The organism is Massilia sp., assembly GCF_046293535.1.
In the GTDB taxonomy this organism is placed as follows: Bacteria; Pseudomonadota; Gammaproteobacteria; order Burkholderiales; family Burkholderiaceae_D; genus Telluria.
In genome coordinates this window covers 64,843-149,608 of record NZ_JBKBOV010000009.1, presented here as the reverse complement: position 1 = coordinate 149,608, position 84,766 = coordinate 64,843, and the positions used below count along the sequence as shown (strand labels likewise).

Sequence of the window (84,766 nt, the reverse complement as noted above, 5' to 3'; positions counted from 1 at the left end):
GGCTGGCGCCGTGGCGGCCGCGCGCGCGGCCGCGGCGGCGGCTGCGGCGCTGGCCGGCAACTGCACCGGCGCGCGCGCCGTGCTGTCCGGACGGCGGCGGAAGCTGGCTTCGGTGCCGGCGCCGAATTCCGAGATCGCGGCGGCCGGGCGCTGCACCGTGCGCACCAGGCGCGGCGTGATCGACAGCACGATCTCGGTGCGGTCGCTGGTATCGCGCGTGCTGCCGAACAGGCGGCCGACGATCGGCAGGTCGCCGATGCCCGGCACCTTGCTGCCGCTGGAGCGGTCTTCGTTGCTGATCAGGCCGGCCAGCACCTGGTTCTCGCCGTCCTTGAGCTGCAGGAAGGTGGTCGCCGAGCGGGTGCCGATGCGGTAGGCCACGGTGCCGGAGTTGGTCCTCACCGAGTCGCCCAGGGTGCTGACCTCGAGCGCGATGCGGATGCCGACCTCGTTGTTCAGGTAAATGGTGGGTTCGACGTTCAGGGTCAGGCCGACGTCGATGTAGTTGACCGACTCGGAGGCGAAGCCGCCCACGCCCGACGAGATCGTGGTCGAGATGTTGGGGATCTTGTCGCCGATGACGACCTTGGCCTTCTCCTTGTTGCGCACGCGGATGCGCGGGTTGGCCAGGATGTTGGAATCGCCGTCGGTCTTGTTGGCGTTGACGGTGGCGGTGAGGTCGCTGACGACGCCGATGTTGCCGCGGTTCAGGCCGCGCAGCTGGTCGATCGAGACCGGCTCGCCGTCGAGGTTCGCCAGCGGCGTGAAGGACACCGACTTCGGCCACGCGATGCCGAGGTCGACCAGGCGGCTGCGCTTGATCTCCAGCACCTCGACTTCCAGCATGACTTCCGGCTCCGGCACGTCCTGCAGCGCCACCAGCTGGGTCGCCACGCGCACCGCTTCCGGACTGTCGCGCAGGATCACCAGGTTGAGCTTCTCGTCCACCACCACGTCGCGCGACTTGAGGATCGTCTTGAAGGTATTGGCGATGTTCTTGGCGTCGGCATTGGCCAGGAAGAAGGTCTTGACCGTCATCTCCTGGTATTCCTTCAGCTTGGCCGCCACGTTCGGATAGATCAGGATGGTGTTGCCGTCCATGACCTGGCGCTCGAGCTGGTTGGTCATCAGGAGGTAGTAGACCGCCGCCTCGACCGTGCTGTTCTTCAGGAAGATCGAGCTGCGCTGGTCGGCCTTGACGTCCTTGTCGAACACGAAGTTCAGGCCGGCGTGGCGCGAGATGACTTCGAAAATCTGCTTCAGCGGAGCGTCGCGGAATTCCAGGCTGATCGGCTTGCGGAAGGACGCCGCCAGCGCCGTCTCGCCTTGCGACGCCGCCGCGGCCTTCTCGTCCACTTCCAGCATCAGGAGGCGCGCCGGTTCGTGCGCCGGACGCTCGGTCAGGATCGCGGCCAGCTTCTGGCGCGCGGTGTCGAACTCGCCCTTGTCGAACGCGGCGCGCGCCTCCTGCAGCATGCCTGCATGGCGGCGGTCGGCCTCGACCTGGCGCAGGCCGGCCCGAGCGCGCTCGTTGGCCGGATCGAAGGCCAGCACGCGGCGGTAATCCTCCAGCGCCTGCGCGACCTGGTTGGCGGCGAGGGCGCTTTCCGCCTGCTTGACCAGGCGGTCGGCCGCCGTGTCGCGCGCGCGCAGCCAGGCGGTGCGGTACTGGGGATTGCCCGGGTCGGCGGCCACCGCCTCCTGGTATTTCGCCAGCCCGGCCGCCACCTGGTCCTGCGCCACCAGCGCATTGCCTTCCTGGTAGGCGCGCTGGCCGGCGCAGCCGCCGATCAACACCGCCGCCAGGGCCATGCCCAGCACATGTGCCTTCGTGGGCGAAACTAAGCGAAGCATCAGTCGAACACTCCAATATTGAGCTGCTGAACCTGGTTCAGCGGCAGGTAAGTCAGGGTCAGCACCGGCGGCCTGATCGCGTCGACGCGGTACATGCCGTCGATGACCGTGTTCTCGCGCACGAGATGCGTACGGTCGCCCCGGGCCAGGTAGATCTCCCAGACGCCGTCCTGCAGCGACTTGCCGATGAAGGTGAAGGGCAAGGGCGGCGCACTGGGCGGCGGCGGCGGTGGCGCGGGGGCCGGCGGCGGGGGCGGCGGGGTCCAGTCCTGGCGCGCGAACACGCCATCCTCGCCCCCGTTGAAACGGTCGTCGCCGTCGCCGATCAGCACGTCGCGCGGGACCAGGCGCAGGATGGCCACCTGCTTGTCGCTATCCTTGTCCGCCCTGGTGTCGGTCGCTGGCGCGGCGGCGCCGGCCGCCGGGGCCGGTGCGCGCTCGACCGGCTCGGCCACCACGTCCCCGGGGGTGTTGTCGCCGAAGACCACCAGGCCGGCGGCGGCCGCCAGGGCCACGGCCATCGCGATATGGCGCGGCTTCATCGCGGCGCTCCCGGTGTGGCTGCGAGGTGCAGCGTCAGGCGCAATCGCGCCTCCACGGTCTCGCTGCCGATCGCGTCGCGCCGGAACGCCACGTCGTCGAGCGAGGCATGCGGCAGCGCGCGCAGCGCGTCGAAGGCGAACTGCCAGATGGCGCCGTAGCGGCCCGTCACCGGCAGCGTGATCTGGTAGGTGAAGAAGCGCCCTGCCCGGTCCTGGCTGCTGCGGTACTCGCCCTGGCGCAGGGCCAGGCCGTTCTTCTCGGCCAGCGCGAACAGGGTCTTGAGCTGGCGTTCGACCTTGCCGCGCTCGCCCAGCGAGGCATAGAAATGCGCCAGGTTCTGGTCGGCGCTCGGCGCGGGCGGCGCCAGCGCGCTGGGCGCCGGGGGCACGGCGGCCTGGCGGCGCGCGGTGTCGTACTGCTCGTCGAGGCCGGCCAGCGCCCGCAGCATCAGGAGGATCGCCACCATGACGGCCAATGCCAGCGCGCTTGCGCCAGCCACGACCGGATTCATGCGACGCAGCGCCAGCACGATGCGCAGCCACAGCGTGGACAGGCTCACGTCCTTCATTGGCCACCCCACTGTGCACTGATCTGGAAACGCAGCGGCCGGTTCGGCTCCTGCTCCGCGATCTCGTGGCGCACCAGGGCGCTCGAGGCGAACCAGCCCTGCTCTTCCATCCTGGCCACGTAGGCCAGCATGTCGTCGCTGCTCTTCGCCTCGGCCGTGATGCGCAGGGTACGGCGCTTGGCGTCCGGCTCCAGGGCCAGCAGGGCGACATTGCCCGGCGTGGCCGCGCGCACCGCCTCGACCAGGTCGCGCCACGGCAGGTTGAGCTGCATGACGGCGTCGTTGACGGCCTGCGCCTGCGCCGCGGACACGGTGAACTTCGGCGGCGCCGCCACCGGCAGCGGACGGGCGGCCTGCGAGCGCGCCGCGATGGCGGCCTGCAGCGCCTCCAGCCCCTCGCGCTCCTCCTGGTACTGGCGCACCTGCGACACCAGCACGAAGCACAGTATGGCGGCGAGGAACAGGAAGCCGGCGAAGCGTGGCGGCACCCGGAACAGGGCGCGCCGCAGCGTGCGCGGCGCGAAATCGATATGGGTGCGCTTCATGACGTCATTCCGGCGCGCGCCAGGCGCACGTGCTGCGGCCAGTCGGCGCTATCGTCTTCCAGCAGGGTGCAGGCGAACTTCAGGCGGCCCGCCGCGCTGGCCCAGCTTGCCGGGGCGGCCCCGCACAGCTGCAGGCGTTCGGGCCGCCCTGCCCCGACCCGCAGCGCCTCGCGCGCGATGTGGGCTTCCAGCCAGTCGCGGTCCGCTCCTGGCGGAATCACGGCGGTGCGCACCGCCATCAAGGCACTGCCCTCGTAGGCGGCGAGCGACAGCACGCCGCCATGCACCAGGCCGAACCAGGCGCCCGGGCGGCGCTCGCGGCGCCAGGCGTTCAGCGCGGCCACGAACTGCGGCGCCACCTCGACCAGGTGGAAGCGGTGCTCGTGCGCCAGCGATTCGAGCAGCGCGAGCAGCGCTTCCGGCGCGGCGGCGGCCAGGAAGGGACGCGCCGCATCCCAGTCGGCGCTGATGCGCCATTCGAGCGGCGGCGCCCCGAACAGGTGCTGGTGGCGCAGGGCGCAAGCCGCCTGCAAATCGCCCAGGCGCGTCGCGCCGCGCGGCGGCGGCACCTGCCACAGGCGCACCAATTCGTCGGCCAGCACCACGCTCACCGGCCAGCCGCGCGGATCGAACTCGCCCAGCAGCGCGCGCAGGCTCTTGCCCAGCGCATCCGGGGCGCCGGCTTCGATGGCTTGCTCGGCCAGCACTTCGACGCTCGAGCGCGGCCAGCCACCCACGCGCAACAGCGCCAGGCCGTCGGCGGCCACTCCCAAGCGCAACGACTGTCCGAACTTCCTACGCATGGAGGGTCACCCGCTTGATCTCGTCGATGGTGGTGGCGCCGCGCCTGACCAGGTCGAGCGCGGCCAGGCGCAGGCTGCGGGTGCCGTTGGCGTGGGCCGCGGCCTTGATGCGGCGGATCGGCTGCTTGTCGACGATCAGTTCGCGGATCTCGTCGTTCAGGGTCAGGATCTCGGCGATCGAGCGGCGCCCGCGGTAGCCGGTGCCGCGGCAGTCGCCGCAGCCCTTGCCGCGCATGAAGACGTAATCGAGCGTCTCCTCGGGCGCCAGGTGCACCGAGGCCAGTTCCGCCGCGTCGGGCTCGTAGCGCGCCGCGCAGTGCGGGCAGTTCATGCGGATCAGGCGCTGGGCCCAGATGCCGTTCAGGGCCGAAACGAAAGCATACGGATCGATGCCCATGTGGGTGAAGCGGCCGAACACGTCGAACACGTTGTTGGCGTGGACGGTCGTGAGCACCAGGTGGCCGGTCAGCGCCGATTGCACCGCGATCTCGGCGGTCTCGCGGTCGCGGATCTCGCCGACCATGATCTTGTCGGGGTCGTGGCGCAGGATCGAGCGCAGGCCCTTCGCGAAAGTCAGGCCCTTTTTTTCGTTCACCGGGATCTGCAGGATGCCCGGCAGCTGGTACTCGACCGGATCCTCGATGGTGATGATCTTCTCGCGGCCGTTGTGGATCTCGGTGAGCGCCGCGTACAGGGTGGTGGTCTTGCCGGAGCCGGTCGGCCCCGTCACCAGCAGCATGCCGTAGGCTTCCTGGGCCAGGGTGCGCAGGGTCGCCAGCGAAGGCGCGTCGAAGCCCAGGGCTTCGAGCGTGAGTGCGCCGTAGGATTCGATCATGGCGCGCTTGTCGAGGATGCGGATCACCGCGTCCTCGCCGTGGATGCTGGGCATGATCGATACCCGCAGGTCGATGTCGCGCCCGCCCGACTCGACCCGGAAGCTGCCGTCCTGCGGAATGCGGCGCTCGGCGATATCGAGTTCGGCCAGCACCTTCAGGCGCGAGATGATGTGCTCGGCCAGTTCGATGCCGCCCACCGTGGCCGCGTGGTCGAGCACCCCGTCGACGCGGTATTTCACCGCCAGGCCGCCCGCCGTGCTTTCGAGGTGGATGTCGGAGGCGCCGGCCTTGAGCGCATCGTACAGGGTCGAGTTGACCAGCTTGACGGCCGGGCTGCCGCTTTCCGACACCGAGGCGAAGGACAGCACCTGGTTGACCTTGCCGTCGCGCCGGGCGTCCAGGTCGCCCCCCACCAGGCTGTCGACGGCGCGCGCCGATTCCTCCTGCTTGGAGAGATAAGCCTGGATGTCGGACTGCAGCGCCAGGCACAGCTCGAGCGGACGCCTGGCGGTGGCGCGCGCCTGGGCGCCGAGCCAGGTCTGCAGGTCGAGGTCGAAGGGATCGGACAGCACCCCGGTCAGGCGTCCGGCCGCGTCGCGCAGCAGCACGCAGTGGCGCGCCATGGCCCCGGCCAGCGGCAGCAGGTCGAAGGCGGGGGACTGCGCCAGCATGGCGGCGGTTTCCATCACCGGCAGCGCGAAGGGCGCGGCCAGCTCGCGGATGATGCTGCGCGGCTCGAGGCCGGTCAGGCCTTCGAGTTCGGCCACCAGGCCGCGCCGCGACACGGCCGCCTGCGCACGGGCGCGCGCCAGCAGCGCCGGATCGAGCAATACTCCCTGGGGCGCGTTCAAGACATCGCTTTTCAAGACATATCTCCGGCCAGGTCGAAGATCGGCATGTACAGCAGCACCACGATGGCGCCCACCACCAGGCCGATGGCCGCCATCAGAAGCGGCTCGAAGGTGCGGGTGAAGCGGTCGATCCAGCGCGTGATCTCGCCGTCGTAGAAGGCGGCCGACTGGGTCAGCATGGGCCCCATGTCGCCGGTGCGCTCGCCCACGCGCAGCATGCGCAGGGAAATCGGCGTGGTCAGGCCATTGGCTTCGAACGCATTGGACAGCGGCTGGCCCGATTCGATGGCGGCGCGTGCCTGGGCCAGGCCCTTGCGCACGCTGCCGGACACCATCGGCTGCACGGTCTCGATGGCGCCGACGATGGTGATGCCGCCCTCGGTCAGCATGCCGAGGGTCAGGTACAGGCGCGACAGTTCATAGATGCGGGCGCGCTCGCCGATGCCGGGCAGGCGCACCAGGAGGCGGTTGATGCCGCCGCTGCGCACCAGGTGGCGCACGCCCGCGACGGTACCTGCGATGGCCAGCAGCGCCGCGACCAGGATCGCGCTGCCGTGCCTGGACGCGAACTGGCCCCAGTCGAGCAGCAACTGCGACATCCAGGGCAGGCTGCGCCCCGCCCCCTGGTAGACCTCGGCGAACTTCGGCACCACGTAGCCGATCAGGAAGGCGCTCACACCGCCGCCGACCAGCAGCAGGATCACCGGATAGATGGAGGCGCTGACGATCTTGGCGCGCACCAGGTCGATGCGCTGCTGGTAGTCGATGTAGCGCGACAGGGCGCGCGGCAGGTCGCTGGTGCCTTCGGCGGCGCGCACGATACCGACGTACAGCGGCGGGAACAGGTCGGGCTGGCTTGCCAACACGCTGGAGAAGCGCTTGCCCTCGCGCAGTCCGGCGAGCAGGCGCTCGAGCACGCCGCGCGCGCCCGGGTTGGCTTCCTTCTCGAGCAACGCTTCCAGGCTTTCGACGATGCCCAGGCCCGCGTTGAGCAGGGCCAGTAGTTCCTGGCTGAACAGGACCAGCGAGAGCTTGCCGCCGCCCTTGCGGCCGAAGCTCAGGCCGGCAAAGGGCGAAGAACGGGCCGGTTCGACGGCGCTGACGAACAGCCCGCGCGCCTCGACCTGGCGGCGCGCATCGAGCGCGTCGGCGGCATCGACGACAAGGTTCGAGATCGACATGTCGGGCGCAAGGGTGCGAACGGCGAACTGCATGAAGGCGGGCCCGGCTGAGGTTTACGTCTGGACTGTCAGGAACGGTGGCGCTGGATGGAGCGTTCAGTTCGAGGAAATATCGGCGTTGTCGCCGGTGCCGCCCGGCTGGCCATCCTTGCCGAGGGACAGGATTTCGTATTCGGCCTTGCTGCCCGGCGAACGGTACTGGAATGGACGGCCCCAGGGATCCTGCGGCACGCCCTTCTTCAGGTAAGGGCCGTTCCATTTGGCGCCGGCGCTCGGCGGCGCGGCCATCAGGGCGTTCAGGCCCTCTTCCGCGCTGGGATAGCGGCCGACGTCGAGGCGGTAGGTGTCGAGCGCCTTGTCGAAGGCGTCGATCTGCGCCTTCGCCACCGTCACTTCGGACTTGCCGAGCTGCGAGAAGTACTTGGGTCCGACATAAGCGGCGAGCAGGCCGATGATCACGATCACCACCAGCAGTTCGAGCAGGGTGAAGCCCGCCTGGGCACTGCGCACGCGGCGCGGCGCGGGCCGCCTACCGGCTCGCTGTTCCAATACTGAATGCATCGACCGACTCCTAAGTGCACATACGAAAAGCTTGGCGTGCAAGGCTAACACGGCGCTCAATGCCAAGACAACATTTCTTTATTTTTTACCATCGATCGCCACTATCGCAGCCACGCAAATCGTCTGGCTTGCGCTGCCGCAGAGCCGATGCCTTGCACGGAACCGTGGTGCAAGGATCGCACAAGCGCGCCGGCAGCGATCAGCGCGCCGCTGGCGACGATGCGCCCAGCTGGCAACTGCCGCTGACGCAGACCGCCCCCGGATCGGGCAGGTGGCGGCAGATCGACATCATGCCGCCCGCCTTGTTCGCAGCTTCGCGTTCGGCCTTGTACTGCTCGCCCAGCGCGCGCAGGGCTTTCTCGTCGGTGCCTGACATCGAATACGGCAGGTAGGCTTCCGGACCGCCGCAGGCCATCGCCCCGACCGGCAGGGTACGGCACTGGCCGGACTCGGTACAGGCGCCGCCGCCGGCCAGCGCGCGCATACGCGCCAGGGTGTCGGTCCCGCTTGCTGCCGCGCCGCTTGCCGCCGCCGGCACACCCTTGCGGCCGGGATCCTGGGCCTGGGTGGCGCAGGCGGAACAGGCGAGCAGGAAGATAAGGATGAGTTTTCGCATGTGTTCATCTTCCCTTCTTGGCAACACCTGGTCAAGCGAATCAGGGTACGCACGGCCGGGTTTGCCAGCACGGCAACAAAGCGGGACAAGGCTCGTGCATAGCAACATCCACCTGTTGCCGCACGACATCAATTTCCCTAATGAATTTTTTATTTCCTTAAAAACATAGGCATCAATTTCGCCCAACATCGCGCAACTTCGCCCTATTTTGTTTCTAAGTCTTAATATTTGCTGTTCGCTAACGAAAATAATTGAGCACTGGAAAAATTTACTCACTACAATAAGACTCGTTACAGACGAGCTTGCTCAACAGACCGACCATGAACATCTCCTTCCGTACTTTTGCCGCCATCTCCCTGACCACCCTCTTGACCGCCTGCGGCGCAGGCCAGCAGGAGAGCCAGATGCCGAAGACGCTCGGCTCGGCAATCCAGAGCGACCTGGGCGTCGCGGCTAGCGCCGGTGCCGCTGCCGCCCCCGCGGCCCCATCGACCGGCCCGGCCGTCGCCGCTGCCGCCGGCCCGAACAATCCGGTCCCCGACTGCGCCGCCGAAGGCTGCGCCAGCCTGCGCATCATCGACGGCAATGCCGAAGCCTTCCGCATCGACGCCATGCGCCGCGCCGCGGCCGAAGGCAACGGCCCGGCCCAGTCCTGACCCCCTGCCCTATCGGGCAGGCTGGTTTCCCATAAAAAGACACACCAGCCGCATGCGGCGTGGTGTGTTTTTTTTTGGCGGCCGCGGCCGCCAATCAGCACGCGCTCAGCGCACCGAACGGCGGCGCAGCGTGAAACCGAGCAAGGCCAGCCCGGTCAACATCAGCAATCCATCGGCGGGTTCCGGCACATCCGCTGCCGGAACCGGGTCGACAGTGGCGAATTCCCCATCGGCGAAAGGCCCCAGCATCCCCACTCCCGGGAACAATTCGAAGCGGACGATGCCGTAATCCTGGCCGATGGCGCCGCTGTCGTCGAACAGGCCGACCGTCAGCATGCTGCCGTCCATGCCGGTGTCAAGGCCCTGGTCGTCGCTGAACAGAATGTCGAACCCGAAGCCGGCGCCAAGGAGCACGTCGAATTTGAGATAGCTGCCCAGCTCGGGCAGGTTGGCCAGGGTAAAGCTGCCGTCAGGATTGAGCACCACCTGGTCGGACTCGCTGACCCCGCCGAACATCCCCGTCAGGTTCGAGATCGTCGCCGTCACCCGGCTGGCCTCCGGGAAGGAATTGAACTGCAGGTCGAGATAGGCGGCGCCCGAGCGTCCGCTGGTGTCGACCTTGACGTGGTAGCCGAGCGGCCCGGCCAGTGCCGCCAGTGAACTGCCCGCCAGGGCGAGGGTCAGGGCGGCCTGGCGCAAGAAGGTCTTTACATTGAACATGGATCGTTTTCCTTAGAATGAACCGCTGTAGATGGTCGCGCTGTAGTTGATGCCCAGCTTCGATGGGTTGTTGAACACGGTCGTCACGCTGACGCTTGCACCCGGTGCGATCGTGGCGGCGCCGGCGGTGATATAGGGATTGCCGTTGCGGGTGCCGCTGGCATTGGCCAGCGTCACGCCGGCCGGCAGGCCGGACAGCTCGACGTGGAAGGGACCGGCGATCGTGGCGCCGGTGTTGTTGGTGAAGCGGTAGGTGCCGCTGTACTGGCCGGTCGTACGGTTCAGGGCCAGGCCCGAACGGTAGATCGTGAAGTTCGACGTCACATCCGAGAAGGTCGGCGCCAGGTTCAGGCTGACCACCACCGGGTCGTGGTCCGAAGCGCGGTAGGCGTTCCTGACGTACGGATCCACGGCGTTATCGCCCAGGTTGTAGTCGATCGCTTCCGGCTCGTCGGCATTGTTGTGCCATTCGGCCACGTCGGCCACCTGCGGGTCGAGCGAGGTGCTGGCCAGTGCGTGGTCGAGGTAGCCGCTGAGGCCGCCAAAGATGTACGAGTAGGCGATGCCTCTCGGGCGCACGAAACGTTCGATCTGGTTGACGAAACCGTTCGAGGTCAGGTAGGTGATCGGGTTCTCGAAGCCATACGCGTTCAGGTCGCCCATCACCAGCACGTCGGGGTCGCCGGAAGCGGCAACGACTTGCGGGATGAAGTAGCTGACCAGGCGCTGCGCCTGCTCGACGCGGGTCTTGTTCCAGCAACCCTGGCCATCGCCGCTATCGGTGTCGCCCGGCCCGGCGCCGCCGCAACCGCCCTTCGATTTCAGGTGATTGACCACCATCGAGAATTTCGCGCCATTGGCGGCCTTGAAGGTCTGGGCCATTGGCGGGCGGTTGTTGAGGTCGTGGCCGTCCGACAGCGCGCCGCCGACCAGCGAGAGCGCCGCCGGCTTGTAGATCATCGCCACACGGATGGCGTCGGTCCCTAGGGCGGCCGGCTTGGGCACGACCGCATAGGTCGGCTTGCCATAGGCCGCGTTGAGCTGGTCGACCAGGTAGCCGACTGCGATGTCGCCGTTGTTCTGGATTTCGTTGAGGCCCACGACATCGGCGTCGATCGCCTTCAGCGAGGCGACGATCTTGTCGCGCTGGCGCTCGAACTCGGCCATGTTGTCGGCCCCGCGGCAGTTGCTGGCGCGGGTGGTGCTTCCCACGGTACAGCCCTTGCCGGTGCCGCCCCAGGCGTCGCCGCCGTTGGTGAAGGTGGTGAAGAAATTCAGCACGTTGGCGTTCGTCACCTTGACGTTGCCGGCCGCCAGCACCGGACCGTCGGTGCGCGGATTGGTGCGCGAGAACTGTGGCGCTGTGGTCGGCTGGAGCTTGAATGCCGCGCCACCGCCGCCGATGGCGCCGAAATCGAGCACGCCGGTCAGGTCGCTGACGGTGTCGCCGGCGCGCACGGTGCCGTCTGCGAACAGGTAAGGAACCTGGGCCGGGGTGCTGAAGATGCCGTCGTCGAGCACGATCATGTTGCGGGCGTTGGCCGCTGCCAGCGCGATCGCTTCGCTCGAACCCGGCAGGTAGCGGTTGGTCGGCAGTTCACGGCGGCCGTTGGACAGCGTCAGTTCACCGCGCTCGCCAAGATAGGCGGTCTGGTTGACGGTAAGGTCGCCCACGAAGCGCACCAGCATGCCTTCGTAACGTGCCAGGTCGCTGTTGGGGAGCTCGATGTTGGTGGGCGCCACGGTGCTGCCAGGACCGACGCGAGTCACGGAAGTAACGTTGCTCAGCTCGGTGTACGAGCGGGTGGCGCCGCTCGGCGTGTATTCGATCACGGTTCCCGTCACGCGCACCAGGTCGCCGACCGCGGCGGCAGTGCTGGCGCCGAACACGAACAGGGCGTCGGACGTGTCCGGGTTGCCGTCGCCGCTCGCGTCCTGGATGAAGAAGCCGCCGCCGGCGAGTTTGTGGGTGATCACGCCGGTCGTGGTCTGGACGGTGTTCCGGTACGGGCTGGCGGCGGCGCTGCCCTGGATCTGCGGGATCGTCAGCATGCCGCTGACGCTCAGCGTCACCGTGCAAGTGGCTTCCTGCGACGCGTTATTGGTGAACTTGACCGCGACCGGGTAGTTGCCGCTAGGCACAGACGCATCGGCCACCAGGCTGACGCTGGCGCTGGCGCCATCGGCGCTGGCAGCGATGAAATTGGCCAGCGAGATGCCTGGAGCGGCACCCGAGGTGATCGTCGCGCCATTGACGATGCTGTCGCGATCGCTGGCGCCGAGACTCGCGCTGAATGCGCTGCCCTGCTCGCCGTTCACGGTGGCCGGGCAGGAGGTGACGATCGGCGCCGCCGTCGGGACTGGCGGCGACGCCGGATCGCAGGCGTTGAACGGGCTGCTGCGTGTGCGCGGGGTGGGGGCGCCGGTGCCGAAGTCGGCGGCATTCGAATCGCTATCCTGACAGCCATTGCTCTTGCGCAGGGCAGCCGTGGAATTGGACAGGGCCGGGGTTGGCGCGCCTTCCGAGCCGTTCGCGGTCGGTCCGAATCCGACCAGGTCGACCAGGGCGCTATCGGAGGGATTGGTGCCGGTCAGCGCGGTCCTGTTGCTGACCAGCGCTACCTTGCCGGCGCTTGCCGACATCGCGGTTCCCCCGTTCGGGTTCGCCGGCTGCTGGTCGGACGGCGTCTCCGCCTGCGTGCCGGTGCCTGGCGCCTGGCGGATCAGGTAATACTGGCCCGGCTCGAGTGCCACCCCTTCGGTGATCGCGGTAACCGCCCAAGAATTGCCCGTGGCGGAAGCATACTGCACGCTCCAGCCACCGATCTCGACCCGGCTGCCGCTGCGGTTGAAGAGCTCGATGAAATCGTGCTTGTACTGGGCGCCGGCATTGCCGCCTCCGCCGTACACCTGGCTGATGACGACCGGCGCGTCGGCCAGCGCGGGTGCGGCTATGCCGGCGAGCAGGGGGGCAAGCAGGGCAGCCAGCACGGTAAGGCGGCCTGGCGCGTGAATCGAAGCGGGTAGCTTGTTCATGAGGTTCCTGAATAAGTAATTCGGATGCAACTAGTTGTAGGGAACTACGTTAGCAAAATGCAATTTACCATTAGCAAAATTGATAGTAAATCCAACTAGTGACAATGTCATGACGGCCAGGCGCAAGCCGGCCGGCCCTTTTATTAACGGGCGACAAGATAAGCTGCTACTGCTGTGTATGTATGTTTAGTTGCTGCTAACGTGCGCGATACGGCGCAGCAAGCGGTTCGCCGATGAACAGGCCCTGTGACGGCCACGCAACACTCTTCCAGTAGGCTTCGATGGCGCTGTTGCCGCTCAGGTAGTGGCGCAGCAGGACCGAGGGATTGGGGAATTTCTGCCAGTGGTTGCAGGGTTCGCTCACGGTGCCGTAGCTGGCGGTGGCGCCGGCCTCGAGCCAGCGCAGGCTGCTCATCTGGCTGTTGCCGAGCAGGTCGCCGCCCAGCGAGGTCAGGTGGTCGGCCAGGGCCCCGGGCACGAAGCCGAGCGTCTCGAGCTTGGCGACCTGGGCCATGCCGGTCTGGTAGACCAGCACGTCCTTTGCCCCTTCCAGCACGTCGGCCTGCATCACGCGGGTAGACAGGCGGCGCCCGGGAATGCGTCCCGGCTTCGGGAAGAAACCGACACGCGTATTGCGCGCCTTTTCCGAGGTGGCCAGGTAATAGGCGGTGGCGGGCACGGTACGGAAACCCGCGGCGACGCCGCGGTCGACCAGCGCTTTCGCCTCCTGCACGGACTCGGTGGGCAGCAGCATCGAGATCCGCATGCCGTGCTCGCTGAAGGGCTGCGCCGATTTGCTGTTGAAATAGGCACTGGGCTGGCCGGGTGCGCAGGTCCTGGCGCACTGGCCGCCGTCGAAGCCGAGGGTGTAGGCGCCGGTGATCGAATTGCAGTCCACCGCATAGGGCGCGGTCCAGACCATCAGCACGGCCTGGACCCCGGGGCCGAGCTTGCTGTCGATCTCTTCCTTCAGCAGGCGGAACTGGGCCGGACTGAGCGACCTGGGTTTGCCCGGAATGCGCACGTGCACCACGTTCGCGGCCGGGATCGCGCGGCGCTTGCGGTAATAGGCGCCGACGGCGACGCTGTTCGGGTCCTCGTCATTGATGACGATGGCCAGCTGTTCGGGCTTGAGCGCGGTCGCGCCGGCAGCATGGGCAGCCTGCGCAAGGACGGCGGCGGCAAGGCAGCAGGCCGCAAGGCAGCAGGAACGGATGGCACGCAAAGGCGCACCCAAACCGGTTTGCAGGTTCAGTCGCATGGGTCGGTGGCAAGGTGGACGAATGGCGGAGCCGGGCTCCGCCGCCATCATGCCACAGCTTGCCAAGCCGTCATGCGACGATGCGCACCCTGCCCTTCAGTGCTTGCGCCTCCCGGCGGCGGGGACCGCGGCGGCACGCCGGCGCCATGCCGCCCAGCCCAGCACGCCCAGGCCGCCAATGAACATCGCGGTGCTGCCGGGTTCCGGCACCAGCGAGATCGAATACACCTCGAGCGCGTCGACCCGGAACAACTGGCCGCCGGTGCTGCCGTCGATGATGCTGATGCCCTCGGACAGCCCGTCGCCGTAACTCACCTGCCAGGACAGCGCGGCATTCAGGCGGTCGTTGACGAACAGGTCGGGACCGGCGCCGAAGGTCGGACCGTGGTTGGGTTCGTTGTAGGTCTGGCGCAGGCCGCGGTTCGGCAGGATGTCTTCGGACAGCACCTGGCGCCACAGCTTGGCGTCGGTGAAATTGAAGATGAAGGCGGTGCGCTGCCAGTCGCGCGGCGTTTCGTGCCAGCCGTCGGTCGAGGACCAGCTTTGTGGATTGTAGCCGCCGACGATCCAGCTTCTCCCGAAATCGTTGGTGACCTGCATCAGCGTGAAGTTCATGCCGGCGCCGTCGGCGGCGGCATGGAAATCGCGCGAATTGTGGCCCTGCTCCCGGGTGTAGATGTTGCGCAGGTCCAGCGGACCTGCGCCCAGCCAGCGCTCGAGCTGGCCGTACAGGGTGAGGTCCAGCAGCGGCGCGCCGACCTGGGCATGCGCGGCCGGCGCGGCCAGGCCCAGCGTCATGCCGATGGCCAGGCTCGATGCCGCAAGCATTGTTTTCATGGATGCCCCCTCGCTCGGTTCAGTTGCGGGCATTGTATGCCCGCGTTCCGAAAGGGGTTCACACAGTTCCGCGATGCAAGCGGACCCGGCGCTATAACGGAGGGTGGGTCAGGCGCGCTGGTAGATGTCCTCGAAGCGGACGATGTCGTCCTCGCCCAGGTAGCTGCCGGACTGCACCTCGATGAGGTGCAGGGGCATCTTGCCCGGGTTTTCCAGGCGGTGCGTGATGCCGATCGGGATGTAGGTCGACTCGTTTTCCGACAGCAGGCAGACCTTTTCGCCGCAGGTCACGCGTGCGGTGCCCGACACCACGACCCAGTGTTCGGCGCGGTGGTGGTGCATTTGCAGCGAGAGCTTCTCGCCCGGCTTGACGGTGATGCGCTTGACCTGGAAGCGGTCGCCCGCGTCGATGCCCTCGTAATGGCCCCACGGGCGGTAGACGCGCGTGTGGTGCAGGTGCTCGGTACGCGCCTTGGACTTGAGGTGGTCGACCACCTGCTTGACGCGCTGCACCTGGTCCTTGTGGGTGACGAGCACCGCATCCTGGGTCTCGACCACGACCAGGTTCTCCACGCCGACCACGGCCACGATGCGCGATTCGGCGCGCACCAGCGAATTCTTGACGCCGTCGAGGTAGACGTCGCCGCGCCGGGCGTTGCCGTCGGCATCCTTGGGCTGCACTTCCCACAGCGCCGACCAGGAACCGACGTCGTTCCAGCCGATGTCGGCCGGCACCACGGCGGCGGCGGCGGTCTTTTCCATCACCGCGTAGTCGATCGAATCGGACGGGCTGTCCGAGAAGGCCTGTTCTTCCAGGCGGCAGAAGTCGAGGTCGCGGTAGCCCGTGCTGACGGCTTTTTCGGCCGCCTGCGCGATGGCCGGCGCATGCTCCTGCAGCTCTTGCAAGAAGCGCTCGGCATGGAACATGAACATGCCGCTGTTCCAGTAGTAGCCGCCGTCGTCCAGGAAGCCCTGGGCGGTGGCGGCATCCGGCTTCTCGACGAAGCGCGCCACCTTGTAGCAGTCGCCGCAGTTGGCGACCTGCTCGCCCCGGCGGATGTAGCCGTAGCCGGTTTCCGGGGTCTTGGGCACGATGCCGAAGGTGGCCAGTGCGCCCTGGCCCACCAGCGTGACGGCGCGCTCGACCGCGTCGCGGAAGGCGGCGCCGTTCTCGATCACGTGGTCGGCCGGCAGCACCAGCATGATGGCTTCCGGGTCGATCGCCTTCAGGTAGTGGGCGGCCGCGGCCACCGCCGGGGCGGTGTTGCGGCCGACCGGTTCGAGCAGGATGCCGAGCGGGGTGATGCCGGTCTCGCGCAGCTGTTCGGCCACCATGAAGCGGTGGTCGTTGCCGCACACGACCAGCGGCGCCATCACTCCCGGCCAGCCGGCCACCCGCAGCGCAGTTTCCTGCAGCATGGTCCTGTCCGCTACCAGCGGCAGCAGCTGCTTGGGCAGCACGGCGCGCGACAGCGGCCACAGGCGGGTACCGGCGCCGCCGGAGAGAATGACTGGATAAATTTTCATGCGCTTACTTTCTCTTTGATCTTTTGAATTGCGTTCTGGGCTACGCCATCGATTTCCTTGCGGACCGAACGGCGGCGGTCGCGCGCATTCAGCCATTCCTGCGAAGAATACTCGGAGGCATGCTTCATCTCGCCCCTGCGGTCGACACTGTAGTCCTTGAAAACTATCATTTCGTGCAATGTTACATCATGCAACACCCGTGTGTATTCGAACAACATGCTACGCACGATCTCGGCGCCTTCGCAGATGTGGCTGCCGTGACCGATCCAGGTCGGACCGACGATGCGGGCACCGGCTTCGATCTTGACGTTGGAGCCGATGTAGACCGGGCCCTCGATGGTGGTGCCTTCCCAGTCGATACTGGTGTTCAGGCCGGTCCAGACACCCGGCTCGATCTGGATGCCGGGCACGTCCATGTGGTTGACCTCGCCGGTCAGCACGGTCTGCAGCACTTCCCAGTAGTCGCTCATGGTGCCGATGTCGAGCCAGTTGAAGGGGCGGCCCTGGGCATAGAACGGCAGGCCGCGCTCGGCCAGCAGCGGGAACAGTTCGGACCCGATGTCGAACGGCACCCCGGAAGGAATCAGGTCGATGACTTCCGGTTCGAAGATGTAGATGCCGGTGGAGATGAAGTTGGACTTGGCTTCCGCTTCGCTCGGCTTTTCCTGGAACTCGACGATGCGGCCGTTGGCGTCGGTGACCACCACGCCATACGACGAGACCTTGTCCCACGGGACTTCCTTGGTGATGACGGTGGCCATCGCGCCCTTGCGGCGGTGCTCGAGCAACGCGGCTTTCAGGTCGAGGTCGATCAGGGCGTCGCCGCACAGTACGATGGTGGTGTCGTCGAAGAAGCCGCCGAATTCCTGGATCTTCTTCATGCCGCCGGCTGAACCGATCGGCTCGGGCACGACCTCACCCTCGTTGTTGATGTAGCCCTCGAACGAGTAGCCGATCTGGACGCCGAACTGCTCGCCTTCACCGAAGTACTCCTCGATCTTTTCGTGGAGCCAGCTGACGTTGACCATGATTTCGGTCACGCCATGCTTTTTCAGGTGTTCGACAAGGTAGGCCATTACCGGTTTGCCCAGCAGGGGAATCATGGGTTTTGGCAGGTCATAGGTCAGCGGGCGTACACGCGTGCCCTTGCCTGCAGCGAGAATCATGGCTTTCATCAGACCGTCCTTTACATAGGGTTTGTTTGGCAGTGCTTATTTGGCAGTGGTTTGGTAGCGCCACACGTCGGCGCACATCTGGGCGACGTCGCGCTCGGCGGTCCAGCCCAGTTCCTCGCGCGCCTTGGCCGGGTCGGCGTAGCACTGGGCCACGTCGCCGGGGCGGCGCTCGACGATCTGGTAGGGTATCGGGCGGCCGCAGGCCGCCTCGAAGGCGCGCACCATTTCCAGCACGCTGTTGCCGCGGCCGGTGCCGAGGTTGTAGGTGACGATGCCGGGCTCCCTGGCCAGGCGATCGAGGGTCTTCACGTGGCCGATCGCGAGGTCCACCACGTGGATGTAGTCGCGCAGGCCGGTGCCGTCCGGGGTCGGGTAGTCGCCGCCGAACACGGACAGCTTGTCGCGCTGGCCGTTGGCGACCTGGGCGATGTAGGGAACGAGGTTGTTCGGGATGCCGTTCGGCTCTTCGCCGATCAGGCCGCTCTCGTGGGCGCCGACCGGGTTGAAGTAACGCAGCAGCGCGATGCGCCAGCTCGGCTCGGCCTTGGACAGGTCGCGCAGGATGTCTTCGATCATCAGCTTGCTGCGGCCGTAGGGGTTGGTGGCCGAGAGCGGGAAGTCTTCGCGGATCGGCACCGAGGCCGGGTCGCCGTACACGGTGGCGGAGGACGAGAACACGATGGTCGTCACGCCGAACTTGGCCATCGTCTCGAACAGGATGACGCTGCCGTTGACGTTGTTGTCGTAGTAGCGCAGCGGCTGCGCCACCGATTCGCCCACCGCCTTCAGGCCGGCGAAATGGATGACCGCGTCGACCTTGTGAGCGCCGAAGATGCGCTCCATGGCGGCGCGGTCGCGGATGTCGGCTTCTTCGAAGACGAAGGTCTTGTCCGTGATGCGCTGCACACGCTCCTGCACCGACGAGACCGCGTTGGACAGGTTGTCCACCACGACCACCTCGTGGCCCGCGTTCTGCAGCTCGACGACGGTATGCGAGCCGATATAGCCCATGCCGCCAGTAACCAGGATCTTCATTGTGTTTCTCTCTGTGATATATAAAATGTATTAATAATATGTTAATCAATGGCGTAGCATATCACCCCGGCGCCGAAAACCCACGCACGACACCGGCACACGCCGCTCGGCTCAGGCACGATGATGCGGTCTGCGCAGACGCTTGTCTTGGGGCTTTTTGTAATCTTGTGCGGGCGGCTTCTGCGGCCGCCCTAACCTTGCTTGATTTGCCTGCCCTTGAGCGCTTCCTTGAAGAACAGCCCGATGAAGGCCATGTCATCGATAAAGTAGCGCCGGAACATGCGGCGCGGCTCCTGCAGGAAACGGTAGAACCATTCGAGCCCGGATTTCTGCATCCACAGCGGGGCCCGCTTTACCTTGCCGATGGCGACATCGAAGGTGCCGCCGACGCCCATCGCGAAGGGAATGCGCATATGGGCCTGGTACTTGCCGAGGAATTGCTCCTTCTTGGGCGAGCTGATCGCCACGAACAGCAGGTCGGCATGACTTAGACGGATCTGTTCCGCCACCGCCCGCTCCTCCTCCTCGCCTTTCCAGTAGCCGTTGCGGTAGCCCGCCAGCTGCAGCGCCGGGTACTTGCGGGTATAGGTTTCGGCCACCTTGCTGACGACCTCCTCGCGCGCGCCCAGCAGGAACACGCGCCAGCCCTTCTCGCCGGCGCGCCGCATCAGGGCTTCGAACAGGTCGACCCCGGCGACCCGCTCCTTGAGCGGCTTGCCGAGCAGGCGCGAGGCCCACACGACCGGCATGCCGTCCACGTTTACCAGCGCGCATTCGTTGATAATCTGGCGCAATTCCGGGTCGCGGCTGGCCTTGACCAGCTTGTCCACGTTGACCACCACGTGCTGGTGCGGCAGTCCGGACGCGATGAAGCCCTCGACCTTCCCCAGCGTTTCTTCCATCGTCAGGTTGTCGACCTGGCAGCCCATCAGGGTGATGCGGTCCTCCGTCGCTTGCGTGGTCTGTGCGTTCATGCAATTTCCCAAAAATAACATTTTGCTAATGCAGGAACGTTATTGTAAACCTGCATTCGACGGGAACGGCGGACGATACCGTCGTGATACGAAGCACTTCGCAGGGCCGCTTCGATTCATAGGTGCGCGAGCACCAGCCGAGCGGCGGGTTCTCGGCGCCGCGCACCAGTTCCAGCTGCAGGTCGGCGCCGCTGACCGCCATCTGCAGCACGAAGCGCTTGCCGCGCACCGACAGGCCATGGCTGGTCAGGCGCACGTCGAGTTCGGGCGCGAAGTGCCAGAACAGCTCGACCTTGTGCTGCTTGCGCGCCGACACCTCGTCGCGCACGGTCAGGGTATTGCTGGCGCCGTCGAAGCGCACGCTGCGCATGTGGCGCACCGGATCCGACAGGCGGGTATAGCCGTCGTGCGAGCCGCGGAAATCGAAGTCGTTCGGGCTGCTGGGCATGCGTTCGATATGGGCCTGGGCCTTGCGCAGCCACATGAAGCGCCCGCCGCTGACGGACTGGTCCTGGCCGTCGATGCGCACGGTGTTATGGGCCGACGTTCCGCGGAAATAATCGCGCCATTTCTGCTCCTGCCAGTAGGAATAGGTGCCGGGATCGATCAGGCATTCCTCGCCGGCCACCGAGAGCGTCATCGCCAGCGCGTCGGCATGGCCGTGGGCGGCGATGCCGAGGTAGCCGAGCGGGCCGCAGTCGAGCATGCCCTTGATTTCCTGGTGCTCGCCGAAATGGTTGCCGAACAGCAGGTAGCCGCCGTCCGGGAAGGCCCAGCCGCTGTCGACCTCGTGCGGGTCGCAATCCGGGCGCGGCCCGGGCAGCGCGTGCAGCAGCCAGCGCACGCCGGGATGGTTATCCGCATGGGCGCCGAAGACGGTGTCGCCCAGCGCCAGCAACTGGGCGGCGCGGTCCATGCCCGACGCATCGAGACGGAACACGCAGCCGTCGTCGGCATCGCCCACCGCCGGCACGTTGCCGCCAACGTCGCGCACCGAGCGCAGGAAGCGCAGCGCGCGCTGCAGCGAGGCCCAGTAGGGACGCGGGAAAGGCTGGCCGCAGGCCTGGCCCATCAGGCCGGCGACGAACAGGAATTCGCTCGAGAAGATGTGGTAGGCAAAGGCCTGCTCGCGATTCACGCCGTCGCGCGAGAATTGCAGCACGGCCTCGGTCTCGAGCTCGCGGCGCGCCTGCTCCAGCCAGGCGGCGGACTCTTTCCAGCACGGCCAGGTGCTGGCGCCGGCGTACAGGCCGGCCAGCTCGCCGATCAGGTGGTTGTTGGCCGAGGAATGGCGCGACAGGTGGCGCGCGATGCTGCGGCAGTGGGCGTGGATGCTGCCCTGCCAGTCTTCGCGCAGCTTCTGGCCGGACTCGCCTTCGAACAGCGGGCTGTTCTCGCCGCCCACCAGTTGCCACATCAGGCTCCAGTTGATCAGGCGGATGCCCAGCTCCAGCGAACTGGTCCAGTTTGGGCCGGTGAGCGGCGGACACTGGTCGAGCCAGCTGCGCAGCTGCTGCTCGAGCGCGTGCAGCCAGCGCGGGTCGCTCGTCAATGCCCAGGCCTGGGCCAGGCGCACCAGGTGCAGGTGGCGGTTCAGTTCCCAGACATGCTTGATGTCGCCCACCAGCTCGCGGTTGGTGATCGGGATGTCGCCGGCGTAGACCGCGGGTCCGGTGACGCCGGTCTCGGGATCGCGGTTCCAGGCGGTGGGCACGCCGACGTCGAAGCGCCGTTCGGCGAACAGCACCACGTGGCCGGCGCAGATGCGGTCGGCATCGAGCAGCAGGGCGTCGATTTCGGCGGGATCCAGCGTGGGGGCGCCGTGCACGGCCAGCGTGCGTGCGCGCGGCAGCGGCGCGGGCGCCGTGCGGCCGGCCATGCGCCGCCCCATCCTGGTGGCGGCCGCCTGGCGGACACGGTAGCCCACTTCGGCGACCGACATGCAGCGCAGCCGGTTCACCAGCCATCCCAAGCTTCCTGTTGCGTTCATAGCTCTCCCCTCGCTCTGCGAAGTTGGTCGCGATGCTCTCACCCAGCTGCGCTTTGCCGCAGTTGCCGGTACACCGCTGATAGTTGTCCGATCACGACGCCGGACTCGAATTCCTGTTCGATGGTGGCGCGCCCGCGCGCGCCCAGGCGCCGGCGCTCGGCGTCGTCCGCGAGCAGCCTGCCGAGGGCGTCCGTCAGCGAAGCCACATTGCCGGGCTCGACCATCAAGCCGTTGTCGCCGTCGCGCAGGGCATCCGGGATGCCGCCCACGCCGGTGCTGACCACCGCCTTGCCGGCGGCCATCGCTTCCAGCAAGGCCATCGGCAGGCCCTCGGCGTGCGACGGCAGGCAGAAGATGGACGCCCGCGCCAGTTCCTCCTGCTTGCGCTGGGCCGTGACCCAGCCCAGCTCGGTAATACGGTCTGCCACGCCCAGTTCGACGGCGCGGCGCTTGACCTGCTCCAGCTCGCCCTGGCCGCCGATCGCCAGGTGCACGTGCGGAAAAGCTTCGCGCAGCCGCGCCAGCGCTTCGAGCAATTCGTAGATGCCCTTGCGCGGCTCGACCTGGCCGAGAAAGAGGATGCGGCCCGGCTCCGGCGCTTGCTGCGCCGGCGGCGGCAGCGGCACCGAGTTCGGGATCACGACGACATGCGCGCGCGGCGCGAAGCCTTCCAGGTACTCGGCCCAGCGGCTGGAGAGCGCGATGACGACCGCGCTTTTCTCCAGCGTGTGGCGGATCCAGCGCTGCATCAGCGGGCTGGAAGCTTCGATGAAACGGTCGAAGCAGGCGCCGTGCAGGTGGAAGACGGTTTTCGCGCCGCTCGCGCGCGACAGGGCCAGCAGCACCGACTTGCGCACGAAACTGCCGTTCGAGGCCGCATGCGCGTGCACGACTTCCGGGCGGCGCGCCAGGCAGACCAGGGTCCGCAGCAAGCCCTTGAAGGCGGCGCCGATCTTGGCGGCGCGGCTGCCTTCGGCATGGGTCGGCACATAGCAGACGCCTTCGCGCTCGAACAGGCCGTTCTGGCGCAGCAGCGAGACCACGGTGGCGACGCCGCCGCGTCCGCCGGGCTCGGTACCCAGCATGAGCACCTTCGGCGACGCGTGCGTCGCCGCTGGCGCTGCTGGTGCCGATGCCCGGTTCATGCCATTCGCCCTTCCTTCAGTTCCCTGCGGACAGGTTTGCAAATTAGAAATTGTTTTGGATAGTACAACGGTGTTTACTCCGGGAAGCGCACGATACGATGCCTGACGGACCGAAGTGTTGCTTTTTCACTTCTGGTTCGGCAGAATTTTTGTGTACGTTTCTGCAACAATCCGCCCCAGAATAGCATAGGTCCGATGGCTCCTTACGTACGCTGGACCACGTTTGGCCAACTCGGCGGCAAGCGCCTTGTCCTGCAACAGGCGTTTTACTGCTTCCGCGAAAGGGCCGGCCTCCATCGGCGCGCACAGCCCCGCCCTGCTCTCGTCGATCACCAGTTGCTGGTCGGGAATGTCGTTGGCGACGCTGGGGATGCCCAGCGCCAGATACTCGACCAGCTTGGTCGGCGAGGAGACGTCGAACAGGGTGCTGCGCGGAATCGGCGACAGCCCGACCTCGGCCCGCACCGCATAGCCGAGCGCGGTGCGCTGGGGCAGCCAACCGGTCAGCAGCACGTGATCATCGATGCCGCGGCGCGCGATCTCGGCGCGCATCCAGGCCATTTCGTCGTGCGAGGCGGCGTCGCCGGCCATCACCAGGAGCAGGTCGGGGAACGCGTCCTTGAGCCGCTCGGCCACGTCGAGCAGGAAGTCCGAGCGCCTGGCCTGGGCGATGCGGCCGAGATACAGGATGACGCGGCGCCCGTCCAGGCGCGGGTCCTCGACCGGCTCGACGCTGTCGCGGTCGAACAGCGCGGCGTCGACGCCCATCGGCACGGCGGTCATGCGCGCGCGCTCGAAACCCTGGCTTGCCAGCCAGTCGGCCATGGCCTCGCTCTGCACGAAGATGTGGCGCGCTCCCGGCAGCACCAGGCGGTAGATGACCAGGCGCGAGGCCCAGGCGCGCAGCGCATGGCCGCACCACAGCAGCCCCTTGCCGCGGCGGCCGATCTCGTCGCGCCGCACCTCGAAACCCTCGACGATCGGAAAGGACATCCAGTAAACGAAGGGCACGCGCAGCACGGCGGCGGCGATCCGCCCGAGCAGGCCGGAGGCGATCTTGTCGCGCACCTGGATGCAGTCCGGCCGCCCGCGCCGCCCGGCGCGCAGCAGGCCGCGCAAGTCCCACAACGGCGACAGCACGGCGGCGAAGCGCGACTTCAGGCTGCCGACCATGTGCATGCCGCCGGCCGGCCACGGGCTGCCGGCCTCGCTGCCGGCCTGGCCCACCAGCTCGGTGTTCACGCCATAGCGCGGCATCTCGGCGCCGAACAGGGTCGCCAGGTCGGCACGCAACGGCGGCAGGGGATCACGGACGATGAAGGCGATGGACAGCTTTTTGCGCATGGGGCCGGTATCGATGGGCAGATCAGCCGATTCTAGCGCGGCAAGGAGCGCGCACGTTTCGGGAAGGACACGCTAACGTGCGCTGGAACACATCCAGGCACACGGCTTCAGGCCGCGGCCCGGCTTTCCTTCCACCGCACCAGTACCGGCAGCAGTCCCGCGCTGGCCCGGCTATCGAGCTTGCGGCAGAAGTGGGCATTCGAGGCGCGGATGCGCTCGAAGTCGCCGTCGTCCAGCACCTTGGGATTGCGCGCGCCCTGCTCCGGCCATTGCACGTAGCGGTAGTTATCGGACAGCACCCGGTCCGCGAAGCGCGAATGCATGACCAGGGTCTGGAACAGCATCTCGTCCGGGCACTGGACGGTGCGCATGAAGCGCATCAGGCGCGGGTGGGCGTCGGCCAGGCGCAGCACCTCGGCCACGCAGCCGCGCGACAAGGCCCACCAGGACGAGCCGCCGTGCGGCGCGAAGCCGTCCGGCATGCGGCGCCGGCGCCCGGTGGCGCGCAGGACGCGGTTGGCCAGGCCGCAGGCCAGGCGCTCCAGCCGCCCGCCTCCTTCACGGTAGAAGAACTGGTAGCGGAAGTCCACGTTCCAGCCGCCGGGGCGGATCGGCGCCGTCTCCAGCAGCTCGCGGTCGCGCAAGCGCGCCAGCTCGCGCTTGAGCAGGGGGTTGGGCAGCAGCGGGAAGTCCTGGGCCGAGAGGAAGACGAGCTTGTCGAAGTCGGTCTGCTCGCGCAGGATCTGGCGCAGCGACACCAGGGTCGCCTCTACCTGCGAGAAGCCGCCCCAGCGCACGTCGATGCGCGGCGATACCGGGCGTGCGGCGGGATGCAGGGCGGCCGGGTCGAGCGCGCTCTTGCGGTCGAGGTGGACGTAGACCGTGAAGTCGGGGTCGGACAAGGCCTCGACCAGCGCATTGAGCTGCGCGATGTCCTTGTGCGCACAGATCAGGAACACCTGCTTCATCACTCTCTCCCGCCTTGGCGACCGCCAATGAAAAAGTCCCCTGCGGCGTGGGCCGCAGGGGACTGGCGCCGCGCGCCGAGTCTAGCATGGCACGCGGAGGGAACAGCGCCCGCTTAGATCCTAGTTGATGGTCACCGACTGCCCACCCACCGTCACGGTGCGCACCGAACCCGAGGTCGAGATGTTCACGGCCGGCTTCTTGCAACCGGGGTCGAGCAGCACCAGGTACTCGGCGGTGGTGTTGGCGTTGGCCTTCAGGTAGAAGGCGCCGTGGTCTTCGATCACGTTGGTCTTGCCGCCCGGGCCGATCCACTTGGCGAAACTGGCGTTGCCGTTCAGCGAACGCAGGCACAGCGACTGTCCGCCGGCCACGACCTTGACGTTCTGGCCGTTCTCGACCGTCATGATCACCGGCGTGTGGATGTTCCACTCGTAGGTGCGGGCCACGGTGCTGGACAGGCGGTCGCGCACCAGGATGGCGTTGCCGGCATTGCGCAGGTGCCAGACCTGGCGCTTGGCCATGGTCAGCTGGCCGCCATACGAGGGGGTGGCGTCGCCTTCGGCATAGTCGTAGGTCGGCTGGGCGGTGAAGGCGGTGATGCGGCCGTTGCGCAGCAGCTGCTCGCGGTAGCCGGTCACCATCTGGCCCTTGCCGCCGTCGAAGGTGATGGCGTTCTGCGAGCGGGTCTGGTGGTACCAGTCGGTCCAGTAGGGCGAACCGTACCAGTCGTACCAGCCGGCCTTGACCAGCATCGGCTGGCCGGCGATCGACAGCAGCAGGCCGTTCTGGTCGCCGTGGCTGTGGTTGAACGAGCCGTAGGGGCTGGACTTGAAGAAAGTCGAGATGCGCGAGCTCGAGCCCAGGTTGCTGTGCATCGCGACCCAGCCGATGCTCGGGTAATAGGCCGAGTTCTGCGGCGCTTCCAGCCAGCTGGTGTGGGTGACCGGCAGCGGGTATTCGGCCTGCAGCAGCGACATCGCGTCTTCCATGCCGGTGGTGTTCTTCACGTACCAGGCGGCGCGCGGCGACCACATGCGGGAGGCGAAGGCGCGGAACACGCGCGGGTCCGGCTTGGTCTCGGAAGCGTCGCCGAAGGCATGGGTGCGCGCGCCCGGCGGGGTGAACTCCATCGCGAAGTCGAGGAAGCCGAGGGTCCAGGGCTTGCCGAAGAAATTCACGCCGCTGGCGTGGGTCAGTGGGTCCCACAGGGCCAGCAGGTAGCCGGCCGCGTATTCGGCATAGGCGGTGCCGTTGGCGTAGCCGCCTTCCGGGCCGCTCCACGGGTTCGGGCTCAGGGCATAGGCGCGGAAGGAGAAGTCGAACCACTTCTCGGCGTCGGGGATGTCGCCCAGGGTCAGGGTCGAGATCAGGACCAGGAACACCAGGCTGGTGTTGCCGTGCGAGTCGAACGGGTACTGGTCGAGACGGCCATTGTCGCCGGCCAGGTTGTTGTAGATCTCGGTGGTGCGGATCTTGATCGCGCCGAGCCAGCGCGCCTTGCGGGTGCCGTCCAGCGCACCGCCCAGCAGGTCGATGGTCTTGGCCAGGCCCCAGGCGATCTGGCGGGTGGCCTGGTCCTGGTTGGCGTAGCTGGTCGGGCCCGACGGATTGAGCGCGGCCAGCTCATCGCCGCGGCGCAGGGCTTCGGTCAGGAACTGGCTTTCGCCCTTGAGCTTGTACATCAGCGCCGCCGCTTCCATCTGGCGGGTCGCTTCGTTGATGCGCTGGCGCACGTCGGTCTGCTGCGAGGCCATGGCGGCCGTCAGCGGCGAGCTGATGACGATGTTCCAGCGCGAGTCCGACAGGCTCGGCACGGCGCTGACCTGGGCCTTGACTTCGTTGCCGAGGCGGCTCAGGTAGGGTTCCAGCGCGGTGCGCTTGGCGTAGTTCCAGGTCGAGAACGGGGTCACCGAGTTCGGCAGCGAACGCGGACGCGCTTTCGACAGGATGCGGCTGCGCAGGGTGGCGTTGTCGGGCACTTCGAACTTGGTCGACCTGCTGGTGACCGAGAAGTTACGCGGGGTCGACCATTCGTTGGTGCCGACCGGGCGCACGCGCCAGGTGTAGTTGCCGAGGGCCAGGGCCTTGGTCGGCAGGTACCAGTTGCGCTCGACCACGGCGCGGGTCGGCGTGCCGCCCACCGGCGTGATCTCGACTTCGTAGCTGGCCGGACCGGTCGCGTGGCGGGCCCAGGTGAATCCCGGAGGATTCTGTGCCTGGACCGAGTTCATTTCGGGCTTGGCCTGCACCACCAGGGGATCGGTCGACTGAACCCAGTCGGCACGGGCGGAGACGCTCGCGAACAGCGAGGCGACAGCGGCCATCAGGACCAGGCTCTTCCGTTGAAATTGCATGTGGGTACTCCGAAAAAAATCTTTGAAATCACTGCGCCGGACCGGACGCGCCGGCAGGCTGGAGAAAGACTAATGCTCTAAAGAAACGACTTACTTGACAGCAGTTATGCTACCCCAAAGTAAGTTGAGCACAGGCAAATTCCCCAAAGAAATCACAGATTTTTTCCTTGCTTTGCAGAAATCCCACGACAGAATTTCAACTTTTACCGAACAATATTTGCAGGCTTCTAACGGTCATAAACTGCCTGCAAAGATAAAACGGCAAAGCTGTCAGAAAGCTACTGGGCCGGCACCGCGCGCACCTCGGCCTGCAATGCGCGCATCCTTTTCAGGTAGCGCAGGCAATAAATACCGAAGGCCAGCGGTGCCTTGTCCATGTGGCGCCGGCGCACGGTGAATTCTTCCTGGCGCGCTTTCAGGCGGTTGGCTGAGGACACGCTGCCCGCATGGTCGCGGAACACGGTCAGGGGCTGGTCGATCATGGCCGGGCGCGACACCGCGCCCAGGCGCAGCCACAGGTCGATGTCCATCGCGTACTTGAGCTTCTCATCAAAGGCACCCACGCGCTCGAAGGCCGACCTGCGCACGAACACGGCCGGGTGCGGAATCGAGCTGCGTCCGGCCACGAAAGAGCGGTAGGAAAAAGGCGGCATCGCATACGGCGGCACCATCTTGCCGTCCTTCAGGACCTGGATGTTCCCGTATACCCAATCCACCGGCTGCCCTGCCGCCTGGGCCTGGTCGAAAGCGCGCTTGACGGTGGCCAGCACGTCGGGACCGTTGTAGTAATCGTCCGAATGCAGGTGGGCGACGTACTCGCCACGGGCCGCTTCGATGCCCTGGTTCATGGCGCGGCTGATGCCGCCGCCGACGTCGCGCAGCACCCGCTTGCTGCCCGGCTTGTCGCTCATGTATGCAGCGATCATGTCGAGGGTCTCGTCGGTGGAGCCGCCGTCCACGAAAATGTGCTCGTAGTCCTGGCAGGTCTGGGCCTGCACCGAGGCCAGGGTGTCGGCCAGGGTCGCGGCACTGTTCCAGGTGCAGGTGACGATGGAAAAAGTCGGCTTGCCGGCAACGGGGGTCGAAGGATTATTGTGCATAGAAGTCCACGATCTTGGGAAGGGCCTGGAAAACGTCCATCCCGGCGATTGCCGGCAATGGACGCGCCTGGGCCGGCCGCGCCAGTTCGTCGACGAGGTGGGTGACCAACTCCTCCATCGACGTGGCCAGGCGCAGCTGGCCGGGATAGGACTCGTAGACGGCAAGTTCGGGATTGCCGCCGCGCGCCAGTGCCAGGCAGGGTCGACCCAGTGCCAGCGCTTCGAGGATGGTGGTGCCGCAAGGTTCTTCCCACACCGAAGGCACCACGCAGACCTGGCTGGTGGCGGTCAGGGCCACCACTTCCGGGTTCGGCTGCCAGCCCAGGAAGCGGACCTGCTCGCCGGCGTATTCGGCTTCGAGGCGCGCGCGCAGCGGGCCGTCGCCGACCACCAGCAGCTGCGCCCCGGCAGGTAGCCGGCCGCGCGCCGCGGCCAGGAATTCGGCGAAGCCCTTGCCGGTGTCGATGCGGCCGGCCAGCAGCACCTGCCCCTGCTTGGGCGCGCCGCTGCTCGCTGCCAGGCGCGCCAGCTTGCGGTAGTTGATGAAGTTGTGGATCACGCGCGAGCGCGACAGGTCCGCTTGCGGCAACGCGCGCAGGAACTGGCGGCGCAGGAAATCCGATACGAAGATGGTTTTATGCTGCGCGAAAGTGCGCTCGGTCTCGCTGCGGTAGCGTGCCACCGCGTGGCCCGAGAGCAGGCTGCGCAGCGGCCCCGGCGCCGCATGGGCGCAGCCGGCGCAGGCCCGCGGCGAGGTCTCCTCGCACACGGCATCGCCCTTGAAGCGCAGGTGGGTCACGCATTCGCTGCCCTGGTCGTGGCGGGTCTGGACGAAATTCAGGCCGGGGTCGACGTACAGCCCGGTCATCGGCAGGTGGCCGTGGTAGTGCACCACGTCGTAGTTGCCGACCGCGCGCGCATGCTCGGACAGCGCGCGCGCCACCTTGGCGGCGAACCAGGGCCGCTTGGCGGAATTGAAGAAGCCGAGCTGGGCTTCCTTCCAGCCGACCCGGCGGAAATCGAAACCGGGCACGAACTTCCCCTGGAAGCCGATCTCCTCGGCACTGCCTGCGTGGGCCCGGTCCGAACGGCCCATGATGTCGACCTGGTGGCCTTCTTCGAGCAGGGCATTCGACAGCGTGACGACATGCTTGGCCAGGCCGCCGAGCTGGGCGCCCGGCAAATCTTCCGACACCATCAATATCCGCAAAACTAAGCTCCCTTCGCCTGCCAGCGCGACAGGCTGGCCTTCAGGCGCGTCCACGCCAGCAGCCGGTCGTCGCGCTCGACCACGAACATCGCACCGTGCACGCCCAGCAGCAGCACGGTCACGCCGAGAATGAACACGAAATCCCAGGCCCCGCGGTCGAACAGCTGCTCGGCCGCGGTGGCGGCAACGGCCACCAGGGCGACGCCGAGCAGGCCCGGCGCATAGCCCTGGCCCAGCAGGCGCGCCAGGGTGGTCGGCACCGTGCGCCCATGGACGTAGACCAGGAAGAAACTGGTGAAGACGAGCGACGCCACCAGGTGGCCCCAGGCGGCGCCGTTGATGCCCCACCCCGCCACGCCCACGTAGACGATGGCCAGGCCGGCCAGGGCGCGGGTGACGGCGAACAGGCCGGACACGCGCGGGTGGCCCATGCCGTCGTTCACCAGCGACGGCAGGCTGGTGAGCGAATCGACGAACTGCGACAGCGCCATCACGGCCAGCACCAGCGCGCCGGCGCGGGCAAAGTCCTCGTTCATCCAGTAGCCGAGGATCTGGTGGGCGAACACGGCCACCAGCACCAGGATCGCGGCATTCAGGAAGACCACGTAGCGGGTCGCCTTCAGGTAGACGCGGTCCAGGCGCGCGTACTCGCCGCTGGCCGCCAGCGCGCTGGCGGCCGGGAAGAACACGCCGGACAGGCGGAAGGTCAGGCTCAGCACGCGGTTGGCGAGCGTGGCCGCCACCGTGAAATAGGCCAGTCCGGTGACGCCCACCAGGGCGCCGATGATCAGCTTGTCGGCATGGGCATAGGACAGCGTGGCGAAGCGCGACAGGAAGGAATAGGCCGAAAAGCCCAGCAGCGCGTTGCGGAAAGCGTGTCCCGGCCAGCGCCAGCGCAGGCCGGGCAGCAGGCGCCGGATCGCGCCCCACAGGATGGAGCAATGCAGGGTGCTGGCGGCGACGCGCAGCAGGATCACTTCGAACAGGCCGTAGCCCAGCAGCAGCACGCCGACCGTGGCCAGCGGCACCAGGGTGCCGAACACCATCTCCAGGCGCGCCGAGATGTCGTAGCGCATCAGCGACTGCGGCACGCTGTTCAGGTAGCTCTGCAGCTGGCCGGCCAGGAAACCGAGCGCGGCCAGCTGCAAGGTGGCGGTCGCTTCGGGAATGAGCTGCTGCGGCACCGCGAACACGCCGCCGACCAGCCAGCCAGCGCTGAAGAACAGGCCGAGCGCGCCCAGCAGGCCGATGCCGGCATAGGTGGCCAGGCCGAAGGAGACGGTCTCGAAGATGCGCTCTTCGTCCTTGCGCGCATTGTGCTCGGCGATGTACTTGACCGAGCCGGCGGTGACGTTGATGTCGATGACGGCGAAATAGCCGACGATGGCCGTGACCAGCGAATACAGGCCATAGCCGGCGTCGCCGAGCCCCTTGACCACCAGCGGCACGGTGCCGAGCATGACCAGCGCGGGAATCGCCGCGCCGAGCAGGTTCGACCAGGCGTTACGGGCAAGACGCAGGTTCATCAGGCGGGCACCAGGTGGGGACGCGGCGGCGTGAAGGGCCTCAAGGCCGGCCGGCTCACCGGCGCCGCCTTGGCCACCGCCATCGCCAGGTAAGGCAGGGCAATGCAGATGGCCAGCATCTGGCTGGTGCGTACTTGCGGGAACGGCGTGCCGATCAGGAAATCGGGAATCATGAAGGCAAGCCCCGCCACCCCGGCGGTGGCCAGGCCGAGCAGTTCCGGCGGCAGCTGCTTGAGCGCGCGCCGCGCGAACAGGACGAAGGTGATCAAGGTGCCGAACAGGAGCACGGTGCCGATCAGGCCGCTCTTGAGGGCGATGTGCAGCACCCCGCTATGCAGGAACAGGCCGCCGTCCGGATTCTGCTGCCACGAGATGTACTGGTAGCCGGTATACCTGCCCCAGGTGCCGATGCCGGTGATCGGGTTGGCCAGGAAGTCGCCCAGCGCGAACTTCAGCTCCAGCACCCGTTCGCTCTCGGGCCCGAAGCGCTTGGACTGCATGTCGTAGACCAGGCTGGACAGGCCGCTGCCCGCCCCCTTGGTCTGCGACAGCCGCTGCACCGCGACGTAGGCGAGCGCGGCCCCGACCACCGGCAGCCCGGCCGTCATCAGCTGCATGCGGCGCTTGAGCGGGAAGCGCATCATGATCACCAGGAAGGCCAGCATGAAGCCGATCCAGGCGCTGCGGCGGTAGGACAGCAGGATGCACAGCGCGGTGGAAATCAATGTCATCCACTCGATGGCGCGCCAGAACTTCGGGCGGTCGGTCTTGACGGTCTGGAACAGGTGGACGGCGGCGATCGCAAACGCGATGACGCACACCAGGCTGTCGTTGATGTCGAAGAAGGTCAGGCGGATCTTGATCGCGTTCAGGTTGGCGTAGACGTTGTTCGGATCGCCCCCGAAGGCTGCCCAGCGCACCAGGCCGAACAGCGAGCGGCACAGGCCCACGATCAGGATGAAATGGGTGAGCTCGATCAGGTGCTCGCGGGTGCGGAAGGACAGCAGCATCAGCGAGATCAGCGGCGCCATCCAGACGATGTTCGAGAAGCCCTGCGGGGTCAGCGCCTCGGCCACCGTGACGCCGTTCATCAGGCCGACGGCGAGGTGGCCGACCAGCAGCGCGAACCAGGCCCAGAACCAGGGCCGCAGGTTACAGGGCGGCGTCGGGTAGCGCTGGAAGGTGGCGGCCACGCGCGCGCAGGCCCAGGCGCCCAGCACGTACCACAGCACCAGGCCGAACAGCAGGAGGCCGGAACCGCGGCTGTAGATGCTGCGGGTGGCGAAAATCGCCATGTTCCCGTAGCTGGTGGAGTTCATGCAGAAGTACACCAGCAGGTAAGGATAGACCAGGAAGCGCGGCCAGGCGATGCCGATGCCGATCCCCGCGACGGCCGCGATCGACAGGCCGATGATGAAGGCCCACGGCAGCGAGTAATAAATGTATGGGAGGATCGTGTTCATCGGCGCTTGTTACTTTCTCCCGTGTCAGCCGCGCGCCGGGCCATGCGCCGCGGGCGCCGCCGCGGCGGCCGCCTCGGGGGCCGTTTCCGATGCTCCCGCAAGGCCCGAACCCAGCAGGCGGCTGCGGTCGCGCGGCGCCATGACGCCCAGCATCTCGGCGACGAAGCGGTCCTGCACCCCGTAGGCCTGGGTTTCGTTGGACTGGATGGTCGAGACGCGCACCAGCATGCCGTCCGGGATCTCGCCGGACAGGCCGTAGGCCAGGCGGTGCAGCTTCTGCTGGATGCCGGCGCGCGAGGCGTGCTCGCCGATCGTGATCCAGTAGGTAATCGGCTCGTTGCGCTCGTGCAGGCGCGCCACCAGGCGCTTGACCGGCAGTTCGCCGAAGCGGGTCGGCAGCGCGCCCTCGTCGTCCTTCACCATCTGGAAGCCCTGGGCCACGTAGCAGACCTCGGGCAGGTGCAGTTGCAGCGCCTTGCTCTGGTCGCCGCCATAGGCGATCGACAGCATCACGCGCTGTCCCTGGCTGTTGATGTAGGTGCGCGACAGGGTCTGGTCGTAGATCTTTTCCAGCATGCTCTGCTGCTCCGGATCGGGCGCGAGCGGCACCACCGAAGGGTCGATGCGCCAGTCGCCGAAGCGCTGCGGGATCATCTGTTCCAGGCTGAACTGTTCATGCGGCTGCAGCACCCGCGGCTTGGGGGTGAGCGCCCCGGTCAGGGCCGAGGTGCCGGCCATGGCCAGGCCCAGCACCACGCTGATGGCGAAACGGCGATTCATGTTGCCTCCTTCAGGGAGCCCGTCCGCGGGCCCGGCATGCGGCCGCCGCCCGTGCCCGGGCCGCCGCCGCGATTGCCGCGGCGCTTGATCCACCATTGCAGGCCATTGTCGACCGCCAGGATCAGCAGCAGCGCGGTCACGAACAGCACCATGCCGGCGAAGCCGTGCAGGAAGCCCTGGCCGGCCGCGTCGCCGAAGTAATAGGTGATCAGGGTCAGGGCGATCACGCGGATCACGTTGGCGGTGAACGAGATCGGGACGATCAGGATCGCCAGCGCGATGTTGCGGAAGGCCGAGGGGTGGCGCATCAGGTTCAGGTAGAACAGGCCGAGCGCTTCCAGGGTCAGCAGGGTCTGCAGGCCGGCGCAGGCGTCGGCCACCAGCAGCTGGTACTGGCCCATCTGCAGCACCACGCCCGAGCGCGAGATCGGGTAGCCCAGCGCGAACAGGATGTGCTCGGTCACCCAGGACACCGCCATCTTCATCGGCATCGTCACCGCCGCCACCAGCTCGCTCGGCAGCGGCACCAGGAACAGCATGAAGAAGAACGGGAACCACAGCACGCGCAGGGCGCGGCTGCCGAACTTGAGCAGCACCAGGGCCGCCATCACCACCACGATCGAGGCCACTTCGAACATCAGGATCTTCTGCGAGCGGCCGAGCAGGTGGAACATCAGGCCGAGCGCCAGCACCGGCCAGCCGGTCCAGCTGCCAGCGGGCGTCGGGCCGACCGCGGCCATGACCTCGGGCCATTTGCGCCAGATGAGCCAGAGCGCCAGGAAGAAGATGATCGGCCCGTGCCCCTGCTCCTCGCTGATCCAGGCGTCGGTGAACAGGCTGTGGAAGGTGGGACCGAACAGGATCGCCAGGCCGGCATACACCGGCCACCATTCGGACAGGGAGCCCTTCAGGCCGTCGAGGGTGCCTGCCAGGGTCGGGGGCGGCGATTCCACCGCCCGTGCGTGATCTCGTGCCGCGCTCGCCATCTCAGAACTCCACCACCACCGAGCCGACCACTTCGGCGCCGGATTCGGCCATCTGCTCGGCCATGCGGCTGATGTTGGCGATACGGGTACGGTGCTTGCAGGCCACCAGCAGCACCCCGCCGGCGCGGCCGGCCACCGCCAGCGCGTCGGCCCCGCTGGCAAACGGCGGCAGGTCGTACAGCACCACGTCGTAGCGCGACTCGAGCTGGGTATTCAGGTTGCGGAAGCCTTCGCGCGCCAGCAGTTCCTGCGGATTCGGCGGCAGCGTACCGGCCGGCATCAGGGACAGGTCGACGAAAGCGGGAACGCGCTGGATGACGTCGAGGTCGGCGCGGCCCGCCAGCAGGTCGGACAGGCCCTGGCGCGGCTTGACGCCGAACATCTCCTGCTGGCGCGGGCTGCGCAGGTTGGCATCCACCAGCAGGGTCTGCTCGCCCAGCTGGGAGAACACCACCGCCAGGTTGGCCGCGAACAGGCTGGAACCGTCTTCCGGCGTGACGCCGGCGATCGCCAGGGCGCGCCGGCCGCGTGCGAACCAGCGCAGCATCAGCTGGCTGCGGATCGCGCGCAGGGCCTCGACCTGGGGCGAGAACGGGTCGTAGGCGGCGACCAGCTTGGGCGACAGGTTGGCCTGCCCTTTCTGCAAATAAGGATAGGAAAACTGGCGCGCCAGCACCTGCTGGATGTCTTCCTCGCTCACCAGGCCCAGGCGCACGGCGGCTTCGCCGAAGCGGATTCCCAGGTCTTTCTGCATGCGCAGGACACGCTCGGCACTCTCGGGGGTGAGCTTGCCGGAATCGAGCAGCAATGCGCCCATGCTCGAATCGGCCTGAGCCCCGTTGTGCAGTGCGCCCTCATGGGGTGCACCGGTCGGCAATGCGGATAGCACGGATGAATTCATGGTCGTGTCCTATTCTTGTTTGGTTCGGATGCGCGGCCCCCGTGCGCCTCAGTTCAGGCGCAGCAGGCGGCGCGGGGTCATCAGCGCCCGGATGCCGGCGCCGCGCGGGCGCTTCATGCGCCACTCGATGGTGCCGAGCACCGGGATGCCCAGCATGTCCTTGACGTCGCCGGTCGAACGGACCGGGCGGTTGATCAGTTCCAGCAGCAGGGCCAGGCCGACGCCGAGGATGGTGCCCAGCAGGATCGAGACCAGGGTGTTGAGCAGCACGCGCGGGCCCGACGGCTCGGTCGGCGGCACCGCCGGGTTCAGGATCGAGATGTCGGACTGCTCGGCCTGGGCCTCGATGCGGGTCTGCGAGAAGCGGTTGCTGGCGGCATCGAAGGCGCGCTGGGCGCTGTCGAGGTCTTTCAGCAGCACGCCGAGTTCGTCGCGGGTGCGGTTCAGCTCGAGCACGCGGGTTTTCTGGGCGGCCAGTTCGGCGCGCAGCTCGGCCTCGCGCTGGCGGTACACCTGGGCATTGGCGCCCACGCTCTTCGACACGCTGCCCAGGGCGGCGTTCAGTTCGGCGCGCATCTTGCTCACCTCGGCCTGGGCCGACTGGTAGGCCGGGTGGTTGCGGCCGTAGCGCGAGGCGGCTTCGGCCAGCTTGGCCTCGCCGCTGGCCAGGCTCACGCGCAGGCTCTGCACCAGGGCGTTGTTGGCGACGTCGGGCGAGCCGACGCCGGTGGCCATGCGTTCGCGCGAGCTGGCTTCCATGGCCTGGGTCTGGGCCGCCACCAGCTGGGCCGAGAGGTCGCTCAGGCGCGACAGCTCGACGTCCACCCGGTTGTTGTCGAGGCTGACGATGCCCTTCTCCTGCTGGTATTTCGACAAGCGCGCCTGCGCGGCTTCCAGGTTGTCGCGCAGCTGCTTGGTCTGTTCGTTGAAATAGGACGAGGCTTTCTTGGCCGGCTCGGTCTTGAGCTGGACGCTGATCTTCTGGTATTCGTCGGCGAAGGCGTTCGCGACGGCGGCGGCGAAGGCCGGGTCGGCGCCCTTGAAGCTGATCTCGACCACGCTCGATTCGCGCGAGGGCATGATCTCGAGTTTCTTCAGCAGCAGGTCGGCCAGCCAGTCGCGCACCGTGCCCTTGCCTTCGCTGGCTTCGCGCCACTGGGCCTGCACGGCCGGGCTGGAAGCCAGGCGCAGCGAGTCGACCACCCGCAGCGCCACGTTCTTGCTGGTGATGATGTCCATCTGGGTGGCCATATAGCCCGGCATCAGGTTGCCGGGCATGGTGAGGCCGCTCACCGGGTCCACGCCCTTGTAGTTCAACAGCACGGATGCGGTTGCCTTGTAGGTCTTCTGCTGGATCAGGCTCCATCCCAGCGCGAGCAGGACGGTGACCAGCAGGGTCCCCAGGATGATCTTCTTCCTGGCAAGAAGAATGAGCAGGAATTGATGAACGTTCATGGCCTTACCTTTGCATCATTGCTTTGACAAGCGGGTGGACAAACGAGTGAAGCGTTAAACAGGATTCGTAGGGTGGGCGGGTCTCCCGCCCACGCGGTCAAATCACGGTACTGCAGCCTGCGCGGCTATTCATCACCCAACTATCACCGCGTGGGCGGGAGGACCCGCCCACCCTACGTTTAAGCACAGCCTCAGAACCAGGACTCGCGTACTACGATGACATCGTCCACTTGAACTGGGTCACTGGCTTTGACGTCAATCGTGACGGGATTGCCGCTGGCATCCTTGCGGGTGACTTTCATGCCGTTATTGCTGCCACGCATGCTCAGGCCACCGCCGGCCGAGACGGCCTGCTGCACGGTCATGCCGCGCTCCAGGCGGAACGGACCCGGACGCTGGACTTCGCCGGTGACATAGGCGCGCGGGGCGCGCTCGACGTAGATGATGTCGCCGCCGGCCACTTCGTAGTCCTTGTTCAGCTCGCCCTTGCGGACCATGTCGACCACATCGATGGTCTCGCGCGTGGTGTTGCCGTCGCGGGTGCGCACCAGGTTGATGATGTCGCCGCCGTCGCCGTGGATGCCGCCGGCCATGGCCAGCAGGTCGAGCACCTTGCGGCGCCCTTCCACCGCATAGCGGCCCGGACGGTTCACATAGCCCAGCACCGACACCTGCTGGCTGGCCAGCGTGGTCACCAGCATGTTGACCTGGGCCTTCTTGAGGTAGCCGCCCTTTTCCAGCATGTCGCCGATCTTCTTCTCGGCCGCGGCCACCGACAGGCCGCCCACCGCGACCTGGCCGAGCAGCGGGAAGGTGATGTTGCCGCTTTCGCTGACGCGGGTCTCGAGCGAGAGGTCGGGGCTGCCGTAGACGGACAGCTTGACCACGTCGCCCGGTCCGAGCAGCACTTCGGCGGCAGCGGCGACACCCATGCTCAGCACGAGCGCGGTGGCCATCATCCACTTGACGAATCGTTTCATGATTGCTCCTTCTATTTGTTTTTGGGTCGGTGAGTCGATGAGTCGGATTACTTCAGGCCGGCGACGCCGCGTTCGAGGGCCGATTTGTCGGTGCCGGATTCGGGTTCGGCCGGCGGTGCGACCGAGGACTGGCCGGCCGGCGCGGTGGCCACCGCGGTCGCGCCCGGCGCCGCCGGGGCGCCACCCGCCGGTGCGTTCGGGCTCGGCTCGTATTCCTTGTTCAGGTAGGCGATCTTGGCGGTGCCGCGCAGGCGCTGGATCTCGGCGGCGGCCAGTTCCTTGTTCTTCTTGTTCATCAGGTATTGGCTGATCTGCGGGGCGGCGATCGCCAGGGTGACGGGCGCGTCGCGCACTTCGGCGATCGAGATCAGCATGGCGCGGTCGCCTTCCTTGACCGCGAACAGCTGGCCTTTCGGCATCGACAGCAGCTTGGCCGACAGCTGGGCGTTCAGGTCGGCGGTGCTGCGCGTGACCTGGGCGCGGCCGTACTTGATGTTGCGGGCGTCGAGGAACACCGCCACTTCTTCCAGCGACTTGGCGCTGTCGGCGGCGGCGCGCACCTCCGGCGTCAGGTCGCTGGCCGCGATGATCAGCTCGTTCATGGCGAACTGCTTGCGGTTGCTGAAGAACTGCGGATTCTTGTTGAAGTAGTCTTCCACCTCGGCCTGCGAGGGGCGCTGCGGCTCGCCGATGCGCTTTTGCATGTAGGCCTGGGCGATGATCAGCGAACGCGCGCGCTCGATCGCCTGCATCACCTTCGGATCACGGTCGAGCTTTTCCTTGGCAGCCTCGCTCTCCAGCAGTTCACGGTCGATCAGGGCCTGCAGGACCTGCTTGCCGGCCGTCTGCTGCTGCTGTGCGCCGACGCCCAGGCGCTGCAGTTCCTCGTTCAGCTGCAGGACGGTGATTTCCTCGCCGTTGACGCTGGCCAGGGCCTGGCCCGGCTTGGACTCCTTGGGTGCTTCGTCCTTGCTGCAAGCGGCCAGGGTCGTCGCGCACAACACCAGCGCCGCCGCGGACAGCAGGCGCCTGGGGCTTGGGAAGGAGGTTGGGTTGGCTGCCAAATGGAAGGTTTTCAAGATAGTTTCCTCGACGTTGGTTAGCGGGCGAACCCGCCGCGTGTTCCTCTTGTTATTCGTGACCTGCCCCGGATTGCGGAGCAGATTCAGGACTCATCCATTCTGGGTTCCGCACGATTCGCTCTCTGTTCGTCAATTAACAAACTGCTACTGCGACATGTTCCGCGCTTCATGCCGGCACCCGCGCCGCATTCCCGGCGGCACGCCCCAGCAGCTGCGCAGGCACGTCCTGCGGACCGGCCTCTTCCGCTTCCTGCTCGGCGACGAAGGCTTCGTAGGCGCGGCGCAAGCCTTCCTGCAGCGGCGTGCTGGCGCGCCAGCCGAGCGCGGCCAGCTTGGATACGTCGAGCAGCTTGCGCGGCGTGCCGTCCGGCTTGCTGGCGTCGAACACGATACGGCCGCGGTAGCCGACGGTGTCGCCCACCAGCCGCGCCAGTTCGGCGATCGTGACGTCCTGGCCGGTGCCGACGTTGATGTGCGAGTGCATCGGGTCGGTATTCGCCGCGTACACCTCGGCGGGCAGGTTCATCACATAGACGCTGGCGGCGGCCATGTCGTCCACGTACAGGAACTCGCGCATCGGCTTGCCGCTGCCCCAGATCACCACTTCCGGCGCATCGTTCTCGCGCGCTTCGTGGAAGCGGCGCAGCAGGGCCGGGATCACGTGGCTGTTTTCGGGGTGGTAGTTGTCGCCCGGACCGTACAGGTTGGTCGGCATCACGCTGCGGTAGTCGGTGCCGTACTGGCGGTTGTAGCTCTCGCACAGCTTGATGCCGGCGATCTTGGCCATCGCATAGGGTTCGTTGGTCGGTTCGAGGATGCCGTTCATCAGGTATTCCTCGCGGATCGGCTGCGCCGCCAGGCGCGGATAGATGCAGGAGGAACCGAGGAACAGCAGCTTCTGGACGCCGGCACGCCATGCTTCATGCACGACATTGGCCTGCACCATCATGTTGTCGTAGATAAACTCGGCCGGATAGGTGTTGTTGGCGTGGATGCCGCCCACCTTGGCCGCGGCCAGGTAGACCTGGTCGATGCGTTCGGTACGGAAGAATTCGCGCACCTGGGCCTGGTCGGTGAGTTCCAGTTCGGCGTGGGTGCGGGTGACGATGTCGGTGTGTCCCTGGGCGCGCAGGACGCGCACGATGGCGGAGCCGACCAGGCCACGATGGCCGGCGACATAGATTCTGGGCTGATTGTTCGACACGCTTACTCCAATGAAAGTGCAACGTTGTAGCCATGCGATGCGAGCAGCTTGTGGCGGCGCGCCGTGTCCAGGTCGTGCGCCACCATCTCCTGCACCATCGCTTCGAAACTGGTCGTAGGTTCCCAGCCGAGGCGCTCGCGCGCACGGCTCGGGTCGCCCAGCAGGGTCTCGACCTCGGTCGGACGGAAGTATTGCGGGTCCACCGCCACGATCGGCTGGCCCACCACGACGCCCGGCGCCTTGTCGCCGGTGACGCTGGCCACCAGGCCGCGCTCCTCGACGCCCTGCCCCTGCCAGGCGATCTCGATGCCCAGCTCGCGGGCGGCGATCTCGACGAAATCGCGCACCGCATACTGGCGCCCGGTGGCGATCACGAAATCCTCGGGCTTGTCCTGCTGCAGCATGAGCCACTGCATGTGCACGTAGTCGCGGGCATGGCCCCAGTCGCGCAGCGCGTCGAGGTTGCCGAGGAAGAGCTGGGGCTCGAGGCCCTGGGCGATATTGGCCAGGGCGCGGGTGATCTTGCGGGTGACGAAGGTCTCGCCGCGGCGCGGCGATTCGTGGTTGAACAGGATGCCGTTGCAGGCATACATGCCATAGGCCTCGCGGTAGTTCACGGTGATCCAGTAGGCGTACAGCTTGGCCACCGCATACGGGCTGCGCGGATAGAAAGGCGTGGTCTCGCGCTGCGGGGTCTCCTGCACCAGGCCGTACAGCTCGGAGGTCGAGGCCTGGTAGAAGCGGGTCTTCTTTTCCAGCCCGAGGAAACGGATCGCCTCCAGCAGGCGCAGGGTGCCGATGCCGTCGACGTCGGCGGTGTACTCGGGCGACTCGAAGGAGACCGCCACGTGGCTCATCGCACCCAGGTTGTAGACCTCGTCCGGCGCCACCATCTGCAGGATGCGGGTCAGGTTGGAGGTATCGGTGAGGTCGCCGTAGTGGAGGAAGAAGCGCGGATTGTCGGCGTGCGGATCCTGGTAGATGTGGTCGATGCGCCCGGTGTTGAACAAGGAGGCGCGGCGCTTGATGCCGTGGACCTCGTAGCCCTTCGCGAGCAGCAGCTCGGCCAGGTAAGAACCGTCCTGGCCGGTGACGCCGGTAATCAATGCTTTCTTCATATTGTTTCCCTTACGGAACCGGGCAAAGAACGGCCCCGGCAGTTGCAAACTCATCAACGATTCTACGCAGCTCGTGTAGTCATGCAAGCAAGATAGCAATCGTGCGCGTGGCTTTTAAGTTGACCTTAAGCGAATTATTTCCAACTTGAATTTAAATGATTTTCAATGGTAAATAAAAGCATCTTGCAAGCAGTTAATAACTTTTAGCGTAAACCGAATTTGCCATCATCCTGCCTTTCGATGCCCGCCGCAACGCCGGGTTCCATCCGTGTTCAGTGGGCGTTCTCGCGGGTCAGCACGACCTTGACCGTCTTGATGATGATCCACAGGTCGAGCCACAGCGACCAGTTGCGCAGGTAATCGAGGTCGTACTGGATGCGCGCTTCCATCTTGTCGAGCGTGGCGGTCTCGCCACGCAGGCCGTTCACCTGGGCCCAGCCGGTGATCCCCGGACGCACCTTGTGGCGCAGCATGTAGCCCTTGATCAGCTTGCGGTATTGCTCGTTGTGGGCGACCGCGTGCGGACGCGGTCCGACCAGGCTCATGCGCCCCTGCAGCACGTTGATGAACTGCGGCAGTTCGTCGAGCGAGGTGCGGCGCAGGAAGCCGCCGATCCTGGTCACGCGCTGGTCGTTCCTCGAGGCCTGCACCACGTTCGGGCCATCCTCGGTCACGGTCATCGAGCGGAACTTGTAGACGTAGATTTCTTCGCCATACAGGCCGTAGCGGCGCTGGCGGAAGATCACCGGCCCTGTCGAGGTGAGCTTCACGGCGATAGCGATGACCAGCATCAGCGGAGCCAGCAGGACCAGGATGAGGCTGCCGATCACGATATCGCTGCCGCGCTTGATCACGCTGTTCCAACCCATGAAGGGCGTCTCGCTGATCGCGATGACGGGCATGCCGCCGACGGTGTCGAACCTGGCCTGCATCAGGTCGAACACATAGACGTCCGGCAGGAAGTAGACCGAGGCGGTGGTGTCCTTCAGTTCGTCGATCAGCTTGCGGATGCGCGGCTGGGCCGAGATCGGCTGGCTGATGAAGATCATCTTGATGTTGTGCTGGCGCACGTAGGCGCACACGTCCTCCATGCCGCCCAGCACCGGATGCGGGATGTCGCTCGGGCGGCGCTCGTCCTTGCGGTCTTCGAAGAAACCGCAGACTTCCATGAACAGGTTGGGATGGCGTTCGCACACCTTGGCGAACTTGAGTCCGACATCGTTGATACCCACCACCACGATCGAACGCACTTCGCGCTTGCGGTCGCGGCTGCCGGTGGCCTTGCGCACCGCCAGGTGGCTGGCCAGGATCGTCACCGGCGTGGCGATGAACCAGGCCAGCAGCACGCGCTCGTCGTAGAAGTACTTCAGGCCGCTGGCCGAACCCAGGAAGTACAGCACCGCGATGGTCAGGCACCAGCCGAACACGGTGTCGCGCGCATAGGCCAGCATGCGGCCGCTGCGCCAGGTGCGGTAGGGATCGACGTGCTGGTAAACCGAGGACGAGATGAAGAAGGCCAGGATCATCAGCACCAGCGAATAGCCGGAAAACGGTTCCTGGTAGTACAAGGTGGCCAGGTACAGGGTCCCCATGATGATCAGGGGATCGAGCACGCGCTGGAAAAACGAGATGATCGGGATGTCGTTTACCGTCATAAGCCGCTTCGTGAGACCAGCTGCTTCAGAACAGCACGTTCGCGTTCACCATCACGGTGTTGGCGTCGAACTTGCCCAGGTTGAGCGTCTGCGAACCGCTGCGCGACTGGTGCTGCCAGCCGGCCGAGACAGCGATCTTGCGCTTGACCTGCCAGGTGGCGCGCAGGCTGGCCGTCTTCAGGGAGTCGTCCAGGTCGGACAGGCCGCTTGCCACGACCGAGCGCGGGTTGTAGGCGCGCTGCTCGTAGGCGGCGTTGGCGTCGACCTTGATCTTGCCGGTGGCCTGCCAACTGGCGCCGACGCTGGCGCCGCGGTTCAGGGTATAGCTGACGATGGTGCTCTCGATCGGGGCGAATTCGCGCCATACCGAGGCATTGTAGGTCACCTTGCCGCGCGGCTGGTAGTAGGCGTTCACGCGGCCGTTGAAGCCGCTGGTCTTGCCTTCGCCGAACGAGGGCTGCTCGCGCCGCACGTAGCCGGCCAGCGCCTGCACGGTGGTGGAGCCGGTGGCGTACCAGTTGACGCGCAGTTTCAGCTCGTCCTGGGTGAAGTCGTCGTTCAGCACGCCGATCGTGGTCGGGCGCCGGAACGGGTACTCGCCCTTGACCCGGCGCGCCACCAGGCCCACCGAACTGCCGCTCCTGGGCCGGTACAGCAGTTCGAGTTCGGACGCCTTCTCGGTGCGGTTGTTCCAGCGCTGGCGCACCAGTTCGTATTCGTAGCGGTCGCGGGTAAAGCCGGTGCGCAGCTTCCAGCTCGGGTGCATCTTCCAGCCGCCGTCGAACCACTGGCGGCGACGCTCGCGCACGTTGCGCTCGTCGCTGAAGAAATCGGTGTACGAGGACAGCGAGCGGTCGTACAGGGTGCCGGCCTGCCCTTCGAACTTGTTGCCGAGCTCCCAGAACCAGGTGGCCTGCAGGTCGCGGCCGTCGTAGTCGAGCTGCTTGAAGAAATCGAAGTCGACCTTCGAGGCCTTGGCCACCACCGCCACGCGCTGGCGGCTGATGCGCTTGTTGTAGACGACCCCAAGCTCGGTCTGGCGCCAGCGGTCGCTGCGCTTGCCGCCGAAGGCGGGCCGGTTGTCCGGCACCCGCAGCAGGTTGTCGTCGTAGCCCCAGCCGATGCCGCCGTACAGCTTCAGGCCTTCTTCCGGCTGCTGCTGTTGTTGGGCGGCGGCCTGGTGGGCCGGGAACATGCACATCGCGCCGATCAACAGGGCGATCGGGCGGAGGGAGGGGTGGCGTAAAGGCATCATGTTGTTTGTCTTTTCTGATTCATTGCGCTTGGGGTGGTGAAGCTTCGCCTGCGGATTACCAGAAGGCCCAGCTGCCGGTCGCGACCACCCAGGCGCCGAGCAGGCCGTTGGTGACAGCGTGGGCGATCACCGCGGACCACAGGTTGCGATGACGCATGTAAAGGAGGCTGTAGGCCACGCCGGCCACGATGCCGGCCAGCCACAGGTTGTGCTCGAAACCGAACAGGACGACCGAGACCAGGAAACCCTTGATGCCGACCCGGGCGGGCTCCAGGGCTTCGAAGTCGGCGGCATCGACCCAGCGCATGACGAAGGAGCGCCAGAACAGTTCTTCCATGACGGGCACGACCAAGGCGGCGCCGGCGATGCGGATCACGATCAGGACCCAGTCGAGCTCGCCGTTGGTGCGCGGGTCGTAGCCCGGACTCGATCCCACCGTCATCCAGGGAGCGTCGAGGTTAATCCAGAGAACCAGCACCACGACGCCGACCAGCACCGACACCAGCAGCTGCGCGGCGCCGGGCAGCGGCGCGCGCAGCTCGTGGTAGCGGCGCCAGAACAGCGCCAGCAGCACGGCCACGACGCCGATCTGGACCGGGTAGAGCCAGCGCAGCTCGGCGCGCGACAGGCCCGTGCGCTCGAGCATGTCGCCGAGGATGATGAAGAAGATGTAGGCGCCGAAAGGCAGGATCCGCGCCCAGGCGGCGCGGCTGAAGAGGGGTGCGTCGACCGATAACGCGGGGTTTGCGGAGGGAGCGGTACGAGAGTCGTTGTGCTCGGTCATGTCCGGGTTTTACTCCTGGTCTGCGCAGGCGCCTGGCCTGCCCCGTTTGTTATCCCTGCTCGCCCCGTGCGCGGGCTTCGATGCGCTCCCAGCGTTCGAGGGCGTCGAGCAGCAGGTCGTCGATCTCGGCGTGGCGCTCGCTCAGGCGGCGCGCATCGCCGGGCTTCTGCTTGTAGAAGTCGGGCGAATTCAGCTGGGCCGTGATCGCCGACTGCTCATCTTCAAGAGTAGCGATCAGCTGGGGAAGTTCCTCCAGTTCGCGCTGTTCCTTGTAGCTCAACTTTACCTTTTTACCAGACCCGCTCTGTGCGGTAGATGACATTTCACCAGCTTTGGACGCCTGCTGCGCCGGAGCCGCCGGGGCTGCCGGGGCGCTCTTCGCAAGAGCGGGGGCAGGCTTGGCGGAAGCGGGAGGCTCGCTGGCACGCGCGCGCTCCCAGTCGGTGTAGCCGCCGACGTATTCGCGCCACAGTCCATTCCCTTCGGCAACGATCACCTGGGTCACGACGTTGTCGAGGAAGGTACGGTCATGGCTCACCAGGAACACGGTGCCTGTGTATTCCTCAAGCAATTCCTCGAGCAGCTCGAGGGTTTCGATGTCGAGGTCGTTGGTCGGTTCATCCAGCACCAGGCAGTTGGCCGGCTTGGCGAACAGGCGCGCCAGCAGCAGGCGGTTGCGCTCGCCGCCCGAGAGCGACTTCACCGGCGAGCGCGCGCGTTCGGGGGCGAACAGGAAGTCGCTGAGGTAGGTCATCACGTGCTTCTTCTGGCCATTGATCTCGACCCAGTCGCTGCCCGGCGAGATGGTATCGGCCAGGCTCGCCTCGTCGTTGAGCTGGGCGCGCATCTGGTCGAAATAGGCGACGTTCAGCCTGGTCCCCAGCTTGGCCGAGCCGCTGTCGGGGGTCTCGTCGCCCAGGATGATCTTCAGCAGCGTGGTCTTGCCGGCGCCGTTGGGCCCGATCAGGCCCACCTTGTCGCCGCGCAGGATCGTGCCGGTGAAATTGCTGACGATGACTTTCTCGCCGTACGACTTGGAGATGTTTTCCAGCTCGGCAACGATCTTGCCCGAGCGCTCGCCGGCGCCGACGTCGAGACGGACCGTGCCCTGCTGCTCGCGGCGCGCGGCGCGCTGCAGGCGCAGCGCTTCCAGCCGGCGCACCCGGCCTTCGTCGCGGGTGCGGCGGGCCTGCACGCCCTTGCGGATCCAGACTTCTTCCTGGGCCAGGAACTTGTCGAACTTGGCGTTCTCCACTTCCTCGTTGGCCAGCAGCTCGCGCTTGCGCTCCTGGTAGGTGGAGAAATTGCCCGGGAACGAGAGCAGGCGACCGCGGTCGAGTTCGATGATGCGGGTGGCGACGTTGTCCAGGAAGCTGCGGTCGTGGGTGATGAAGAGCACCGAGCCGGCAAACGCGCGCAGCAAGCCCTCCAGCCATTTGATCGAGGTGAAGTCGAGGTGGTTGGTCGGTTCGTCCAACAGCAGCACGTCCGGGGCCGACACCAGCGCCACGGCCAGCGCCACGCGCTTTTGCATGCCGCCCGACAGCGTGCCCATCTTCGCCTCGCGGTTCAGGCCCAGGCGATCGAGGGTGGTGTCGACCTTGTGCGCCAGGTTCCAGCCGTCGACGGCGTCGAGCTTGAGCTGGAGTTCGTGCATGCGCTCCATCAGCGCCTCGTCGTTGCCGCCGCCGAACTGCCCGGTGAGCGACTCGTATTCGGTCAGCATGGCCTGCTGCCCGCCCATGCCGGCCGCCACCGCGTCGAACACGCTCGATTCCGGATCGAAGACCGGCTCCTGCTCGACGTAGGCGATCTTGACGCCCTGCTGCATGACCAGCAGGCCGTCGTCGAGTTTCGCGCGGCCCGAGATGATCTTGAGCAGCGAGGATTTGCCGGTGCCGTTGCGGCCGATCAGGCCGACGCGCTCGCCGGCCTCCAGGGAAAAGTCAGCGTGGTCGAGCAGCGCGACGTGGCCGAAGGCCAGCTGCGCGGAAGTGAGGGAAATGACAGCCATGATCCGTGAACCCGCCCGCCGCTACCTGGCGCGGACGCAAAATGTTGAAAGAAGCGTGCATTGTACCGACTGGCGGCGCGGCAAGCGAAGAAGGGGCGCAGCGATTACGGTAGAGAGGAAGGCAAGGCAGACGATTGCGCAGGTAGCGCAATGGTGTCGCCAGCAGGAATCGAACCTGCATCTAAGTCTTAGGAGGACCTTGTACTATCCATTGTACTATGGCGACACATCGCACCCGCGCGTGCGCGCAGGTGCCGTCCCGTATTGTACCAGCCGCCTTGCCAAACAAGAACAGTGGCAAAACAGCTACGCGCCCTCTTTTTTTCAGACCGATATCTTTACAGCGAGGCAAAGTCCTTCTATTCTGGCAACACAAATTAAAATTTTGCAATTCTTGTTGACAGACAGACCACTTCGCATCCATGGCTACCGCTTCCCTTCCCCGGCTTTCCCGCACCCTCCTTTGCCTCCTTTCTCTGCTGGCCGCGCCGGCGGCACTGGCAGGGCCGATCACGGTAGACCTGAAGATCGGCGAAGCCATGCTGGCCAACTCGAGCGATGCGAGCGAACTGGCGGCGCTGCAGGCCATCACCGATATCGGTAACCTTGTGCTCAGCAGCAAGATCGATGTCGACAAGGGCAATACTGCCGTCCAGGCGAACGGCCTGGAATCGGCCTGGATCCTGAATGATCCGGCCCAACCCGGCTATTTCGCGCTGAAGTTCGGCATCGGCAAGCTCGGGGTCAGCGCCAATACCTTTTTCTTCCAGAATATCGGCGAACCGAGTCAACTGGTCTGGACCAACGACCAGGTCCAGTTCCTGAGCGGCGGTCCCTGCGATGCCAAGGAAAGCAAGTGCAATATCGGCCGCCTCAGCCATTACATCACCGCGCCGGCGGCGCTGCTGCCGGTCACGGCTCCCGGCAAGGAGAACGGCGAAGGCAGCGGCACGCAGATCGGCGGCGGCCAGGAGCAGGGTGAGGTCCCGGAACCGGCCGGCTTGGCGCTGCTGGCCGTGGGCGCGCTGGCGGTGTGCGGCAGCCGCCGTCGCCGCACCCGCCCGGCCCAGCCTTAAGCCCAGGCCGCTGGCTGGATGTCGCCGGCCGCGTGCAGCGCCGGCCTGGCGAACAGATAGCCCTGCATCAGTTCGACGCCCTCCCCGGCCAGCCAGTCGCGCTCGGCCGGCGTTTCCACCCCTTCCGCCAGCACCCGCACCGATAGTCCGGCGCACATCGCCAGCACCCCTTTCACGACCGCCTGGCGCGCCCGGTCGCCATCGATGCCGCGCACCAGCGCCATGTCGAGCTTGAGGACGTCCGGCTGGAATGCCGACAGCAGGTCGAGGCCGGCAAAGCCGGAACCGAAATCGTCGATCGCGGTACCAAAACCGTAGCGCCGGTATTCGCGGAAGATGTGGACCAGATGCGGCCGGTCGCGCAGGCGCTCGCCTTCGCTGACCTCGAACACGATGTTCTCGAGCGGGAAACCGGCTTCGTTCGCCGCCGCGAAGCTGCGCTGGATGCAGGTCGCCGGGTGGTACACGGCGTTCGGCAGGAAGTTGATCGACAGCCGGCCCGGCAGGCCCAGGCGCGCCGCGCCGCGGATCGCCTCGATGCGGCAGGCCTGGTCGAACTCGTAGAGGTTGTCCTCGTTGACCAGCGACAGCACCGACCAGGCGCCCTCGCCCTGCGGCCCGCGCACCAGGGCCTCGTGCGCCCAGATGCTGCGCGCCTTCAGGTCGACGATCGGCTGGTAGGCGAAGGCGAGCTGGAAACCCAGCTCCCGCATGTTGCGGCAGCGGCCGCAGGATCGGACTTCCGGTGGCACGTCGGGCGGTGTGAGGCGCATGGCTTTCCCCTTGGCGGATTCATCCATTATCCGCTGCCACCGGGGGCAGGTCGCACGATTGCAACCAATGGTCGCTGGGCCCCGTCGACCGCTCCGCAACGGCTAGCGTTCCTCGCCAGTCCTGAGGCGCTGCTTCATGGATGCCAGCAGTGCGATCAGACTGGCCTTGTCCTCGGCCGGGATATCGGCCAGCATCTCGTCGATCCAGCGTTCGTGCACCGCCGCCATCCTGGCGAAGGCGCTGCGCCCGGCCGGCGTCAGGCGCACGGCCCAGACCCGGCGGTCGTGCGGATCGGGCATGCGCAGCACCAGGCCTTCGCGCTCGAGCTGGTCGGTGATGCCGGTGACGTTGCCGCCGGTGACCATCATGCGCCGCGACAGCTCGCCCATGCGCAGGCCCTCGGGATGGCGCTCGAGCTGGGCCATCAGGTCGAAACGCGGCAGCGTGATGCCGAAGGCGGCGCGCAGCCGGGTGCGGATCTCGTTCTCGATGCGCACGGTGCAGGACAGCATGCGCAGCCACAGCTTGAGCGACTGGTGGTGATCCTGCGTCAGCCGGCTTGCCAGGTCGAGCTCCTGTTCCTCCCCTTCCTCGCGATCGGACATATTTTCCTCAAGCCGCATCCATGCGTAGTTTGAACCGTTGCAGTTTACCGGTTTCGGTGCGCGGCAACTGGTCGCGAAAGCGCAGCACGCGCGGATACTTGTACGGGGCAATCCGGGCTTTGACGAATTCCTGCAGCGCCGCGGCCAGTTCGCTGCTGGCGGCCACGCCCGGCTTGAGCACGACGTGGGCCTCGACCACCTGCCCGCGCTCCTCGTCCGGACGCCCCACCACGCCGCATTCGGCCACCGCCGGATGGTGCAGCAGCGCCTCTTCGACCTCGGCGCCGGCGATGTTGTAGCCGGCCGAGATGATCATGTCGTCCAGCCGCGAGCGGTAGTAGAAATAGCCGTCGGCGTCCATCTCGTAGGCGTCGCCGGTGATGTTCCAGCCGTCCTGCACGTAGTCGCGCTGGCGCGGGTCGTCCAGGTAACGGCAGCCGGTCGGGCCTTTCACCGCCAGCCGGCCGATCACGCCCGGCCCCACCGGCTGCCCGTCCTCGCCGAGGATGCAGGCCCGGTAGCCCGGCACCGGCTTGCCGGTCGCGCCCGGCCGGGTCTCGGCGCCGGCGGCGGAGATGAAGATGTGCAGCATTTCGGTGGCGCCGATCCCGTCGATCATGTCCAGGCCGGTGGCGCCTTTCCAGGCCTCGCGGGTGGCGATCGGCAGCGCTTCGCCGGCCGACACGCTGCGGCTCAGGCTGCGCAAATCGAAGCGCGGGGCGAGCTGGGACATCTGGCGATAGAAGGTGGGCGCGGTGAAGCAGACGGTGGCGCGGTGCTCCTGGATCGCCGCCAGCAGGCTTTCGGGCGTGAGCTTTTCGAGCAGCACGGCGCTGGCGCCCACCCGCAGCGGGAACAGCAGCAGCCCGCCCAGGCCGAAGGTGAAGGCCAGCGGCGGCGTGCCGATGAAGACGTCGTCGATGTGCGAGCGCAGGGTGTGGCGCGGGAAGCAGTCGCAGATCGCCAGCAGGTCGCGGTGAAAATGCATGGTCCCCTTCGGCACGCCAGTGGTGCCGGAGGTGAAGCTGATCAGGCAGACGTCGTCGGCGGCGGTATCCGGCGCCGGGAAGGGATCGTCGTGGGCCGCCATGCGCGCTTCCAGGGAATCCGGGGCATTCCCGGCGTCGAACAGCAGCATCGGCAGGCCGCCTGGCGCCATCGCATCGACCTCGGCGCGCAACGAGGCCGCGCACAGCACCGCGTCGACGCGCGCGCGGCCGGCGATTGTCCCCAGTTCGCGCGCGCGCAGCAGCGGCATGGTCGGCACGGCGATGCAGCCGGCCTCGATCACGGCCAGGATGCAGGCCGCCATCATGGGGCAATTGGCGCCGCGCAGCAGCACGCGGCTGCCGGTCGCCAGCGCGAGGTCGCGGCGCAGCACGTGGGCGATGCGTTCGACCCGCGCGCGCAACTGGCCGTAGCTGAGGCGCTCGCGGTTGCCGACCAGGGCGGTGCGCGCGTCCCAGCCGCGCGCGGCGGCGGCGTCGAACAGCGCGGCCACGCTGTTCAGGCGCGGCGGGTACCGCAGCTCGGGCAGGTCGAACAGGAACTCGGGCCACGCGTCGATCGGCGGCAGGTTGGCGCGGGCGAAGCCGTCGGCGTAGCCGGACGGTGCAAGTGCTGCGGAAGCTTCGGTCATGTCCGGCCCTCGTAGGAATTCCAGCAGTAGTGCAGCAATCCAGCATTACTTTAAATCTAAAGTAATGTGCCAGCAAGCGTATTTATGCGTCCGCTTGCGCGCGCTCGCGCAGGCGCCCGACCGCTGCGCACGCATGCGCGAGCGCCGCTTCGATGGCCTCGCCGTCGCCGCTTGCCGCCGCGGCGCGCAGCCGCGCCGCGCCATCGACCAGCCCGAGCGTGGCGCAGCCTTCGGCCAGGCGCTGCAGGCGTGCGCCCCCGTCCAGGGGCAGCGCCGCCGGCGCCGCTCCGGCCTCCTCGAGCTGGCGCCGCAGGCCGCCCAGATAGGCCAGCAGGCGCTCGGGCGTGATGCCGAGGCGCCGCAGCACGGCCGCCGGGTCTTCGTCCTGCGGCGCCAGGCGTGCCAGCTGGGCCCGCACCTGCCCGGCGGCGAAGGGCTTGACGATGTAGCCGTCGGCCCCGCGGCGCCCGGCCTCGGCCAGGGTATCGGCGTCCGACGCCGCCGAGACCAGCACGAAGGGCAGCGCCTGCAGGGCCGGCTCGTGGCGTGCGGCGCGCACCCGCGCCAGCAGCTCCATGCCGTCCAGCTTCGCCATGCGCAGGTCGCAGAACACGATGCCGGGACGCAGGCCGCCCTCCAGCAGGCGCCAGGCGTCCTCGCCGTCCTCGGCCTCCACGATCTCGTATCGTCCGCAGCTGTCGACCAGATGCATCAGCATCATGCGCGACACCACGTCGTCATCCACCGCCAGCACTTTCATGTCCCGCCGCCCTCCTCCTGTCGAGCCTCATTATAGTGAAAGGCCGTTCAGGTGGGCTGGAACACGGCCAGTTGCACGCCCAGGCGCGCCATCCCGGCCAGCAGGCGCGTGCGCTCGCCCGCGTCGGCGGCCGCTTCCAGCTCGGCGCACAACTGGGCGAGCGCGGCGTCGCCGAGGTAGGCGGCGCTGCCGCGCAGGCCATGCAGCACCCTGCCGGCCGCCTCCATGTCGTCGGCGTCGAGCGCCTGTTCGAGCTCGGCGCGGCGGCGCGGCAGGTCGGCGGCGAAGGCGGTGCGCAGGCGCGCTGCCAGGTCGTCGGCGCGGCGGCCCGGGTTGGCCGGCGGCGCCTGCAGAGACGCGGCCTGAGGCGCCGGGGCGACCCCGAACATGGCGTCCAGCGCGGCCAGCGGCGACTCCTGCGGCGGCGCATCGTCCGCGGCAGAAGCAGGCATCGGCGGCAGCGCGACGCCGCGAGCCAGCTGGCGCTCGATGGCGCGCGAGACCTGATGGTGCAGCGCATCCTCGTCGATCGGCTTGGTCAGGAACGCATCCATGCCGCAGGCCAGGTAGCGCGCCCGGTCTTCGCCGCTGGCGTTGGCGGTCAGGGCCACGATCATCAGGTGCGGGTCCAGCACGCGGGATTCCGGGGTGCCGCCGGAGCGGATGATCCGGGTCGCGGTGGCGCCGTCCATCTCGGGCATGCGCCCGTCCATCAGCACCAGGTCGTAGCGGCTGCGGGCGCAGGCCGCCACCGCATGCAGGCCATTGTCCACGATGTCGATCTGGTGGCCCATGTCCTCGACCATGGTGCGGGCGATGATCTGGTTGGTCGGGAAATCCTCGGCGCACAGGATGCGCAGCCGGTGGGTGTGCGGCGCGCGCGGCGCCTGTTCCGCGTGCGGCGGCTCGACGCCGTCGGCCAGCGGCAGCAGCACGCTGAAGGTGCTGCCCTTGCCTTCGATGCTGTTGACGGCGATCGTGCCGCCCATCAGGGCCACCAGTTGGCGGCAGATCGCCAGCCCAAGGCCGGTGCCGCCGTAGCGGCGCGTGGTGGTGGTGTCGGCCTGTTCGAATTTCTGGAACAGGCGCGGCAGCGCGTCGGCCGGGATCCCGATGCCGGTGTCGCGCACCGTGAAGCGCACCATGCTCCAGCCCTCGCCGCGCACCTGGTCGTCCGCGCGCAGCTCGACCCGCAGGTCGATTGAACCCGAGCGCGTGAACTTGAAGGCGTTCCCGACCAGGTTGACCAGCACCTGGCGCACCCGGGTCGGGTCGCCCACCACGAAGCGCGGCAACCCGGGGTCGATGCTCACGTCGAAGCCCACGCTTTTTCCCGCGGCCTGCTCCTCGAACAGGCTGGCCACGTTGCGGATCTTGGCGTGCAGGTCGAAGTCGATGTTCTCGATGCTCAGCTTGCCCGCCTCGATCTTGGAGAAGTCGAGCAGGTCGTTGATGATCGCCAGCAGGGCCTCGGCATTGCCCTGGCCGCGCTGGATCTGCTCGCGCGTGGTCTCGCGCAGGGAGGCGTCGCGCAGCGCGAAGCCGAGCATGCCGATCACGCCGGCCAGCGGCGTGCGCATCTCGTGGCTCATGTTGGCCAGGAACTCGGACTTCTGGCGCGTCGCATCCTCGGCGCGCTGCTTGGCCTGGCGCAGGAATTCCTCGTTCTCCTGCAGCGCACGGTAGGCGCGCGCCAGCTCGTTGGACTGCTGGCGCACGCGCTGTTCCTGGTCGCGCAGTTCCTCGGTCTGGCGCTCGAGGATGCGGTTCTGCTGCTCGACCTGCTCGGTGCGCGCGCCCACCTGGCGCGCCAGTTGCTCCTTCTGGCGCTGCAGGCCCGACATGCGCATCCGCACCGCCATGTAGCCGAGGGCCGCCAGCAGCAGCACGGCGACGGCGCGGAACCATGGCGTGCCCCATGGCGGCGGCTCGATCGTGATCGCCAGCGCGGCCACCTGCTCGCTCCAGACCCCGTCCTTGTTGGCCGCGCGCAGCCGGAACACGTAGGTGCCGGGATCCAGGTTGGTGTAGGTGGCGAAGCGCCTGGCGGCGTCCTCGTAGACCCAGTCCTGGTCGAAGCCGTCGAGGCGGTAGGCGAAGCGGTTGCGCGCGGGCGCGGCGAAGTGCAGGGCCGAGAACTCCAGCGAGAACACCGAGGCCCCGGCCGGCAGGGTCACCGCCTCGGCATGCTCGACCGGGCCCTTGAGCGCGCCGGGCAGCACCTCCTCGATCGCCCGGTTGAAGATCGTCAGGCCGGTGATGACGGGGCGCGGCGCTACCCGGTTGTCGCGGATCGCGCGCGGGTCGAAGGCCGTGATGCCGTTGAAGCCGCCGAAGTACAGGATGCCGCCGGGGCCGCGCGCCGCCGACGAGTCGAAGAAGGCGCCCTCGGTGAGGCCGTCGGCGGCCGTATAGTTGCGCCAGCGCTTGGCGGCCGGATCGAAGCAGGACAGGCCGCTGGTGGTGCTGACCCACAGGCGGCCGTCGTCGTCCTCCAGGATCGCCGCGACCGCGTCGTCCAGCAGGCCCTCGCGCGTGGTGTAGCGCACGAAGCTGACCGAGCCGTCGGCGGCCGTTACCATGCGGTTCAGGCCGACCGCGGTGCCGACCCAGACGTCGCCGCGGCTGTCCTCGAACAGCGCGTGCACCTCGTCGTGGCTCAGGCTTGCCGCGTCGTAGGGATCGTGGCGGAAGTGGCGGAAACGGCCGCTTGCGCGGTCCATCAGGTCGAGGCCGTCGAAGGTGCCGATCCACATGCGGCCGCGCCGGTCCAGCAGCATCGGACGCACGATGTCGTCGGCCAGGCTGGTGGACCTGGCCGGATCGTGACGCCAGTGCTCGATTCGCCGGCTGGCCGGGTCGAGCCGGTGCAGGCCGCCGCGCGTCGCGATCCAGATGCCCTCGTCCGGCCCGGCATACAGGGCGCGCACGTGGTTGGCGTCGGCGTCGCCGGGCAGTGCCAGTCGCTCGAAACGGCGGGTAGCCGGGTCGAACGAAGTGAGCCCGGTGCGGCTGCCGATCCACAGGCGGCCGCTGCGCTCGCGCGCCAGCGCGCTGGCCGGCACGTCGCCCAGGCTGTTCGGGTTGCGCGGGTCGGGGCGGTAGACGGTGGTCGCGCCGGTGGCCGGGTCGACGTGGTTGAGCGCGGTGGCGGTGCCGACCCAGAGCTTGTCGCCGTCGCCGAGCAGCGCGCGCGCCTTGTTGTCGGCCAGGGTGTCGGGCAGGCCGGGGCCCGTCTGGCGCCGCACGATGCGGGCGAAGCCGCCGCTGCCCAGGTCCACCCGCGACACGCCGGCGTACCAGGTGCCGACCCAGAACGTGCCGAGGCGGTCGCGGTACAGCGAGGACACCTGGTTGTCGCCCAGGCTGTGGCGGTCGCTGACCACGTGGCGGTGGTTCTCGAACCTGTCCTCGGTCCCGCGCCAGCGCAGCAGGCCGTCGTCGTGGGTCCCGACCCAGATCTCGTTGCCGGCGTCGCGGTACAGGGCCGTGATCCACCACGGCCCGACGCCGTCCTCGGGCCCGAAGCGGCGCACCTTGCCCGCGTTCGGCCCGGCGGTCTCGTGCCGTTCCAGGCCGCCCATGCGCCCGACCCACAGGCGCTCCTGCCCGTCCACCAGCAGCGCGTGCACCGGGTTGCCGCGCGGCCCCAGGCCGGCGGGGTGGTGCTCGATGCGGGCGCGCTCGACGCCCTTGCCCGTGACCAGGCTGTCGAGCCCGCCGCCGGTGCCGATCCATAGCCGCCCGCCGGCGTCCAGCGCCAGCGCATTGACGTTGTCGTCGCTCAGGCTCGCTTCGTTGCCGCGCTCGTGGTGCCAGGTGGTGAACCGGCGCAGTGTGGTGTCGAAGTGCTGCAGCCCGTCGTTGGTGCCGATCCACAGGCCGTCGCGGCCGTCGCCGATGATGGCATTGATGTGGCGGTTGCCGTTGCCGCGCCGCGCGGTTTCCTCCGGCACGAACAGGGTGAAGGACTGGGTGACGGGGTCGTACAGGTTGAGCCCCCCGTCGGTGCCCAGCCACAGGCGGCCGTGACGGTCCAGGTGCAATACCCGCACCCAGCTGTTGGACAGGGAGCGCGGCTTGCCGGGCACGGTGCGGTAGTTGATCACGCGGTAGCCGTCGAAGCGCGACAGGCCGTTCTGGGTGCCGAACCACATGAAGCCGTCGCGGTCCTGCACCACCGCCAGCACGGTCTCCTGCGCCAGGCCTTCGGCCACCGACAGGTGCTCGAAGCGCAGGGTGGGACTGGGCGGGCCGGCCAGCGCGCCCGCGCCCAGCAGCAGCAGCCATGCCGCCGTGAACAGTCGGATCAGCGCGCTCATTCGGGGAAGAAGGCCAGCACGTCGGCGCGCCGGGCCAGCGTGTCGTGTTCGCCGAGGCGGATCAGCTCGCGCGTGTAGGCGCCCTCGAACAGCAGGTAGGAGGCCAGCGCGGCGCCGCGGGTTTCGAGGGCGCCGATCCCGCCCAGCAGCGTGCGCACCGGCGCCGGCAGGCTCTGGACGTGGCGCAGGGCGATGTCGTCGAGCCGTTCCGAGGGCGCGATTACCAAGAGGTCGACCTGGCGCAGCGGCAGCGCCGCGCGGGCAAGCGGCGGCACGCGCGCGAGCGTCTGGTTGACCCGTTGCAGGCGCTCGATGTCGGCCGCCAGGCTGTCCAGGAAGATCGAGGACAGCGCATGGCCGGCGACTTGCGCCAGGCTCGGATAGCCGGTATTCGGGGCCGGGTCGACGGCCGGCTCCGACATGCGCCCCGCCCCGACCACCAGCACCCGCGCGGCCCCCAGGTGGATGGCCGGCGCGATCGGCGCCAGCTGGCGCATCGAGCCGTCGCCGCAGTATTCGCGCCGCCCTCCCAGGTACAAGGGCACCGCCGGGAAGATGAAGGGAATGGCGCTCGATGCCAGCAGGTGCTCGACGCTGATCTGGGTCGACAGGGCCAGGCGCTGGTGGCGCAGCCAGGGCGCGATCTCGCGCGCGGCCTGGTAGAAGGTGATGTGGTGCCCGCTGCTGTAGGACGAAGCCGTGATCGCCAGCGCATGCAGCACGCCGTCGGCGAGCGCGGCGTCGAGGCGCGGCAGGTCGAGGGCGCGGTGCAGCAGGCCGGCCAGCGGGGTGTTGTCGAGCAGGGACTGGGGCGGCGACGCGTGCCACTTGCGCAGCAGCCAGCCGAACGAGAGCAGCGACAGCCAGCGCGCGCCCGAACGCAGCACGGCCAGCGAATCGGCGCGGTAGACCTGGTGCGCGGCAACGCCTTCCCACACGTTCAGCAGGCCGCGCACGGCGCTGCCGAAGTCGTCGGCGCGGCAGGCCAGCGCGGTGGCATTGAGCGCCCCGGCCGAGGTGCCGCAGATGATGTCGAAGGGAGAGCGCAGGGCCGGCCGGCCCGCGTCGGCGAGGATGCGGGCGATCGCATGCATCACGCCGGCCTGGTAGGCGGCGCGTGCTCCACCGCCTGTGAGGACCAGGCCTGTTTTTGCTCCACTGTCCACCCAGCGAAGCTTAGCAAAAGTCGGGTATCTCTTGGGAAATAAATGTCTGCTAGTTGGTTTTCGCCGACGTTTTTCCCGCCGCCCAGCGCGCGTACGCGATGCCCAGCGCCACCTCGGCAGCGACCTGGCGCCTGTTCTCGGCGCTTTCGCTGAACTGGATCAGCAACTGCCCGGTACTCAGGCCGCTGTTCATCTGCCCGATCCAGTAGTCGAAGCCAGCCTGGTCGGGCGTTCGATGCAACACGTTCCGGTAAAGCGCGGTGAGGATCTGGGCCTGGCTGGGCGCGACGCCGTACAGGCTAGCGAACTCGGCGGATGTCACGAAGCTCGCCGCCATGCTTTCCAGCGACTGGCCGCCATCGAGCGCCGCGATCCAGAAGCCGAGGCCGACGTTGTCGGGCTTGCGGTCGAGGGCGGCGCGATACAGGCGATAGGCCTGGCCGGCCTTGCCGTCCACGTCGAAAGCCAGGCTCAGGTCACTGAAATCGAGGCGGTGGGGCTGGCGCACCAGCTGCACGCCGTCGCTACCTAGACGGTCGGCGATGCTGAGGATGCCATTGTCCAGAGCGAGGGTGTAGGCCGCCAGCGGGCCGTTCATTGTCAGGCCCTCGATCCGCAAGCGGACCGCCGGCCCGGGATCGGAAAAATAACGGCCCTGATATTGCACCCGCGGCAGGAACACCATGTCGCCAGCCTGTGCCGCATGGAACTGAAAGATGCCGCTGGGCGAGCGCAGGTCATGCTCGTCGACCAGTTCGTCGACGTCGCGGAAGGCGATCTCCCTGACGGTCCAGCCGGTATCGGCGCCAATGTAGCGGCTCGACTGGTAGTCGCTGAGGAAACGCAGGCGGACAAGACGTCCGGCATAGTTTTCCAGCGGCACGGAAAGCAGTGCGGCCGGCATGCGCGTCGTGCCCCTGCCTTGCTCGCGGTAGACATCGGTCCAGCTGGCGCCATCGTCCGTCGAGACTTGCACCCGCAGGGCCTGGGTATCCATGGCGGAGCCGGCGGCGCGCACAAACGACAGTGAAGCCGCACCCGGGTTCACCAACAGCTTCCTGTTCAGCGTCCAGCTCTGGACGCTTCCGATGCCGCTCGCGTCATGATACAGGCGCAGTTCGCCATTGCCGATCGCATTGGCCGAAATGCCGCTTCCCGCGGTCCACATGGCGGACGTGAATTCGGCAGCGGCGATACCCCGGAGCGGCCAGGCCCGGTAGGCCAGGATGCCGTAGCCGGTCGCCCCCGGCATGGGCGCGACCTGGGCGGTATAGTCGCTGCCCCTGGCGACCGGGGACGGCAGCGTCAGGCGCGCCATGGGCGCGCCGGCCGCCGGCCGGGCCGGGTCGAAAACGATGACCTCATAGTCGAAGCGGCGGGGCTGGCCACCGATGAAGACGTTCGACACCGACACGCGGTAGCGGATGTCCTGCGCGGGCGCCACATGGTTTCCCCATGCCTGGGTCATCGGCATGTCGGGCAGCGTCCAGACCACGGTGTTTTCGCCAACCCCGTTCTTGACAGGTTCCAGCTTGACTCCCAGCGCCATGCCATTGCGCGAGACGGCCACGTCGGCGCGGGAGAAATCGGCCGTGGTATGAGAAAGAGACCAGCGGCCATACACCGCCTGGTAAGGCATGTAGCCGCGCGCCGGCCAGGCCACGAAACCGTCGCGGGCCACGCGCGGCAGTCCCGGCGCCAGGTCGAAGACGTGGAGCGCGTTTGCGCCCCGTAGGCTGGCGCCTTCGAGCGTGCTCGGCGGCACGTCCCCAATGCCGAAGGAACGGTTTTGTGGGTGAAAGATCCAGCGGCGGTGGCCTACCGAACTATTATTCTCGCCGTAATCGTTGATGTAGGCATCGATGGCGCGCGGGCCGGTGGCGGCGAGCGCCAGGTTCGACTGGCCGGCCGCCCGGGCGCCCGCAGCGGTGTAGAACTTCCAGGTCGCAGGCGGATAATGCGACAGCTGGTCGTTCACGCTCATCATGAACGCTGCCTGCTGTGCGCCGACACTGTTTTCGGGCGAAAACACGCTGGCGGCACGCAAGCCGGCCATCGCCCGGTACCAGTTGATGCGTTGCATGGTGGCGGCATGATGCCGGGAGTCGACCGTGCCGGCGTCGCCAGCCGCGTAATTCCCGGTCCACGCCATCGGCACATCTTCCTGCTGGTAAACCCTGTTGAAGAAGAGCCGGACCGCTTCGCGGTCGTTCGTGTCGATCTCGAGCGCGGCCTGCTCGCCTGCCAGCTGTTGCGCCGACTTCCCGTGCATGCTGCCCTGGCCCGGGACGGCCTTGGCCAGCCCATCGTTGGTCGGCGCCGGACCGAGCTGAACCTGGGACTGGTGTGCAGATGAATGCGCCATCCGCAGCGTTTGGGTGGTCGGCGGCGGTTCCGGCGTATCGCCCCCGCAGCCGAGCAGGATGGCCGGCAGGATGGCCGTGCCGATCAGGAGTCGTCGTTGAATCAAGGATGCCTCGCGCTTGCGCCGCAGGCGGCGTGCTGGCACCAACTCTCCGGCTATATAAATAGATACCCGGCATTATGGCTGCGCGACAAACTTTTTCCTAGCGGAAACTACATTTTACCCAACGTGCATGCAAGTCCGACAATGATCAAGGGCGGTCCCGGATGCGCCCATCCTTGTCCTTTCTTTTGTCAATCCCCTTTCGCCACGCCCTCGCGGCGCGGATCGGCCCCGCCATACCACAGCGGCACCCCATGCACCTCGATGCGCTGGATGCCGTGCAGGCCCGAGGTCTGCTCGCCCAGGCGTACCTTGTGGCCGCGCGCGTTCAGCGCCTCGATGGTGGTCGACGGGAAGCGACCCACTTCGAGTTCGGTCGGGCCGTTGCGGCTGCCGAAGTTCGGCAGGGAGATCGCCTGCTGCACGTTGAGACCCCAATCCAGCGTGCCGACCAGCACCTTGGCGACGTAGTTGATGATGGCCGGGCCGCCGGGCGAGCCCACCGTCAGCACCAGCTTGCCGGTCTTGCGGTCGAACACCACGGTCGGCGACATCGCGCTGCGCGGGCGCTTGCCGGCTTCCACGCGGTTGGCGACCGGTCCGTCGGCATCACGCGAGGCGAAGGAGAAATCGGTCAACTGGTTGTTGAGGATGAAGCCGTTCACCATCTGGCGCGAACCGAAGGCGTCCTCGATGGTGGTGGTCATGGCCAGGCCGGCGCCGAAACCGTCGACCACCGAGACGTGCGAGGTCGACGGCGTCTCGATCGCGTTGTCCTTGCCCCAGTGCCAGGCCATCTCCATGCCGGGCGGCTTGCCGGCCGGCGCCTCACCCATCGAACGCTGTCCCACCAGCCTGGCGCGCGTGGCCAGGTAAGTCTTGTCGATCAGGCTGGGCACGCCGCGGCCCGGCAGCGGCACGAAGTCGGTGTCGGCGGCGTAGCGGTTGCGGTCGGCGTAGGCCAGGCGCCCGACTTCGCTGAACACGTGCAGCGCATCCGGCCCCGGCACGCCGTTGTTCGGGGCGAGCGCCTTCATGTCGAAGGTCTCGAACATGCCCAGCATCTGGGCGACCGCGATGCCGCCGGAAGACGGCGGCGGCATGCCGCATACCGTGTAGGCACGATAGTCGCTGCAGACCGGGGTGCGGACCTTCGGCTGGTAGGCGGCGATGTCGGCGGCGCTGAGCAGGCCCGGGTTGCTCGGGTGGCCCTGCACCTTGGCGGCGATGTCGCGCGCGATGCGGCCTCGGTAGAAAGCGTCGGCGCCACCCTCGGCGATCTCGCGCAGCGTCTTTGCCAATGCCGGGTTCTTCAGGACATGGCCGACCGGCCAGGGCTGGCCGCCATTGCCGTAGAAGTAGCGCGCGGCTTCCGGGTCCTTGCGCAGGTAGCGGTCGCCGGACAACAGCGCGTGCAGGCGCGGGCTGACCGCGAAGCCCTCTTCCGACATGCGGATGGCGGGCGCGAACAGCGCCTTCCAGGGCAGCTTGCCATGCTCCTTGTGCGCCAGTTCCAGCATGCGCAGCACGCCCGGCGCGCCGACCGAGCGGCCGCCGACGATGCCCTCGGCACGCGACAGCGGCGTGCCGTCAGGACGCTGGAACAGGCGCTCGTCGGCTTGCGAAGGCGCGGTCTCCCGGCCATCGAAAGCCTGGGTCTTGCGGCCGTCGTAATGGACCAGGAAGGCGCCGCCGCCGATGCCGGAAGACTGCGGCTCGACCAGCGTCAGCACCATCTGGGTGGCGATCGCGGCGTCGATCGCGCTGCCGCCTTGTTGCAGGATCTGGTAGCCGGCCTGCACCGCCAGCGGATTGGCCGCGGCCACCATGTAGTTTTTCGCCGGCCAGCCGGGTTTGGCGGTGTAGCCGGTGGCGGCTTCGGGGGCAGCCTGGCGGCTGTCCTGCGCCAGCAGCGGTTGGACCGTGAAGGCCAAGGCCACGGCCAGGACGGCGCTGCGCAACTTCGTGTCGTTCAAATCGTTCCTCCAGAAGCAAAACGGGCGCGCGGCTTGCGCCACGCGCCCGACATCTGCCCATCCTACAACAATTGGCAGAAGGCTTCAGGAAGCGATATGCATCCGATCACTTCGGCTGCATGCGGATCGCGCCGTCGAGGCGGATGGTTTCGCCGTTGAGCATCACGTTTTCGATGATGGCCTTGGCCAGGTGCGCATACTCCTTCGGCATGCCGAGGCGCGGCGGGAACGGGACCATCTTGCCCAGCGAATCGCGCACTTCCTGGGGCATGCCCATCAGCATCGGGGTTTCGAAGATGCCCGGAGCAATGGTCATCACGCGGATGCCGCTGCGCGCCAGGTCGCGCGCCATCGGCAGGGTCATGCCGGCAACGGCCGCCTTCGAGGAGCCGTAGGCCGCCTGGCCGATCTGGCCGTCGAAGGCCGCGACCGAGGCGGTGTTGATGATGATGCCGCGCTCGCCGTATTCCGATGCCTCGAGCTTGCCCATGGCGTCGGCGGCCAGGCGGCACATGTTGAAGGTACCGACCAGGTTGATGTTCACCGCGCGCTGGAAGGCGTCCAGCGGATGCGGGCCGTCCTTGCCGACGGTCTTGACTGCCGGCGCCACGCCGGCGCAGTTGACCAGGCCGCGGAGCGTACCCAGCTTGGTGGCCGCTTCCACGACCGCCAGGCCGTCGCTTTCCGAAGTGACGTCGCACTTGACGAACTGGCCGCCCAACTCGGCCGCCAGCGCGGCGCCTGCGTCAAGCTGCACGTCGGCGATGACGACTTTGCCGCCCGCTTCCGTGATCATGCGCGCCGTGGCGGCTCCAAGGCCCGACGCGCCACCGGTCACGATGAACACATTGTTCTGAATCTGCATGGTTTTCCCTTTTAAAAGTTCTAGTGCCGCTGTCTTCGGCGCGGTGCTGACGGTTCACGCAAAGCTTACGTTAACGTAAACGTCAAACAGCCGGCATTGTAGCGAACTTTTGCCAGGAAAAACCACTCACCAAGCGCAATGTTCCTGTCCGATCAAAGGCACTGGACCGTGGTGCCGTTGGTGGTGCAGGCACGCCCGCTGCTGCTGATCGCCACATTGCCCGGGCCGCCGGCGTTGTAGGTGGTGCCGTTGACGTCGGTGCAGGTGCCGCCCACGCAACTCACCACCTGGCTCGACTGCGGACCGGGCGGAGCGGGCGCCGCCGCGACGCCGGTGCGCGCGGCCGGCGCCGGCGCCGGTGCGGCGATGCGCGGCGTGGCCTCGATGCGCTGGACTGCGCCCGGCCGGCGCTGGGCCTGCTTCTTGTCCTGCTGCCGGGGCTCGGGCTTGCCCTGCAGCTCCTGCTGGGTCCTGGGCTGCAGCGGGGTTTGCGGCTGGGCCGGGGCGCGGGGCTGCGTCTGGGCCGGGGCCGGCTGCCCGGTTCCTGGAGCAGGACGGGCCGATGGGTCGACTTCGTTCTGCTTGCCGGTGACCGGCGGCTGTCCGGCGCGCTCTTCCTGCGCCTGCGGCCGGGCCTCGCCTGCCGCCTGCGTGCTGGCCGGAGTCGGCTGCTGGGTGGTAGCCGGGGTCGGCTGCTGCGGGTTCAGTACCGGGCCGTAGCTGGCGCTGTCGTCGACCGGCTTGCCCGTCGGGGGCTGCTGCGCCGCCACGTTCTGTGCCAGCGCGCCCGCGGAGCCCAGGGCGAACAGCAGGGCAATCATGGACTGGATGGGACTCATGGTGCACCTCATGCGATTCGGATATTGGACAGGCCATTATCTGCCTGCGCCGGCGTGATCGGCGCACGCGAAACACTTCCTCACATGATTGTCAAACGGTAACGGGCGGCGCACTCCCCCGCCGGCGTGCGAAGATCGGGCCGACCTCATTCACAGGAGCGAGCATGGGACGGGTAGAGATCGTGGAGGGCGACCACGTACGGGGCAGTCCGGACGCCGACATCGTCATCATCGAGTACGGGGATTTCCAGTGTCCCTATTGCGCGCGGGCCCATCCGACGCTGAGCGGCCTGCGGCAGCAGTACGGCGAGCGCATCGCGCTGGTCTACCGCCACCTGCCGCTGGGCATGCACCCGTATGCGGAAAGCGCGGCCGAGGCCGCGGAAGCGGCCGGCGCCCAGGGCAAGTTCTGGGAGATGCACGACAGCCTGTTCGAGCACCAGACGCAGATGGCCCCGGCCCAGCTGCCGCTGCTGGCCCAGGGCCTGGGGCTGGATGGAGCGCGCTTCGAGGCCGACATGGCCGAGCGCAGGCACCGCGAGCGGATCCGGGCGCAGGCGCAAGAGGCGCAATCGCTGGGAGCGAGCGGAACGCCGAGCTTCTTCATCAACGGCGAACGCTACCAGGGGGATTCGGACCGCGACTCGTTGACGGCGGCCGTCGAACGGTATTTGTAACGCCTCCATGCTGATCGCATTTGTAGGGTGGGCGGGGGAAAACAGTCCAGTGGACTGTTTTCCCGCCCACGCGGTCAACTATCGTCAGCACTGTCACGGCAGAATTGAAGGCAACAACGACCGCGTGGGCGGCATAGCCGCCCACGCTACGAAAAGCCGTTCGGCCGCTTACTCAAATGAAAAACGGCCCCTTGGGGCCGTTGAGCGACTTCTTGCGTATTTATTCCGACAGCGCCGCGAAGGCGGCGTCGCGCACCTGCTCGACCGGGCCGACGCCCGAGATCTTGCGGTACTTCGGCGCGCCCGGCAGGCCCGACTGGGCCCACTTGTTGTAGTAGCCGAGCAGCACTTCGGTCTGGTTGTGGTAGACGGCCAGGCGCTTCTGGACGGTTTCTTCCTTGTCGTCGTCGCGCTGCACCAGCGGCTCGCCGGTGACGTCGTCGACGCCTTCGACCTTGGGCGGGTTGAACTTGGTGTGGTACACGCGGCCCGATGCCTGGTGGGTGCGGCGGCCCGACATGCGCTCGACGATCAGTTCATCGGGCACGTCGATTTCCAGCACGTAGTCGATCTGCACGCCGCTGTCCTTCATGGCGTCGGCCTGCGCGATGGTGCGCGGGAAGCCGTCGAACAGGTAGCCGTTTGCGCAATCGGTCTCCTTCAGGCGCTCTTTCACCAGACCGATGATGATGTCGTCCGACACCAGTTGGCCCGCATCCATGACCTTCTTGGCAGCCAGGCCCAGTTCGGTTCCAGCCTTGATCGCCGCACGCAGCATGTCGCCGGTGGAAATCTGCGGAATGTTGAACTTTTCCTTGATGAAGTTAGCCTGGGTGCCTTTGCCGGCGCCGGGTGCTCCTAACAGAATGAGACGCATGAGTTTCCTAGATTCTTAGAGGATGTTGATAATTTTTATGTGCGCTAACGATTGCGTTTGATGCATATCTGGCTACTTGACACGAAAGTTACCACAAAAGTCAGCTTTAACGCCAACCCCCGGGGCCTCCGCGAGCCTGTTTTGACATAGCGCAGACAACGTAAAACTGGCGTAAGGAAGTTCAGGCAGCGTAGTGGCGGCGCACGCGCTCCAGGTCGTCCGGGGTGTCGACGCCGGCCGGCGGCGCACTGTCGGTGATATGCACGGCGATCGGGTAGCCATGCCACAGAACGCGCAGTTGTTCCAGCGCCTCGATGGTTTCGAGCGGCGAACTTTCCAGCGCCGGATAGGCCTGGAGGAAGGCGTTGCTGTAGGCGTACAGGCCGACGTGGCGCAGCGGCGCGTAGCCGGCCGGCAGCGCATCCTTGCTGGCGGCGAAGGCGTCGCGGTGCCAGGGAATGGTGGCGCGCGAGAAGTACAGCGCCCTGCCCGCCTTGTCGAGCACGACCTTGACCACGTTCGGGTTGAACACCTCGGCCACCTCAACGATCGGATGGGCCACGGTGGCCATCGGCACGCCGTCGACGATGCGCGCGGCGCAGGCGGCCAGCAGGGCCGGGTCGATCAGCGGCTCGTCGCCCTGCAGGTTGACCACCACCTCATCCGGCCCCAGGCCCAGCTGGTGCGCGACTTCGGCGATGCGGTCGGTGCCCGAAGGATGGTCGGAGCGCGTCATGCAGGCCTCGACGCCGTGCGCCGCGCAGGCCGCCAGGATGTCCGGGTGATCGGTGGCGACGATGATGCGGGCGGCGCCCGATTCGCGCGCGCGTTCGGCCACGCGCACCACCATCGGCTTGCCGCCGAGGTCGGCCAGCGGCTTGTTCGGCAGCCGGGTCGAAGCCAGGCGGGCCGGGATGATGACGGTAAAACCCACGGCTTACACCGCTTCGATCTTGCGCGCCTGGTCGGCCCACATGATCGGGATACCGTCGCGAATCGGGTAGGCCAGGCGGTCCGGGCTGCAGATCAGTTCCTGCGCCTTTTTGTCGTACTGGAGGGGGCCCTTGCACAGCGGGCAGACCAGGATATCAAGCAGTCGAGCGTCCACGACATTTCTCCACGATTTGTTCGGCCAGCGCGGGGTCGATCCGCGCCGTCACGGGCACGACCCACAAGCGCGGGTCGTCCTTCAGGTTATCAAGTTGCCGACATTTTACTGCATCCTTCTCCGTGATCAGGATGACATCGGCATCGATCCCGTCGAAAGGCCGGTCGAGGAAGTCGTGGTGGTCGGGCAGCGGCAGCTCCCGGAAGTCCAGGCCGGCGCCGCGCAGCATGGCGAAGAAGCGGCCCGGATTGCCGATGCCGGCCGCCGCCACGATGCGCCTGCCCTTCAGGCGCGCCAGGGGCAGGCAGTCTTCGGGCCGCAGCAAGGGTTCGGCGAAGTCGCCCGCCAGCTGCATCTGGAAAGGCTGGCCGCCGACCGCGCGCGCCAGCCCAGGGGTGATCTCGGGCGCGTTCACCACCGTGAAGTCGCGCCGGCGCGAAGGCGGTTCGCGCAGCGGACCGGCCGGCAGCAGCCAGCCGTTGCCCACCCCGCGGCCATCGAACAGGACGATCTCGACGTCGCGCGCCAGCGCATAGTGCTGCAGGCCGTCGTCGGTGATCAGGACGTCCACCTCGGGGTGGCTGGCCAGCAGCGCCCTGCCGGCTTGCGCACGCTGGCGTCCGACCACGACCGGGCAAACGGCGCGCGCCGCGATCAGGAGCGGCTCATCGCCGACTTCACGGGGATCGGATTGCGGCGTCACCTCGCGCGGCAGCTCGGCCGCACCGCCGTGGCCGCGCGAAATCACGCCCGGGCGCAGGCCGGCGCCGCGCAGGCTTTGCGCCAGCCAGATGGTGAGCGGGGTCTTGCCGGTCCCGCCGATGAAGATGTTGCCGACCACGATGACCGGCACCGGCAGGCGCTCGCTCTTCTTGAGCTGGAAGCGGTACAGGAGCGAGCGCAGGCCGGCGAGCACGCGGAACAGCAGCGCGAGCGGCAGCAAGGCCAGCGCCAGCGGGCCGCGCCGCAGCCACGCGCGGGTGAGGGTCGATTCGAGGTTGGACGCCATGGAGGGGAGCGGACGCCAGGGCGTCCGCCTGTTTACTTTTTCGTGCCGGTCTGGGCGGCGAAGGTCAGCTTGTCGTAGCCGGCCACGCGCGCCGCTTCCAGCACGTTGATGACCATCTGGTGCATCGCGAACTGGTCGGCATTGACGATCACGACGGGGTCGTTGGCCGCCTGGCCGTTGGGAGCGTTGCGGGCAGCAGTTTTCAAGTCTTCCGCCAGCCCGGCCACGCTGTGGAAGGAGACCGGCACGTTGTTGACCGTGTAGTTGCCCTTGGCGTCGATGGTGACGTTGATCTCGAAGGGACGCTCGGCTACCCGCTCGGCGTCGGCCGTGGGCAGCGTGATCTGCAGCTCGGTGAATTTGCTGAAGGTGGTCGACACCATCAGGAAGATCAGGACGACCAGCAGCACGTCGATGAACGCGATCAGGTTGATCTCCGGTTCCTCGCGCCGGCGGTCGCGGCGGAAGTTCATCATTTGCGGGTCCCGTGCACGACGTCGACGAATTTCACGGACTGCAGTTCCATCTCGACGACGAAGCTGTCGACCAGGGCGCGGAAGTGGCGGTAGAACACCAGGGCCGGCATGGCGATGGCCAGGCCGAAGCCGGTGTTGTACAGCGCCACCGAGATGCCGTGCGCGAGCTGGGCCGGGTTGCTGCCGCCGGTCGGGCTTTGCGCGCCGAAGATCTCGATCATGCCGACCACCGTGCCGAACAGGCCCAGCAGCGGAGCCAGCGAGGCGATGGTGCCGAGGGTGGTGAGGAAACGCTCCAGGCCGTGGGCGACGCCGCGGCCGGCTTCCTCGATCGATTCCTTCATCACGTCGCGCGGCGCGTCGACGTTGCGCAACGCAGCGGCCAGCACGGTGCCGAGCGGCGAATTGTGTTCGAGCTTGTCGACCACGTCGGGCGTGACCTTGCCGGCGCGGTAGACGCGGATGACTTCATCCAGCAATGCCTTCGGGAGGATCTTCTCGCGGCGCAGGTAGAGCAGGCGTTCCACGATCAGGGCGACGGCGATGATCGAGGCAATCAGCAAGAACCAGATGGGCCAGCCTGCAGCTTGAAAGATGGCGAGCAAAAGAAACTCCTGTGGGAAAGAAAATCAGTTCAGCAATGTAACAAGTTGCCAGCGGTGCGGCAAGTGTGGTTCTGCACAGCTTCTGTGGATAAAAATGTGCGCAAGCCCGCCCGCTGGATCAAAGATCCTTGATTTCAAAGGACATTCTGCGCCTGCGCAAGAAAACGGCACGAATCGGATGAGCATGCTTTCCGCACAAGTGCTTTGATCAGGATGATCTTGATCTAGCTCAAGTGTTTGCACTTACGAACAAATTCTGTGGACAAAATTGTGCGCAATGGCACTCCGCATTACCCAAGTCATTGATTTACTTGAGGAAATTTATACCGCACAAAAATTAAGCACTGTGGCAATTTATCCTCAGTCGGCCTGGCCTGTGAGGTTCCTCACATTTTTTGTGGACAAAAATGTGAGCAAGGCCCTTTTTTCGATGTTAAGTCTTTGATCTAACACAAAAAACTTTCATTGCACAAAATTTCATCAATCAGCAATGAAGCGAGGGATGATGTGCAAATCTCCCCTTTCTTGCATGACTTGTTCTGCTCTGGAGAGCTAGCGACTAAGAAAATTCACATCTGCACATTTTTTGTGGATAAGGATGTGATGAATCCTGTACGCCTGCACCTAAGCCGTTGATTCATAAGGGATCATCTTCTGCTGCTTGCGAAAGATGCAAACGCCGGGAAACGCATTCAAACGCGCGTGTCACGATGCCGGACGCGCCTTTCCACACCGCCCGGGACGAGGCCGGGACCTGTTTCTCCCCTTGGCGCCTTCCTTGTGCACACTTTTTGTGGACAAAATTGTGTGCAAAGCCCCCTCTAGACAGCTAAACCCTTGATCTATAACAATAAACTTTCCCAGCGTCATTTTTGAGCAGCGTCGCCCACGTTTGGCTCGTCCTGTCCACCTCGATGCCTCAGGTCGCGATATGCACATTTTTTGTGGAAAACAATGTGTCCAAGTGGGGCACAGGGTAGCTAAGTGCTTGATCCGCAAGGAAGTCGCGCGCTGCGCAGCATTCTTGGGCAGTCCGCTGTCTTATGGATGAGTTGCCCACAGATTTTGTGGATAAAGTCGCCTCGAACCCTCAAGACACCTTCGCAAGCCTTTGATTTTAAAGGACTCCAATAGAATGCATTGAAAACTGGCAACAACGATTCATGCCAGACAAGAATGGATCGGTTGCGCACACGGCTGCCTTTCGGCCCTTGTCGTTTTCTCCAGGATGTGACATAAGCATCCCTTTTACCATAGCAGCCGAGCAGCATCCATGGATACCCACCGCGACGCCGATCCCGCCTACACCGCGCCACCCGTCATGAGCGTGACGGCCCTGAACCAGCAGGTCGCCCGACTGCTCGAACGGAGCTTTCCACTGGTCTGGATCGGCGGCGAGATCTCCAACTTCACGCGCGCCGCCTCCGGCCACTGGTATTTCACGCTGAAGGACGATGCCGCCCAGGTGCGCGCCGTGATGTTTCGCAGCCGCGCCCAGTATGCCGGCTTCGTTCCGCGCGAAGGCGACAAGGTCGAGGTGCGCGCCCTGGTCACCCTGTACGGGGCGCGCGGCGACTACCAGATCAACGTCGAGACCATCCGCCGCGCCGGCGTCGGCCAGCTCTACGAGGCCTTCCTGAGGCTCAAGGAAAAGCTCCAGGCCCAGGGCCTGTTCGACGGGGACCGCAAGCGAGCGCTGCCGCTGTTCCCGCGCACCATCGGCATCGTTACCAGCCCGCAGGCCGCGGCCCTGCGCGACGTGCTCACCGCCCTGCGCCGGCGCGTGCCGCACGTGCGCGTGATCCTCTACCCCGCCCCGGTCCAGGGCCAGTTCGCCGCGGACAAGATCGCCGAAGCCATTACGACAGCATCGCGGCGCCAGGAAGCCGACGTGCTGCTGGTATGCCGCGGCGGCGGCTCGATCGAGGACCTGTGGAGCTTCAACGAGGAATGCGTGGCGCGCGCCATCGACGCCTGCCAGATCCCGGTGATCTCGGGCGTGGGCCACGAGACCGACGTCACCATCGCCGACTTCGCTGCCGACGTGCGCGCCGCCACCCCGACCGCCGCGGCCGAACTGGCCGCCACGCCGCGCGCCGACTGGCTCGCCTCGGTATCTGGCGACGCCCAGGACCTGCGCCGCGCGATGCGCCGCACGCTGTCGGAAGCCAGCCAGGGCCTGGACAATTACAGCCGCCGCCTGCTCAGCCCCTCGGCCCAGATCCGCCACCAGCGCGTGAAACTGCTGTCGATGGCGGCCGCGCTGACCCATGCGGTGCGCACCCCGGTGAATCGCCAGAACCTGGTACTGGCCCAGCTGCAGCAGCGCTGGATGCGCCATCGCCCCGACATGCGGGCGCTGCGCGCCCGCTTGGAGTCGGACGGACGCCACCTGAACACCAGCCTGTGCAACGCCGTCAAGCGGCGCCGCGACGCCCTCGAGGCACTGGCGTCCCAGCTGGAACTGCTGAACCCGCAACGCACGCTCGAGCGCGGCTATGCCATCGTCCGCAACGTCAAGGGCGAGGTCGTGCGCGACCCGGCGCAGATCAAGGCGCGCAACAAGCTGAGCCTGCGCCTGGCCGGCGGCACGGCCGACATCGTGGTGTCGAGCGTGCAGGCCGCGCCCGGCGATCCGAATGACTAGCCAAGCATGCAACATCGCGCTATCCGGTTTAGAATAGCGCGGTTTTGGAACAAAACCCGTCCAACCAACGCACAAGGAATAGCACATGGAACATACCCTGCCGCCACTGCCGTACGCTAAGGATGCCCTGCAGCCGCACATCTCGGCCGAGACCCTGGAATACCACCACGGCAAGCACCACCAGACCTATGTCACCAACCTGAACAACATGATCAAAGGGACCGAGTACGAGAACATGTCCCTGGAAGAGATCATCCAGAAATCGTCGGGCGGTGTGTTCAACAACTCGGCCCAGGTGTGGAACCACACCTTCTTCTGGAACTGCATGACCCCGAACGGCGGCGGCGCACCGACCGGCAAGGCGCTCGAGGCCATCAACGCCAAGTGGGGCTCGTTCGACAAGTTCAAGGAAGAGTTCAACAAGTCGGCACTGGGCAACTTCGGCTCGGGCTGGACCTGGCTGGTGCAGAAGGCCGACGGCAGCGTCGACATCGTCAACACCTCGAACGCCGGCACTCCGCTCACCACCTCGGACAAGCCGCTGCTGACCGCCGACGTCTGGGAGCACGCCTACTACATCGACTACCGTAACGCCCGCGCCAAGTTCCTGGACGCGTTCTGGAACGTCGCCAACTGGGACTTCGTGAACCAGAACATGGCGTAAGCCGTTCTCGTTGCGCGTTTCACCAGCATGGCCCGCCTTGTGCGGGCCATGCTTTTTGCGCGCGCTACCAGTACTTTGCCACCATCCAAAGCAATCCTTACCCGACACCACCCGACATGAAACTGACATTTGCCTCGACAAGCGTCACGATGCTTGTTTTGTTCAGCGCCTCCGCCGGAACCTTCGCCCAACATGCCGGGCATGGACATGGCCATCACGCTCCGGCCCAGACACCTGCCGCCCACAGCGCCCAGGGGCAACTGCCCTACGCCGGGTTTCAGGATCGCGAGATCAAGGCCTTGTCATCCCAGCAGGTGGAAGGCCTGCGTGCCGGGCGCGGCATGTCGCAAGCCCTTGCGGCGGAGCTGAATGGGTTTCCCGGACCCATGCATGTCCTCGAGCTCGCCGAGCGGCTCGAGCTGACTGCGGAACAGCGGACCAGGGTAAACGAACTGTTCAGCGTCATGCAAAAGCAGGCCAGGGAGCTTGGCGAAGAACTGATCGCAGCGGAGCGAGAGCTCGACGCGTTGTTCAAATCCCGACGGATCACGCCAGCGACGTTGGACAGCCAGACGCAAAAGATCGCACAGGTTCAAGGGCGCCTGCGAGCCGTCCACCTCCGCAAGCATCTGGAAATGATGCACATCCTTACACCGGAACAGGTCAATTCCTATAACACCCTGCGCGGATATTGAGGCGCTGCCCTGATTCAACGGATCAGCACCTCATTGCGAAAGCGCCAGGCATAGGTCTGGCCGACCTTCAGCTGCGCGGGATGCTCGCGCAACTCGACCACGAAGCCGCCGACTTCGTCGCGGCGGATGCGCGCGATGGCGCGGGCGCACACCAGGGTGCCGCGCCGGATCTGCCAGAACTGCTCGGGGTCCAGGCCTGCCGCCAGGTCCTTGATCGGCATCCGGATCAGGCCCTCGTCCTGGGCCGTGACCACCCGGGTATAGCGCGTGTCCGATTCGAAGAACAGGATCTCGTCGATCGGGAACAGCTTGATGACGTTGCCGGCCGTGCAGCTGATCCAGCGGATCCGTTCCTGGGCGGCGTTCGGCCGCAGGCGATGGTCGAGTTCCATCCAGCTCCGGGCGCGCTCGGCGTCGCCGTTGCCCGCTGCGAGCTGGGTCCGCACGCGTTGCAAGGCCTGTTCCAGCCTGGCCCCGTTGACCGGTTTGAGCAGGTAGTCGACGGCGCCGAGGTCGAAGGCTTCGATCGCATGGCTGTCGTGGGCGGTCGTGAAGACGACGCAGGCTTTGCCCGCGCTGGCGCGCGCGACCTCGAGCCCGCTGATGCCGGGCATCCGGATGTCGAGGAAGGCCACGTTCGGTTCCAGTTCGGCGATCGCGGCCAGGGCCTCGCTGCCGTCCTCCACCGAGGCGACGATCTCGAGCTCGGGCCAGGCCAGGGCCAGCAGGCGTTGCAGCTCGGCGCGCTGCAGGTCCTCGTCGTCGGCAATGATCGCGGTCGGCATGTTCACGCTTCCTCCATCGTCTCGAGCAGCGGCAGGGTGATGCTCGCCACCACGCCGCCCTCTTCCCGCGCACGCAACGCGAGCGCGGCGGCGCCGCCGTACAGGTGCTTCAGGCGCTCGCGGATATTGCTCAGGCCAATGCCGCTGCCGCTCGCCGCGCAAAAACCCACGCCGTCGTCGCTCACGCTCAGTTCCAGCATCCGCATGCCATCGACTTCGCGGCAGGCGGCCGCAACCCGGATCGTGGCCGGCCCCTTCTTCGGTTCGATGCCGTGCTTGACCGCGTTTTCCACCAGCGAGATCAGCATCAGGGGCGGAATGGGGGCGGCGCGCAGTTCCGGCGCGCAGGCCACTTCCGCGTGCAGGCGCGGCATGCGCGCCGCGATCACGCCCAGGTAGGCGCGCACCGAGTCGCACTGCGAGCCGAGCGCGACGAAGGTGCTGGCGCGGTCGGCGCGCAGTTGCGGGATGGTCGAGCGCAGGTAGTCGATCAGGTGGTCGATCATGAGGATGCCGCGGTCCGGGTCGGACAGCATGGCGGCGCGCACGCCCGACAGGGTATTGAACAGGAAGTGCGGCTCGACCTGGCTGGCCAGTACCGCCAGCTTCACCTCGACCTCGTTGCGCTGGTGCTTGTAGCGCTCGGCCTGCGCCTGCAGGGCGGCCTCGCGCAGCAGGCCGCGCTGGCGGAAATAGGCGGCCAGGTCGAAGGGACCGGCCAGCCACACCAGCACCGGGAACCAGATCGCCAGGTTGACGATGCGGTTGTCGCGCGCCTGCTCGGCCTGCAGCTCGGCCGATGCCTGCCCGTTCGCCGGCTGGCCGCCGGTCCTGACGAAGGGGGTCAGCGACCAGGCCACCAGCACCCCCAGCAGCAATGCGCACACGATGCCGGCCGCTTCGCGCCGCGGGTTCCAGCCGCGCGCGCGCACCAGCACCGCCAGGCCGCGCCCCAGCGCCAGGGCGATCGCCACCATCAGCCAGATCGCCGGGAAAGTGAACCAGAAGCGCAGCGTGTCGACCCCGGGCGGCGGCGCGGGCACCAGCGCCGCCACCAGCGCGAGGACCAGCGCGAACACGATCATCGGGGCGCGGAAGGCGCGCAGCCGGTAGGCGTACCAGGTCTTGCCGAACACCGGGTATTGCTGCGCGCGCGCCGACCAGCCGCCCAGCCTGCTCGCCAGGCCGGGCGGGAGGGGATGCTCGATGTCGCTGCTTGTTGGTTGTTCCATAAGACTATTTTACGCTGCGCGCCTGCGCGACCGTCTCCAGGATCCACGCGCCCACCGTGTCGAGCGCGAGCGGCGCGAGGCTTTCCTCGATCTCGGCGTATTCGCTTCCGGCGCCGGTGCGTGCGGTCTGGAACAGGTGGTTCAATGCCGGCAGCTCCTTGACCACGGCGCGCGGGTGCTCTTTGAGCGCAGTGCGGATCGCGCCCAGGTTCATCGCGGCCGGCACCTGCAGGTCGCGCTCGCCGTTCAGGACCAGGATGGGCTGGCGTACCGACCGCAGCACCGGGCCGGGTTCGTGGCGCAGGAAGGCATGGAACCAGGGCGACGCGAACAGGCTGGCACGCGCGGCCGCCGTGCCGGCCGACAGCAGCCCATCGCGTTCGGCCGCTTCCATCATTCGGCGCGCCTTGTCGCCGGCGAGCGCCGAGCGCGGCTCGGCCACGATGGCCGCGAACACCGCGCGGTTCAGCTCACGTTCCCTGGCCACCGCCTCCTCCGGCATGCCGGCGGCCCTGGTGCCGAGGGCGATCTGTTCGACCATCAGCAGTTCGCCGCGCACGCCGGGGCTTCCCAACGTCACCACGAAGGCCAGCTTCGGATCGCGCGATGCCACCATCGGCGCGATCATCCCGCCCTCGGAGTGGCCGAGCACGCCGATCCGCTTCGCGTCGACCTCGGGACGGCCGCGCAGGAAGGCGACCGCCGCCTCGGCGTCGCTGGCGAAGTCCCGGGTCGTGGCCAGCGCGTAGACGCCGCCGGACTGCTTGACGCCGCGCTTGTCGTAGCGCAGGACCGCGATGCCCTGGCGGCTCAGGTGGTCGGCCAGCACCAGGAAAGGCTTGTGCCCGAAGATGGTCTGGTCGCGGTCGGTGGGGCCGGAGCCGTGCACCAGCACCACCGCCGGGAACGGACCCTGGCCCTGGGGGACGGTCAAGCTGCCGGCGAGAACATGGCCGCCCGCCGGATTGGCGAAGCCGACCTCGACGCTGGCATACGTCGGCTGGCGCGCCGCGATCGCTTCCATCTGCGGCCGCTTCGGCGCGAGCGCCGCCGCGTCGGTGCGCTCGAGGCGCAGGGGCACGGCCTGGCCGTTCTGGGTCCAGGTGCCGATCCAGGCCTGGTCCGCTTCGCTCCAGCGCGCGTTGAAGCCGGCGTTGAGTAGCGCCAGCCTGAATCCGAGCCGCTCCTCGCCGACCTCGAGCTGCTCCACGGTCGTCTTGAAGTTCTGCTGGGGCACCGCCAGCCTGCCTTCCCACTTGCCGTCCGCCGCCCTGGAGAATTCCAGGTGCACGTTCAGGGAACCGGCGATGCGGCCTTTCCAGTGGCCGCCGGCGTCGATGGCACAGGCGGGGCCGGCGGCCAGGAGGAGTGTCGCCAGCAGGCCGGACAGGATCGATTTCATGCGCTTGTCTCTCTCTTCAGGTTCGGGAAGCCCACTGTAAGCCGGGCCGGCGCGCTGCTTCGGCGACATGGGACGAATCCCGGTTTGGCCGACATGAACCGGGGCGGGCCCGGGATGAACGCGGCTAGGCCGGCCGTGCTGCCGCCGTGTTGTCGTCCTGGCCCCTGGCCCGGTCGAATACCTGCCCGGTCAGCGAATGGCGGTTGCGCGCGCGCTGCCGCGCGGCCTCTTCGTCGTAGAAGAAGGGCAGGAAGGCATAGCGCGTGCCTTCCAGCACCGGCGTCGCCTCGTGCAGCAGGGAGCAGGAAAAGACGACCGCGCCGCCGGTCGGCGCGCGGTAGCAGCGCGGGCCGAATTCCGGGAAGCGCAGCTCGCCGCCCCGGTACTCCCCGGCGTTCAGGTTGATCGTGCAGGCGAAGCGGCGGTGCGCGGTGCCCGGCGTGGTGTTGTCCTTGTGGGGACGGAAGAATCCGCCCTCGCTGGCGTCGTAGCGGGCGACCAGGTGGCGCTCGATCCGGGTGATGTCGAACTGGAAGGCGCGCTTGACCTCCGGCAGCAGCCGGCGCTGCAGGCGCGCATGGATGGCCTGCCGCAAGGCGGCGAATTCGGGGCGCGTATCGAATTCGACGTCCTTGCGCTGCTTGAAGCTGCGCTCCCTGACCTCGACCGTCTTGCCGTTCACCTCGCGCATGAAGCCGGATTCGACTCCGCCCTGGCGCTCGTACAGCGCGATGAGTTCCCGGCACAGGTCCTCCTCGAACACCCGCGGCAGGATCAGGACCGGCGCATGCAGTTCGGTGCCGGCGTGCTGGGCGACCGGCGGCAGGCGCCCGATCGCGTCCTCGAGCGCGCGCTTGTGCTGTTCGGGGTTCAGGAGCGGAATGTTCGCGAGCACCCGCAGCATCGGGTCGAGCACCAGGGTGAAGGGCCGGTACGCCGACGCCCCGTCGCCGGCGAGCGCGCCGAAGCGCATGCTGAGCTGGCGGTCGAGGTCCCGGAAATAGCGGATGCCCGGCAGGATGGTCCGCACGCGCCCGTGGGCTTCGTCGTCCGGATCGACCGAGACGCCGAAGAAGCACAGGTGCTCGTCGTCGAACAGGGCGCGGCGCCGCTCGACGTGGCCGACCACCTCGCGCACCGCGGCAATGCCGGCGCTGCCGAGGAAACTCAGGACGACGTAGCGCCCTGCGGTCGTATAGAAGGTATAGCGCGGATTGTGCGCGGTGCTGCCGACGAATTCAGGTATCGGGTCCCCGGGTAGCCACACGGTAGGTCCTGGACGAGTTGATAAGGATGAGAGCTATCTTAGCGAAGCGCACCGCCCGCGCCAACATTCATGTTTCCCCCTGCGCCAGGTGGCGGCGCAGGAAGTCCACGCAGACCCGCACCCTGCCCGACCCGGCGAGGCGCTGCGGATAGACGGCCCACACGCTGGCCGGCTGGGTGTAGTCGGGCAGCACCCGCACCAGGCTGCCCTGGTCCAGGTAGGCGCGCGCATCCCACAGCGAGCGCAGCACGATGCCGGCGCCTTCCACCGCCCAGCGCAGCGCGATCTCGCCGTGGTTGGTGGACAGCGCTCCCGACACCCGCACGGTTTCCTCGCCGCCCCGGCCGCGCAGGCGCCAGGTGCCGAACGGGTGGTCGCGCTCCTTGATCGCCAGGCACTGGTGGCTGGCGAGTTCCTTCAGCGACTTCGGCATGCCGTGCCGCGCGACATAGCTTGGCGCGGCGCACAGGATGCGGTGGTTGTCCATCAGCTTGCGCGCCACCAGTTGCGGCGGCAGGCTGTCGCCGATGCGCACGTCCAGGTCGAAGCCCTCCGCCACCGTATCGACCAGGCGGTCGAACACCTCGAAGCGGATCTGCAGCCGCGGGTGGCTGGCCGCCAGTCGCGCGATCGCCGGCGCCACCACCTTGCGCCCGAAGCCGAAGCTGCTGCAGATGCGCAGGCGCCCGGCCGGTTCCTGGCGCCGCTCGGCGACGTCGTCCAGCATGTCGTCGAGCTGCTCCAGCACCAGCAGCGCCCTGGCGTAGACCTGCTCGCCCTCTTCGGTGACGACGACACGGCGCGTGGAGCGCGCGAACAGGCGCACGCCGAGCTGCGCCTCCAGCACGCCGATGCGCTTGCTGACAAAGGCCGGCGACATGCCCAGGCTTTCCGCCGCCGCGCTGAAGCTGCCCTTGCGGACCGCTTCGACGAACACCCGCAGGTCGCCGTTTTCGATTTGATTATTCACGATTCGTGTTCCATGGAGCCACACCCAAGGGGATTATAAACGCAGCGTTTTCTTGCTAAGCTGAGCGCCGACATGCCAACAGCACACAGGAGCAGGCCATGAAGAAGCACAGGATCGCCGTGATCGCCGGGGACGGCATCGGCAAGGAAGTCATGCCCGAGGGCCTGCGCGCCGTCGAGGCGGCGGCGCGGCGTTTCGCCATCCCGCTCGAGTTCGTCACGTTCGAGTGGGCCAGCTGCGACTATTACCTCCAGCACGGCAAGATGATGCCGGACGACTGGAAGCAGCAGCTGATTGGTGTCGACGCCATCTTCTTCGGCGCGGTCGGCTGGCCCGACACGGTGCCCGACCACGTCTCGCTATGGGGCTCGCTCCTGAAGTTCCGGCGCGAGTTCGACCAGTACGTCAACCTGCGCCCGGTGCGCCTGATGCCCGGCGTGCCCTGCCCGCTCGCCAACAAGCAGCCGGGCGACATCGACTTCTACGTGGTGAGGGAAAACACCGAAGGCGAATACTCGGCGGTGGGCGGGCGCATGTTCGAAGGCACCGAGCGCGAGCTGGTGCTGCAGGAAGCGATCTTCACCCGCAAGGGCACCGACCGCATCCTCAAGTACGCCTTCGACCTGGCGCAGCGCCGCCCGAAGAAGCACCTGACCGCGGCCACCAAGTCGAACGGCATCGCGATCTCGATGCCCTACTGGGACGAGCGGGTGGCCGCTGTTGGAGCCGCCTATCCGGAGGTCCGCTGGGACAAGTACCACGTCGACATCCTGGCGGCGCGCTTCGTGCTGTCGCCGGAGCGCTTCGACGTGGTGGTGGCCTCGAACCTGTTCGGCGACATCCTGTCGGACCTGGGACCGGCCTGCGCCGGCACGATCGGCATCGCCCCCTCGGCCAACCTGAATCCGGAACGCAGCTTCCCCTCGCTGTTCGAGCCGGTGCACGGCTCGGCGCCGGACATCTACGGCAAGAACATCGCCAACCCGATCGCCATGATCTGGTCGGGGGCGATGATGCTGGACTTCCTGGGGTACAAGGATGCGCACGACGCGCTGGTGCGGGCGATGGAGCATTGCCTGGTGCAGGGGCCGCGCACGCCGGACATGGGCGGGACGGCGAATACGACCGAGGTCGGGAAAGCGATCGCCGAATACCTGGTCTCGTAGGGTGGACGGCTATGCCGTCCGCGCGTTCAACAATCGTGTGAACAGAGATCGCGTCTGCTCAAACCTGGTGTGAACGCGCGGACGGGGAACCCGTCCACCCTACGAAAGGCGAGTTACCTCACTTGAGCAGGTAGGTATTGAAGAAATCGATCGTCGAATAGAACAGGTAGTCGGCATTCGCCTTCTTGCCGAAACCGTGCCCTTCGTCGTTCGCCGTCATGTACCACACCGGCGTGCCGTTCTTCTTCACCGTGGCCACGATCTGGTCGGCCTCCTGCCAGGGCACGCGCGGGTCGTTCTTGCCCTGCACGACGAATAGTGGTTTCTTGATTTTCGACGCGTTGTTGGCCGGCGCGGTCGCTTCCATCCACTTGCGCATCTCGGGGTCGCGCTCGTCGCCATACTCCACCCGGCGCAGGTCGCGCCGGTAGCTCTCGGTGCGCTCGAGGAAGGTGACGAAGTTCGAGATGCCGACGATGTCGACCGCCGCGGCGATGCGTTCGGGGTACATGGTCGAGACGGCAAGGCTCATGTAGCCGCCGTAGGAGCCACCCGTCACCGCCACGCGCGCGGCGTCCATGTCGGGCTGGGCCGCGATCCAGTCGAGCAGCGCGCCGATGTCCTTCACCGAGTCTTCGCGCAGCTTGCCGTTGTCCAGCTTCAGGAAGCTCTTGCCGTACCCTGTCGAGCCGCGCACGTTCGGGTAGATGACCGTCAGGCCCATCTCGTCGGTGAAGTAGTTGTTCCGGCCCAGGAAACCGGGCCTGGACTGCCCTTCCGGACCGCCGTGGATGTTGATCACCACCGGGCGCTTGCCGGGGAATTTCTTCGCGTCCGGACGGTAGGCGAAGCCCGAGATCATGCGGCCGTCGAAGGACTTCCAGCGCACCAGTTCCGGCTCCACGAAACGGTTCATGTCGACCTCCATCTTCTCGTGCCGGGTCCAGCGCGTCACCGCACCCGTCTTCGCGTCGACGCTGTAGACCTCGGACGGGCTGCGCGCCGAGGACAGCGACAGCGCCAGGTTGCGGCTGTCCTTGTGCCACTCGATGCGGCCGATGACGCCCATCGGCAGCTTCGGCTGCGCCACCAGCTTGCGGTCGCGCGTAGACATCAGGCGCAGCACGCTGTTGCCGTCCTCGTTGGCCACGAAAGCCAGCAGCTTGCCGTCATCGGAGAGGTCGAAGCTGTCGATGTCCCAGTCGATCTCCGGCGTCAGCACGGTTTCCTTGCCGCTGGCGATGTCGATGTAGACCAGTCGCTGGAATTCCGAGCCGCGGTCGCTGGTGGTGTAGATGCCCTTGCCGTCGCGCGAGAATGTGGCGCTGCCGTAGGCGACCTTTTCCTCATCCTTGCCGCCCTTCTCCGTCAGGCGCCGGCTCTTGCCGCTGGCGACGTCCATCAGCCACAGGTAGGATTCGTTGGCCGACACGTACTCGCTGTACACCAGCTGCTTGTCGTCGTGCGAGAACGCGAACGAGCCCCAGCCGCCGCCCGGCAGCTCGGCCAGCACGCGCGCCTGTTCCGGTTGCAGCGGGTCGACGATGCTGACGGTGGAACTGATCTGGTCGTTCGAGCCCTGGCGGCCCACCGGCACCGTCACGTACAGCAGCCGGCCGCTTCTCTTCGCCCAGGCGGTGTCCTGCACGCGGCGGTTGTCGGGCGTGACGGGAATCGCGTCCGCGCTGCCGCTGTTCTTGCCAGGCTCGCGGCGGTACACGCGGAACACCTCGTTGCCGCCGGTGTCGCGGCCGAACACGTAGAACTTGCCGTGGCGCGGCTCGTACTGGGCGCTGCGCACCGGCTCGGCGTAATCGGTCATCAATTCGAGCGGCGCGCCCGGCCGGGCCACACGGAACAGCTGCGGCGTGTTCTCGTGGCGGCGCGAGACGATCATCTCGCGCCGGGTCGGGTGCCAGGATGCGTACGAGGTCGGCTTGAATTCGTTGTACTTGGCCACCTGGCTGGCCAGGCTGGCCGATACCGGCGGCACGTTTTCCAGCACCATCGCGGCCGGCGGCGCGACGGCGGTCTCCTGGGCCGCGGCCGGACCGGCGGCCAGCAGGAGGGTGGCGATCAGGGTCAGCCCGAGCGGGCGGCGGTCAAATCTCATCCGTTAGTCTCCATGCATGGGTTGTTGGTATTGCAGCGTTTCAACTTTACACGAGTTGGGAGCGGGCGCATCATTGTCACCGAACTGTAAGCAAATGTCCCCCCTTTGTAGGGGCTGTGCTATCGAGCAACTAGTTCTATACAATCTCGGACGAAGGAGAAACAAGCATGTACCGAGTGATGTTGGTGGAAGACGATGCCCGATTGGCGGAGCTCGTCACCGAATACCTGTCCGGCTATGAATTCGCGGTCGACCTGGTCACGCGCGGCGACCAGGCATTGGAGCGTTTCAAGACGCTCGCGCCCGATGTCGTCGTGCTCGACCTGATGCTGCCGGGCCTGGACGGCATGGTGGTCTGCCGCCAGATCCGCGAACTGTCCGAAGTGCCGATCCTGATCCTGACCGCGCGCGAGGATTCCTACGATGAAGTCTCGGGCCTGGAACAGGGCGCCGACGATTTCGTCAACAAGCCGGTGCAGCCGCGCGTGCTGCTGGCGCGCCTGCGCGCCCTGATGCGGCGCACGGCCCAGGCCAAGGGCGGCGTGGACGCGCGCGTGCTGCAGTTCGGCGCGCTGCGCATCGTCACCAGTGACCGCAGCGTGGTCTGGCGCGGCGAACCCTGCGTGCTGTCGAATACGGAATACAAGCTGCTGCTGGTGCTGGCCGAAGCCGCCGGGCGCGTGCTGTCGCGCGACGCCCTGCTCAAGAAGATGCGCGGCATCGAGTTCGACGGGCTGGACCGCAGCATCGACAACTGCATCTCCAAGCTGCGCCGCAAGTTCGAGGATGCCGATTCGGAGAAGATCAAGACGGTGTGGGGCGAAGGCTATCTGTTCTCGCCCTCGGCCTGGAATTAAATCGTAGGGTGGGCGGGTCTCCCGCCCACGCGTTCAACGACAGCCGGAACTGCCGCGGCATCTCAACGGATAACTATCACCGCGTGGGCGGCAAAGCCGCCCACCCTACGAAAACCGATCACTCGAACAGCGGCACGATCGCCAGCGGCGCGCTGTAGGTGATCAGCTGCGCCCGCTCGGCCCCGAAGCGGTAGTTCACGGCCGGGAAGTCGGCGTCCGGATCGCCGCCGAAGGCCGCGCCGGGTGCGAGCGGCAGCGCCTGTTCCCCTTCCGGACGGCGCAGCTTGACCGAGGCCTCCACGCCCTTTTTCGGGAACACCATGCGCACCCCCACGCACTGGCGCGCGCGCGCCGTGACGTCGACGTGGCGGGCATAAGCCAGCGCCTGCGCGCAGGCCGCGCGCAGCTCGTCGGTGTCGTAGACGTTGTCGGCGCGCGGCGCGATCGTCACGCGCGCGCGCAGGGTGAAGGGGCCGATCTTGCGATTCGGCGCCAGCACGGCATTGTCGTCGTAGGCGGCCTTCACCAGCGGCAGGACGCCGCGGCCCAGGGCGTCGAGCGCCAGGCTGGTCTGCACGGTCTTGCCGCTCAGGACCAGCTGCAGGCCCTCGCCCAGCACGCCCTTTTCGCGCGGCTGCAATTGCAGGTGGTTCTGCAGCAGGTTCTTGGCGCCGCCGTATTTTTCGAACACGACCAGGCTGCGGTAGGCATCGCGGTAGCTCGCCCACTCCGATGCCGGCGCAAGCGCCTGCGCCGCGGCCAGGCTGGCCGAGCTCAGGAGCAATGCGCATGCGGTGGCGTGTGCGAGTCGCATCATCAGAACCGGTAGGCGAAGGCGGTCGAAACCGTCAGGTTGTCGGGCCGCTCGACGAGCGGGCTGCGGCGGGCGTCGCCCATCAGGCGGGTTCCCTGCACGCTCGATGTCAGCATCCAGGAGGGCGACAGCGCCCAGTTCCAGCGCGCGCCGATGCGCACGTCCTTCAGGCCGCCGTCCGGACGATGGATGCGGTTGCCGCTGCTCAGGGCCTGGTCGGCGCTGACGCCGAAGTAGCTCTGCTGGTAGGCGCGGTTGGCCAGGCCCACGCCCGCCGTCAGCGACAGCGTGTGGTGCGGGGCCAGCTGCATCGCCAGGCGCTGGATGCCGAACTCGCCGCGCACGCCATTGCGGCCATTGCCGGCGCCGGCCAGCACGCTGCCCGTCAGGCGCCATTGCGGCGCCAGGTACACATTGAAGAAGGCGCCCGCCTCGGGGCGCGCCTTGATCTCTTCCATGCCGTCGAGCGGACTGGCGCTCTTCATGGCGCGCTCGGTCGAGGGCAGCAGCGTGGAGAAGGCATCGACGCCGCCGACGCCGGCGCCGGTGCCCGATTCGGTGCGGCGCGGATGGATGGCAATCAGCGGGCCGTATTCGACGACCGGGCTGGCGGAGAGGTGCATCCCCGCGCTCATGCCGGAAATGAAGATGCCGTTGCTCCATTGGACCTGAAGCACCGGCAATGCCCTGAGCTTCCTGCTGTCCGCCCCTTCGTAGCGCGGCGCCGACACGACGCCCAGCCCCGCATACATATCGCGGCTACCGTCGGGCATCGGGTTGGTGGTCGGCGTCTGTGCGCTTGCGGCGCTGCCCGAGACAGCCAGAACCAGGGCGAAAAGCTTGTGCATGTCTTTCACAATCGGGAGAGTTCGGCAATCCAACATTTTACGTCGGGCAAGCCGAACTCTCACGCATTGTTACCGGTTGGTGCGGGTTTCTGTGACGAATTCCACCGGCGCTTCGCTGCGCTTGACGATGACCAGGTGCGCCGGGTGGACGATCATCATCCCGCAGAAGACGTCGGGCCCCGGCACGGTGTCGACCACGCCGACCTGCAGCTTGCCGTTCTGGAAGGAGACATTGCCGATGCCGCCGCCGTGGCAGGTGTTCGGCTTGGGACCGCGGAACACGCCGATCACCATCTGCTCCCTGAAATCGACCTTCGGCAAGGCATGCCCGCTGCCGGCATGCTCGGCCCACAGGGCGGCCCAGGCCGCCTCGTCGCGCACCACGACATTGCGCTGCTCATGGATGGCGGTGCGCACGTGCGGCTCGACCGTGGTGAAGTTGGCGTAGTCGTTGACGATCTTGCGGAACTCGACCGGGGCGTCGACCTTCGGCACCGACACCACGCGCATCGGCTGGGTCACGGCCGCCAGGCAGATCATGACCGGCGACATGTCGCGGATCTCGTATTCGACCAGCAGCTTGCCGTCCTTGGCGCCGACGTGCACCACGTCGAAGCTGCCGCAGCCCGGATTGCCGCTGCCCTGGAACACCGCCACTAGCATGTTGCGCGAGAAATCGACTTCCGGCGCCGCGATGCGGGTCTTGCTGTGCTCGGACCACAGCGCCGACCAGGCGGCCGCGTCCTTGATCACGACTTTGCGCGGCGTCTCGATGTTCGAGAAGCTCTCGCTGACGATGGTCTTGAAGGCGACCGGGGTGCCGGACTTGGGCAGGAAGCCGATCGGTTCGACCTTGTGACCGGCGCCCAGGCCGAGGTCGGCCTTGTCGAGGTTCTTCAGCATGGTGTCGAACAAGGCGCGCGCGCTCGCATCGAGGCAACTGGTGCGCGGCCCGGCGATCGAGTCGCCGGACGTGCACAGCACGGCCTCGGGGGTCGCGCCCATCAGGGTCTGGCCAGTGGAGTTGTCGGCGCAGTTGCCGGCGCGGTCCCACAGCACGTACTTGCTGTCGATGAGGTACAAGTTGTTGCGGGTCGAGGCGCAGGACGCTTGCTGGGCCATCTTGATGTACTCGGAAACGACCGGAACGCCGCCATTCGGCTCGCCCACC

71 protein-coding genes and 1 tRNA gene (1 of these 72 cut by a window edge) are annotated in these 84,766 nt (G+C 67.0%); 8 read left to right on the top strand and 64 right to left on the bottom strand.

The window, feature by feature from the left end; translation table 11 throughout:
- The 9 genes from ACK4S9_RS07750 to ACK4S9_RS07710 form a co-directional block, all read right to left on the bottom strand.
- On the bottom strand, window positions 1–1,854 hold a 1,854-nt coding region (locus tag ACK4S9_RS07750; protein ID WP_409723741.1), incomplete at its 3' end, for a secretin N-terminal domain-containing protein.
- Window positions 1,854–2,396 (bottom strand): hypothetical protein, encoded by a 543-nt coding sequence (locus tag ACK4S9_RS07745; protein WP_409723738.1) that lies wholly within the window; start codon window positions 2,394–2,396, stop codon window positions 1,854–1,856. The genes ACK4S9_RS07750 and ACK4S9_RS07745, both read right to left, overlap by 1 nt.
- Window positions 2,393–2,965: a hypothetical protein gene (locus ACK4S9_RS07740; protein WP_409723736.1), complete on the bottom strand. Its 573-nt coding sequence runs from the start codon at window positions 2,963–2,965 to the stop codon at window positions 2,393–2,395. Before ACK4S9_RS07740 ends, ACK4S9_RS07745 begins: the two co-directional genes overlap by 4 nt.
- Window positions 2,962–3,510 carry a PilN domain-containing protein gene (locus ACK4S9_RS07735; protein ID WP_409723734.1) on the bottom strand — a complete coding sequence of 183 codons (549 nt, stop codon included), beginning with the start codon at window positions 3,508–3,510 and terminating at the stop codon, window positions 2,962–2,964. The genes ACK4S9_RS07740 and ACK4S9_RS07735 overlap by 4 nt, the downstream gene beginning before the upstream one ends.
- Entirely contained in the window at window positions 3,507–4,313 is an 807-nt protein-coding gene (locus ACK4S9_RS07730; RefSeq protein WP_409723732.1) for a hypothetical protein, read from the bottom strand. The genes ACK4S9_RS07735 and ACK4S9_RS07730 overlap by 4 nt, the downstream gene beginning before the upstream one ends.
- Entirely contained in the window at window positions 4,306–6,015 is a 1,710-nt protein-coding gene (locus ACK4S9_RS07725) for a GspE/PulE family protein (RefSeq protein WP_409723729.1), read from the bottom strand. The genes ACK4S9_RS07730 and ACK4S9_RS07725 overlap by 8 nt, the downstream gene beginning before the upstream one ends.
- Complete coding sequence (locus ACK4S9_RS07720) at window positions 6,012–7,214, bottom strand: type II secretion system F family protein (protein ID WP_409723727.1); 1,203 nt, start codon at window positions 7,212–7,214, stop codon at window positions 6,012–6,014. Before ACK4S9_RS07720 ends, ACK4S9_RS07725 begins: the two co-directional genes overlap by 4 nt.
- A gap of 63 nt (window positions 7,215–7,277) precedes the next feature.
- Window positions 7,278–7,742: a type II secretion system major pseudopilin GspG gene (gene gspG, locus ACK4S9_RS07715; RefSeq protein WP_409723725.1), complete on the bottom strand. Its 465-nt coding sequence runs from the start codon at window positions 7,740–7,742 to the stop codon at window positions 7,278–7,280.
- Between the two features lie 199 nt (window positions 7,743–7,941).
- Window positions 7,942–8,358 carry a hypothetical protein gene (locus ACK4S9_RS07710; RefSeq protein ID WP_409723723.1) on the bottom strand — a complete coding sequence of 139 codons (417 nt, stop codon included), beginning with the start codon at window positions 8,356–8,358 and terminating at the stop codon, window positions 7,942–7,944.
- Window positions 8,359–8,678: 320 nt separating this feature from the next.
- On the opposite strand from ACK4S9_RS07710, the gene ACK4S9_RS07705 reads away from it, so the two are divergent.
- Window positions 8,679–9,014: a hypothetical protein gene (locus ACK4S9_RS07705; protein ID WP_409723721.1), complete on the top strand. Its 336-nt coding sequence runs from the start codon at window positions 8,679–8,681 to the stop codon at window positions 9,012–9,014.
- A gap of 105 nt (window positions 9,015–9,119) precedes the next feature.
- Here the strand turns inward: ACK4S9_RS07705 and ACK4S9_RS07700 are convergent, their stop codons facing one another.
- From ACK4S9_RS07700 to ACK4S9_RS07555, 30 genes are all read right to left on the bottom strand, one after another.
- Complete coding sequence (locus tag ACK4S9_RS07700) at window positions 9,120–9,734, bottom strand: NF038129 family PEP-CTERM protein (protein WP_409723719.1); 615 nt, start codon at window positions 9,732–9,734, stop codon at window positions 9,120–9,122.
- Between the two features lie 12 nt (window positions 9,735–9,746).
- The gene (locus tag ACK4S9_RS07695; RefSeq protein WP_409723717.1) at window positions 9,747–12,770 is read right to left on the bottom strand and encodes an ExeM/NucH family extracellular endonuclease; all 3,024 of its coding nucleotides are present in this window, start codon (window positions 12,768–12,770) and stop codon (window positions 9,747–9,749) included.
- A gap of 196 nt (window positions 12,771–12,966) precedes the next feature.
- The gene (locus tag ACK4S9_RS07690) at window positions 12,967–13,995 is read right to left on the bottom strand and encodes a TIGR03790 family protein (RefSeq protein ID WP_409723715.1); all 1,029 of its coding nucleotides are present in this window, start codon (window positions 13,993–13,995) and stop codon (window positions 12,967–12,969) included.
- Between the two features lie 132 nt (window positions 13,996–14,127).
- Window positions 14,128–14,868, bottom strand: coding sequence for a PEP_CTERM-anchored TLD domain-containing protein (locus ACK4S9_RS07685; RefSeq protein ID WP_409723713.1), 741 nt, complete (start codon window positions 14,866–14,868; stop codon window positions 14,128–14,130).
- A gap of 108 nt (window positions 14,869–14,976) precedes the next feature.
- Window positions 14,977–16,395, bottom strand: a complete 1,419-nt coding sequence (locus tag ACK4S9_RS07680; RefSeq protein WP_409723711.1) for a mannose-1-phosphate guanylyltransferase/mannose-6-phosphate isomerase — start codon at window positions 16,393–16,395, stop codon at window positions 14,977–14,979.
- Window positions 16,392–17,570 (bottom strand): sugar phosphate nucleotidyltransferase, encoded by a 1,179-nt coding sequence (locus ACK4S9_RS07675; RefSeq protein WP_409723709.1) that lies wholly within the window; start codon window positions 17,568–17,570, stop codon window positions 16,392–16,394. Before ACK4S9_RS07675 ends, ACK4S9_RS07680 begins: the two co-directional genes overlap by 4 nt.
- A gap of 36 nt (window positions 17,571–17,606) precedes the next feature.
- Entirely contained in the window at window positions 17,607–18,605 is a 999-nt protein-coding gene (galE, locus tag ACK4S9_RS07670) for a UDP-glucose 4-epimerase GalE (RefSeq protein ID WP_409723707.1), read from the bottom strand.
- 191 nt (window positions 18,606–18,796) lie between these two features.
- A complete protein-coding gene (locus ACK4S9_RS07665) occupies window positions 18,797–19,579 on the bottom strand; it encodes a WecB/TagA/CpsF family glycosyltransferase (protein ID WP_409723705.1) in 783 nt (260 codons plus the stop codon).
- Window positions 19,580–19,604: 25 nt separating this feature from the next.
- Entirely contained in the window at window positions 19,605–21,569 is a 1,965-nt protein-coding gene (locus ACK4S9_RS07660) for an alginate lyase family protein (protein WP_409723703.1), read from the bottom strand.
- Window positions 21,570–21,607: 38 nt separating this feature from the next.
- Window positions 21,608–22,654 (bottom strand): glycosyltransferase, encoded by a 1,047-nt coding sequence (locus ACK4S9_RS07655; protein WP_409723702.1) that lies wholly within the window; start codon window positions 22,652–22,654, stop codon window positions 21,608–21,610.
- A 186-nt stretch (window positions 22,655–22,840) separates the two neighbouring features.
- Window positions 22,841–24,058, bottom strand: coding sequence for a glycosyltransferase (locus ACK4S9_RS07650; protein ID WP_409723700.1), 1,218 nt, complete (start codon window positions 24,056–24,058; stop codon window positions 22,841–22,843).
- 107 nt (window positions 24,059–24,165) lie between these two features.
- Window positions 24,166–25,026, bottom strand: a complete 861-nt coding sequence (locus ACK4S9_RS07645) for a beta-1,6-N-acetylglucosaminyltransferase (RefSeq protein ID WP_409723698.1) — start codon at window positions 25,024–25,026, stop codon at window positions 24,166–24,168.
- Between the two features lie 120 nt (window positions 25,027–25,146).
- Entirely contained in the window at window positions 25,147–27,381 is a 2,235-nt protein-coding gene (locus tag ACK4S9_RS07640) for a DUF4962 domain-containing protein (protein WP_409723696.1), read from the bottom strand.
- A 278-nt stretch (window positions 27,382–27,659) separates the two neighbouring features.
- Complete coding sequence (locus ACK4S9_RS07635) at window positions 27,660–28,481, bottom strand: glycosyltransferase family 2 protein (protein ID WP_409723694.1); 822 nt, start codon at window positions 28,479–28,481, stop codon at window positions 27,660–27,662.
- Entirely contained in the window at window positions 28,471–29,679 is a 1,209-nt protein-coding gene (locus ACK4S9_RS07630) for a glycosyltransferase family 4 protein (protein ID WP_409723691.1), read from the bottom strand. The genes ACK4S9_RS07635 and ACK4S9_RS07630 overlap by 11 nt, the downstream gene beginning before the upstream one ends.
- A gap of 14 nt (window positions 29,680–29,693) precedes the next feature.
- Entirely contained in the window at window positions 29,694–31,217 is a 1,524-nt protein-coding gene (locus ACK4S9_RS07625) for an oligosaccharide flippase family protein (protein ID WP_409723689.1), read from the bottom strand.
- Entirely contained in the window at window positions 31,217–32,680 is a 1,464-nt protein-coding gene (locus ACK4S9_RS07620; RefSeq protein ID WP_409723686.1) for an O-antigen ligase family protein, read from the bottom strand. Before ACK4S9_RS07620 ends, ACK4S9_RS07625 begins: the two co-directional genes overlap by 1 nt.
- 24 nt (window positions 32,681–32,704) lie before the next feature.
- Window positions 32,705–33,460: an exosortase-associated protein EpsI, B-type gene (gene epsI / locus ACK4S9_RS07615; RefSeq protein WP_409723683.1), complete on the bottom strand. Its 756-nt coding sequence runs from the start codon at window positions 33,458–33,460 to the stop codon at window positions 32,705–32,707.
- Window positions 33,457–34,446, bottom strand: coding sequence for an exosortase B (gene xrtB, locus ACK4S9_RS07610; RefSeq protein ID WP_409723680.1), 990 nt, complete (start codon window positions 34,444–34,446; stop codon window positions 33,457–33,459). The genes epsI and xrtB overlap by 4 nt, the downstream gene beginning before the upstream one ends.
- Window position 34,447: 1 nt before the next feature.
- Entirely contained in the window at window positions 34,448–35,347 is a 900-nt protein-coding gene (epsG, locus tag ACK4S9_RS07605) for a chain length determinant protein tyrosine kinase EpsG (RefSeq protein ID WP_229413036.1), read from the bottom strand.
- Between the two features lie 48 nt (window positions 35,348–35,395).
- Window positions 35,396–36,802, bottom strand: a complete 1,407-nt coding sequence (gene epsF, locus ACK4S9_RS07600) for a chain length determinant protein EpsF (protein WP_409723677.1) — start codon at window positions 36,800–36,802, stop codon at window positions 35,396–35,398.
- Between the two features lie 191 nt (window positions 36,803–36,993).
- A complete protein-coding gene (gene epsE / locus ACK4S9_RS07595) occupies window positions 36,994–37,782 on the bottom strand; it encodes a polysaccharide export protein EpsE (RefSeq protein WP_209588250.1) in 789 nt (262 codons plus the stop codon).
- Window positions 37,783–37,829: 47 nt separating this feature from the next.
- Entirely contained in the window at window positions 37,830–38,861 is a 1,032-nt protein-coding gene (locus ACK4S9_RS07590; protein ID WP_409723673.1) for an EpsD family peptidyl-prolyl cis-trans isomerase, read from the bottom strand.
- A 169-nt stretch (window positions 38,862–39,030) separates the two neighbouring features.
- Entirely contained in the window at window positions 39,031–40,068 is a 1,038-nt protein-coding gene (locus tag ACK4S9_RS07585) for a GDP-L-fucose synthase family protein (protein WP_409723670.1), read from the bottom strand.
- 2 nt (window positions 40,069–40,070) lie between these two features.
- Complete coding sequence (gene gmd, locus ACK4S9_RS07580; RefSeq protein ID WP_409723667.1) at window positions 40,071–41,186, bottom strand: GDP-mannose 4,6-dehydratase; 1,116 nt, start codon at window positions 41,184–41,186, stop codon at window positions 40,071–40,073.
- Window positions 41,187–41,458: 272 nt separating this feature from the next.
- Window positions 41,459–42,841: an undecaprenyl-phosphate glucose phosphotransferase gene (locus tag ACK4S9_RS07575; protein ID WP_409723664.1), complete on the bottom strand. Its 1,383-nt coding sequence runs from the start codon at window positions 42,839–42,841 to the stop codon at window positions 41,459–41,461.
- A gap of 25 nt (window positions 42,842–42,866) precedes the next feature.
- A complete protein-coding gene (epsL, locus tag ACK4S9_RS07570) occupies window positions 42,867–44,096 on the bottom strand; it encodes an XrtB/PEP-CTERM-associated polysaccharide biosynthesis outer membrane protein EpsL (protein ID WP_409723661.1) in 1,230 nt (409 codons plus the stop codon).
- Window positions 44,097–44,151: 55 nt separating this feature from the next.
- Window positions 44,152–44,880 (bottom strand): CAAX prenyl protease-related protein, encoded by a 729-nt coding sequence (locus ACK4S9_RS07565; protein WP_409723658.1) that lies wholly within the window; start codon window positions 44,878–44,880, stop codon window positions 44,152–44,154.
- 49 nt (window positions 44,881–44,929) lie between these two features.
- The gene (locus tag ACK4S9_RS07560) at window positions 44,930–46,894 is read right to left on the bottom strand and encodes an ATP-binding cassette domain-containing protein (RefSeq protein WP_409723656.1); all 1,965 of its coding nucleotides are present in this window, start codon (window positions 46,892–46,894) and stop codon (window positions 44,930–44,932) included.
- Window positions 46,895–47,045: 151 nt separating this feature from the next.
- A tRNA-Arg gene (locus ACK4S9_RS07555) sits at window positions 47,046–47,120 on the bottom strand.
- 196 nt (window positions 47,121–47,316) lie between these two features.
- Here ACK4S9_RS07555 and ACK4S9_RS07550 point away from each other — a divergent pair.
- Complete coding sequence (locus tag ACK4S9_RS07550) at window positions 47,317–47,970, top strand: PEP-CTERM sorting domain-containing protein (RefSeq protein WP_409723654.1); 654 nt, start codon at window positions 47,317–47,319, stop codon at window positions 47,968–47,970.
- On the opposite strand, the gene ACK4S9_RS07545 is transcribed toward ACK4S9_RS07550, so the two are convergent.
- From ACK4S9_RS07545 to ACK4S9_RS07500, 10 genes are all read right to left on the bottom strand, one after another.
- Complete coding sequence (locus ACK4S9_RS07545) at window positions 47,967–48,743, bottom strand: EAL domain-containing protein (RefSeq protein ID WP_409723651.1); 777 nt, start codon at window positions 48,741–48,743, stop codon at window positions 47,967–47,969. The genes ACK4S9_RS07550 and ACK4S9_RS07545 overlap by 4 nt on opposite strands.
- A 102-nt stretch (window positions 48,744–48,845) precedes the next feature.
- Window positions 48,846–49,349: a MarR family winged helix-turn-helix transcriptional regulator gene (locus tag ACK4S9_RS07540; RefSeq protein ID WP_409723648.1), complete on the bottom strand. Its 504-nt coding sequence runs from the start codon at window positions 49,347–49,349 to the stop codon at window positions 48,846–48,848.
- A gap of 7 nt (window positions 49,350–49,356) precedes the next feature.
- Window positions 49,357–50,988 (bottom strand): AMP-binding protein, encoded by a 1,632-nt coding sequence (locus ACK4S9_RS07535; RefSeq protein ID WP_409723644.1) that lies wholly within the window; start codon window positions 50,986–50,988, stop codon window positions 49,357–49,359.
- An 82-nt stretch (window positions 50,989–51,070) separates the two neighbouring features.
- Window positions 51,071–51,748, bottom strand: coding sequence for a response regulator (locus ACK4S9_RS07530; protein ID WP_409723641.1), 678 nt, complete (start codon window positions 51,746–51,748; stop codon window positions 51,071–51,073).
- Window positions 51,749–51,795: 47 nt separating this feature from the next.
- The gene (locus tag ACK4S9_RS07525) at window positions 51,796–56,070 is read right to left on the bottom strand and encodes a two-component regulator propeller domain-containing protein (RefSeq protein WP_409723638.1); all 4,275 of its coding nucleotides are present in this window, start codon (window positions 56,068–56,070) and stop codon (window positions 51,796–51,798) included.
- Entirely contained in the window at window positions 56,067–57,236 is a 1,170-nt protein-coding gene (locus ACK4S9_RS07520; RefSeq protein ID WP_409723636.1) for a patatin-like phospholipase family protein, read from the bottom strand. The genes ACK4S9_RS07525 and ACK4S9_RS07520 overlap by 4 nt, the downstream gene beginning before the upstream one ends.
- Window positions 57,237–57,285: 49 nt before the next feature.
- Window positions 57,286–59,745 (bottom strand): DUF4214 domain-containing protein, encoded by a 2,460-nt coding sequence (locus tag ACK4S9_RS07515; RefSeq protein ID WP_409723633.1) that lies wholly within the window; start codon window positions 59,743–59,745, stop codon window positions 57,286–57,288.
- 149 nt (window positions 59,746–59,894) lie between these two features.
- Window positions 59,895–61,679 (bottom strand): gamma-glutamyltransferase, encoded by a 1,785-nt coding sequence (gene ggt / locus ACK4S9_RS07510; protein ID WP_409723630.1) that lies wholly within the window; start codon window positions 61,677–61,679, stop codon window positions 59,895–59,897.
- 106 nt (window positions 61,680–61,785) lie between these two features.
- Entirely contained in the window at window positions 61,786–62,544 is a 759-nt protein-coding gene (locus tag ACK4S9_RS07505) for a 3-hydroxyacyl-CoA dehydrogenase (protein ID WP_409723627.1), read from the bottom strand.
- A gap of 152 nt (window positions 62,545–62,696) precedes the next feature.
- Window positions 62,697–63,383: a hypothetical protein gene (locus tag ACK4S9_RS07500; RefSeq protein ID WP_409723626.1), complete on the bottom strand. Its 687-nt coding sequence runs from the start codon at window positions 63,381–63,383 to the stop codon at window positions 62,697–62,699.
- Between the two features lie 164 nt (window positions 63,384–63,547).
- Here ACK4S9_RS07500 and ACK4S9_RS07495 point away from each other — a divergent pair, with 164 nt between their 5' ends.
- Window positions 63,548–64,060, top strand: a complete 513-nt coding sequence (locus tag ACK4S9_RS07495; RefSeq protein WP_409723624.1) for a DsbA family protein — start codon at window positions 63,548–63,550, stop codon at window positions 64,058–64,060.
- A gap of 220 nt (window positions 64,061–64,280) precedes the next feature.
- Here the strand turns inward: ACK4S9_RS07495 and adk are convergent, their stop codons facing one another.
- From adk to ACK4S9_RS07465, 6 genes are all read right to left on the bottom strand, one after another.
- Window positions 64,281–64,937 (bottom strand): adenylate kinase, encoded by a 657-nt coding sequence (adk, locus tag ACK4S9_RS07490; RefSeq protein WP_409723620.1) that lies wholly within the window; start codon window positions 64,935–64,937, stop codon window positions 64,281–64,283.
- Window positions 64,938–65,118: 181 nt separating this feature from the next.
- Window positions 65,119–65,871, bottom strand: a complete 753-nt coding sequence (gene kdsB, locus ACK4S9_RS07485; protein ID WP_409723617.1) for a 3-deoxy-manno-octulosonate cytidylyltransferase — start codon at window positions 65,869–65,871, stop codon at window positions 65,119–65,121.
- 3 nt (window positions 65,872–65,874) lie between these two features.
- Entirely contained in the window at window positions 65,875–66,045 is a 171-nt protein-coding gene (locus ACK4S9_RS07480; protein WP_369092972.1) for a Trm112 family protein, read from the bottom strand.
- Window positions 66,026–67,054: a tetraacyldisaccharide 4'-kinase gene (lpxK, locus tag ACK4S9_RS07475; RefSeq protein ID WP_409723614.1), complete on the bottom strand. Its 1,029-nt coding sequence runs from the start codon at window positions 67,052–67,054 to the stop codon at window positions 66,026–66,028. Before lpxK ends, ACK4S9_RS07480 begins: the two co-directional genes overlap by 20 nt.
- Before the next feature lie 32 nt (window positions 67,055–67,086).
- The gene (locus ACK4S9_RS07470; protein ID WP_409723747.1) at window positions 67,087–67,527 is read right to left on the bottom strand and encodes an ExbD/TolR family protein; all 441 of its coding nucleotides are present in this window, start codon (window positions 67,525–67,527) and stop codon (window positions 67,087–67,089) included.
- Complete coding sequence (locus ACK4S9_RS07465; RefSeq protein ID WP_409723611.1) at window positions 67,527–68,135, bottom strand: MotA/TolQ/ExbB proton channel family protein; 609 nt, start codon at window positions 68,133–68,135, stop codon at window positions 67,527–67,529. The genes ACK4S9_RS07470 and ACK4S9_RS07465 overlap by 1 nt, the downstream gene beginning before the upstream one ends.
- Window positions 68,136–69,408: 1,273 nt before the next feature.
- On the opposite strand from ACK4S9_RS07465, the gene xseA reads away from it, so the two are divergent.
- The 3 genes from xseA to ACK4S9_RS07450 all read left to right on the top strand — a co-directional run bounded on the left by xseA (window position 69,409) and on the right by ACK4S9_RS07450 (window position 72,141).
- Entirely contained in the window at window positions 69,409–70,782 is a 1,374-nt protein-coding gene (gene xseA / locus ACK4S9_RS07460) for an exodeoxyribonuclease VII large subunit (RefSeq protein ID WP_409723608.1), read from the top strand.
- A gap of 85 nt (window positions 70,783–70,867) precedes the next feature.
- Window positions 70,868–71,446 carry a superoxide dismutase gene (locus ACK4S9_RS07455; RefSeq protein ID WP_281913529.1) on the top strand — a complete coding sequence of 193 codons (579 nt, stop codon included), beginning with the start codon at window positions 70,868–70,870 and terminating at the stop codon, window positions 71,444–71,446.
- 116 nt (window positions 71,447–71,562) lie between these two features.
- Entirely contained in the window at window positions 71,563–72,141 is a 579-nt protein-coding gene (locus ACK4S9_RS07450) for a Spy/CpxP family protein refolding chaperone (protein ID WP_409723605.1), read from the top strand.
- Between the two features lie 14 nt (window positions 72,142–72,155).
- Here ACK4S9_RS07450 and ACK4S9_RS07445 read toward each other — a convergent pair whose 3' ends face one another.
- The 5 genes from ACK4S9_RS07445 to ACK4S9_RS07425 all read right to left on the bottom strand — a co-directional run bounded on the left by ACK4S9_RS07445 (window position 72,156) and on the right by ACK4S9_RS07425 (window position 77,797).
- The gene (locus ACK4S9_RS07445; protein WP_409723744.1) at window positions 72,156–72,926 is read right to left on the bottom strand and encodes a LytR/AlgR family response regulator transcription factor; all 771 of its coding nucleotides are present in this window, start codon (window positions 72,924–72,926) and stop codon (window positions 72,156–72,158) included.
- A 2-nt stretch (window positions 72,927–72,928) separates the two neighbouring features.
- Window positions 72,929–74,158, bottom strand: coding sequence for a sensor histidine kinase (locus ACK4S9_RS07440; protein ID WP_409723602.1), 1,230 nt, complete (start codon window positions 74,156–74,158; stop codon window positions 72,929–72,931).
- A 4-nt stretch (window positions 74,159–74,162) separates the two neighbouring features.
- Complete coding sequence (locus tag ACK4S9_RS07435; RefSeq protein WP_409723600.1) at window positions 74,163–75,560, bottom strand: alpha/beta hydrolase family protein; 1,398 nt, start codon at window positions 75,558–75,560, stop codon at window positions 74,163–74,165.
- 124 nt (window positions 75,561–75,684) lie between these two features.
- Entirely contained in the window at window positions 75,685–76,827 is a 1,143-nt protein-coding gene (locus ACK4S9_RS07430; RefSeq protein ID WP_409723597.1) for a 2OG-Fe(II) oxygenase, read from the bottom strand.
- Window positions 76,828–76,894: 67 nt separating this feature from the next.
- On the bottom strand, window positions 76,895–77,797 hold the full coding sequence (locus ACK4S9_RS07425) for a LysR substrate-binding domain-containing protein (protein WP_409723594.1): 903 nt from the start codon (window positions 77,795–77,797) through the stop codon (window positions 76,895–76,897).
- Window positions 77,798–77,895: 98 nt separating this feature from the next.
- Between ACK4S9_RS07425 and ACK4S9_RS07420 the strand changes: the two genes are divergently transcribed.
- Window positions 77,896–78,963 (top strand): tartrate dehydrogenase, encoded by a 1,068-nt coding sequence (locus ACK4S9_RS07420; protein ID WP_409723591.1) that lies wholly within the window; start codon window positions 77,896–77,898, stop codon window positions 78,961–78,963.
- A gap of 118 nt (window positions 78,964–79,081) precedes the next feature.
- Here ACK4S9_RS07420 and ACK4S9_RS07415 read toward each other — a convergent pair whose 3' ends face one another.
- Window positions 79,082–81,076: a S9 family peptidase gene (locus tag ACK4S9_RS07415; RefSeq protein WP_409723588.1), complete on the bottom strand. Its 1,995-nt coding sequence runs from the start codon at window positions 81,074–81,076 to the stop codon at window positions 79,082–79,084.
- Between the two features lie 167 nt (window positions 81,077–81,243).
- Between ACK4S9_RS07415 and ACK4S9_RS07410 the strand changes: the two genes are divergently transcribed.
- Window positions 81,244–81,933 (top strand): response regulator, encoded by a 690-nt coding sequence (locus tag ACK4S9_RS07410; RefSeq protein ID WP_409723585.1) that lies wholly within the window; start codon window positions 81,244–81,246, stop codon window positions 81,931–81,933.
- Window positions 81,934–82,051: 118 nt separating this feature from the next.
- Here ACK4S9_RS07410 and ACK4S9_RS07405 read toward each other — a convergent pair whose 3' ends face one another.
- From ACK4S9_RS07405 to ACK4S9_RS07395, 3 genes are all read right to left on the bottom strand, one after another.
- Complete coding sequence (locus ACK4S9_RS07405) at window positions 82,052–82,750, bottom strand: hypothetical protein (protein ID WP_409723582.1); 699 nt, start codon at window positions 82,748–82,750, stop codon at window positions 82,052–82,054.
- On the bottom strand, window positions 82,750–83,595 hold the full coding sequence (locus ACK4S9_RS07400) for a MipA/OmpV family protein (RefSeq protein WP_409723579.1): 846 nt from the start codon (window positions 83,593–83,595) through the stop codon (window positions 82,750–82,752). The genes ACK4S9_RS07405 and ACK4S9_RS07400 overlap by 1 nt, the downstream gene beginning before the upstream one ends.
- 69 nt (window positions 83,596–83,664) lie before the next feature.
- Window positions 83,665–84,766 carry the 3' portion of a hypothetical protein gene (locus ACK4S9_RS07395; RefSeq protein WP_409723576.1) on the bottom strand. Its footprint extends 131 nt past the window's final position, so only the last 1,102 of its 1,233 coding nucleotides appear in the window; the start codon falls outside the window, past its right edge; its stop codon occupies window positions 83,665–83,667.

Bases quoted from the DNA above. Each gene is read 5' to 3' on its own strand.
- ACK4S9_RS07745 (WP_409723738.1), bottom strand. From the start codon at position 2,396: ATGAAGCCGCGCCATATCGCGATGGCCGTGGCCCTGGCGGCCGCCGCC.
- ACK4S9_RS07740 (WP_409723736.1), bottom strand. From the start codon at position 2,965: ATGAAGGACGTGAGCCTGTCCACGCTGTGGCTGCGCATCGTGCTGGCG.
- ACK4S9_RS07735 (WP_409723734.1), bottom strand. From the start codon at position 3,510: ATGAAGCGCACCCATATCGATTTCGCGCCGCGCACGCTGCGGCGCGCC.
- ACK4S9_RS07730 (WP_409723732.1), bottom strand. From the start codon at position 4,313: ATGCGTAGGAAGTTCGGACAGTCGTTGCGCTTGGGAGTGGCCGCCGAC.
- ACK4S9_RS07720 (WP_409723727.1), bottom strand. From the start codon at position 7,214: ATGCAGTTCGCCGTTCGCACCCTTGCGCCCGACATGTCGATCTCGAAC.
- gspG (WP_409723725.1), bottom strand. From the start codon at position 7,742: ATGCATTCAGTATTGGAACAGCGAGCCGGTAGGCGGCCCGCGCCGCGC.
- ACK4S9_RS07710 (WP_409723723.1), bottom strand. From the start codon at position 8,358: ATGCGAAAACTCATCCTTATCTTCCTGCTCGCCTGTTCCGCCTGCGCC.
- ACK4S9_RS07705 (WP_409723721.1), top strand. From the start codon at position 8,679: ATGAACATCTCCTTCCGTACTTTTGCCGCCATCTCCCTGACCACCCTC.
- ACK4S9_RS07700 (WP_409723719.1), bottom strand. From the start codon at position 9,734: ATGTTCAATGTAAAGACCTTCTTGCGCCAGGCCGCCCTGACCCTCGCC.
- ACK4S9_RS07695 (WP_409723717.1), bottom strand. From the start codon at position 12,770: ATGAACAAGCTACCCGCTTCGATTCACGCGCCAGGCCGCCTTACCGTG.
- ACK4S9_RS07685 (WP_409723713.1), bottom strand. From the start codon at position 14,868: ATGAAAACAATGCTTGCGGCATCGAGCCTGGCCATCGGCATGACGCTG.
- ACK4S9_RS07680 (WP_409723711.1), bottom strand. From the start codon at position 16,395: ATGAAAATTTATCCAGTCATTCTCTCCGGCGGCGCCGGTACCCGCCTG.
- ACK4S9_RS07675 (WP_409723709.1), bottom strand. From the start codon at position 17,570: ATGAAAGCCATGATTCTCGCTGCAGGCAAGGGCACGCGTGTACGCCCG.
- galE (WP_409723707.1), bottom strand. From the start codon at position 18,605: ATGAAGATCCTGGTTACTGGCGGCATGGGCTATATCGGCTCGCATACC.
- ACK4S9_RS07665 (WP_409723705.1), bottom strand. From the start codon at position 19,579: ATGAACGCACAGACCACGCAAGCGACGGAGGACCGCATCACCCTGATG.
- ACK4S9_RS07660 (WP_409723703.1), bottom strand. From the start codon at position 21,569: ATGAACGCAACAGGAAGCTTGGGATGGCTGGTGAACCGGCTGCGCTGC.
- ACK4S9_RS07655 (WP_409723702.1), bottom strand. From the start codon at position 22,654: ATGCTGGGTACCGAGCCCGGCGGACGCGGCGGCGTCGCCACCGTGGTC.
- ACK4S9_RS07650 (WP_409723700.1), bottom strand. From the start codon at position 24,058: ATGCGCAAAAAGCTGTCCATCGCCTTCATCGTCCGTGATCCCCTGCCG.
- ACK4S9_RS07645 (WP_409723698.1), bottom strand. From the start codon at position 25,026: ATGAAGCAGGTGTTCCTGATCTGTGCGCACAAGGACATCGCGCAGCTC.
- ACK4S9_RS07640 (WP_409723696.1), bottom strand. From the start codon at position 27,381: ATGCAATTTCAACGGAAGAGCCTGGTCCTGATGGCCGCTGTCGCCTCG.
- ACK4S9_RS07635 (WP_409723694.1), bottom strand. From the start codon at position 28,481: ATGCACAATAATCCTTCGACCCCCGTTGCCGGCAAGCCGACTTTTTCC.
- ACK4S9_RS07630 (WP_409723691.1), bottom strand. From the start codon at position 29,679: ATGGTGTCGGAAGATTTGCCGGGCGCCCAGCTCGGCGGCCTGGCCAAG.
- ACK4S9_RS07625 (WP_409723689.1), bottom strand. From the start codon at position 31,217: ATGAACCTGCGTCTTGCCCGTAACGCCTGGTCGAACCTGCTCGGCGCG.
- ACK4S9_RS07620 (WP_409723686.1), bottom strand. From the start codon at position 32,680: ATGAACACGATCCTCCCATACATTTATTACTCGCTGCCGTGGGCCTTC.
- epsI (WP_409723683.1), bottom strand. From the start codon at position 33,460: ATGAATCGCCGTTTCGCCATCAGCGTGGTGCTGGGCCTGGCCATGGCC.
- xrtB (WP_409723680.1), bottom strand. From the start codon at position 34,446: ATGGCGAGCGCGGCACGAGATCACGCACGGGCGGTGGAATCGCCGCCC.
- epsG (WP_229413036.1), bottom strand. From the start codon at position 35,347: ATGAATTCATCCGTGCTATCCGCATTGCCGACCGGTGCACCCCATGAG.
- epsF (WP_409723677.1), bottom strand. From the start codon at position 36,802: ATGAACGTTCATCAATTCCTGCTCATTCTTCTTGCCAGGAAGAAGATC.
- epsE (WP_209588250.1), bottom strand. From the start codon at position 37,782: ATGAAACGATTCGTCAAGTGGATGATGGCCACCGCGCTCGTGCTGAGC.
- gmd (WP_409723667.1), bottom strand. From the start codon at position 41,186: ATGAAGAAAGCATTGATTACCGGCGTCACCGGCCAGGACGGTTCTTAC.
- ACK4S9_RS07575 (WP_409723664.1), bottom strand. From the start codon at position 42,841: ATGACGGTAAACGACATCCCGATCATCTCGTTTTTCCAGCGCGTGCTC.
- epsL (WP_409723661.1), bottom strand. From the start codon at position 44,096: ATGATGCCTTTACGCCACCCCTCCCTCCGCCCGATCGCCCTGTTGATC.
- ACK4S9_RS07565 (WP_409723658.1), bottom strand. From the start codon at position 44,880: ATGACCGAGCACAACGACTCTCGTACCGCTCCCTCCGCAAACCCCGCG.
- ACK4S9_RS07560 (WP_409723656.1), bottom strand. From the start codon at position 46,894: ATGGCTGTCATTTCCCTCACTTCCGCGCAGCTGGCCTTCGGCCACGTC.
- ACK4S9_RS07550 (WP_409723654.1), top strand. From the start codon at position 47,317: ATGGCTACCGCTTCCCTTCCCCGGCTTTCCCGCACCCTCCTTTGCCTC.
- ACK4S9_RS07545 (WP_409723651.1), bottom strand. From the start codon at position 48,743: ATGCGCCTCACACCGCCCGACGTGCCACCGGAAGTCCGATCCTGCGGC.
- ACK4S9_RS07540 (WP_409723648.1), bottom strand. From the start codon at position 49,349: ATGTCCGATCGCGAGGAAGGGGAGGAACAGGAGCTCGACCTGGCAAGC.
- ACK4S9_RS07535 (WP_409723644.1), bottom strand. From the start codon at position 50,988: ATGACCGAAGCTTCCGCAGCACTTGCACCGTCCGGCTACGCCGACGGC.
- ACK4S9_RS07530 (WP_409723641.1), bottom strand. From the start codon at position 51,748: ATGAAAGTGCTGGCGGTGGATGACGACGTGGTGTCGCGCATGATGCTG.
- ACK4S9_RS07525 (WP_409723638.1), bottom strand. From the start codon at position 56,070: ATGAGCGCGCTGATCCGACTGTTCACGGCGGCATGGCTGCTGCTGCTG.
- ACK4S9_RS07505 (WP_409723627.1), bottom strand. From the start codon at position 62,544: ATGCAGATTCAGAACAATGTGTTCATCGTGACCGGTGGCGCGTCGGGC.
- ACK4S9_RS07500 (WP_409723626.1), bottom strand. From the start codon at position 63,383: ATGAGTCCCATCCAGTCCATGATTGCCCTGCTGTTCGCCCTGGGCTCC.
- ACK4S9_RS07495 (WP_409723624.1), top strand. From the start codon at position 63,548: ATGGGACGGGTAGAGATCGTGGAGGGCGACCACGTACGGGGCAGTCCG.
- adk (WP_409723620.1), bottom strand. From the start codon at position 64,937: ATGCGTCTCATTCTGTTAGGAGCACCCGGCGCCGGCAAAGGCACCCAG.
- lpxK (WP_409723614.1), bottom strand. From the start codon at position 67,054: ATGGCGTCCAACCTCGAATCGACCCTCACCCGCGCGTGGCTGCGGCGC.
- ACK4S9_RS07470 (WP_409723747.1), bottom strand. From the start codon at position 67,527: ATGAACTTCCGCCGCGACCGCCGGCGCGAGGAACCGGAGATCAACCTG.
- xseA (WP_409723608.1), top strand. From the start codon at position 69,409: ATGGATACCCACCGCGACGCCGATCCCGCCTACACCGCGCCACCCGTC.
- ACK4S9_RS07455 (WP_281913529.1), top strand. From the start codon at position 70,868: ATGGAACATACCCTGCCGCCACTGCCGTACGCTAAGGATGCCCTGCAG.
- ACK4S9_RS07450 (WP_409723605.1), top strand. From the start codon at position 71,563: ATGAAACTGACATTTGCCTCGACAAGCGTCACGATGCTTGTTTTGTTC.
- ACK4S9_RS07445 (WP_409723744.1), bottom strand. From the start codon at position 72,926: ATGCCGACCGCGATCATTGCCGACGACGAGGACCTGCAGCGCGCCGAG.
- ACK4S9_RS07440 (WP_409723602.1), bottom strand. From the start codon at position 74,158: ATGGAACAACCAACAAGCAGCGACATCGAGCATCCCCTCCCGCCCGGC.
- ACK4S9_RS07435 (WP_409723600.1), bottom strand. From the start codon at position 75,560: ATGAAATCGATCCTGTCCGGCCTGCTGGCGACACTCCTCCTGGCCGCC.
- ACK4S9_RS07420 (WP_409723591.1), top strand. From the start codon at position 77,896: ATGAAGAAGCACAGGATCGCCGTGATCGCCGGGGACGGCATCGGCAAG.
- ACK4S9_RS07415 (WP_409723588.1), bottom strand. From the start codon at position 81,076: ATGAGATTTGACCGCCGCCCGCTCGGGCTGACCCTGATCGCCACCCTC.
- ACK4S9_RS07410 (WP_409723585.1), top strand. From the start codon at position 81,244: ATGTACCGAGTGATGTTGGTGGAAGACGATGCCCGATTGGCGGAGCTC.
- ACK4S9_RS07405 (WP_409723582.1), bottom strand. From the start codon at position 82,750: ATGATGCGACTCGCACACGCCACCGCATGCGCATTGCTCCTGAGCTCG.
- ACK4S9_RS07400 (WP_409723579.1), bottom strand. From the start codon at position 83,595: ATGCACAAGCTTTTCGCCCTGGTTCTGGCTGTCTCGGGCAGCGCCGCA.